Here is a 115343-nt window from a genome sequence, read left to right on the forward strand (position 1 = left end):
CCTGAAAATGTCTGGCAAGCAAGCGCGCAAACGCGCCATCGAACTGCTGGAAAAAGTCGAAATCCCGGGCGCCGCCAGCCGTATGGACGCCTACCCGCATCAACTGTCCGGCGGTATGAGCCAGCGTGTTGCGATCGCCATGGCGATTGCCGGCGAGCCGAAACTGCTGATTGCCGATGAGCCGACCACGGCACTCGACGTAACCATTCAGGCACAGATCATGGATCTGCTGCTGGCGTTGCAGAAAGAACAGAACATGGGCCTGGTGCTGATCACCCACGACCTCGCGGTCGTGGCCGAAACCGCCCAGCGCGTGTGCGTGATGTACGCCGGTCAAGCCGTTGAAGTCGGTCAGGTGCCACAACTGTTCGACATCCCGGCGCACCCGTACAGCGAAGCGCTGCTCAAGGCGATTCCGGAACACAGCCAGGGCGCCGAGCGTCTGGCGACGCTGCCGGGCATCGTCCCGGGCCGTTACGACCGCCCGCAGGGTTGCCTGCTGTCGCCGCGCTGCCCGTACGTGCAAGACAGCTGCCGCACCCAACGTCCGACCCTTGATCCGAAAAGCCACAGCCTCGCCCGCTGCTTCTACCCGCTGAACCAGGAGGTGGCGTAATGGCCGTCGTACTTACCGCCCGCGACCTGACCCGTCACTACGAAGTCTCCCGTGGCCTGTTCAAGGGCCACGCGACCGTGCGCGCCCTCAACGGCGTGTCGTTCGAACTGGAAGCCGGCAAGACCCTCGCGGTGGTCGGCGAGTCGGGCTGCGGCAAGTCCACCCTCGCCCGCGCCCTGACCCTGATTGAAGAGCCGTCGTCCGGTTCCTTGAAAATCGCCGGCCAGGAAGTGGCCGGCGCCGACAAGGCCCAGCGCAAGCAACTGCGTAAAGACGTGCAGATGGTGTTCCAGAGCCCTTATGCCTCGTTGAACCCACGGCAGAAAGTCGGTGATCAACTCGGTGAGCCGCTGCTGATCAACACCAACCTTTCCGCCGCCGAGCGCCGCGAAAAAGTCCAGGCGATGATGAAACAGGTCGGCTTGCGTCCCGAGCACTACCAGCGTTATCCGCACATGTTCTCCGGTGGTCAGCGCCAGCGTATTGCGCTGGCTCGGGCGATGATGCTGCAACCGAAAGTGCTGGTGGCGGACGAACCAACTTCGGCGCTGGACGTGTCGATTCAGGCGCAGGTGCTGAACCTGTTCATGGATCTGCAGCAGGAGTTCAACACGGCCTACGTGTTCATCTCGCACAACCTGGCGGTGGTGCAACACGTGGCCGATGACGTGATGGTGATGTACCTCGGTCGCCCGGTGGAAATGGGCCCGAAAGACGCCATCTACGAGCGTCCTCTGCACCCGTACACCCAGGCGTTGCTGTCAGCGACCCCGACCATTCACCCGGACCCGAACAAACCGAAGATCAAAATCGTCGGCGAACTGCCCAACCCGCTGAACCCGCCGCCTGGCTGCGCATTCCACAAACGCTGCCCGTATGCCACCGAGCGTTGCAGCACGGAAGAGCCGGCCCTGCGCCATCTCGACAATCGGCAGGTGGCCTGCCACTACGCGGAGCAGTTTCTCGACGGCGCGGCGTAAGCAAATCCGCAAATGTGGGAGGGGGCTTGCTCCCGAATCCGGTAGGCCAGTCATTGTAAAAGTCGACTGATACATCGCATTCGGGAGCAAGCCCCCTCCCACAACGGAATTGAGCTGAATCCAAAGGGTTAACCCAACCCCTTCCACTCCGATTGCGCATCAGTCGGGGCGCAAGGGGTTTTCTGTTGCCGGCGATTTACGTCTGGCTGTCGCCTTCATCGTCCGGATCATCAGTGTCCGGCTCATCGGTGGTCGAGTCATCATCATCATCGGCACTGCCGCCCTGCCCCTGATCGCCAGCCTCGGAGCTGGACTTGGCGAGCATCAATGCGCTATGCCCGACCTTCCCGTTGAACGCCTGGGAATCATGATCCTCGCACTCGGCCCAGGCCGTCGCGGTACCGAGGGACAGCATCACCATCACTTTCAACAGCAGCAAAACGCGTAGCAACCTGTTTTTCATGATCGATTCCATCCTGTGCAGGTGAAACAAGGCCGATCCGGCGCTGAATGAAATCTAGTTCCGATCAGCCGGGTTCACCAGATAGGACGCTAATGAGCGTGCAGAAATGCCGTTGCCTGACAGACCGGTTTCGAATAACAGGCATAACCGGATCAGCTAAGCGAAACGCCGTTGCTCGCCTACTTGCCGGGGCGCGTGGCCATATAGATCAGTGGAGTGGCTGTCAGCGCCAGAAACGCACTCATCAGCCACACACTGTGCCCGCCGACCTGGCCATACAACTGACCGCTCAGCACCGGCGACAACAGCGCGCTCGCGCTCCAGCTCATGAAGAACAGACCAAAGTATTGCCCGCTTTTCCCACCCTGCGCATGCTGCATGACCCGCACATTCAGCGGCGGCATGAACAGCGCCTCGCCCAACGTCCAGATCACTGTCGAAAGACACACGTAAAACAAGCCACTGCCCAGCGGCAACATGCCGAGGCCGCAAGCCAGCAATACGCTGCCAGCCACCAATTGCGTACGCGCGCTCCAGCGCTCGCCCCAATGGGCCAGCGGAATCTGCAACATCACCACCAGCAAGGCATTGATCCCGAACTGCCAGCCGATGGCCTCGGTACTCAGGCGATAGTAATCACGCAGGTAGTTGCCCAGCGTGCTGTAGACCGTGTCGAAGGCAATGCCGAGCACCACCGTTGCCGCCAGCAACCAGAGGAAGGGTTTGTCGCGATACGGCAAGCCTGAACCGGCATCGGCTTCAGGTGTCTCGACGGCGATCAGCACCGGTCGACGCCAGGTTGTGCGGACAAACCACAGCAAGGCCAGCAGCGTCAGCGCCGCACTGGCAAAGAACACCCAGCGAAAATCCACCTGCGCCAGCACCCCGCCGGCAATGCCGGCGGCAGCCATCCCGAGGTTTCGCGCAACCCGGCTCAAGGCCTGCGCGCGGGCACGTTGCGCAACCTCGCAATACTCCATGATCAAGCGCTGATGCAGAGTCCTGATCGCCCCATCGAGAATGCCGCTCAAAACCAGCAATGCCGCGAGCCACGGCACCTCAGTGACAACCCCCAATGACAACAGGGTCCACGCCGAGAGGAAAAACAGAATCGCCGTGAGCCGCGCCGTGGGAAACCGGTCGCTGAGCAAGCCGCCGACCATCGAACCGACCAGCAGCCCCGCACCGTAACCGGACAGCAACCAGCCGACGGCTTCAATCGCCAGCCCCAACTCCTGACGCAGGTACAGCGCCATGAACAGCTTGACCATGCTGCTCAAGCGATTGATGAACAGCAACGCCGCAAGCACCCAGGCCATCACGCCAAAATAGCCGTCCAGCCGCAGCAGGTGAGTCAGCCGACTCGTCATTCCATTGACCTCTTGAAGCCGCCTAAGTGAACCGGAACAGTAACGGTCAACACGCCAGTTGTCGCGCCTCTGAACGCCTGAAACCACAAAATCGGAACCCCCCTACAACCCCAGCAGGAGCTGCCGAAGGCTGAGCTGGTGTAGTGGTCTAATGAAACCGGACACCCATTTAGGCGAGAATGCTCGCCAGATAGAGGTGTCTGATGACCAAACAACGTCGTTCTTTTTCCGCTGAATTCAAACGCGAGGCCGCAGGCCTCGTGCTCGATCAAGGCTATAGCCATATCGAAGCCAGCCGCTCGCTTGGTGTGGTTGAGTCCGCGTTGCGCCGCTGGGTTAATCAGCTTCAGCAGGAGCGCACTGGCGTTACTCCGCAGAGTAAAGCGCTGACGCCAGAGCAACAGAAAATCCAGGAATTGGAAGCTCGAATCGCTCGACTTGAGCGGGAGAAATCCATTTTAAAAAAGGCTACCGCGCTCTTGATGTCGGAAGAGCACGAGCGCACGCGCTGATTGATCAACTGAGCCCCCAAGAGCCGGTTGATTGGCTTTGCGCAGTCTTTGACGTCACTCGTTCGTGTTACTACGCCCATCGTCTCAGGCGCCGAACTCCAGACGTTGAGCGGCTTCGGTTGCGCAGCCTGGTTAACGAACTGTTTACGCAAAGTCGAAGCGCCGCCGGTAGCCGCAGCATCGTGTCGATGATGCAGGAAGACGGCGAGCAAATTGGGCGGTTCAAGGTGCGAGGCCTGATGCGGGAACTGGAGTTGGTCAGTAAACAACCTGGATCACATGCCTACAAACAAGCGACGGTTGAGCGGCCTGACATTCCGAACATATTGAATCGAGAGTTTGATGTGCCGGCGCCGAATCAGGTCTGGTGTGGCGACATCACCTACATCTGGGCTCAAGGGAAATGGCATTACCTGGCTGTCGTTATGGATCTTTACGCGCGCCGAGTGGTGGGCTGGGCGCTGTCGAACAAGCCGGATGCGGATCTGGTCATCAAGGCGTTGGACATGGCTTACGAACAGCGTGGCAGGCCTCAAGGGCTTCTGTTTCACTCGGATCAGGGCTCGCAATATGGCAGTCGCCAGTTTCGCCAACGGCTCTGGCGTTACCGCATGCGCCAAAGCATGAGCCGTCGTGGAAACTGCTGGGATAACGCGCCGATGGAGCGTGTGTTTCGCAGCTTGAAAACTGAATGGATACCGACCGTGGGCTACATGACAGCTCAAGAAGCGCACCGCGACATCAGTCATTACCTGATGCATCGGTACAACTGGATTAGACCGCACCAATTCAACAACGGACTGGCCCCAGCTCAGGCCGAGAAAAAACTTAACGTCGTGTCCGGGATTAGTTGACCACTACAGGAGGACCCGAACGATGTGGGCCGATGTTCTAGCGCGTTTCGAGAAAAAAGCACCTGCCAGTGTCATGGCCAAATTGGCGCTGGAGCAGGCCATTGCGCCTGAGTGGATTGATCAGGTCTTCGAAGAGCATCGGCAACGGCAGTATTCTCGTGAGCTACTGTTCTCGACCATCATCAAGCTGATGTCCCTTGTTTCATTGGGCTTGAAGCCATCCCTGCACGCCGCCGCGCGGCAACTGGAAGATCTTCCTGTCAGTTTGGCTGCCCTCTACGACAAGATCAGTCGTACTGAACCTGCGCTGTTACGCGCTCTGGTCACAGGTTGTGCGCAACGTCTGACTCCGACCATCAAGGAGCTGGGCTGCACCAAAACGTTGCCGGGCTGGCAGCTTCGAGTGGTGGACGGCAATCATTTGGCTTCCACTGAGAAACGTCTGGGCGCTCTACGCCATGAGCGAGGCGCCGCTCGTCCTGGCTTTTCGGTGGTTGTTTACGACCCCGATCTCGATCAGGTCATCGACCTTCAGGCGTGTGAGGATGCCTACGCAAGCGAGCGTGTTTGCGTGCTGCCTCTACTGGCCAATGCCGAGCCAGGCCAAGTGTGGCTGGCTGATCGACTCTATTGCACGCTCCCGGTCATGGAGGCTTGTGAGCAGGTCCAGACATCCTTTGTCATTCGTCAGCAAGCCAAACATCCACGCCTGATTCAAGAGGGTGAGTGGCAAGAACCCGTGCCTGTGGAAACAGGCACTGTGCGTGAGCAGATCATCCAGGTCAGAGGCGGTTACCAATGTCGGCGTGTCGAACTGACGCTTCATTCGCCAACAGACTCGGGTGACAGCAGCTTGATGTTCTGGAGCAATCTACCCCAAAGCGTCAGCGCACAGCAGATCGCGCAACTCTATCGCCGTCGCTGGAGCATTGAAGGCATGTTCCAGCGACTGGAAGCGATCCTGGAAAGTGAAATCGAAACTCTTGGCAGCCCAAAGGCTGCCTTACTCGGGTTCGCCACTGCGGTGTTGGCCTACAACGTCCTGGCCGTCCTCAAACGAAGCGTCGAGCAAGCTCACCGGGATACCCAGCCTGACGGCTGGGAAGCCTCGATCTATCACTTGGCGGTTCAGGTCAGGAGTGGTTATGAGGGAATGCAGATTGCGCTGCCTTCGGAATATCTTCCCGTCATTCCTCTGGAAAAACTGGCCCAGCGCTTACTAGAGCTGGCCAGCAACATCCAACCCAAACAAGTTGCGAAAAGCCCCCGTGGCCCCAAAGTGCCTAAGCCCAAGACATGGGTCCAAGGCACGGCGGTGCATGCGCATGTTTCAACGGACAGAGTAATCAAGGCTGCCAAAACTAAAAGACCTTGAAAGGGATGGCCGTAAGGGCGAAACCGCCAGCCGCACCCCCCGCAGAAACGGATATACACACAAAACCAAACAAACAAAAAACCCCCAAGGCTTACACCTCAGGGGCTTTGGACAAAACAGCTCAGCGCTTAGTGATGCTCACGCGTCGCCCGGAATTTCACATCCGGCCAACGCTCTTCCATCAACGCTAGGTTAACCCGCGTCGGCGCAAGATAAGTCAGGTGACCACCGCCATCGACTGCCAGGTTTTCCACAGCCTTGTTGGAAAACTCCTCAAGCTTCTTCTTGTCGCTGCATTCGATCCAGCGCGCGGAATACACGGTGATCGGCTCATACGAGCACTCAACCTTGTATTCCTCTTTCAAACGACTGGCGACCACATCGAACTGCAGCACACCAACGGCACCGAGAATGATGTCGTTGCTGCGCTCCGGGAAGAACACCTGAGTCGCGCCCTCTTCAGCCAACTGCTGCAGGCCCTGACGCAGTTGCTTGGATTTCAGCGGATCACGCAGACGCACGCGACGGAACAGTTCCGGGGCGAAGTGCGGGATACCGGTGAAACCGAGGACTTCGCCTTCGGTAAAGGTGTCACCGATCTGGATCGTGCCGTGGTTGTGCAGACCGATAATGTCGCCGGCATACGCCTCTTCCAGTTGCTCACGCTCGGAAGAGAAGAACGTCAGGGCGTCGCCGATGCGCACGTCCTTGCCGGTACGCACGTGGCGCATCTTCATGCCTTTCTCGTACTTGCCCGAGCAGATACGCATGAAAGCGATGCGGTCGCGGTGTTTCGGGTCCATGTTCGCCTGGATCTTGAAGATGAAGCCCGAGAACTTCTCTTCGACCGGCTCAACGGTACGCTCGTTGGCAACACGGGCCAGCGGACGTGGCGCCCAATCAACGACGGCGTCCAATACGTGGTCAACACCGAAGTTGCCCAAAGCAGTACCGAAGAACACCGGGGTCAGTTGACCGTCGAGGAATTCCTGCTGGTTGAACTCGTGGCAGGCACCCTGCACCAGCTCAAGCTGTTCGATGAAGCGCTCGTACTCGTCGCCCAGATGCGCGCGCGCTTCGTCGGAGTCGAGCTTCTCGATGATCTTGGTTTCGGTGCGTTCGTGACCGTGACCGGCGGTGTAGACAATGATGTAGTCGTCGGCCAGGTGATACACGCCTTTGAAGTCGCGGTAGCAACCGATCGGCCAGGTGATCGGCGCCGCCTTGATCTTCAGAACGGCTTCGATCTCGTCGAGCAGTTCGATCGGGTCGCGGATGTCTCGGTCGAGTTTGTTGATGAAGCTGACGATCGGCGTGTCACGCAGACGGCAGACGTCCATCAGCGCAATCGTACGTGGCTCGACACCTTTACCGCCGTCGAGGACCATCAATGCCGAGTCCACCGCCGTCAGGGTGCGGTAGGTATCTTCGGAGAAGTCTTCGTGGCCCGGGGTGTCGAGCAGGTTGACCATGTGGTCGCGATACGGGAACTGCATGACCGACGTGGTAATGGAAATACCCCGCTGTTTCTCCATCTCCATCCAGTCGGATGTCGCATGGCGGTCGGATTTACGGGATTTCACCGTACCGGCCACCGCAATCGCCTTGCCCATCAACAGGAGCTTTTCGGTGATCGTGGTTTTACCGGCATCGGGGTGGGAAATAATGGCGAAAGTGCGGCGTTTCGCGACTTCGGCGGCCTGGTTGGTCATGGGAAATCGCCTGGCGGTGATTCAAAAAAGGGCCGCGATTATAGCCCAAGTCAGTGCAATAACCGAACCGTTGAGCACATTAAGGGTGGCCAAATGCTGCCTCAGATGGGAACCTTTTAAAGCACGGAGACGTCCATCCCCTGTTACGACATTTCGTCAGGGGCTGAAAAATCAGCAAGTTAGCCTGACGAGGCTGCGCTCATGGCTCGCTTTCAGACCGCTTTTTGCCGGTGCTGAGGGAGCTGCTTCTCGCGAACGTTTATTTCCCGGCAGCCAGGCATGGCATGTGGCCGGGGTGGTCAATTTTGTTGGCTCAAATTCGGATGCCAGAAGTTCATAGCCAAGGCGCTGTGACGAGTCATAGCCCGCTATGGCGAGGAACAGCAACGCAGGATATGAGCTTATGGCGCCGAAGTTGGGCTAACAAAATTGACCACCCCGGCCACTGAACACGGGACAGCGTTCGCCGACTATAAAAAAGGAGTCCGCCTGTGGCTATCCGCTATGGCAAAGGGCTGATGGGAGGTGCGGTGGTCATCGCGCTCCTGGCCCTGCTGGTCCACTGGATCGGCATCAACACGATCGAACACTACCGCGACGATTTGTTGTTTTACCTGCAAGCTCATCTGATTCTCGTCCTCGCTTCAATGCTGACCGCCCTTGTCGTGGGCATCCCCGCCGGTATCTTTCTCAGTCGCCCGACCATGGTCGGCCGCGCTGAACGCTTCATGCAGATCTTCAATATCGGCAACACCGTGCCACCGCTGGCTGTACTGGCGATTGCCCTGGGGATTCTGGGCATCGGCAGTGGTCCGGCGATCTTCGCTTTGTTCCTCGCTTCCCTGTTGCCCATCGTGCGCAACACCTACGAAGGCCTGAAAAACGTTCAGGGTTCGCTTAAAGAAGCCGCCGTCGGCATCGGCATGACGCCGCGCCAAGTGCTGTGGCAAGTCGAATTGCCCAACGCGGTGCCGATCATCGTCGGTGGCGTACGTGTCGCGCTGGCAATCAACGTCGGCACCGCGCCGCTGGCCTTCCTGATCGGCGCCAACAGCCTTGGCAGCCTGATCTTCCCTGGCATCGCCCTGAACAATCAGCCGCAACTGCTGCTCGGCGCCGCATGCACCGCGCTGCTGGCCTTGCTGCTCGATGGCGTCGTCACCCTCGCCAGCCGCCTCTGGCTGGAACGTGGTTTGCGCCCGTCTTAAGGCTTTTGCGAAGGAATGAATATGAAACGATTTAGCTTGATCTTAGGCTGCGCCCTGCTGTTCGCAGGATTGGCGCAAGCCGCAGAAAAACCGGTTATCCGCATCGGCGCCCGGGTGTTCACCGAGCAAACCCTGCTCGCAGAAATCACCTCGCAATACTTGCGCAGCAAAGGCTACGACGCGCAGGTGACCGGTGGTCTGGGCAGCAACCTGGCCCGCAGCGCCCACGAAAGCGGGCAACTGGACATGCTCTGGGAATACACCGGCGTCTCCTTGGTGGCTTACAACCATGTAACCGAAAAACTCGACAGCGCCCAGTCCTACGCCCGGGTCAAAGAACTCGACGCGAAGAAAGGCCTGGTGTGGCTCACGCCATCGAAATTCAGCAACACCTACGCCCTCGCGCTGCCGAAAAAAGTCGCCGAGGAGTACCCGCAGATCAACAACATCAGCCAGTTGAACGAAGTGCTGCGCGCCGAAGCCAAGACCAATCACCTGGTGGCGCTGGACACCGAGTTTGCCAACCGCTCCGACGGCCTGATCGGCATGGTCGATCTCTACGACATGAACCTGACCCGCAAGAACATCCGCCAGATGGACGCGGGCCTGGTTTACACCGCGTTGCGCAACGGCCAGGTGTTTGCCGGTCTGGTCTACACCACCGACGGTCGTCTCAACGCCTTCGGCCTGAAACTGCTGGAAGACGACAAGCATTACTTCCCCGACTACACCGCAGCTCCCGTGGTGCGTCAGGCCTACCTCGATGCCCACCCGCAACTCGCCGAGCAGCTCAAGCCGCTGGCCGAACTGTTCGATGACGAAACCATGCGCCAGCTCAACGCGCGGGTCGACGTCGATCACGAAAGCCCTTCGAAAGTGGCCGCCGATTTCCTGCGCCAGCACCCACTTAACTAAGGAGGAAAAGTCATGGAATTTCTGAACGCCTTTTCCCACCTCGACTGGCAGCAGGTGATGCACCTGACCTGGCAGCACATCACCCTCGTCGGCATCGCCGTGACCCTGGCGATTGTCGTTGGCGTGCCATTGGGCATTCTGATGACGCGATTTCCGACTCTCGCCGGTCCATTGCAAGCCAGCGCCACGGTGCTGCTGACCGTGCCGTCGATTGCCCTGTTTGGCTTGCTGTTGCCGTTCTACTCCAAGTTCGGTCAGGGCCTCGGCCCGATGCCGGCGATCACCGCTGTGTTTCTGTATTCACTGCTGCCGATCATGCGCAACACTTACTTGGCCCTGACCGGCGTAGAGCCGGGCATCCGTGAAGCCGCGCGCGGTATCGGCATGACCTTCGGCCAGCGCCTGCGCATGGTCGAGTTGCCGATCGCCGTGCCGGTGATCCTCGCCGGTGTGCGTACCGCCGTGGTGATGAACATCGGTGTGATGACCATCGCCGCGACCATCGGCGCCGGCGGCCTCGGTGTGTTGATCCTCGCCTCCATCAGCCGCAGTGACATGTCGATGCTCATCGTCGGCGCGCTGCTGGTCAGTCTTCTGGCGATCTTCGCCGACCTCTTCCTGCAGTGGCTGCAACGTTCGCTGACTCCAAAAGGACTCCTCAAATGATCGAACTTCAAAACCTCAGCAAGACCTTCCAAAGCAACGGCAAAGATGTCAAAGCCGTGGACTCGGTGAGCCTGACCGTCAATGAAGGCGAAATCTGTGTGTTCCTCGGGCCATCGGGTTGCGGTAAAAGCACCACGCTGAAAATGATCAACCGCCTGATCAAACCGACCTCGGGCAAGATCCTGATCAACGGCGAAGACACCACCGACCTCGACGAAGTAACCCTGCGTCGCAACATCGGCTATGTGATCCAGCAGATCGGTCTGTTCCCGAACATGACCATCGAAGAGAACATCGTCGTCGTGCCGAAACTGCTCGGTTGGGACAAACAGAAATGCCACGACCGCGCCCGCGAACTGATGAGCATGATCAAGCTTGAGCCCAAGCAGTATCTGCATCGTTATCCGCGTGAATTGTCCGGCGGCCAGCAACAGCGCATCGGCGTGATCCGCGCACTGGCGGCCGACGCGCCGCTGTTGTTGATGGACGAACCGTTCGGCGCGGTCGACCCGATCAACCGCGAGATGATCCAGAACGAGTTCTTCGAGATGCAGCGCGCGCTGAACAAGACCGTGATCATGGTCAGCCACGACATCGACGAAGCGATCAAGCTCGGCGACAAGATCGCGATCTTCCGTGCTGGCAAGCTGCTGCAGATCGACCACCCGGACACCCTGCTCGCGCATCCGGCGGACGACTTCGTGAGCAACTTCGTCGGTCAGGACAGCACGCTCAAACGCTTGCTGTTGGTCAAGGCTGAAGACGCGGCGGACAACGCGCCGTCGGTGAGCCCGGAAACCCCGGTGGCCGATGCGCTGGAATTGATGGACGAGCATGACCGTCGTTATGTCGTGGTTACCTGTGCCGAGAACAAGGCGCTGGGTTACGTGCGCCGTCGCGATCTGCACCGCCAGACCGGCACCTGCGCGCAGTACCTTCGCGAGTTCAACGCGACGGCGGCGTACGACGAGCATCTGCGCATCCTGCTGTCGCGCATGTACGAGTTCAACCGCTCGTGGTTGCCGGTGATGGATGCCGAGCGGGTGTTCCTCGGTGAGGTGACGCAGGAGTCGATTGCGGCTTATCTGAGCTCGGGGCGTTCGCGGGGCATGAAGACCAGCATCGTCTCGCCGGCTGAAGCGGTAGTCGCGTAAAACACGAAACCTGTGGGAGCGAGCCTGCTCGCGAAAGCGCAATATCAGTCAACGATGATGTTGGCTGGGAAAATGCCTTCGCGAGCAGGCTCGCTCCCACAGGGTCTGCGTGATTTTTTCCTCATTCGTCAGCTGGAAAAGAATCTCAACACACGCCAATCGGAGAACACACCGGCAAACGCTTCTGAGACAACCAAAACCCCCTCCACACCCTCCTCTCGCCGCCAACGTCGCCGATGTTGCCGCTATCACACTTACCCACGACTTAGCGCATAAAAGCGTCGAACGTGCAGGTATGTTTAACACTTGAAAATTTCCCGGGAACATCTGCCCGTCATCTCGGTCGGCTACAAAGAGTGATATCGGTTACGCACGTCAGAAGCGTGCAAAAACGCGACATTTTTAGTTGATCTCACGCCCCTCACGCCCTAAAGTTCGCGCCGAACGTCCATGCTGGAAACGATCCATCCGGCTCAAGTACTGACGACGAGACAGCAAGGCCAAGGGAAAGCTGCACATCCCATGGCCTTTTTGCTTTCGGCGACATGCCTTGGGAAGTAGGCGAACCAAAGTGGGGATACGGAGGACGTTCAGGAGGGTGTGTCATCAATGAATTCACGAGTGCGCCGGAGTCCGCTTTTGCGCAGGGCAAGGCGCGAGGCCCGCAGTTTGGTTGTTCCAAATAAGGGACGAGCAACGCAGCCCTGCGCAAAAGCGGGCCCGGCCCTTCGGGTTGAGCCTGAGCGCGCGCCATGCTGCGTTGCAGGCCTTGCGAAGGGAGTGACCATTAGCGGCGGCCTGCGCCTTGCCTGGCACGCGCTCAGACTCAACGCACTCGCGAATTCATTGATGACACACCCTCGCACCCATTGATTAACGACGTTTGCCACTAGGAGTCCCAAGTATGTCGATCCAGGTCGAAGACTATTTCGCGCGCGCCACTTTTGACAAAATGAAGGCGTTCGCCGACAAGCAAGAAACCCCGTTCGTGGTGATCGACACCGCGATGATCAGCCAGGCCTACGATGACCTGCGCGCCGGTTTCGAATTCGCCAAGGTCTACTACGCGGTCAAGGCCAACCCGGCCGTCGAGATCATCGACCTGCTCAAAGAGAAAGGTTCGAGCTTCGACATCGCCTCGATCTATGAGCTGGACAAAGTGATGGATCGCGGCGTCAGCGCCGACCGTATCAGCTACGGCAACACCATCAAGAAATCCAAGGACATCCGCTATTTCTATGAGAAGGGCGTGCGTCTGTTCTCCACCGACTCCGAAGCCGACCTGCGCAACATCGCCAAGGCTGCACCGGGCTCGAAAGTGTATGTGCGCATCCTCACCGAAGGCTCGACCACGGCCGACTGGCCACTGTCGCGCAAATTCGGCTGCCAGACCGACATGGCCATGGACCTGCTGATCCTAGCTCGCGACCTCGGCCTGGTGCCTTACGGCATCTCCTTCCACGTCGGTTCGCAACAGCGCGACATCAGCGTTTGGGATGCGGCGATTGCCAAGGTCAAAGTGATCTTCGAGCGCCTGAAAGAAGAAGACGGCATTCACCTGAAGCTGATCAACATGGGCGGCGGCTTCCCGGCCAACTACATCACCCGCACCAACAGCCTGGAAACCTACGCCGAAGAAATCATTCGCTTCCTGAAAGAAGACTTCGGTGATGACCTGCCGGAAATTATTCTGGAGCCGGGCCGTTCGCTGATCGCCAACGCCGGCATCCTGGTCAGCGAAGTGGTATTGGTTGCACGTAAATCGCGCACCGCCGTCGAGCGTTGGGTATATACCGATGTGGGCAAGTTCTCCGGCCTGATCGAAACCATGGACGAGGCGATCAAGTTCCCGATCTGGACCGAGAAGAAAGGCGAGATGGAAGAAGTGGTCATCGCCGGCCCGACTTGCGACAGCGCCGACATCATGTACGAGAACTACAAGTACGGTCTGCCGCTGAACCTGGCGATCGGTGATCGTCTGTACTGGTTGTCGACCGGTGCGTACACCACCAGTTACAGCGCGGTGGAGTTCAATGGCTTTCCGCCGCTGAAGTCGTTTTACGTGTAACGACCGCTGGAAATGAAAAGGCCCATCTATGGGCCTTTTTTATTTGCGCAACCATGTCTCAAAGTGGCTGACCATCGCCATGAACTCGTCAGCGCCCTCTTTCGCAGCAGTCAGCTGGAAATTCAGCTCTCCGAGTTTCGACACACGCTCTGCTCGTAACAACTCATCGATGGCAGCGTCTATGCGCAATGCTGCTTCCTCGAGAAATACGCTGGCTTGCGAGCTCACGGAGGCTATTTCGTTAAACAACTCGGCAACACCGCTCTTGTATTCTGCGGCCCGCACGGCAGGATCTGCTGAAGTGTAGGCAACGTCCCAAACCGGCGTACTAAAAGCTTCGCGAAATAGCGCCTGGACAACTGTCGGCTGGGTATGACACTGGCAGGCGCGATGATCCATTGCCCTGAAAAACACCGATTTAAGCCCGAACGCCTCGTCATGCACCTCGGCGATGGTGTACTTCAGTTGCCGTATCTCTGCGCTAAGTTCATAAAATCGAAGCGTCAATTCGTGAATCAGCTGAGGCAAATTCGTTGGGGGAAACAACTTCCAGGTCGGCGACCGCGACAAACTGTACAACTTGAAATCCACCTGACTGATGGGCTCACTTCTTGAGGTACGACTGGTTATTTCCCGGGTTTCGCGGGCAAACGTCGTGAGATCCTCAATGTAACGGCTGCACAGTCGCCGGGCTTCCTCGGTTCGCCCCCAGAAATTCAGTAAATAGCGCTCATTGAATGGGGCATTGTTCAGGCGCGAATCAGCGGCCAATGCCGCCGGTCTGTGACCACGGGATACCTGGAGCGCAAGTAAACCGGCAATACGGGTAAAGGTGGGTTCAAGCGTACCGAGGAACGCGGTGTAGCGATCCATCACGCGCCGTTGCGCGGCGGAGAATTCATAGGCAAGTATATTCATGAATTTTCAGGAGGCGATGGGCGCGTAGCCCACCGCCCCGACGCCTCACTGTTGAATAGTTTTCAGATACTTGACGACGTCGGCAATTCGTACAATCGCGGCTGCCGCTCGCTCTTCGACCGGTTGCGACTTGTCCTGCCTGAAATGCGGGCAGAACGATTCAACCCCGGCAACCAGATTGGAAAACTCATTCACATAGTTCCAGCGGCCGTCGTTCAGTTGGTCGAGAACGTTGACCAGTTGAATCTTCCCCTCCGTCTGGGCGATGTCGTTTGCGTATTTTTTTACCTGTGCTCGCAAATCACCCGCTTTATCCTTGAGCCTGTTGTAGCCCGCCAACATGTTCATGAAAGAAATCGACTCGCCAATACCGGTGACGATTTTTTTCAGGGTGTCGATGGCCAACAGAGCAACTGCGACCTGCGGCGGCGCCATCCCCAGAGCTTTCAGACTGTCGAGGGATAATTGCGCTTCCTCGCCGATCTTTTCTACGCCGGCCTTGGCGATCAAGTCGATGCCTTCGGCCACCGACTTTATCTCCGCTTCCAACGCGGTCAATTTTTCTTCAATTTTGATTTGCAGCGAATACGTAAGGTCTCGATCCTGTTGCAGTGCCGCAATCCATTCCTGCGAAGCGGCCCGGTCATAAGCGGTGCTCAAGCCATTGCGGGTAATCTTCAGATCTTCCGAACGTTCGGCGATTTTTTTGAAGATATTCTTCAGTTCGATCTCCATATCCTCCCGAACTTCGTCCGCATCTTCTGGATAAGCCAGTTCAGCTTGATACGCCTTCATCCGGGCCTGCGCACGTTCCAGATAGATGACATCGTTCTGCGATTGGTTACGCACATCAAACGTTGTTTTTTGGATAGCAACAGCTAGTTCTTTCATGGTGCGGACAGTGCCCGGCAGATAATTGAACTGCTCAAACAGCATTTGCGCGGTGGTATTGCTTTCCTGGACTGCAATCGCATGGTTACGCAAGGCAGTCATATTGACATCAGGATAAATGGAACTGTTATAGGCCGATAGCATGACTGTCTTGCTCCTGAACACCGCAAAGTTATTTCCATACTCTTTATCAGCTGCTGCGAACACACCCAGCAATTGATCCGAACTCGATTTAATTTGCTCCCATGGATCAATGATGGCGAGAATCTGGTTTTTGAACCGTCTCAACGATGTTGCTTCTTGCAGCAAATCAACTTCTTTGATAGAGGCGCCGACATAAGTACTGAGTGCATTCCATACCAACATCAGGTTTTGGGTGGCCACTTCAGCTTCGATCGTTACATAGCTGAGGTTCTGTAAGTCATCGCGCACTTTGTTCAACGAACTCAGGGTCTGGTTCTTGCTGGCCATCGTCTGGTTGGCCGCCCGCTGCGCCTCTTTAAGCCTGTTTCGTTCCTTGCGGATTTTTTCTGCTTTCACGCCCTGGTAGATACCAAGAATCAACCCACCGATGTTTAAGGTCGCTGCGGACTTGATCGCTTCCTGAACCAGTTGGTCGTACTGCTTATTGAGGTCATCGATCTCCTTCGAACGCTGGTCGATCTCGCCCTGCAGATCCTGAATGTCCGCCTGGTAGGTATTCCTCGAGACGAACTCCAGACGCAGCTTGATCTCCGGCAGGATTTTCTCGCGCATATCAATGCCAAAGCTGTCCAGCTCCGCCCGGACCCGTTCGGCTTTCTGATGGCACTGCCGGACTTTGCCGAGCATGTCGCCAAGGTACGCCTTGATCTCCGGAACATCGCCGGCCGGCAACGCGAGATCGGGAAGGTTCGGAATCTGGCGCTTGAGTTCCAGGTACTGTTCCGGCGTATCGATATCGTGTTCTTCCAGGTACCTCGAGGCTTTCAGGTCTTCATAGATCTCGACGATGCCTTTACCCGTGCGGATGATGCTACCTGCGAAAATCTTCAGGTCGGTTCCCGTGAGCATGATTTGCTCGCGCAACGGCGACCAGCGTTTGGCGTGGTCGTACGTCATGCCGAAGGTACGCAGGAAGTCCGCGGGCTTCAGGCCTACGCCACCAGCATCACCGGCGCCGTAGTTCAAATACTCGATAATATCCTGCAACCTGACAGGCAGTGAAAGCCCAAGAACTTCATACTTTCTTAGACTGATAATCTGCTCTTTGGTTAATTGCAGACCGGTATCGCGATTGTATTCATCACCTTCGCCAATTGAGGCATCGACAAATAGTTTAGGCGCCTTGATCGCCGTTTCTAAAACCTTGTCATCCATCCTGATTTCCATAAAGACTCCTTGTCTTTTAGAGCGTTATTTCATTGAGTTTTAGCGAGGCCAGTTGATTTCAGAAACCACTTTGTTTTTAGCCATCACCGCACAGACACTAGAGCAACCTGATAACAACCAGCAAGTTCAAAACCATGAGAATTCAAGACAAAAAAAGAACACACGCATGCACTTTGAATACAACACTCAACATAAATCAAATAAAAAGTCAGTTAATAAACTTACTTACCCTTACGCGCCAGTCAACTCATCCAGACGAATTCGGTAAGCTTGCGAAAGTGCGCGAATCTGTGAATGTTGCGCGTTCAGCAATGACTCACTGGCGACCCGCAAAAAGTTCACATTCCCCCCGTCCAGTGCCTTGCGCAGCCAGCCGAGTGCTTCTTCTACTCGCCCCTCATCCGCCAATATCGCCGCATAACTGAACTGCCCGCGAAAGTCGCCGCCCTCGGCCGAACGTCGATACCACTCGCGAGCCGCCGTTGTATCGACCGCGCAGACCTGCCCTTCTTCCAGATAACGCCCGAGCAGATTCATCGATTTCGCATGCCCGACTTCGGCGGCGCGTTGATACAACGCCAGTGCGTGTGGATGATCGACCATCACACCGCACCCGGTCGCCAGCAGATTGGCCAGGTTGTACATCGCCCAGTCCAGCCCTGCCTCGGCGGCCATTCGATAATGTTGCGCCGCAACCCCGGCATCAGCGACACAACCCCAGCCGTGCTCGTGACAACGCCCGAGCATATTGCGCGCCATCAGATGACCTCGCCCCGCAGCGATGCCGAACCAGCGCAACGCCAGCGCCTGATCCTGCGCAATGCCCCGGCCATCGAGCAGGATCTGCCCCAGCAACGCCTGCGCTTCTAGCTCACCCTCGCCCGCCGCCAGCAAAATCGCCTGCGCGGCGCGGGCCGGGCTTTGTTCGAGCATCGCCGCCAGCCCGGCGGCGTCCAGGACTTCCTCGCGACGCAGTTGGAAACTCATACCTCGACCCAGCGGCGCAGCAGGTTGTGATACGTGCCGGTGAGGCGGATCAGCGACGGGTGATCCGGCATATCCTGCGTGAGCTGCTGGATCGCCCCGTCCATCTCGAACAGCAAGGCACGCTGACTGTCTTCGCGCACCAGACTTTGCGTCCAGAAAAACGACGCATAACGTGCGCCGCGCGTGACCGCGTTGACCTTGTGCAGGCTGGTGCCGGGGTACAGCACCATGTCGCCGGCGGGCAGTTTCACTTGTTGGGTGCCGAAGGTGTCCTGGATCTCCAGTTCGCCGCCGTCGTAGTCCTCAGGCTCACTGAAGAACAACGTCGCCGACAAATCGGTACGCACCCGCTCGATGCTGCCCTTGGGTTGGCGTACGGCGTTATCGATGTGGAAATCAAAACTGCCGCCCGCCGTGTAGCAGTTCACCAAAGGCGGGAATACTTTGTGTGGCAGTGCGGCAGACATGAACAGCGGATTTTTCCACAACCGTTCGAGCATCGCTGCGCCGATTTCCTTGGCCAGCGGATGACCTTCGGGCAGTTGCAGATTGTGTTTGGCCTTGGCCGATTGATAGCCGGCGGTGATCTTGCCATCCGCCCAATCGGCCTGTTCAAGCGCCTCGCGGATGCGCTGCACTTCGTCTTTTTCGAACAGACCGGGGATGTGCAGCAGCATGGCAATGTCACCTGATGGCAAAGAGGCGGCAATGGTATTGATTCTTATTGACCGTGTAAAACGCCCACGACGAATGAATCAGTAAAAACCGTAAGGGCAAATTGTAAAGAATGTAAATTCAGTGCGAATAACAATGCTTCGCAATTGATACGAATACCTGTTTACCCTATATTCCGCGACCTCAAATCCTTGGGGAGGGGAATAAAAATGGCACGTCAACACACACAAGTACCGGTCAGTTCACCACGTCTGCTCGCCTCTGCAATCGGTGTGGCTATCACCGCCGGCTCCGCTGGCCACATGGTGTTCGCCGCTGAAAAGACCGACAGCAAAGCTGCCGGCAATGCCATTGCCCTGGACGCCACGTCGATCACTGGCGAAGCCCAGGACGCGACCTCCTATCAGGTCGAAAAAGCCTCCTCACCCAAGTACACCGCGCCGCTGGTCGACACGCCGCGCTCGGTGACCGTTATTCCGCAACAAGTCCTCAAGGACACCGGCGCCCTGAACATGCAGGACGCGCTGCGCACCGTGCCGGGCATCACTTTCGGTGCCGGTGAAGGCGGCAACCCGCAGGGCGACCGTCCGTTCATCCGCGGTTTCGACGCCCAGGGCGACACTTACCTTGACGGCGTGCGTGACACCGGTTCGCAGAGCCGCGAAATCTTCGCCGTCGAAAACATCGAAGTCAGCAAGGGCCCGAACTCCGCTATCGGTGGTCGCGGCGCGGCGGGCGGCAGCATCAACCTGGTGAGCAAAAAAGCGCATCTGGGTAACTCGTTCGATGGCGGCTTCACCTGGGGCTCCGACCAGACTCAGCGCTACACCCTCGACGGCAACTACCAGTTCAGCGACACCGCTGCCGGCCGTCTGAATCTGATGAGCCACGAGAGCAACGTCGCCGGTCGTGACAAAGTCGATTACGACCGCTGGGGCATCGCGCCGTCGCTGGCGTTCGGCCTGGGCACCGACACCCGCGTCAACCTCGATTACTACCACCTCGAAAGCAATGACACCCCGGATGCGGGCATCCCGTACACCATCCCGACCGGTGGCTCGGCAGCACGCACCAAGTCCAATCCGGACAAGCCGTACGCCGGCGGTGACCACAGCAATTTCTACGGTCTGGATCGCGACTTCCGCAAGGGCCGCACCGACACCGCCACCTTCGCCATCGAGCATGATCTGAGCGACTCGCTGACGATCAAGAACACCCTGCGTCACGGCACCAGCATGCAGGATTACATCCTGACCCAGCCGGACGACAGCAAAGGCAACGTCAACAACGGCAGCGTCTGGCGTCGTGCCAATACTCGCGTGAGCAACACCGAGACCACCACCAACCAGACCGACCTGTTCGGCAATTTCTACGTCGCCGGCTTCAAGAACAGCTTCTCCACGGGCGTCGAATACACCCGCGAGCAAAGCCAGAAGTCTTCGTATAACGTCAACACCGACACCACGCCGCGCACCAGCGCCGCGACCACCAACTGCACACCGTCGATGATCGGCGCGTCGAGCGGCTACAACTGCACCTCGCTGTCGAACCCGAACCCGAACGATCCGTGGAACGGCGCGATCTCGCGCAACTACGCCGGCACCGACACCGAGGCCAACACTTACGCGCTGTACGTGTTCGACACCCTGGAATTGTCCGAGCAGTGGCTGGTGAACATGGGCCTGCGTTACGACCACTTCGACACCGAGTACAAGACCTACACCGCTGCCGGCGCCACCACGTCCAAGGGCGATGACACCAGCGAGTTCGTCACCGGCCAGTTCGGCGTGGTCTACAAACCGGCAGAAAACGGCAGCATCTACGCCTCTTACGCAACCTCCGCTACCCCGCCGGGCAACACCCTCGGTGAGGGCCAGGAAGGCAACCCGTTGGGCGGTACCCCGGATCGCAGCGGCAACTTGCTGAGCAGCGACATGGAGCCGGAAACCACCAAGAACTACGAGATCGGCACCAAGTGGGATCTGCTCAACGACCGCCTGTCGCTGACCGCTGACATCTTCCGCACCGAGAAAGAAAACGCCCGTGTGCAAGTCGACACCACTTCGTACGAGAACGCCGGCAAGACCCGCGTGCAAGGTATCGAACTGTCGGCCAGCGGCAAGATCACCGACAAATGGCAAGTGTTCGCCGGCTACGCCTACATGGACAGCGAACAGGTCGATGGCGGTCCACTGGGTCGCGCCAACGATGGCAACGAACTGCCGAACACACCGAAAAACAGCGCCAGCCTGTGGACCACTTATCAGGTCACGCCGAAGCTGACCCTCGGTGGCGGTGCGTTCTACGTCGACGACGTGTTCGGCAACGTGGCCAACACCACCATGGTCGATTCGTACGTACGTTACGACGCGATGGCGGCTTACAAGCTGAGCAAAAACGTCGACCTGCAACTCAACGTGCAAAACCTGACTAACGAAACCTATTACGACAAAGCCTTCTCGACCCACTTCGCCAACCAGGCGGCGGGCCGTACGGCGCTGTTGAGCACCAATTTCCACTTCTGACCGATGCGGAAACCTGTGGGAGCGAGCCTGCTCGCGAAAGCGGTGGGTCAGTCAAGTAGAGGCTGACTGACACGACGCCTTCGCGAGCAGGCTCGCTCCCACAAGGTATGCGCCGCAAGGCTTGGCCCCGTTCATTCAATTGAACGGGGCTTTTGTGCGTAATCAAAGAAGCTCTCGATAACCCACGGCATAATGCGCGCCGTGATGACAATTTCCGAACGGACGGCGAGTGACGTGTTGAAGAAAACCCTGTTCCAGTTGCACTGGTTTTTTGGCATCACTGCCGGCCTGGTGCTGGCCTTGATGGGCATCACCGGCGCGGCCTATTCGTTCCAGGACGAGATCCTGCGGGCGCTGAATCCCTCGGTGTTGCAGGTGGAGAAACAAGTCGCCGGCGTCCTGCCTCCGGTCGAACTGGTGGAGCACATCGAAGCCACCTCGGGCAAGAAAGTCTCGATGCTGTCGGTGGAGACCGAAAGCGGCCACGCGGCGAAAGTATTCTTCACCCCACCCAAGGGTGAACGTCGCGGCGAAATGCGCTACTTCGATCCGTATACCGGCGAGTTCATGGGCAACGCCGTCGGCCAGGATTTCTTTGGGCTGATGTTGCAACTGCACCGCTTCCTCGCCATGGGCGACACCGGGCGCAACATCACCGGCGCCTGCACGCTGATCCTGGTGTTTTTCTGCCTCTCCGGGCTGTACCTGCGCTGGCCGCGCCATTGGAACAGCTGGCGCGTGTGGCTGACCCTCGACTGGAAGAAAAAGGGCCGCGCCTTCAATTGGGACCTGCACTCTGTGGCCGGCACCTGGTGCCTGTTGGTGTATCTGCTACTGGCGTTGACCGGGCTGTCCTGGTCGTACGAGTGGTACAACAAGGGCCTGACCAAACTACTTTCCGACGCCCCGCAAAACGAACGCGTACGCGGTGGTCGCGGACATGCGCCGCAAGGTCCGGCGCCGACCGCCGACTATGCCGCGATGTGGAGCAGCATCTACAGCGCCGCCGGCCCAGGCCTGTCCGCTTACAACATCCGCATGCCGGCCGTGGCCGGTCAACCGGCGACGGTGTTCTACCTGCTCGACAGCTCTCCGCATGATCGCGCGTTGAACCAGATCACCCTCGACCCGGCCACCGGCATCGTCAAACGCGTCGACCGCTACGCCGATAAAAGCTTCAAGGCACAACTGCTGACCAGCATTTATGCGTTGCACGTCGGCAGCTATTTCGGTCTGGTCGGACGGATCATCATCACCCTCGCGGCGGTGTGCATGCCGCTGTTCTTCATCACCGGTTGGCTGTTGTATCTGGATCGTCGCCGCAAGAAAAAGCAGATCAAGGACGCACGCAAAGGTCTCGAACAACCGGCCGGCGATGCTCCGGCGTGGCTGATCGGTTTCGCCAGCCAGAGTGGATTCGCCGAACAACTGGCCTGGCAGACTGCCGGCCAGTTGCAGGCCGCCGGGTTGCCGGTGAAGGTGCAGCCGCTGGCCAGTGTCAGCGAGCAGGATCTGCGTGACTCAACCAATGCGCTGTTCGTGGTCAGCACCTTCGGCGACGGCGAAGCACCGGACAGTGCCCGAGGTTTCGAGCGCAAAGTGCTGGGCAAAGCCTCGACGTTCGACAATTTGAACTACGCAGTACTTGGACTCGGTGATCGTCAGTATCAGCACTTCTGCGGCTTCGCCAAACGCCTGCATCAGTGGCTGGGCGAACACGGCGGCAAAACCCTGTTTGCCCCGGTGGAAGTCGACAGCGGCGATCCGTACGCGCTGAGCCATTGGCAAACCCAACTGGGCCTGCTCACCGGGCAAGCACCGGTCGACACCTGGCAGGCGCCGAGCTACGACAACTGGACGCTGGTGCGCCGTGAACTGATGAACCCGGACAGCAGCGGTGCGCCGGTTTATCTGCTGGGCCTCAGCGCACCGAGTACCAGCAGTTGGCTGGCCGGCGATCTGGTGGAAGTGCTGCCGCGCAACTGCCCTTGGGTCATCGAGCACTTCCTCGACGGCCTCGGTATTCGTGGCGAGACAATGGTGAAAATCAACGGCCTCGAAGAGCCGCTTGAAGTGGCACTGGCCTCGCGCCAACTGCCCGAACATCGTGCGCATCTGGTGGGCCTGCACGCGCAGGCACTGGTCGATGCCATGGTGCCACTGGCCATGCGCGAATACTCGATCGCCTCGATAGCCGCCGACGGCTTGCTGGAGTTGATCGTGCGCCAGGAGCAGCACAGCGACGGCAGCCTCGGAATTGGCTCCGGCTGGTTGACCGAACATGCGCCGGTGGGTGGCAGCATCAGTTTGCGCGTGCGCCGAAACAGCGGTTTCCACCTGCCGAACGAGCCGGTGCCGATGATTCTGCTGGGCAACGGCACAGGGCTGGCCGGGTTACGCAGCTTGCTCAAGGCGCGGATTGCCGACGGTCAGCAACGCCAGTGGTTGCTGTTTGGCGAACGCAATCGAGAACACGATTACTTGTGCCGAGCGGAGCTGGAAGAGTGGTTGATCAACGGCGATCTGGAGCGGCTGGATCTGGCGTTTTCGCGGGATCAGGCCGAGAAGATTTATGTGCAGGATCGGTTGCGTGAGTCGGCTGAAGAGTTGAAGAAATGGCTGGCCGACGGTGCTGTCATCTATATCTGCGGCAGTTTGCAGGGGATGGCATCAGGCGTGGATCAGGTGCTCAACGACATCCTCGGCGCCGCCGACGTTGAACGTCTGATCGAACAGGGCCGATACCGCAGGGACGTTTACTGACCCCACACATTCCCCACTGTGGGAGCGAGCCTGCTCGCGAAGGCGATTTAACACTCAACATTGATGTTGGCTGTAACTCCGCTTTCGCGAGCAGGCTCGCTCCCACAGGGGATACGCTGATCAAACGGGCTGCAACTTCCGCTCAAACACCGCCACCCCATTCAAATCCCGCAACACCACACTCATCTCCCCACTCTGCCCTTCAATATTGACCTCGCCAAAAAACTGAAACCCGGCAAACGGTGAAGTGTTCTGTGCCGGCGGCGCCTTCTCGAATACCACCTCAGGCCCAAACGTCTTATCCAGCGGATTAGGCCCAAAACTCCCGGCATTCAACGGCCCCGCGACGAACTCCCAGAACGGTTCAAAATCCTGAAACGCCGCACGATCCGGGTGGTAGTGATGCGCCGCGCAGTAATGCACGTCTGCCGTCAGAAAGACAAAATTGCGCACCTGTTGCGCCCGCAGATAACCAAGCAATTCAGCGATTTCCAGCTCACGGCCCTGCGCCGGCCCCGGATCGCCGTTGGCCACTGCTTCCCATCGCGCCACGCCCGGACTCACCTCGCCATCAGGCACACCAAGACCAATCGGCATGTCGGCGGCGATCACCTTCCACTGGGCTTTCGATTTCTTCAAGCCACGCTTGAGCCAGTCCAGTTGCTCGCGCCCCAAAAATGGTTTAGCCGCCCCGAGATTGTCATCGTTGGCCCCGCGATAACTGCGCATGTCGAGCACAAACACATCGAGCATCGGCCCATAACTGATCTTGCGATAGATCCGCCCGCCACCGTCGGCAGCCTGCAGACGCATCGGCGAATACTCCAGCCAGGCCTTGCGTGCACGCCCGACGAGGGTGTGGATATCTTTCTCCTGATAACGCTCGTCGAGTTGCTTGCCGGGCGACCAGTTGTTGACCACTTCATGGTCGTCCCACTGCCAGATCTGCGGCACTTCGGCATTGAAGCGGCGGATGTTTTCGTCCATCAGGTTGTAGCGGTAGTTGCCGCGATAGTCGTCGAGGGTCTGGGCGACTTTGCTCTTGGCTTCGGTGGTGATGTTGCGCCATATCCGACCGTTTTCGGTGGTCAGCTGAGCCGGCACAGGACCGTCGGCGTAGATGGTGTCGCCGCTGTGGATAAAGAAGTCCGGCAGGCGCAGGCGCATGGCTTCGTAGATGCGCATGCCGCCGATGTCCGGGTTGATGCCGAAGCCCTGGCCGACGGTGTCGCCACTCCAGACGAAGCGAATATTGCGCCGCGCTGTCGGCGCACTGCGCAAGTGGCCAAGCCACGGTTCGCTGGCGACGCCAGTGCGGGCGTCCTTGAAGTACACGCGATAGAAAATCGCCTGATCGGCGGGCAGCCCGCTGAGTTCAACGCGGGCGGTGAAATCGCTGTGGGCATCGGCCAGCGCCGAGACAACCCGGCGTGGATTGCGAAACTGGCTGCGGGTGTCCCACTCGACCACCATCCGCGCCGGACGATCGCTGCGGCTCCAGATCATCGCGCGGTCGCCTTGCAGGTCGCCGGACTGCACGCCATCGGTGAGTTGCGGACGATCCTTGACCGACGCAATCACCGCCGGTGCCAGGCTCGGCATCAGCAGCCCGGCGCCGACCACTTGCATGACACGCCGGCGACCCACATTGAAATCGCTCATGCTGTTCTCCCTGAAAAAAGGAAAACTAAAGCACGCCTATATGAACTCGCCATGACACCACTAACCATTGTGGGAGCGAGCCTGCTCGCGAAAGCGGTGTGCCAGTCAACATACATGTCGCTGGCAGATTGCATTCGCGAGCAGGCTCGCTCCCACAGGGGATTGGTGTCAGGCCTTGGCGGGTTCCATTGCCAGCTCGACGGTTTCAGGCCGTTTGACTGTCGCGTACACCACCGCCGTCAGCAGACTCCCCGCCACAATCGCCAGCAGATACAGCAGCGCATGATTGATCGCATTCGGGATCGCCAGTACAAACAAGCCACCGTGCGGCGCCATCAGTTTGCAGCCGAAGTACATCGACAGCGCACCGGTCAACGCACCGCCAGCGATACTCGCCGGAATCACTCGCAACGGGTCTTTCGCGGCAAACGGAATCGCCCCCTCGGAGATAAAGCACAGCCCCAGCACGAAGGCAGCCTTGCCGGCCTCGCGCTCAGTTTGGGCAAACTTGCGCCGGGCGATGAACGTGGCGATGCCCAGACCAATCGGGGGCACCATCCCCGCCGCCATGGTCGCGGCCATCGGCGCGTAACTCTGCGAGGCCAGTAGCCCCACCGAGAACGCATACGCGGCTTTGTTGATCGGCCCGCCGAGGTCGACGCACATCATGCCGCCGAGCACGATCCCCAGCAGGATCGCGTTGGTGGTGCCCATGCTGTCGAGAAACTGCGTGAGCGCGGCGAGCATGCCCGCCACCGGTTTGCCGACCACGTAAATCATCACCAGACCGGTGAACAGGCTGGCGAACAACGGGATGATCAGAATCGGTTTCAGCGCTTCAAGACTTTGCGGCAACGCAACATATCGACTGATGGCCTTGGCCGCATAACCGGCGATAAAACCGGCAACAATCCCGCCGATAAACCCGGCGCCCAAGGTACTCGCCAGCAAACCGCCGATCATCCCCGGCGCCAGGCCCGGACGGTCGGCAATCGAATAGGCGATGTACCCGGCCAGCAGCGGCACCATCAACTTGAACGCGGTTTCGCCGCCGATCTGCATCAGCGCTGCCGCCAGCGTGCCTTCCTCTTTGAACGCGGTGATGCCGAAGACGAACGACAACGCGATCATCAGACCACCCGCCACCACCATCGGCAACATGTACGAAACGCCGGTCAGCAGGTGTTTGTAGACCCCGGTTTTCTCCGATTTGGCCGGTGCCTTGCCGTCGCTGGCAGCGCTTTCCTGCTGACCTTCGGCGAGGGCTTTTTTCAGCGTGGCTTCGGATTGCTTCAATGCAATGCCAGTGCCGCAGCGGTAGATTTTCTTGCCGGCGAATCGCTCGGTAGCGACGTCGATATCCGCCGCCAGCAGCACCACGTCAGCCTCGGCAATCGCGGTCGCGCTCAGCGGAGTTTTCGCGCCGACCGAGCCTTGCGTTTCGACCTGCAATTCATAGCCCAGACGCTTGGCCGTTTGCTGCAAAGCCTCCGCCGCCATGAAGGTGTGAGCAACACCGGTCGGGCAGGCGGTGATGGCGACGATGCGCGGCGCACGCTGCTCAACGGCAGCCGGGGCGGCTGCGCTAGCGACATAAACTTCGGCTTCTTCAGCACCACGGCGCAACACCGCTTCGACATCTTGCAGGGCCTGCGCCGGGGCAATCTGGAAGAGCCGTTTGCCGACGAAACGCGTCATGTCGACGTTACCGGTGGCGACCAGCAACACCCACTCCGCCGCTTCGATGGTCGCTGCCGACAATTCACGTTCCGGATGCGCCGCATCGACCACTTCGACGCTGGTACTCCAACCCTGACGCTGGGCCGCCGCATCGAGCAAGCGGGCGCACAGCACACTGGTGACCATGCCGTTCGGGCAAGCCGTAACAATGGCTAACTTCATGACAAACCCTCTTATTGTTCTGTCAGGGGGCGCACGCGCACACCCTGTTCGAGCTGCGCCAGTTGCGCGGCGTCGTTGATGCCAAAACCGATCTGGGTCACCGCCATCGCGGCAATCGCCGTGGCAGTGCGCAAAGTTTGCTCAGGCGTATCGGCACTGAGCAACCCATGAAGCATGCCGGCCAATAGCGAGTCACCGGCACCGACGGTACTGGCGACGCTGACCTTCGGCGGTGAAGCATGCAGCGCCGAGCCGACGCTGAACCAGTTCACGCCGTCAGCGCCGTGGGAGATCACCACGTGCTCGATGCCTTGAGCGTGCAACTGCGCCGCTGCCTGCGCCTCGGCGGCGTGGGAGACCACCTCGCAACCGAGCGCATCAGCCAGTTCTTCAGTGTTCGGTTTGATCAGCCACGGGCCAGCCTTCAGCGCTTGGCGCAACGCTTCACCGCTGGAGTCGAGGGCGACTTTCAGGCCGAGGGAGTTGAGCCGTTCGATCAGCTCACGCAACCACTGTGCAGTCACGCCGCGCGGCAGACTGCCGGCGACCACCACCGCGTCGTGCCCCGGCGCGATCTGCACCAGACGATCGAGCAAAGCCTGCTGCGCCGCAGCATCGACCACCGGCCCCGGGCCGTTGATGTCAGTGATACGGCCATCGCGCTCGGCGACTTTGATATTGCTGCGCGTCTCGCCCGGCACACGGACAAACGCATCGACAAAACCGCGCTTGGCGAACAGGGTCTCGAACGCTTGCAGATTGTCTTCGCCGAGAAAGCCGCTGACCGTCAGTTGGTGGCCAAGGTCGGCCAGCACCTGCGCGACGTTCACGCCTTTGCCGGCGGCGTGGGTGTGCATCTCGTCGCTGCGGTTGACCTGACCGGCAGCCAACACTGGCAGCTCGACCGTGAGGTCCAGCGCCGGGTTGAGGGTCAGGGTGAGAATCTTGGCCATTACAGGGCCTCCACTAATGCACGCACTTCGTTGGCGCTGCCCACGGTGAGGGCTTGTTGAGCAAGGGTTTGCGCCTGGGTCAGGCTGAGTTCGCGGATGCGCGCCTTGACCTCGGCAATGCTGCGACCGGACACGCTCAGCTCATCGACGCCGAGGCCAACCAGCACCGGCACCGCCAACGGATCGGCCGCCAGTTCGCCGCACACGCCGACCCATTTGCCATGGGCATGGGCCGCACGCACGGTGATGTCGATCAGTTGCAGCACCGCCGGGTGCAAGCCGTCAGCCTGGGCCGACAGCGTCGGGTGACCACGGTCGATGGCCAGGGTGTATTGGGTCAGGTCGTTGGTGCCGACGCTGAAGAAGTCGACTTCCATGGCCAAGACCGGCGCGAGCAACGCGGCGGACGGCACTTCGATCATGATCCCCAGTTGCAGATCGGCAACCGGGATTTCCAGGCGCAAGCGCTCGGTCATGTCGCGAGCCTGACGCCACTCTTCAACGCTGCCGACCATCGGGAACATGATCCGCAGCGGACGGTTGTCCGCCGAACGCAGCAAGGCGCGCAATTGCGCTTCCATGATCTGCGGACGCTGCAAGGTCAGGCGAATGCCGCGCACGCCGAGGAACGGGTTTTCTTCCTTGGCGATCGGCCAATACGGCAGCGGCTTGTCGCCGCCGACATCCAGCGTACGCACCACCAGCGGTCGACCGGCGAGGCCGTCGAGAACGCGGCGGTATTCGGCTTCCTGAGTGGCTTCATCCGGCGCTTGCGGGTGGGCCATGAAAATCAGTTCGGTGCGCAACAGACCGATGCCTTCGGCGCCCTGCTCTACCGCGCTGATGACGCCAGCGCTTTCGCCAATGTTGGCGAACACTTCCACGGCGTGGCCGTCGGTGGTGTGCGCCGGTTGATGGCGTTGTTCGGCAGCAGCCTTGAGGCGTTGTTCGCGGGTGTCGCGTTCTTCGCTGGCGCGTTGCAGGGTCGCAGCATCGGCGTCGACATGCAGACGACCGCGTTGACCGTCGAGCAGCAACGGCGTGCCTGGTTTGAGCAGCAACACCGCCGCACCTGCACCGACCAGCGCGGGAATACCGAGGGCACGGGCGACGATGGCGCTGTGCGCGGTGGCGCCGCCGCGTGCGGTGAGAATCCCCGCTACTCGCGCCGGATCGAGCCGCGCCACGTCGGACGGGCCGACTTCGTCCATCACCAGAATGTACGGTTGCTCAGGCTCGTTCGGCGTCTGCACGCCGCACAATTGCGCCAAGACACGGCGACCAATGTCGCGCAGATCCGCCGCCCGTTCGGCGAGCAACGCGTCCTGCAGCGATTCCTGTTGCTTGGCCGCAGCTTCGATCACTGCCATCCACGCCGCTTCAGCGCTTTCGCCTTGCTTGAGGCGCGTGTCGACTTCGTCGGTCAGTTCCGGGTCGTCGAGCATCTCCTGATGGGTGATGAAAATCTCGCGGATGGCTTTGGCTTTGCTGCGTTCGATCAAGCCTTGAATGTCGCTGCGCACATCGCTCAGCGCTTGCTTGAGACGCTCGCGTTCGATCGCGGCGGACTCACCACGCAGCGGGTATTCGATGGTTTGCTGCACTTGAATGTGCGCCGGGCCGACGGCGATGCCCGGTGCCGCGGGAATCGCTTGCAACTGAGTACCGGACGTCGGGGCGATGACGACTTCGGCGATATCGGCGATGACTTCGCGTTGCTGACTCACGGCGGGCAGCGGCTCGACCTCTTCACCGAGGCCTTCTTCGATGGCGGCGAGCAAAGCCGGCAATGCGTCGGCAGCAATGCTCGGTTCGGCGATCAACTCCAGCACCTGACCACGACGAGCGCCGAGGCTGAGCAGTTTGCTCAAGCTCTTCACCGATACGGCGCTGTCCTGACCGTCGACGATGCGCACACGGATTTCGCCATCAAAACTCTTCGCCAGTTGCGCCAGGATCTTCGCCGGGCGTGCGTGCAGACCGTGGGCGTTGGCCAAGGCGATGCGTGCGCTCGGCCAGTCGGCAGGCAACTCGCCCCCCAGCACTTCAAGGACTTTACGGCTGCTGGTGGCGCGGCCCAGTTCATGGCCGCGACCTTCGATCAACAACGCGCACAGCCGCTCAAGCAAGGCCTGATGCGCTTCGCCGAGGCTGGCCAGGCAGAACAGACCGCTCAGCGGTTGACCGAGATAGCGTATTGGTTTGTCCGGGGTGACGAAGGCCAGCCCCGGACGCTTCACGGTTTGCTCGCTGTGTAGCCACCACAGACCATCGCCCAACGGCAGCGCTTCGACTTGCTGCAACACGCCAGCAAAACCGTTGCTCACGCAATCGGCCTGACGCAGCAGACGCGCCCCCCGCCAAACCAACTCTTCGAAATCGTCGGCAGCAACACCGAGGCCGATCATCTGTGCGTCCAGCGCCAATTCCTGCGGCGCGCCTTGCAGCAACTTCAACAGTGCTTCGGGCGAACTGGCGCGACGCAGGGCCTGGCCCAGATCGGTCTCGCCGAGGGCCCGGGTCAGCAGTTGCAACAGGCGCAGGTGTTCGTCGGATTTGGCCGCAATGCCGATAGCCAGATAAACGATCTGGCCATCGCCCCAATCGACACCCTCGGGAAACTGCATCAGGCGCACGCCAGTGGCGAACACCTGATCGCGGGTTTCGGGGGTACCGTGGGGGATGGCAATACCTTGACCAAGAAAGGTCGAGCCCTGGGCTTCCCGGGCCTGCAGTCCGGCCAGGTATCCGTCGGCGACCAATCCATCGGCGACCAGATGATTGGCGAGTAATTGCAGGGCAGCGGGTTTATCCACAGCCGATTGGCCCATGGATATCTGCTCTATAGTGAGCTCGAGCATGCGATCTCCTTTTTGGCACATGAAGGTGCCAGGTATTGTTTTGGATGGTTGCAGCTTAGGCGCTTGTCAGCTTCCTTTTCAGGGGCAGTTTTGGCGGTTTCACGGCAGGACCGGCCAAAAGCGTCTAAAACGTAGAAAATACGCCTGCTGAAACGTTTAATCTAGATTGATCGGCACGTTACTCGATAATGTCGCATCCTTGAAGTCCAACTTGTCGGATGCGTTGCGACAATGGTCGTCTGCCCGAATCGGGTAGGATTGGCGAAAATCTCGGCGCATGCTCGAAATAACAAGGAAATCCCGGGTTGAAACTCAGTGATATCGCGCGGTTGGCCGGAGTGTCCGTGACCACCGCCAGCTACGTCATCAACGGCAAGGCCGAACAGCAACGCATCAGCAACGCGACCGTCGAGCGGGTGCGCGCGGTGGTCGAGCAGCACGGCTTCACGCCCAATCCACAAGCGGCCGGGTTGCGCAGTCGGCATACCCGCACGCTGGGCTTTATCCTGCCGGATCTGGAAAACCCCAGTTACGCGCGGATCGCCAAACTACTGGAACAAGGCGCGCGAGCACGCGGCTATCAACTGCTGATCGCCAGCTCCGACGATGCGCCGGACAGCGAGCGCCAGTTGTTGCAACTGTTCAAGGCGCGCCGCTGCGATGCGCTGATCGTCGCCAGTTGCCTGCCGGCCGGGGATGACAGCTACCGCCAGTTGCAGGCCAAGGGGCTGCCGATCATCGCCATCGACCGGGTCATGGAACCCGAGCATTTCTGTTCGGTGATCAGCGACGACCGCGAGGCCAGTCTGCACCTGACCCAGAGCCTGCTCGATCCGCAGCTCAAACAGATCGTATTGCTTGGCGCCCGTCCAGAACTGAGCATCAGCCAGGAACGTGCCGCCGGGTTCAAACAGGCCCTGGTCGATTTCAAAGGCGAAGTGCTGGTCGAACACGCCGAATCCTTCAGCCGCGAATGCGGCAGGCAATTGATGGAAGAACTCCTGCAACGCCTCGGCCATTTGCCGGATGCGCTGGTAACAACTTCCTACGTGCTGCTGCAGGGCGTGTTCGACGCCCTGCATGACTTCCCGCTCAAATCCCGCCCGTTGCGCCTCGGCACATTCGGCGACACGCAATTGCTCGACTTCCTACCATTGCCGGTCAACGCCATGGCCCAGCAGCACCAGTTGATCGCCGACAAGGCGCTGGAACTGGCACTGGCCGCCGTCGAGCAATCGGAATACAAGCCCGGCGTGCAAGCGATTGCCCGTACCTTCAAGCAGCGTATTCACCGGGACTGAACCGTGGAGCTGATCGACAGCCACACCCACCTCGACTTCCCCGACTTCGACGCCGACCGCTCGGCGTTGTTGGCCGAAAGCCGCGCCCTCGGAGTGCGGCGGATGGTGGTACTGGGAGTCTATGAGGGTAATTGGCAGCGGGTATGGGATCTGGTGCAAAGCGATGCTGACTTGTACGCAGCGTTCGGTTTGCATCCGGTGTATCTCGATCAGCATCGCCCCGAAGATGTGCTGGCGCTCGGTGACTGGCTGACGCGATTGCGCGGTCATCGGCAGTTGTGCGCGGTGGGTGAGATTGGTCTGGACTACTTCATCGAAACCCTCGACCGCGCGCGCCAACAGGCGCTGTTCGACGCACAACTGCAGCTGGCGGCGGACTTTGAATTACCGGCGCTGATTCATGTGCGCCGCAGTCACGCGGCGGTCATTGCCACGCTCAAGCGTTTTCGTCTGAAGCGAGCCGGGATCATCCATGCCTTTGCCGGTAGCCGTGAAGAAGCGCGCGAGTACATCAAGCTGGGTTTCAAACTCGGTCTGGGTGGCGCGCCGACCTGGCCGCAGGCGTTGCGCATGCATCGGGTGCTGGCGGATTTGCCACTGGATTCGATTGTGCTGGAAACCGATTCCCCGGACATGGCGCCCGCGATGTTTCCCGGTCAGCGCAACAGCCCGGCGCACTTGCCGGCGATCTGCGAGGCGCTGGCCGAGTTAATGAAGATCAGCCCTGAACAACTGGCTACCGCCAGCACTGCCAACAGCTGTGAAGTGTTTGGCTGGTAAAAAAACCTTGTGGGAGCGAGCCTGCTCGCGAAAGCGGTGTGTCAGGTGACGAAGATGTCACTGGCAGATTGCATTCGCGAGCAGGCTCGCTCCCACAGTTTTTCGCCCGTGCCTCAGACGCGAAACGCGCTGATCAATTGTTTGAGTTCCACCACCTGCGCAGACAGCGCCCGGCTGGCATCTTCAGTCTGATGCGCACCTTGCGCCGTGCGCTCACCGGCGCGGTTGATCTCGACGATATTCTGATCGATGTCATGGGCCACCGCGGTTTGCTGCTCCACCGCAGCGGCAATCTGCTGGTTCTGATCGACGATCATGCCTACAGCGCCGAGGATGTTTTCCAACGCCTGCTGGACCTTTTCCGACTGGCCGACCGTGCCGTTGGCCATCTGATGGCTGACGCCCATGGCCTTCACCGCCGCGCCGACGCCGCCGTGCAGCTTGGCGATCATCTGCTCTATCTCTTCGGTCGATTGCTGCGTGCGTTTGGCCAGGGTGCGTACTTCGTCCGCCACCACCGCAAAACCGCGCCCCTGCTCGCCGGCTCGGGCGGCTTCTATCGCGGCGTTGAGCGCCAGCAGGTTGGTCTGCTCGGCGATGCTCTTGATCACTTCCAGCACGCGGGTGATCGACTGGCTGTCACTGGCCAGTTGATTGATCACCAGCACCGACTGATCGATCTCGCTGGCCAGGGCGGCAATACTGCCTTGCTGCGATTCCACCAGGCCACGACCATTGATGGTCTCGTCGTTCACGCTGTGCGCGCTGCTCACCGCCGCCGCTGCACTGCGCGCTACCTCCAGTGAAGTCGCCGACATCTGATTCATCGCCGTCGCCACCTGCTCGATCTGCGTGCGCTGTCCGGCGACCGCCTGATTGCTTTGCGCAGAAACGTTTTCAACTTGCCCGGCCTGACGCTCGACCTCGCCGACGGTGTGCCCTACCCGCTCGATCAAGTCGTGAATCTTGCGCACCGTGCCGTTGAACACTTCGCCCAATTCGCCCAGTTCATCGCGGCTGTTCGCTTTGAAGGTAACGGTCATGTCACCGGCCGCGACCTTGTCCATCATCGCGCCCAGGCGTTTGAGTGTGGTGCGGGTCGAGGCGTAGAAACCGCCGTAGAGATAAAAAATCAGCACAAACACCACCGACAACGCCACAGCCTGCAAGACCATGTGCGTGCGGTTCTGCGCCAGACGCTGCTGCAATTGGGTGTCGAGGAATTTCAGGGTGGCTTCGTTGAGCTGCCAGGTTTTGTCGATAAGTCCGGTCACCTGGTCGTAAAACGCCTGCCACGGTGCATCAAGGGTATCGGCTATCACCACTTGTTCTTCGAACAATTCACTGGCCTGTTTCAGCGACACCTTGCTGGCCTCGGCCGGAGCGCTGAGGGTTTCACGCGCGGCCGTGCTGGAGCCCAGCGCGTCCTGCAGTTTCAAGCCGTACTCGGCCTGGAGCTTTTCGATCTGCACCAGCAACTCATCAAAACGGGTGCTTGACGAACTGTTGAGAAAGCCCTGACCCAACGAATACGAGCCCATGGCCCGGCCTTCGCCAAGGGTTTGCGTGACGGTCGGCGTAATCAGCGTGACCAGTTCGCTGAGTTGGCGGATATCGCTCTGGTTGTCGCGGCTCAGCCCCGCCTGACTGGTGATGATCTGGCTGAATATCTGCGCACTGGCCAGCAATTTGCCGATCAAGGCACTTTTGCTTTGCAGGGAGTTTTCCGCTTGCTGGGCTTTGAACGCGGCAATCATTTCATCGCGTTTGCCGTCAAACACCTTGATCTGCTCGGGATCGTCGGTCATTGCCGTGAGCCCTTGCAGGCGCGCCAAAACGGCTTGTTCAAGGGTGGTGATCTGCGCTTCGACGTTACCGGCCTTGCCGGACTGGCCGAGGGTGACGTCGATCTGCACCAGATTGTTCAGGGTCTCCAGATCCCGGCGCAGGCTCAGGCTACTGCCCAGCAGATCGAGGCTTTGCAGTTCGATCCGGGTGCCCTGGAATTCGCGATAAGAGTCGCGCACCAGATAGAAATTGGTCACCAGCATCGGCACCAGAAACAGCACGCTGATCAGGCTGAACTTCATGCCGAAGCTCAGACGGTTCATCAGCGAGACGGCGGGATAGAGCAAGCTCTTCACTGGAAGTCTCCCTTGGTTTTTCTTGTTTTTATTGGCAGGCGCGCAGAGACAGCAGATAGCCACTATCGGGCGCCATCTCTGTATAGCGCAAATCGGAGGGAGGCTTTGTAACTTAAGGTTAACGGCAAAAAAGATCGCAGCCTGCGGCGGCGCCTACAGGAAAAACTCGATCCCAGTGTAGGTGCTGCCGCAGGCTGCGATCTTTTGATCTTGCTTTACATCAGTGAATCAATACGGTCCACAAGGCAAACCCGGCATACCACAGCACCGCTGCGCGCAGCAGCAGTTCCCACAGGCAATCGAGGGTGTTGATGCCTTCCGGGCCAACCGCAGGAGGCGGGATCTCCCCTGCGGCCAATCCAACCTTGTTGATCAATTGCGCGGCGCTGATGTTCCAGTTCAGCAACTCATGCAACATCACCCGGCTGACCGCCACAAAATTGCCGACCAACGCGAAACTTGCCGCCAACAGACGCACCGGCACCCAGTCGAAGGCATGGCGCAACTGCGCGGCACGCTCGACCAGCGCCGGGTTGTGCCCATGCTCTTCGGCCAGCGCCAGCAAGCGATAAGCCAACGCCGCCACCGGACCGAGCAGGAAATACCAGAAGATCACCGCGAAGAAACTCTGATAGGCCTGCCACAACAGATGCCCCTGTACCCGGTCGAGCAATTGCTCGCCGCTGTCGGCACAGATATCCAGATCACGCTTGGCCACGTGGGCCGCCGCTTGCAGATCCTCACGCCGCCAGGCATCACGGAACGGCCCGAGACCGCCGAGCAAATCACCGCGCCCCAGGCTGTAAATCACCACCAGCAGATGCACTGGCAACGCGAGCAAGCCGTACGCCACCGGCTCCAGCACCACCAGCAACAGCGCGAGCAGCGCCACCGGAAACAGCACCAGAATCGTCAGCACCAGCCATGGCTGTTTGGCCAGACGCTCGCTGCTTTCGAGTTTGTTCAGTTCGCGGATCCATCCGCCATCGCGTTGAACACGGTGACGCAGGGCCGAGAACTTCTCGATCCACAGCGCCAGCAGTAACACCAGAAAACTCATTGTCCTTCCTCTTGTGCCAGGGCTGCGCGGTAACGCGCCCAGTCGAATGCCGGGCCAGGATCGGTCTTGCGCCCGGGTGCAATGTCGCTGTGTCCGCAAATACGTGCGCCGGTGATGGCCGCAAATGCGCTTTGCAACTGGCGGGTCAGCACGGTCAGCGCCTGATACTGCGCGTCGGTGAACGGCAGATCATCGGTGCCTTCAAGCTCGATGCCCACGGAAAAATCGTTACAGGTTTCGCGCCCCTCGAACATCGACACGCCCGCATGCCACGCCCGCTCAAGACAGGAGACAAACTGGGTGACCTTGCCGTCACGTTCGATCAGAAAATGCGCCGAGACCCGTAGGTCGGCAATCCCTGCAAAGTAGGGATGTTCGGTGACATCCAGGCGATTCTGGAAAAAATCCTGCACCTTGCCGGTGGCGAACTGCGCCGGTGGCAGGCTGATGTTGTGGATCACCAACAGGGAAATTTCGCCCGCAGGGCGTTCATTGAAGTTGGGCGATGGGCAGACCTGCACCCCCTGACACCACCCGCTAGCGGGATCCAACTGCATACCGATTCCTTCAACGCGAACTGTGTTGGCGCCCAGTATGCCGTGATCGGCCCCCGGCGCGCGATCACTTGGCGCGATTGAGTCGCCGCAGATTGCCCAGCACCGACTCCAGCGCACGGTCGAACAACAAGGTGTCGTCCAGCGCGCGCACCGCACCACGCTGGAATTCGAGCGCCAGTTCGATGCGGCTGCGTTCCAGCACTTTCATCCCGGTACGGTCGACAAACACGTACTTACCGGTGGCTTCGATGATCGCTGCGAGCTTGCAGCGCAGGGTGTTGTCCTCGTCTTCCTGAAACGCCACCCAACCGCCCACGCGCAATTGATCAACCTGTTGCAGACCGGCGGCGTCCTGAGACAGGCGCCCCGAGGTCAGCGCCATCGTGGCCTCGTCAGCGGTTTGCAAAAGGATCTGCCGCGAGACCTCGATCAGTGCCGGCGCCGCTTGATCAGCCGCCGTGCGCGGCTCAAGCACACGCACATGCAGCGCTTCCAGCTCGCTGAAAAATTCGCTGGTGGCAAACGGATCGAATGCCGAACGGCTCAAGCCGTCACGCAACGACTTCAGCAACCCCGGCACCAGTGCCAGCAGACGCATGCCGGCGTCAGCATCATCATGGCGCTGCACACTCCAGATCAGTTGCTCCAGGGTGTGCGCATCGGCCTGCCACTCGGCGGACTTATCGCCATGCTTGAGGCAGGTGAGCAGCAGCACCTTGCTCCAGGCGTCCTGCACAAACGCTACCACCGACGGCGGCAGGACTTTGCCCAGCAGGACTTGATTCAACGCCAGTTCGACTCGCCGACGAGCTAACTCGGTTTTCGCCCGCCCTTCTTCGGCATCGCGCAGACGCTGCTCGAGCAATTCACTGCGCCGACGCTCATCACTGGTGAAAGCAAGAAAGTCTGCGAGCAATTCGGAAAAAATCGCCGGATCATCGTCAAAATCGGTGAGCAGGCGCTGCACCACCTGCTCGATGCGCAGATACAGGCTGTCGCGCGCCTCGCCATCACAATCGCCCCAACCCATCGCCGCTTCGGCAATTTCGTTGAGCAGCCGCCGCGCCGGATGGCTGCTGCGACTGAAGAAGCTCTTGTCGAGCACCGCCACTTTGAGCATCGGGATTTGCAAGCGGGCGATCAGCGCCTTGAGCGAGTCCGGCACATTGCGGTCTTCAAGGATGCAGTCGAAGACCATGGCGATCAGGTTGATCACGTCTTCGTCAGCCCCACCAACGATCCGCGACTTGCCACTTTTGACGCTGACCCGCGTCAGCAGTTGCTCAAGCTGATTGCGCAGATCGAAGTCGTCATGCGACGCCAGCGCCGGCACATATTGTTGCAAGTGCGAGAGCAGGCGCAGCAGGTCGCGGGTGGTGATCGGCTGTGTAGCGGCGCTCGGTTCCAGAGTCGGCGCGACGCTGCCGCGCACGTGCAACAGCAACTCCTGCAACGCGGCGAAGACTTCCTGCACGCCTTCGTCTGCTGGCGGCGGATCGTCGCTTTCCTCGCTATTTACGTTGGCCACCGCGCGATCGATCGCGCGGCGTGCAAGAGCCGGTTTCAGTTCAGGTAGCACGCCGGTGGCACTGAGCAACTGATTGGCTTCGGCATACAACTGCTCGGTGTCGGCCAGCACATAGCGCTCGAACAGTTTGAGCAGGATCAACTTGACCTTGATCTCTACACCGAGGTTGCGACCGGCCTGCAAGAAGAACTCACAGAGCAGCGCCGGGCCGAGCGGATTGCATTGATCGTCCAGGGTATTGCCAAGCAATGCGTTGAGGCGCGCGGTCAGTTGATCGAGGGCAAAGCCGTCACGTTTGAGTACGCGGCCGACCATGGTCTCCACCGCGACATTACGCTCCATGTCATCCGTGCGCGGTGCCGAGTCTTCGTGCATCAACGGAAGTGGCAGCGTGTTGTGCACGGGATCGTATTGGGTGAGGCCGACAAAGGCATCGAAGAACAGTTCGAGAAAGCCCCGTTCGATGTTTTTGCGCTTGAGGCGCAAGTCGCGCATGGCTTCGAAAAAGATGTTCTGTTCGACGTCGTTGCGCGCCCGGTCGGCCATTTCAAACAGGGTGTCATCGGCGTTATCGAACAGCTCCTGCAAACCGTGACGCAGTTGCTGGGCAGCCTTGTCGCGAACCTGAAGCAGAATCACAGGCAGGCGGGCGAGCGGCGAGTGATTCGCCTGATCGGTAGCGGCCTTGTGCAAAGGCACTACTTTCCCGTCGTTGTGCATCCAAGCCTCCTGAAGCGGTGATTCGTTCGGTCAAGCCAACCCGGATCCCTGTGGGAGCGAGCCTGCTCGCGATAGCGGTGTGTCAGCCGCAGCAATGTCACTGAAAGAATGTATTCGCGAGCAGGCTCGCTCCCACAAGTTCAATCAGGACGTCAAAGCTATGACGTCAAATGCAAGGCGAATTATCTTTCATAACTTGTACCCGGCGCCATAGTCGTCAGGGTTTCCCCTATGCCTGTCCCCTCTCAGTGACCACGTCTGTACGGGGTTTGCTCAAAGAAAATCGACCAGATGCAGTCAAGCACGCGTGTTCTCACCTTGGGTTGGCTCGCGCCATGCCCCTATAATCGAATCACTTTGTTTGTGGAGCCCGTTATGCCGAATCTACGTCTCGCCGATTTGACCGCCGAAATCGAAGCCAACGTGCGCCGTGCGTTGCTCGAAGACATCGGCAGCGGCGACATCACCGCGCAACTGATCCCGGCCGAACGTCTGGCCAAAGCCACTATCATTACCCGCGACGACGCCATCATCTGCGGCACTGCGTGGGTCGATGCGGTGTTTCGTCAGCTCGATCCGCGGGTCGCGGTGCATTGGCAGGTGATCGATGGCGAGCGGGTCAAACCCAATCAACCGCTGTTTCATCTGGAAGGCCCGGCCCGCTCGTTGCTGACCGGTGAACGTAGCGCGCTGAACTTCCTGCAATTGCTTTCGGGCGTGGCGACCCGCGCGCAGTACCTGGCGGATTTCGTCGGCGAAACGCAGGTCAAGCTGTTGGATACGCGCAAGACCCTGCCGGGCCTGCGTCTGGCGCAGAAATACGCGGTGACTTGCGGCGGCTGCCACAACCATCGCATCGGCCTGTACGACGCCTTCCTGATCAAGGAAAACCACATCGCGGCCAGTGGTGGCATTGCACAAGCCATCGCCGCCGCCCACAAGATCGCCCCGGGCAAGCCGGTGGAAATCGAAGTGGAAAGCCTGGATGAGTTGAAAGAAGCGTTGGCGGCCAGCGCCGACATCATCATGCTCGACGAACTGAGCCTGGACGACATGCGCGAAGCCGTACGCCTCAACGGCGGCAAGGCGAAACTGGAGGCAAGCGGCGGCATCAACGAAAGCACACTGCTGCCAATCGCCGAGACGGGTGTGGATTACATCTCGATTGGTGCGATGACCAAGGATGTGAAGGCGGTGGATCTGTCGATGCGCCTCAGTCTCTGAAGACTGCACGCAATAAAAAACGCCAGCCTGGTTGAGGCTGGCGTTTTTGTTTCAGACCACCAGATTGTTCATCTCGCAGTACTCGTCCCACTCGACGCCCAGTACTTCGGCGGCCTCTTTATGCAATACGAGACGCTGCGCCTCGAATTCTTCAGGAGTGCTCGTGTACTTGAGCGTCAGCTCCCACGGCTGCAAGCCCTGGGCCTCGGCTTCATCTTCGAACGCCCACTGGATCTGGTCTTTCTGATCATCGGGACTCAGGTCCTTGATCTCTTCTTTCAGATCCGGTACGTCCAGGATGTATTTCTTAAGCGCTTCTTCGTGGCGTTGCTCTTGAGTTAATTCGGTCATGGCGTTCTCGCTGATCGTAAGAATGGAAGATGGATCTGGATCATCAAGGATCTCTCTGACGCGGTTAGCCCGGCCTTCGGAACCATTCGGGATCATCTGAAAACTGCTAAGCGATGCTCATGCAGGCACCGAATATAGGACGTTTGCATGACGAATTACACGGGTCTTTACATCTCTCCCACAAAAAGCTGACCTGCGGAACATAAATCCGCATGGCAATGAGCGGGAGTGAGGAAAACGGTGGTGCCCGAGACAGGAATCGAACCTGCGACCTTCGCGTTACGAATGTATTTTTTATTCATTGAGTACGGGGCAGGCCCAGCATATTTTGCAATCAAGTCAGGTTGAGTCCGCCAAAACAGAACCGTATAGTCGTTTTTGCTGCCACCTGTCACGGACGTTCCGGTATGACAACCAGGATCCCAGCTAGGTTTTCTCGGCCATCTCTATGTAATCATTCAATAATTAAAATGGACTCTGGCCAAATGGATGACAAGGAGCGATTCGGTTTCGCTGAAAAGGTTTACTACTACGAGCTGGAAAGGAAAGAAAAACTCATTGCGCGGCTGAGCCTTCCTCTTGCGATATTGGTCGCACTGCTTAGCTTTTTTTCCTACATGCTCGACAAGGCCCCCATAACGTCTACCGGCGGCGTTGCTGTGTTTTTTTGGATTTTCTATTGGTACGCCTGCATATGCCTAGCCGTAGGAGTATGGAATTTTTGGAAAGCCTGGAATCTCCGAGTATTCGACAAAACCCTATCCACGCTGGAAGAGATTGAAGCGTATAGAGGCGAGATGCTCAAGCTCTACGCAGAGTTCGAAGACGGAGTGGAAGAGACAGAAAAACAGATGTCTATATTCATTTACAATCAATATGTCACCGGAGCAACTACGAATACGCTGAACAATGATCGACGCTTGGCGTACTTGAATGAGGTGTCGACGTTCATGGCAGCGACAATCTTATTCGCACTGCTATCTTTCATACCGTTTTATGTTTACCTGTAGTGGTCTAATGAAACCGGACACCCATTTAGGCGAGAATGCTCGCCAGATAGAGGTGTCTGATGACCAAACAACGTCGTTCTTTTTCCGCTGAATTCAAACGCGAGGCCGCAGGCCTCGTGCTCGATCAAGGCTATAGCCATATCGAAGCCAGCCGCTCGCTTGGTGTGGTTGAGTCCGCGTTGCGCCGCTGGGTTAATCAGCTTCAGCAGGAGCGCACTGGCGTTACTCCGCAGAGTAAAGCGCTGACGCCAGAGCAACAGAAAATCCAGGAATTGGAAGCTCGAATCGCTCGACTTGAGCGGGAGAAATCCATTTTAAAAAAGGCTACCGCGCTCTTGATGTCGGAAGAGCACGAGCGCACGCGCTGATTGATCAACTGAGCCCCCAAGAGCCGGTTGATTGGCTTTGCGCAGTCTTTGACGTCACTCGTTCGTGTTACTACGCCCATCGTCTCAGGCGCCGAACTCCAGACGTTGAGCGGCTTCGGTTGCGCAGCCTGGTTAACGAACTGTTTACGCAAAGTCGAAGCGCCGCCGGTAGCCGCAGCATCGTGTCGATGATGCAGGAAGACGGCGAGCAAATTGGGCGGTTCAAGGTGCGAGGCCTGATGCGGGAACTGGAGTTGGTCAGTAAACAACCTGGATCACATGCCTACAAACAAGCGACGGTTGAGCGGCCTGACATTCCGAACATATTGAATCGAGAGTTTGATGTGCCGGCGCCGAATCAGGTCTGGTGTGGCGACATCACCTACATCTGGGCTCAAGGGAAATGGCATTACCTGGCTGTCGTTATGGATCTTTACGCGCGCCGAGTGGTGGGCTGGGCGCTGTCGAACAAGCCGGATGCGGATCTGGTCATCAAGGCGTTGGACATGGCTTACGAACAGCGTGGCAGGCCTCAAGGGCTTCTGTTTCACTCGGATCAGGGCTCGCAATATGGCAGTCGCCAGTTTCGCCAACGGCTCTGGCGTTACCGCATGCGCCAAAGCATGAGCCGTCGTGGAAACTGCTGGGATAACGCGCCGATGGAGCGTGTGTTTCGCAGCTTGAAAACTGAATGGATACCGACCGTGGGCTACATGACAGCTCAAGAAGCGCACCGCGACATCAGTCATTACCTGATGCATCGGTACAACTGGATTAGACCGCACCAATTCAACAACGGACTGGCCCCAGCTCAGGCCGAGAAAAAACTTAACGTCGTGTCCGGGATTAGTTGACCACTACAACGTCGTTCTCCTTCAGCCTCCACAGAACCACGAAGGCGAATTTCGGAGAAAGGTACCCATGGCCTTGATAGTAGCGAAGTGCGTTAGCGAGTATTGAGCCGCCCTCTGCGTCGGCGAGCTTCTGCAGCGATCGCAAGCAAGCATCGTCGCGCATCTTCTGCGTCAATCGATCCAGCTTTTTCTGTGTGTCCTTTGCGGAGAGTTTTCGGCCCGCTTCAAATACCGAAACACCGAATCTGAGGATGCACTGAGAACCCACCCAAAGCGCGTGGCCTGTGAGCGCGTTTCGAATCTCAAACTGATAGCGTAGCGACTCCTGATCACAAAGCTCACACGTCTCAGTCGGGTGTTCGTGATCCCTCACCACGTCCTTAAAAGACCACTCCTCGAAGGCCTCTGGCAGCGTCTTGCCTACAGACAGCGGAATGATGTTTTCCCAGACTCGCTGCGGGTAACTCGCCATGACCTGGCTCCTACTTCGTCCTTGCTTGATCGGAGTCGGCTTATTGCGAATCCGCCCTTTCCGCACCACGTTATCGAGCGGAATGCTGTCACCCTGCTGTCACAAGCATTCTTAACAACTGATCAGTAGCCGTGAAGCCCTTATTTTACTGGTGCCCGAGACAGGAATCGAACCTGCGACCTTCGCGTTACGAGTGCGCTGCTCTACCGGCTGAGCTACACGGGCAGTGGGCTAAACCTAGCACCGGTTTTCACAAAAGCAAAGATCGCAGCCTGCTGCAGCGCCTGCACGATCTGGTTATCACACCGTTTGTGTAGGAGCTGCCGCAGGCTGAGATCTTTTGATCTTATGCCAGACAAAAAAATGCCCCGCCGTTTTCACGGAGGGGCATTTTTATTGCGCTAACGCTTTGGGCTGATTAAACGCCCGAAGCCTTGGCCGCTGCCACGTCTTTGATGGACAGCTTGATACGGCCGCGGTTGTCCACGTCCAGTACCAGCACTTCCACTTCCTGGCCTTCTTTCAGGATGTCGGTCACTTTCTCAACGCGAGCGTCGCTCAGCATCGAGATGTGCACCAGACCGTCCTTGCCCGGCAGGATGTTGACGAATGCGCCGAAGTCGACGATGCGCTCAACCTTGCCCACGTAGATCTTGCCGATCTCGGCTTCAGCGGTGATACCCAGAACGCGCTGACGAGCAGCTTCTGCAGCTTCCTTGGTTTCGCCGAAGATCTTGATCGAACCGTCGTCTTCGATGTCGATCGAAGCCTTGGTTTCTTCGCAGATCGCACGGATGGTCGCGCCACCTTTACCGATAACGTCACGGATTTTGTCGGTGTCGATCTTCATCGCGATCATGGTCGGAGCGTTGGCCGACAGTTCGGTACGCGACTGGCCGATGATCTGGTTCATCTGACCGAGGATGTTCAGGCGCGCTTCCAGGGCTTGGCCCAGAGCGATTTCCATGATCTCTTCGGTGATGCCCTTGATCTTGATGTCCATCTGCAGTGCGGTAACGCCTTTGGCAGTACCGGCTACTTTGAAGTCCATGTCGCCCAGGTGGTCTTCGTCACCGAGGATGTCGGTCAGGACTGCGAATTTCTCGCCTTCCTTAACCAGACCCATGGCGATACCGGCAACCGGCGCCTTCATCGGCACACCAGCGTCCATCAGGGCCAGGGAAGCGCCGCAAACGGAAGCCATCGAGCTCGAACCGTTGGATTCGGTGATTTCCGAAACCACACGGATGGTGTACGGGAACACGTCAGCGGCAGGCAGCATGGCCGAAACCGAGCGACGGGCCAGACGGCCGTGACCGATTTCACGACGACCAGCACCACCCATGCGACCACACTCGCCCACCGAGAACGGAGGGAAGTTGTAGTGCAGCATGAACGGGTCTTTTTTCTCGCCTTCCAGGGTGTCCAGCAGCTGTGCGTCACGGGCGGTGCCCAGCGTCGCGACGACCAGAGCCTGGGTTTCGCCACGGGTGAACAGCGCCGAACCGTGGGTCTTCGGCAGAACGCCGACTTCGATGTTCAGCGGACGTACGGTTTTGGTGTCGCGGCCGTCGATACGTGGCTTGCCGTTTACGATGTTTTCGCGAACGGTGCGGTATTCGATTTCGCCGAAAGCAGCTTTGACTTCAGCGGAAGTCGGCTGGCCTTCTTCGCCGGACAGCTTGGCAACCACTTGATCCTTCAACTCACCCAGGCGAGCGTAACGGTCGGCCTTGATGGTGATGGTGTAAGCCTGGGAGATCGCGTCGCCGAACTCGGCACGGATAGCACCCAGCAGCTCGGTGGCTTCAGGCTGTGGAGCCCAGTTCCAGGTTGGCTTGGCAGCTTCAGCGGCCAGTTCTTTGACGGCGTTGATCACCACCTGGAATTCGTCGTGAGCAAACAGTACTGCGCCCAGCATCTGGTCTTCGGTCAGCTCTTTGGCTTCCGATTCAACCATCAGCACGGCGTCGGAAGTACCGGCAACGACCATGTCCAGGCTCGAAGCAGCTTGCTGCTCGTAAGTCGGGTTCAGCAGGTAGCCGGTGCTTTCGTGGAAAGCTACACGAGCGGCGCCGATCGGGCCGTCGAACGGAATGCCCGAGATAGCCAGGGCAGCCGAGGTACCGATCATCGCAGCGATGTCCGGATCGGTCTTCTTGCTGGTGGAAACGACGGTGCAGACAACCTGCACTTCGTTCATGAAGCCTTCTGGGAACAGCGGACGGATCGGACGGTCGATCAGTCGGGAAGTCAGGGTTTCTTTCTCGGAAGGACGGCCTTCACGCTTGAAGAAACCGCCAGGGATCTTACCGGCAGCGTAAGTCTTTTCCTGGTAGTGAACGGACAGAGGGAAGAAGCCCTTGCCCGGATCGGCTTGCTTGGCACCAACAACGGTCACCAATACGCTGACGTCGTCGTCAACGGTGACCAATACTGCGCCGGAGGCCTGACGGGCGATACGGCCAGTCTCGAGGGTAACGGTCGACTGACCGAACTGGAATTTTTTGATTACCGGGTTCACGGTGTCCTACCTTCTTTGTGGCTCTTGGGGGAACTGGTTTCTTGCGAAATTCTTGGGCAATGTCGGGAATCGGCCCAACGCCTGTCCAGGGTAAAACGTGTATCCAGATAAAACTTGAGGCTGGGAGCCTGCCGGACGCCGACGGAAACCGCCGGCGCCTGACAGACAACCAACCTCATAGCGCAATCGCTTATTAGCGACGCAGACCCAGGCGACCGATCAGAGTCTGATAACGACCCAGATCCTTGCCTTTCAGGTAGTCCAGCAGCTTGCGACGCTGGTTTACCATGCGGATCAGACCACGACGGGAGTGGTGATCTTTACCGTTGGCCTTGAAGTGACCTTGCAGCTTGTTGATGTTGTGGGTCAGCAGTGCAACTTGCACTTCTGGCGAACCGGTGTCACCAACAGCTTGCTGGTAGTCAGCAACGATTTGAGCTTTTTCTTGAACGTCGAGAGCCATGAGGCAATCCTTTTATCAGGAAACTGTTTCAAAGAAACAGCTTCAACAGGCCAGGGACAAATCCCTGTATCTATAAATGAGTCGTGACCGTGCCTGTTAACAGCCACACTCGCCAGCCTGCTGTTACACAGACTGGTTTCGGTCATTCCGACCGAATCAAACGACGTGGCGCGATACGCCCGTCTTCGCTCACTTCACCGATACCGATGAAGCGACCATTGTGATCCTGTACCCGCACCATGCCGAACTTCGGAGCATCCGGGGCACGTACCGGCTGGCCGTTGAGCCAGTAGAACGCGCTCGCTTCCGAAAAGTGCAGCAGCGGCCAATCCTGCAGGCCGCTGTCCGATGGCATCAGGAAGCGGTCGACCGCTTCGTTGCCGCCTTCGGCATGTACCGCTTCGAGCTCTTCGAGGGTGACAGTCTGCGCCAGGGTGAAAGGCCCGGCCTGGGTACGGCGCAATTCTGCGACGTACGCACCACAACCGAGTTGCTCACCGATATCCTCCACCAGGGTGCGGATATAGGTGCCTTTGCTGCAGTCCACCGCGAGACGCGCAGTATCGCCTTCGAAGGCCAGTAATTCCAAGCGCGCAATAGTAACAGAACGCGGTTCGCGCTCCACTACTTCGCCTGCACGGGCCAGCTTGTACAGCGGCTGGCCATCACGCTTGAGCGCCGAGTACATCGGCGGTATCTGACTGATTTGACCGCGAAATTTCGGCAAGGCAGCCTCAACATCGGCGCGACCAACGGTCACCGGGCGCTCCTGCAAAACCTCACCCTCGGCATCCGCCGTGGTGGTGGTCTTGCCCAGTTGCGCCAGGGTTTCATAAGCCTTGTCGGAATCGAGCAGATACTGCGAGAACTTGGTTGCCTCACCAAAGCACAGCGGCAATACGCCGGTGGCCAGCGGATCAAGACTGCCAGTGTGCCCGGCCTTCTCGGCGTTGAGCAGCCAGCGAACCTTCTGCAACGCGGCGTTGGAGGTAAACCCCAACGGTTTGTCGAGCAGAATGATGCCGCTGACGTTACGACGGATACGTTTGACCTGAGCCACCGAGTTACTCCTTGGTGTCTTCAGGTTCAGCAACTGCCGGGTGCTGATTGTCTTCAGCCACGGCGCGCTCGATCAGGGCCGACAGGTGCGCACCACGGACGACGGATTCGTCGTAGTGGAAGTGCAATTGCGGCACGCTGCGCAGCTTCATTTCGCGGGCCAGTTGCATACGCAGGAAACCTGCGGCGGCATTCAGCACCTTGATGCTTTGCGCGATGTCTTCGGCGTTGTCCTGCCCCATCACGGTGATGAAAATCTTCGCGTGACCCACGTCACGGGAAACTTCCACTGCGGTAATGGTGACCAGACCGACGCGCGGATCTTTGACTTCACGACGGATCAGCTGGGCCAGCTCACGCTGCATCTGATCGCCGATACGTTGGGTACGGCTGTATTCTTTTGCCATGATTTGTTACCTGTTACTGCCTCACGGTGAAACCCGCAAGGTCTGAAAGCGGCAAACGCCCGGCCTGACAAAAGCCAGACCGGGCGTTGCGTTTAGAGTCCGGGTGATGCGCCGCACATTACAGTGCGGCCAACCATCACGGCTCCTGAAGTGCGCGAGTTAGAGACTGCGAGCAACCTGAACCTTCTCGAAGACTTCGATCTTGTCACCGACTTTGACGTCGTTGTAGCTCTTCACGCCGATACCGCATTCCATGCCGGCACGTACTTCGGAAGCGTCATCCTTGAAGCGGCGCAGGGATTCCAGCTCGCCTTCGAAGATAACGATGTCTTCACGCAGTACACGGATCGGACGGTTACGGTGCACAACACCTTCGATCACCATGCAGCCTGCGATCGCGCCAAACTTCGGCGAACGGAACACGTCACGGACTTCGGCGATACCCAGGATGTTCTCGCGAACATCGCTGCCGAGCATACCGGTCAGGGCTTTCTTGACGTCTTCGATGATGTCGTAGATCACGTTGTAGTAACGCATATCCAGACCTTCCTGCTCGACGATCTTCCGTGCGCCAGCATCGGCACGCACGTTGAAGCCGAACAGTACAGCGTTGGAAGCCAGTGCCAGGTTGGCGTCGGATTCAGTGATACCACCGACACCGCCACCGACTACGCGCACTTGCACTTCGTCGTTGCCCAGGCCATTCAGAGCGCCCTGCAAAGCTTCCAGCGAACCACGGACGTCGGATTTGAGGACGATGTTGAGCGTCTTCTTCTCTGCCTGCCCCATGTTTTCGAAGATGTTTTCCAGCTTGCCGGCGTGAGCGCGAGCCAGTTTGACTTCGCGGAACTTGCCTTGACGGAACAGAGCCACTTCACGGGCTTTCTTCTCGTCTGCAACTACGCTCATCTCGTCGCCAGCGTCCGGGGTACCGTCCAGGCCGAGGATCTCGACAGGGATGGAAGGACCGGCTTCCTTGATTGGCTTGCCGTTCTCGTCGAGCATGGCGCGAACGCGGCCATAGTTCGAACCGACCAGCACCATGTCGCCTTGGCGCAGGGTACCGTCTTGAACCAGAACGGTTGCAACCGGGCCACGACCTTTGTCGAGACGCGATTCAACCACAACACCACGGCCAGGAGCCGAAGGGGTCGCTTTCAGTTCGAGAACTTCAGCTTGCAGCAGAACCGCTTCGAGCAGTTCGTCCACGCCAGTACCGACTTTCGCCGAAACCGGTACGAACGGCGTATCACCGCCCCACTCTTCCGACGTCACGCCGTGAACCGACAGTTCGCTACGGATGCGATCGAGATCAGCGCCCGGCTTGTCGATCTTGTTGACTGCAACCACCAGTGGAACGCCAGCCGCTACCGCGTGCTGAACAGCTTCAATGGTCTGCGGCATTACGCCGTCATCGGCTGCAACGACCAGAATCACGATGTCGGTCGCCTTGGCACCACGGGCACGCATTGCGGTAAACGCGGCGTGACCCGGGGTGTCGAGGAAGGTGACCATGCCGCGTTCGGTTTCAACGTGGTATGCACCGATGTGCTGGGTGATACCACCGGCTTCGCCAGCAGCTACCTTGGCACGACGGATGTAGTCGAGCAGCGAGGTCTTACCGTGGTCAACGTGGCCCATTACGGTCACGACTGGAGCACGGGAGAACGACTCACCTTCAAACTTCAGGGACTCGGCCAGGGAATCTTCCAGAGCGGTGTCGCTGACCAGGGTCACTTTGTGGCCCAGTTCTTCGGCTACCAGTTGAGCAGTTTCCTGATCAAGCACCTGGTTGATGGTCGCTGGAGTACCCAGTTTGAACATGAACTTGATGATTTCCGCAGCCTTGACCGACATCTGATTGGCGAGATCGCCAACGGTGATGGTCTCGCCGATCTGCACATCACGCACGACAGGGCCGGTTGGGCTCTGGAAACCGTGAGCGTTGCGCTTCTTCAGCTTGGCCTTGCCGCGACCACCACGACGGAAGCCATCGCTTTCTTCGTCGGTAGTGCGTGGCGCGACACGTGGTGCTGGTGCTTTCTCTTTGACCGATGCGCGATGCGGAGCGTTTTTACGCTCGCCATCACCACCGCCACTGCGACGATTGTTGTCGTCGGCACGTGGTTTGTCCGGACGGCGCTGTTCGTTCTGCTTGTTACGAACGTCAGCAGACGGTGCCGGAGCGGCGGCCACCGGTGCGCTTTCGCGTACTGGTTCGGCAGCTGTAGCCGGCGCCGAAACGGCGGCGCTGGTAGCGGTTTGCGCAGCAGCAGGCTGGCGACGCGCTTCTTCTTCGGCGCGTTGCTTGGCTTCTTCTTCAGCCTTCTGACGGGCAGCATTTTCTACTGCGCGACGCTCATCCAGTTCACGTTTGCGCTCGGCTTCGATTTCTTCCGGGCTACGCTGTACGAAAACTTTCTTCTTGCGAACTTCAACGCTGATGCTCTTGCTGCCAGCAACACGCAGGGTGCTGGTGGTTTTACGCTGCAGCGTGATCTTGCGTGGTTCTTCCACTTTCGCCTTGTGGCTGCTCTTCAAGTGAGTCAGCAGGGATTGCTTCTCACTGTCAGTCACATTTTCTTCGGCGGCGGTGTGCGGCAGACCTGCCTCACGCATCTGCTGCAACAGGCGCTCTACCGGTGTTTTGACCTCATCGGCCAGTTGTTTCACCGTGACTTGCGTCATGCACTTCTCTCCTCAGGCCGCGCCTAATTACTCGAACCAATGGGCTCGGGCGGCCATGATCAACTTGCCGGCACGATCATCGTCAATGCCGTCGATGTCGAGCAGGTCGTCAATAGACTGCTCGGCCAGGTCTTCGCGGGTAATTACGCCGCGCACCGCCAGTTCCATCGCCAAATCCTTGTCCATACCCTCAAGCGAGAGCAGGTCTTCGGCCGGATGGGCGTCTGCCAGCTTTTCCTCAGTAGCGATGGCTTTGGTCAACAAACGATCCTTGGCACGAGCGCGAAGCTCGTTGACGGTGTCTTCGTCAAAGCCGTCGATGTTGAGCATTTCTTCCAACGGTACGTAGGCAATCTCTTCCAGGCTGGTGAAGCCTTCATCTACCAGCACCTGTGCCAGGTCTTCGTCGACTTCCAGCTCGTCGATGAAGTTGCGCAGGATGTCGCCGGTTTCTGCTTGCTGCTTAGCCTGGATGTCCGATTCGGTCATCACGTTCAGGGTCCAGCCAGTCAACTGGCTCGCCAGACGCACGTTCTGACCACCACGACCGATGGCCTGAGCCAGATTGTCTGCGCCAACGGCGATATCCATGGCGTGGGCATCTTCGTCAACGATAATTGCCGCAACCTCAGCCGGGGACATGGCGTTGATCACGAACTGAGCCGGGTTGTCGTCCCACAGGACGATATCAACACGCTCGCCGCCCAACTCACCGGACACTGCCTGGACGCGCGAACCGCGCATACCGATGCAAGCGCCCTGCGGGTCGATGCGTTTGTCTTTCGAGCGAACGGCGATCTTGGCGCGCGAACCCGGATCACGGGACGCTGCCATTACTTCGATCAGCCCTTCAGCAATTTCCGGCACTTCGATGCGGAACAACTCGATAAGCATTTCCGGCGCGGTACGCGACAGGATCAGCTGCGGGCCGCGGTTCTCGGTGCGGATTTCCTTGAGCAGCGCACGCAGACGTACGCCGACACGGAAGGTTTCGCGAGAGATGATGTCTTCACGGGCCAGCAACGCTTCAGCGTTGTTGCCCAGATCGACGATCACGTTATCGCGGGTGACTTTTTTCACGGTGCCGGAGATGATTTCCCCCAGGCGCTCGCGATAGGCGTCGACCACTTGAGCGCGCTCGGCTTCACGCACTTTCTGCACAATGACTTGCTTGGCAGTCTGTGCAGCAATGCGGCCGAACTCGATGGATTCGATCTTTTCTTCGACGACGTCGCCAACCTGGGCGCCTGGATGCGTTTCGGCAACCTTGCTCGGCCAGGTTTCGATAGCCGGATCGTCGAGATCATTCTCTTCGACAACCGTCCAGCGACGGAAAGTTTCGTAAGAACCGGTGTGGCGGTTAATTTCCACACGCAGGTCAACTTCGTCTTCAAAACGCTTTTTGGTAGCAGTGGCCAGAGCCAGCTCCAGCGCTTCAAAAATTACGCTTGCCGGTACGCCCTTTTCATTGGATACCGACTCAACAACCAGCAGTACTTCTTTGCTCATCGTACGCCTCGCCTTTCGCAAGCCATTGGATCCGCGGGATCCGCGTCTCAGTCAAAACTGGGAATAATGTTGGCCTTGTCGATCATATCGATCGGCAACAGGAACTCATGGTCTTCTACCTGCACCACGACGTCCTGTTCTTCTACACCGCGCAGAAGGCCCTGAAAGTTGCGTCGACCTTCAAAAGGCGAGCGCAGCTTGATCTTCACTTGTTCACCGGCAAATTTTGCAAACTGCTCAAGAGTGAACAGTGGGCGCTCCATGCCAGGCGAGGAAACTTCGAGGGTGTATTCAACGGAGATCGGATCTTCAACATCCAGTACACCGCTGATCTGACGGCTGACAATGGCGCAATCGTCCACCAGCACACCGCCCTCTTTATCAATATAAACGCGCAACATCGAGTGACGACCTTGAGCCGAGAACTCGATACCCCAGCATTCATAGCCTAGGGCCACGACCACCGGGGCCAGCAAGGCCTGCAACTCTTCTAGCTTGCTCGACACCTGAACCCCCTAGTGCATGATATGTGCATGCTATGCAAAATAAAAAAATGGGCTTAACGCCCATCCTTGAAACGCCGTCGAACAGCGGCGTTGAAAGTGTCCAGCTAACAAAAAGCCCCTTAAAAGGGGCTCCTTAAACTGGTTGCGGGGGCCGGATTTGAACCGACGACCTTCGGGTTATGAGCCCGACGAGCTACCAGACTGCTCCACCCCGCGACAAAGCTGGGGCAGAAGTATACGACCGATCCCTTATAGGGTCAATGTAACCTTCCACCTGCAAGAAAGCCCGCAACAGCGGGCTCTCCTGACTAATTGGTACCGAGAAGGGGACTCGAACCCCTACACCCTATGGGCACAACCACCTCAAGGTTGCGTGTCTACCAATTCCACCACCTCGGCAAAACTACATTTGAAACCCTTCTTACTTCTGCTCTTGAGCTGGAGGTACGTCAGTCGCTGGAGTAGCCGACTTTTGCTCTTGAAGCACCGGGACATCATCAGAAGCCGGTTGTTGTTGCTTAGGTACTTCCAACACTGCTGGATCTGGTAATCCTGCTTGAGTCAGCTCATGAGCCTTCTCTTTAGCAAAGTAACCTAACCCCAAGCTGGTTATGAAGAAACCGGCGGCAAGTATAGCAGTAAACTTACTAAGAAAGGTAGAGGAACCTTGGCTTCCGAACACAGTATTTGAAGCACCTGCTCCGAAAGACGCGCCAGCGTCCGCACCCTTACCCTGCTGCAGCAAAACCAGAGCAACTACGCCCAATGCACCCAGCAGATGAAAAACGACTACGACTGTTTCCAGCATTTTTTCAGTTTCCCGCGGCGCGACAAATCGCACCGAACTCATCTGCATTCAGGGAAGCTCCACCAATGAGCCCCCCATCGATATCCGGCATGCCGAACAGTTCGACCGCATTGGCCGCCTTCACGCTGCCGCCGTATAGAAGCCGCACACCTCGTGCGATTTCAGAATTTTCTGCCGCCAACTGCTCGCGAATGGCTTTATGCACATCCTGCGCCTGCTGCGGCGTTGCAGTCAGCCCGGTGCCAATGGCCCAGACTGGCTCGTAAGCAATGACTGCCTTGGCAAAAGCACCAACACCCAGCTCCTCGATGATGCTGCCCAGCTGACGCCCGACAACCTCAAGAGTTTTACCGGCTTCGCGCTGCTCGAGGGTCTCCCCCACGCACAACACCGGAATCAAGCCACATGCCTGTGCCGCTGCGAACTTGCGATTCAGCACTCCGTCTCGCTCACCCATTATCTGGCGGCGTTCAGAGTGCCCGACAAGCACCAGGGAACAACCTGCATCCACCAACTGACTCGGCGCAATTTCACCGGTCAATGCACCTTGCATGGATTCCACCGCAGAATTCTGCGCACCGACCGAAATCGATTTGCCTTTCAAACCATCAATCACTTGATTGATATGCAAGCAAGGCGGGAATACCGCGACATCAACACCGCTTGGCAAGGCCAGATGACGAAGGCCGTTGATCAGCTCAGCGACGCTGGCGCGGGTACCGTGCATCTTCCAGTTACCAGCTACCATAGGGCGACGCATGCTGTACCTCGTCGGTCAAAGTGGGCGCAGATGTTACCCAACACAATCATGGCTTGCAAGCCGAATCAGGCAGAAACTTCAGTTACCAGTTTTGCCAGTTCTTCAGCATAACCGCGAACCTGCGCTTCGTCCTCGCCTTCGACCATTACACGCACCAGAGGCTCTGTACCGGACTTACGCAAAAGTACGCGTCCACGCCCTGCCATTGCTTGGGTCACGCGCGCGCCGGCTTCCTTGACTGCCGGATGCTCCAGCGGGTTTTCGCCACCACCGAAACGCACATTGATCAGCACCTGAGGGCACTTGCGCAAGGCTTGTCGGGCTTGTGCGAGGCCTTCGTTACGCGCCTTGAGCGCCATCAGCACTTGCAACGCAGCAATGATCGCATCGCCAGTGGTCGTGTGATTGAAGCAAACGATATGCCCTGAGTTCTCACCACCGACCAGCCAATTCCGCTCCAGCAATTCGGCGATCACGTAGCGATCGCCGACATTGGCACGAATAAATGGAATCGAAAGCTCTGCGAGCGCCAACTCCAGACCGAGGTTACTCATCAGGGTGCCAACTACGCCTCCCTGCAATTTTCCACGCTCATGCAGGTCACGGGCAATGATGAATAGCAAATCGTCACCATCAACGATGGCGCCAGTGTGATCGACCATCAGCACCCGATCACCGTCACCATCAAAAGCGATACCCAGATCAGCGTGTTCCGCCAGAACCGCTGCCTGGAGCTGACCCATATGGGTAGAGCCGCAGTTGTCGTTGATATTCAAACCATTAGGCTGGGCCGATAACACGACGACTTGTGCACCCAACTCGCGAAAAACGCTTGGGGCAACCTTATAGGTCGCACCATGGGCACAGTCAATGACGATCTTGAGCCCGGCAAAACTGGCGCCTGTAGGCACACTGCTCTTGCAGAACTCGATGTAACGACCAGAGGCATCGTTGATTCGCGACACCTTGCCGATCTTGCTCGACTCGACCACGGTCATAGGCGTGTCGAGCAGCTCTTCGATCATCAACTCCAGCTCATCCGGCAGCTTGGTACCCTTACCGGAGAAAAACTTGATGCCGTTATCATCATGCGGATTGTGCGAAGCACTGATCACGATGCCTGCCTCAGCCTGAAAAGTGCGCGACAGGTACGCAATGGCCGGCGTCGGCATCGGGCCAAGCAGCATCACATCCGCACCTGCAGACGTCAGCCCAGCCTCAAGCGCCGACTCGAACATGTAGCCGGAAATTCGTGTGTCCTTACCGACCAGCACCTTGCAGGCGCCCATCTTGCGGAACGCCATGCCGGCAGCCCAGCCGAGCTTGAGCATGAAGTCAGGAGTAATAGGATATACACCGACTCGACCACGAATGCCGTCAGTACCAAAGTATTTCTTGCTCATAAGCGCTCCATCTTTCTTATTCGGCTGAATCGACGGCCGCGATCATCCGCACCACATCTACCGTTTCTGCCACATCATGGACGCGCAATATACGCGCCCCCTTGACCGACGCCAATGCAGCCAGTGCCAGCCCACCATGCAGGCGCTCGCCCACTGGACGACTCAACGCATGCCCGATCATGCTCTTGCGTGAAACACCAACCAATAACGGTCGACCCAACGCATGCAGGGCTTCCATATGCTTGAACAAGCTTAGATTGTGCTGCAAGGTTTTGGCGAAGCCGAATCCAGGATCAAGAATGATTCGCTCGGACGGAATACCCGCCAGCGCACATTGAGCCATGCGCTCGGCGAGAAACTCGCCTACCTCCCGAGTGACATCCTGATACTGCGGATCGTCCTGCATATCACCGGGCTCACCGAGCATATGCATGAGGCAGACGGGCAATCCTGTGGCCGCCGCCGCATCCAGGGCGCCGTCTCGTCGCAGCGATCGCACATCGTTGATCAACCCGGCACCCAGTCGCGCTGTTTCGCGCATCACGGCGGGAGTTGAGGTATCGACCGAGATGATCACGTCGAGCTCGCGATTGATCAGCTCCACAATAGGCGCCACGCGCTCCAGCTCTTCCAGCGGTGATACCGCGCGAGCGCCAGGGCGAGTGGATTCGCCACCAACATCAATCAGCGTCGCGCCAGCCGCAACCATGCCTTCAGCATGGCGCAAGGCCGCGTCGATCTGAGCGTATCGGCCGCCATCGGAGAAGGAATCGGGAGTGACATTAAGAATACCCATGACATGCGTCCGGGCCAAATCAAGAACCCGGTTGCCGCAAGGCAACCGGGTCAGGGACTGTACAGAAGTCATTTCAAACCTTAAACGTCAGCAGCCGGACCGCCAATTGGTGTTTCCGGACGCTCATCCTGAACAACCGGAGGCGGCGGCGTACCGGTGCCACCCGACCAGTCGCGAGGCTCACGCGGGGTACGGCCAGCCATGATGTCGTCGATCTGTTCAGCATCGATTGTTTCGTACTTCATCAGAGCATCAGCCATGGCATCGAGCTTGTCACGGTTGTCCGTGAGGATCTGCTTGGCAGTGCCGTAGCACTGATCAATGATGCTGCGTACTTCGGAGTCGATCAGTTTGGCAGTCTCACCGGAGAAGCTAGCAGCCTGACCACCACCGCCGCGACCGAGGAATACTTCACCCTCTTCTTCGGCATACATCAGTGGACCGAGTTTTTCCGACAGACCCCATTTGGTCACCATGTTCCGCGCGATCTGGCTGGCACGCATGATGTCGTTGGAAGCACCAGTGGTCACACCGTCAAAACCAAGGGTCATTTCTTCAGCAATACGGCCGCCGTACAGCGAGCAGATCTGGCTGATCAGCGCACGCTTGGACAGGCTGTAACGATCTTCTTCCGGCAGGAACATGGTCACACCCAGCGCACGACCGCGCGGAATGATCGAGACCTTGTAAACCGGATCATGCTCAGGCACGACGCGGCCAACAATAGCGTGGCCAGCTTCGTGGTAAGCGGTGTTCTGCTTCTCTTTCTCGGACATGACCATCGATTTGCGCTCGGCGCCCATCATGATCTTGTCCTTGGCCAGTTCGAACTCTTTCATCTCGACAATACGCTTGCCCGCACGAGCCGCAAACAGCGACGCCTCGTTGACCAGGTTGGCCAGATCAGCACCAGAGAAACCCGGAGTACCGCGAGCGATGACGGCCGGAGCAACGTCGTCACCCATTGGCACTTTACGCATGTGAACCTTGAGAATCTGTTCACGACCACGGATGTCCGGCAGGCCGACCACGACCTGACGGTCGAAACGGCCCGGACGCAGCAGCGCAGGGTCAAGTACGTCAGGACGGTTGGTCGCGGCAATCACGATGATGCCGTCATTCATTTCGAAGCCATCCATCTCAACCAGCAACTGGTTAAGAGTCTGCTCACGCTCGTCGTGACCACCCCCCATGCCGGCGCCACGGTGACGACCGACGGCATCGATTTCGTCGATGAAGATGATGCACGGCGCGTGCTTCTTGGCCTGCTCGAACATGTCACGAACACGGCTAGCGCCGACGCCCACGAACATCTCGACAAAATCGGAACCGGAAATAGTGAAGAACGGCACCTTGGCTTCGCCGGCAATCGCCTTGGCCAGCAAGGTTTTACCGGTACCCGGAGGACCGACCATCAGCACACCGCGAGGAATCCGGCCGCCCAGACGCTGGAACTTGCCCGGATCACGGAGGAACTCGACCAGTTCGCCAACTTCTTCCTTGGCTTCATCGCAACCGGCAACGTCAGCCAGAGTGGTTTTCACCTGATCTTCAGAAAGCAGACGCGCCTTGCTCTTGCCGAAGCTCATCGGCCCGCCCTTGCCACCGGCACCGCCCTGCATCTGGCGCATGAAGAACATGAACACCGCGATGATCACCAGGATCGGGAAGCTGGCCACCAGGAGCTGGGTCCAGATGCTTTGCTGCTCAGGCTGCTTGCCTTCGACCACAACGTGGTTGTCGACCAGGTCGCCGATCAGGCCATTGTCCTGAATCGCCGGACGAATGGTCTTGAAGCTATCGCCGTCATTGCGCTTGCCGGTAATCACATAGCCATCAACCGCTACGCGCTCGACCTTGCCATCCTTGACCTGCTGGATGAAGTCGGAATAGTTGAGGGTCTGCGGCTCGTTAGGGCTGGAGAAGTTGTTCATCACCGTCACCAGGACAGCCGCGATGATCAACCACAGGATCAGATTCTTTGCCATATCGTTCAATTAACTACCCTCTGAAGCAAGCTCCGCTACTGGCGCGCGCTTCGCATGATATTCACCGGCCTAACTTACTACATTACCTACAACTCTGGCAGGCGCCGTCTGTAACCCTTTGTGAAACACTTTCTACACAATATTCGCTTATGCACGCGAGGCGAAATACGAAAAACCTATCACCCCGCACAAAAACCTCGTTTTATTCACTGCGACCGCGGTAGCCCCAAGCCAGCATGTATTGCTCGCGGGAACTGCCACGGGAAGAATCCGGCTTGATCATCTGGATCTTGTCGAATTTCTTGCGAGCGTCCTTCAGGTAAACATCAAACCCTTCGCCCTGAAAAATCTTGATCACGAAATTACCACCCGGCTTGAGGATCCGCTCCGCCAAATCAAGCGCCAGCTCGCAAAGAAACATGGCTTTGGGCATGTCCACTTCGGGTGTACCACTCATATTGGGGGCCATATCGGAAATCACAAGGTCCACCTGCGAATTACCTACGGCCTCTAGGATCCGAGTAAGCACTTCGTCTTCGGTGAAGTCACCCTGGATGAAAGTCACGTCGGGAATGCTGTCCATTTCCAGGATGTCCGAGGCGATCAGACGGCCCTGACCACCGATCAGGCGGCTAGTGACCTGCGACCAGCCGCCGGGGGCTGCACCCAGGTCGACAACGCTCATACCCGGACGGATCAGCTTATATTTTTCCTGGATTTCCAGAAGCTTGTAACTCGCACGCGAGCGGTAGCCATCCTTCTGCGCCTGCTTCACATAGGGATCGTTGACATGTCTTTTCAGCCAACCAAGGCTTGTCTTGGAACGCGCCATTGGGCACCTCGTTGATTAGGGTCGTGATTAATTGGGCGGATCCACGAACCCTCGGGTAAAATGGCCGCCATTTTACAGAATCCAGACGAAAGGGTCAGATTATGCCGCTCACTCCAGAGCAGAAGAAACAGTACAAATCCATTGGCCACCACCTGAAACCAGTTCTGACTGTGGCTGATAACGGTTTGACTGAAGGTGTGTTAGCCGAACTTGAACGCGCGTTGGCGGATCACGAGCTGATCAAAATCAAGCTCAACATCCTCGATCGCGAGTCGCGCCTGGCGCACATTGCAGAGCTGTGCAAGGTTGGCAAGGCGGATCTGGTACAGGTCATCGGCAAGATGGCACTGGTTTACCGCAGGAACTTCAGCGCCAACAAGCAGCTGTCGAACGTTCATCGCTTCAAGTGATGACAAGGGTCAAGGGTGTGCTTCGCGCACCCTGCCACTCCATCCCGGCACCGGCTGCATCACCAGCATCAGCCCGGAAAACCCCAGCACCAGATAGCTGAACACCTGCCAGCGCTGCGCATCCGGCCAGCCGACACGCACTGCGACATACATCGCACACGCGTACAACGCCATCAACAGCACCTGCCCGCGAAAATCCCGCCATAGACTGACAAGGCCTTCGGCCTGTACCAGCACCAAAGCCTGAAATATCACGCAGGCGGCGGAAAACCCAACCACCAGCACTTCAAATGCACTGGCGACCTCATCAATCAGCAGCGGCGCCAAGCCAATCTTGCTCAACGCCGACTGCAAACCGAGATGAATCAACCATAGACCGCCGACCCACAACATCTGGGTCAACTGCCAAAGCATGGCGCCCGCATGCAGCGGGCGCCGGGTTTCAGATGTGACGGACTTCGACAATCTCGTACTCGATAACGCCACCCGGCGTTTTCACGGCAACCACGTCGCCTTCTTCCTTGCCGATCAAGGCACGGGCCAAGGGCGAGCCGACCGAAATCTTGCCGAGTTTGAAGTCAGCCTCATCCTCACCCACGATGTGATAAGTGACGCTTTCGTCTGTCTCGACGTTGGCGATTTCGACGGTGGTACCGAAAATCACTTTGCCGGTGTGAGGAATGGTCGTAACGTCGATGATGACCTGGTTCTGAATCCGGCCCTCGATGTCACGAATCCGCGCCTCGACCATGCCCTGCTGTTCGCGGGCGGCATGGTATTCAGCGTTTTCCTTCAAATCACCCAACTCGCGGGCCGTTCCGATGTCCTGGCTAAGCTTCGGACGAACGACCTTGGTCAGGTGAGTGTGTTCCTCTTCCAGGGCGCGAGCGCCCTGAACAGTCATTGGGTACTTGGTTATGCTCATGCCTTCAATCCTGCGTGTAGATCCTGCAAGCGACGCACGGTCTTTTCCGGACCGAACTTCAGCGCTTCACAGATAGCTTCGCCCGCTGCAATGGTGGTGGTGCAGTAAATCTTGTGCTGCAGGGCATTACGACGAATGGAGTAGGAATCGGCGATCGACTGACGACCTTCGGTAGTGTTGATGATCAGGGTGACTTCGTCATTTTTGATCATGTCGACCACGTGCGGACGACCCTCGGTCACCTTGTTCACACGGCGCACTTTCAGACCTGCGGCTTCGATCAGCTTGGCAGTACCGGCAGTGGCAACCACTTCGAAGCCCAAGTTGATCAGATCACGGGCTACACCTGCAACCAGCGGCTTGTCGTCGTCGCGCACGCTGATGAAAGCAGTACCACCGGTCGGCAGCACTTCGCTGGCACCCATCTGGGCTTTGGCGAAGGCTTCACCGAAGGTGTCACCGACACCCATCACTTCACCGGTCGACTTCATCTCTGGACCGAGGATCGGGTCAACGCCAGGGAATTTGGCGAACGGAAACACCGCTTCTTTCACGCTGTAGAAGTTCGGGATGATTTCTTTGGTGAAGCCGATTTCCTTCAGAGTTTTACCGGCCATCACGCGAGCCGCGATCATCGCCAGGGAAACACCGATGCACTTGGACACGAACGGCACGGTACGGGAAGCGCGCGGGTTGACTTCGATGACGTAGATGTCTTCGCCTTGCAGCGCCAACTGCACGTTCATCAGGCCGACAACGCCCAGCTCCAGAGCCATTTTCTTGACCTGTTCGCGCATCTCGTCCTGGATGTGCGCTGGCAGCGAATACGGCGGCAACGAGCAAGCAGAGTCACCGGAGTGAACGCCAGCCTGTTCGATGTGCTGCATGATCGCACCGATTACCACGTCTTTGCCGTCGCAGACCGCATCAACGTCCATCTCGATGGCACAGTTGAGGAAGTGGTCGAGCAGCACCGGGCTGTCGTTGGACACTTGCACCGCGTCACGCAGGTAACGCTTGAGTTCGTCTTCCTTGTAGACGATCTCCATCGCACGGCCGCCCAGTACGTAGGACGGACGCACCACCAGCGGATAACCGATTTTCGCGGCAGCACGAACAGCTTCGTCTTCGCTGCGCACGGTGGCGTTTGGCGGCTGACGCAGGTTCAGGCGCTCAACCATTTGCTGGAAGCGCTCACGGTCTTCGGCACGGTCGATGGCATCAGGGCTGGTGCCGATGATCGGCACGCCAGCGGCTTCCAGGGCACGAGCCAGTTTCAGCGGAGTCTGGCCGCCGTACTGGACGATCACGCCTTTCGGCTTCTCGACGCGGCAAATTTCCAGTACGTCTTCCAGGGTGACCGGTTCGAAGTACAGACGGTCGGAGGTGTCGTAGTCGGTGGAAACGGTTTCCGGGTTGCAGTTGACCATGATGGTCTCGTAGCCGTCTTCGCGCAGTGCGAGGGCAGCATGTACGCAGCAATAGTCGAACTCGATACCTTGACCGATACGGTTCGGGCCACCACCCAGAATCATGATCTTGTCGCGACCCGACGGCGCGGCTTCGCACTCTTCCTCGTACGTCGAGTAGAGGTAAGCGGTGTCGGTGGCGAACTCGGCGGCGCAGGTGTCAACGCGCTTGTAGACCGGGAACACTTCCAGCTTTTGACGATGCGTGCGCAGGTTTTTCTCGGTGACGCCCAGCAGCTTGGCCAGACGCTGATCAGAGAAGCCTTTGCGCTTGAGCTTGAACATCAGGTCGCGGTCGATAGCGGACAGACCGAGGGTCTTGACCTTCTCTTCTTCCTTGATCAGATCTTCGATCTGTACCAGGAACCACGGGTCGATCATGTTCATGCCGAAGATGTCTTCGACCGACAGACCGGCGCGGAACGCGTCAGCCACGTACCAGATACGCTCGGCGCCCGGCACGGTCAGTTCGCGCTTGAGGATGCTCATGCTTTCCGGGTTGCTCAGGTCGAGCTTCTCGTCCAGGCCGCAAACGCCCACTTCCAGACCGCGCAGGGCTTTCTGCAGGGACTCCTGGAAAGTCCGGCCGATGGCCATGACTTCACCCACCGACTTCATCTGAGTGGTCAGGCGCGCGTCAGCCTTGGCGAACTTCTCGAAGGCGAAGCGTGGCAGCTTGGTGACGACGTAGTCGATCGACGGCTCGAAAGACGCCGGGGTCTTGCCGCCGGTGATGTCGTTCGACAGTTCGTCGAGGGTGTAGCCCACAGCCAGTTTGGCGGCGACTTTGGCGATCGGGAAACCGGTGGCTTTCGAGGCCAGCGCCGAGGAACGCGATACACGCGGGTTCATCTCGATCACGACCATACGGCCAGTGTTCGGGCAGATACCGAACTGCACGTTGGAACCGCCAGTCTCGACGCCGATCTCGCGCAGTACCGCCAGGGAGGCGTTACGCAGGATCTGATATTCCTTGTCGGTCAGGGTCTGAGCCGGAGCCACGGTGATCGAGTCGCCGGTGTGCACGCCCATCGGGTCGAAGTTTTCGATCGAGCAGACAATGATGCAGTTGTCCTTTTTATCGCGGACAACTTCCATTTCATATTCTTTCCAGCCGATCAGCGATTCGTCGATCAGCAGCTCTTTGGTCGGCGAGAGATCCAGACCACGCGCGCAGATTTCTTCGAACTCTTCACGGTTGTAGGCGATACCGCCACCGGTGCCGCCCATGGTGAAGGACGGACGGATGATGCATGGGAAGCCGAGGGTTTCAAGAACCGCGTTGGCTTCTTCCATGCTGTGGGCGATACCGGAACGCGGGCACGCCAGGCCGATGGCTTTCATCGCCCTGTCGAAACGCGAACGGTCTTCAGCCTTGTCGATAGTGTCGGCGTTGGCACCGATCATTTCTACGCCGAACTTCTCCAGAATGCCTTCGCGTTCCAGGTCCAGGGCGCAGTTCAGCGCGGTCTGGCCGCCCATGGTTGGCAGCACCGCATCCGGACGCTCTTTCTCGATGATCTTGGCAACCGTCTGCCACTTGATCGGCTCGATGTACGTGGCGTCGGCCATGTCCGGGTCGGTCATGATGGTGGCCGGGTTGGAGTTCACCAGGATGACGCGGTAACCCTCTTCGCGCAGGGCTTTACAAGCCTGGGCGCCGGAGTAGTCGAATTCGCAGGCCTGGCCGATAACGATCGGGCCAGCGCCGAGAATCAGGATGCTTTTAATGTCTGTACGTTTTGGCATGGGTTTGTCACTCAAATCCGCAGGTCAGTCGGCAAGCCGTCTTGATCGATTTCTGAAGTCTCGAAGGGGCCGCCGGGGTCGGGGCCGCCCTCGAGGGGCTTCTCTCTACAGTCTCAAGGCGAACGCTTAGCGTCGCTTGGCCATCTCGTTGATGAAGCGGTCGAACAGTGGCGCCACATCGTTCGGGCCCGGGCTCGCTTCAGGGTGGCCCTGGAAGCTGAACGCGCTCTTGTCGGTGCGCTCGATACCTTGCAGGGTGCCGTCGAACAGCGACTTGTGAATCGCGCGAACGTTGCCCGGCAGGGTCGCTTCGTCTACCGCGAAACCGTGGTTCTGGCTGGTGATCATCACGACACCAGTGTCCAGATCCTGAACAGGGTGGTTGGCACCGTGGTGGCCGTGGCCCATTTTCAGGGTTTTGGCGCCAGAGGCCAGGGCCAGCAGTTGGTGACCGAGGCAGATGCCGAACACCGGAACTTCGGTTTCCAGGACTTCCTTGATCGCCTTGATCGCGTAGTCGCATGGCTCCGGATCACCAGGGCCGTTGGACAGGAACACACCGTCCGGCTTCAGTGCCAGCACATCAGCAGCAGGGGTTTGCGCAGGCACCACGGTGACGCGGCAGCCGCGCTCGACCAGCATGCGCAGGATGTTGACCTTGACGCCGTAGTCGTAGGCAACCACGTGGTATGGCAGCTCGGAAGCATCGATGGTCGCGTGGCTGTCGGTTTTCAGATCCCAGACAGTCGAGCGCCATTCGTATTGCTTCTTGGTGCTGACGACTTTCGCCAGATCCATGCCCTTCAGGCCCGGGAAGCCTTGCGCAGCGGCAATGGCGGCTTCTTCGGAGATGTTGTCGCCAGCCATGATGCAGCCGTTCTGTGCGCCTTTCTCACGCAGGATGCGGGTCAGGCGACGGGTGTCGATACCGGCGATAGCCACAACGTTGTTGGCTTTCAGGTAGTCGGACAGGGACATCGTGTTACGCCAGTTGCTCGCTACCAGTGGCAAGTCACGGATGACCAGGCCAGCAGACCAGACGCGGTCGGACTCGGCGTCTTCCGGCGTGGTGCCGGTGTTGCCGATGTGCGGGTAAGTCAGGGTAACGATCTGTTGGGCGTAGGAAGGATCGGTAAGGATTTCCTGATAGCCGGTCATTGCGGTGTTGAACACCACCTCACCAACGGTTTGACCGTCGGCACCAATGGCTTCGCCGCGAAAAATGCTGCCATCAGCAAGGGCAAATATGGCTGGCTTAGTCAAGAAGACCTCCCGTAAATAACGCATGAAAGGGCGATCGCAGGTTGTAAAAAAGCGGAGTGACGTATGGACACGTCACCCCGCTTCTTCACTGAATTATTCTGCGCGCTTTTAGTGGACACACTAAAGCTGTAGCTTACAGAAAAAGGCTTTTTGGGTCCACCGCTAAAGAGCCTTAAAGGCCGGAGAATGCGACAGGACGTCGCCAAGCAGAGAAAAACCAGCGCAAACAGGGCGTTTGCGCCGGGTTCAGCAATAAATCAACGTAGGTCGAGTACGTCTTGCATGTCGTACAGACCCGGCTCGCGACCCTCCAGCCACAGCGCGGCACGGACCGCCCCCTTGGCGAACGTCATGCGGCTCGATGCCTTATGGGTGATTTCCAGACGCTCACCTTCGCAGGCGAACAGCACAGTGTGATCACCCACCACATCACCACCACGCACGGTAGCGAAACCGATGGTTTCACGCTCACGGGCACCGGTGTGGCCTTCACGACCATAGACCGCAACTTTCTGCAGATCACGATCCAGTGCATCGGCAATCACTTCACCCATGCGCAACGCCGTGCCCGACGGAGCATCGATCTTGTGCCGGTGATGCGCCTCGATGATTTCGATGTCGGCATCGTCACCCAACACACGAGCCGTCATCTCGAGCAGCTTCAGCGATAGATTCACACCAACGCTGAAATTGGCCGCGAACACGATCGGAATATCTTTCCCAGCCTCGACCAGCAGATGCTTTTGCGCCGCATCCAGACCGGTAGTGCCGATGACCATGGCCTTGCCCGCCTTACGGCAGAACGCCAGGTTTTTCAGCATCACTTCCGGCAGCGTGAAGTCGATCAATACGTCGAACTCTTCTGCCACGGCTTCCACATGGCCGGACAGCGGCACGCCGATGCGCCCCAGCGAAGCCAACTCACCGGCATCCACACCGATCAGCGTACTGCCAGGACGAACAATAGCAGCCGTCAAACCGGTCAGCGGCGCGCGCTGTTGCACGGCCTCAACCAGAATCTTGCCCATGCGCCCGGCGGCACCCATCACTGCAATACGTCGCATGCCGACTCCTTACAAATCGCCGAAGAAGCGCTTCACGCCGTCGAACCAACCGGTGGTTTTCGGGGAATGGCTGTTGTCATCCGCCAAGGAACTGCGGAACTCTTCCAGCAATTCGCGCTGACGACGATTCAGGTTGACCGGGGTCTCGACCGCTACACGACACATCAAATCGCCCGCACCACCGCCACGCACCGGCGCCACGCCTTTGCCGCGTACACGGAACTGCTTGCCGGTCTGGGTGCCTTCAGGGATTTTCAGCTTGACGCGACCGTCGAGGGTCGGAATTTCCAGTTCGCCGCCCAACGCTGCATCGACAAAGCTGATCGGCACTTCGCAGAACAGATGCTTGCCGTCACGCTGGAAGATGTCGTGCTCGCGGACATTGATGACCACGTACAGGTCACCAGTCGGACCACCTTGAGTACCCGCCTCGCCTTCGCCGGACAGGCGAATACGGTCGCCGGTGTCGACGCCGGCCGGCACTTTGACCGACAGGGTTTTGTACTCTTCGATGCGACCGTCACCGTGGCAGGAATCGCACGGATCGGAAATGATCTTGCCCTGGCCATGGCAGCGCGGGCAGGTCTGCTGCACCGAGAAGAAACCTTGCTGCATGCGCACCTGACCGATGCCGCCGCACGTTGGGCACGTCGAAGGCGACGAGCCTTTCTTGGCGCCCGAGCCATCGCATGGCTTGCAATTGACCAGCGTCGGAACGCGGATATTCACGGTCGTGCCGCGCACCGCTTCTTCCAGATTCAGCTCCAGGGTGTAGCGCAAGTCGCTGCCGCGCTGAGCGCCGCCACGGGAACCGCCGCGACCGCCACCGAAGAAGTCACTGAAGACATCACCAAAGATGTCAGAGAAGTTCTGACCGCCGAAACCGGCGCCGCCGCCACCCATGCTCGGGTCGACACCGGCATGACCGTACTGGTCGTACGCTGCACGCTTGCTGGAATCGGACAGCACTTCATAGGCCTCGTTGGCCTCTTTGAACAGTTCTTCCGATGCTTTGTCATCGGGATTACGGTCCGGGTGATGCTTCATCGCCAGACGACGATAGGCCTTCTTCAGGTCCGCATCGCTTGAGCCACGCTCAACACCCAACACTTCGTAATAGTCACGCTTTGCCATAAGTCTTTGCACTCTTGAGGACGTTCGGCAAACCCCTCCTGAGGATGGCCAAACTCGCTGAGCCCCAATACAGGCCCGGACCCAACTCACGTCAATTCAACGATCCTGGTCTTTGTTTCATGCGGTACTTACGGCGCGAAAAGCAGGAGCATTTTCGGCCATACCACCAGCACTCGAACCTTGTCGCATGCTGTAAAAATTCGCGTATTCCAGATACGCCAACGCGGGAGCAAGCTCCCGCGCGGCGACATCCTACCAGTCACCGCCTAAAGGCAGTCAACCGGCCGACCAACAACTTACTTGTGATCTTTGACTTCTTCGAACTCTGCATCGACAACGTCGTCAGCCTTCTCAGCCGATTCGCCTTGCGGGGCTGCGCCATCAGCTGGCTGAGCCTGTTCGGCGTACATCTTCTGAGCAACCGGAGCGGAGACCTTCGACAGCTCTTCAACCTTCGCTTCGATGGCAGCCTTGTCGTCGCCTTTAACAGCGACTTCCAGAGCAACCACAGCCGCTTCGATCGCGGTCTTCTCTTCGGCGGTAACTTTGTCACCCGCGTCAGCAATCATTTTGCGAGTCGAGTGAACCAGTGCATCACCCTGGTTACGGGCAGCGGCCAGCTCTTCGAACTTGCGGTCTTCCTCGGCATTCGCCTCGGCGTCACGCACCATGCGCTCGATTTCTTCGTCGGACAGACCGGAGTTGGCCTTGATCACGATCGACTGGGTCTTGCCGGTAGCCTTGTCTTTCGCGCCGACGTGCAGGATGCCGTTGGCGTCGATGTCGAAGGTCACTTCGATCTGCGGCACGCCACGTGGAGCGGGTGGAATGTCAGCCAGGTCGAACTTGCCCAGGGACTTGTTCTGTGTGGCTTGCTTACGCTCGCCCTGCAGGACGTGAATGGTCACGGCGCCCTGGTTGTCGTCGGCAGTCGAGAACACTTGCGATTTCTTGGTAGGAATCGTGGTGTTTTTCTCGATCAGCGCGGTCATCACGCCACCCATGGTTTCGATACCCAGGGTCAGCGGGCTGACGTCGAGCAGCAGAACGTCTTTCACGTCACCAGCCAGAACAGCGCCCTGAATCGCAGCACCCATGGCAACAGCTTCGTCCGGGTTAACGTCTTTGCGAGCTTCTTTACCGAAGAAATCAGTAACCAGCTTCTGCACCAGCGGCATACGGGTCTGACCACCGACCAGGATCACGTCGTTGATCGCGCCAACGTCCAGACCAGCGTCTTTCATGGCGATGCGGCAAGGTTCGATGGTGCGCTGAACCAGGTCTTCAACCAGTGCTTCAAGCTTGGCACGCGAGATCTTCACGTTCAGGTGCTTAGGACCGGTCGCGTCTGCAGTGATGTACGGCAGGTTGACGTCGGTCGACTGAGCGGACGACAGCTCGATCTTGGCTTTTTCAGCAGCTTCTTTCAGACGCTGCATGGCCAGCGGGTCACCTTTGAGGTTCATGCCGCTTTCTTTCTTGAATTCGTCAACGAGGTAGTCGATCAGACGAATATCAAAGTCTTCACCGCCCAGGAACGTGTCACCGTTGGTGGCCAACACTTCGAACTGGTGCTCGCCATCAACTTCAGCGATCTCGATCACGGAAACGTCGAAAGTACCGCCACCCAGGTCATAAACGATCACGGTGTGATCGCCCTTGGCCTTGTCCATACCGTAAGCCAGAGCGGCTGCGGTTGGTTCGTTGATGATACGTTTTACGTCCAGACCGGCGATGCGGCCGGCGTCTTTGGTCGCCTGACGCTGGCTGTCGTTGAAGTAGGCCGGAACGGTGATCACCGCTTCGGTCACTGGCTCGCCGAGGTAGTCTTCGGCGGTCTTCTTCATTTTCTTCAGAATTTCAGCCGAGATTTGTGGCGGCGCCATTTTCTGGCCGTTCACTTCAACCCAAGCGTCGTTGTTGTCAGCCTTGACGATCCTGTAAGGGACCATCTGGATGTCTTTCTGCACAACTTCTTCGTCAAAACGACGACCGATCAGTCGCTTTACTGCGTACAGAGTGTTGTGCGGGTTGGTCACGGCCTGACGCTTGGCGGACTGGCCAACCAGAATTTCGCCATCGTTGGCGTAAGCGATGATCGACGGCGTGGTACGCGCGCCTTCAGCGTTTTCAATAACTTTTGCTTTGCCGTTTTCCAGCACGGAGACGCAGGAGTTGGTAGTCCCCAGGTCGATACCGATAATTTTGCCCATGTTAACTCTCCCGAAACTTTGGATTTGGATGCCGCAGCAGTGGTGGCTGACTGCGGTAGCACTTAAACGCTTGACTTCTAAATGGGGGCCTTGCGGCTAATTTCAAGCCTTCTCGTCAATCGAAGGCGAAACTGGCGCAGGCGCCTTGCTGACCACGACCATCGCCGGACGCAGCAGACGGCCATTGAGCTGGTAGCCTTTCTGGAACACCTTGAGAACACTGTTCGGTTCTACGTCTGCGCTTTCCTGCATGGCCATTGCCTGATGCTGAACGGCGTTGAACGGTTCGCCATGCGGATCGATCGCTTCAAGCTGGTAACGCTTGAGGGTGTCGTGGAACATTTTCAGGGTCAGCTCGATGCCTTCGCGCATCGGACGGATGCTTTCGTCGTCCGGGTTCGACAGCTCGAGGCCGCGCTCCAGGCTGTCGACGATCGGCAGCAGGTCGCTGGCGAATTTTTCCAGCGCAAACTTGTGCGCCTTCTCCACGTCCTGCTCGGCACGACGACGGACGTTCTGCAGATCGGCAGCGACTCGCAGAGACTGATCCTGCGCGGCGGCCAATTGCTCTTCGAGCACTTGTACACGGGTCGCCAGGTCGTCACCCGAACCCTCGGGCGCCTGATTGGCTTCTGGGTTTTGCTTATCTACTGTCTGTTCGTCAGCCATAGAATTCTCCTTTCAATATCGTCCGCGAGTTCAACTCGCGCTTCTGCCCCGATATATGGGGCCGCAAAATCAGGCTTCAAGGGGCTTAAAGCATTAACCCTACAAAAAAGTGCTGCTTTTTTCATTCCTCGATGCGCTAAGCATTCCCGCCTATCAAGCAAATCGAGCTAAGGGAGGGCATTGTCAGCCTCAAACAAAACACTGTATAAATAACCAGACCTCAAGCTTGGGAGCGGCCTTTATGCTGGTGCACCTGTCCGTACACAACTACGCCATCGTTGAACATCTCGATCTCGAACTTGATCGCGGGATGAGCGTGATCACAGGGGAAACCGGCGCAGGCAAGTCGATCATGCTCGACGCCCTGGGCCTGACCCTTGGCGATCGCGCCGACAGCGGTGTGGTTCGCCCGGGCGCCGACAAGGCCGATATCCTGGCGACTTTCGATCTGGTCGATATCCCCGAGGCCAGCGCCTGGCTGGCCGAGCGCGATCTGGACATCGACGGTCCGTGCATCCTGCGTCGGATCATCACGTCTGAAGGACGCTCTCGCGGCTATATCAACGGTACTCCCTGCCCGCTTGGCGACCTCAAGTCCCTCGGCGAACTGCTGATTGATATTCATAGCCAGCATGAACACCAGTCTCTGCTGAAGACCGACACCCATCGTCGCCTGCTGGACGAATACGCGGGCGCGACCGATCTCGCCCGTCAAGTGCAATTGGCCGCACAGCGCTGGCGCCAGACCCGCCAGGAGCTGGAGCGCCTCTCCAACTCCGGCGACGAACAACGCGCGCGCCATCAATTGCTCAGCTACCAGCTCGAAGAACTGGAAAACCTCGGCCTCGGTGATAACGAGCTCGAACAGCTGGAACAGGAACACAAAAACCTGACCAATGCCGAAACCCTGCTTGGCATATGCCGACAAGTCGTCGAACAGTGCAGCGAAAGTGATTCCGGCAATGTGCTGAACGCACTGACTGCCAGCCTTAACCGCCTGTCGAGCGTGAACAATTCGGTTGGCGCCCTGGGCGAAGCCAGCAGTTTGCTGACCAGCGCGCAGATCCAGGTCGAAGAAGCGGTCGGCGAACTCAATCGCTTTCTTGATAACTTCGATGCCGATCCGGCGCGCCTGCAATATCTGGAAGAGCGCCTCGACGCTATTTATACGTTGGCACGCAAGCACCGTATCCAGCCGACCGAAGTCAGTGAAATGCAGCAAAAGCTGCTGGATGAGATCGAAACCCTCAACGCCAATGACGAATCCATCGAGCGCCTGGGCGAAGAACTGGCCGCGTATGCCCGCCACTATCAGGAAAAGGCACGGGAGCTCAGCGATCTGCGGCATCAGGCTGCCGGCATCCTGGCCAGTGCAGTGGAGCAGGAAATTCAGCGCCTGGGCATGCCTGGCGGTCGATTCATCATTGAACTGAAAGCCAACAGCAGCGACGAACTCTTGCCTAACGGGCTCGAACAGGTCGAACTGCTGGTTAGCGCCAACCCCGGCCAGCCGATGAAGGCGCTGGCGAAAGTGGCGTCCGGCGGTGAGCTGTCGCGGATTAGCCTGGCGATTCAGGTCATCACCGCACAGACCTCTCGCGTTCCAACACTGGTGTTCGACGAAGTCGACGTGGGCATTGGCGGCCCGACCGCTGAAATTGTCGGGCAGCTGTTGCGCCGGCTCGGTGAGCGCGGGCAGGTATTGACGGTGACACACTTGCCGCAAGTGGCGGCGCAGGGTCATCAGCATCTCTTCGTGCACAAAGTGCGCGGTACAGAAGCGACGCACACCGCTGTCTCCAAGCTAAGCAAAAACGACCGTATAGAAGAAGTAGCGCGGATGCTCGGCGGTATCGATCTGACCAAAGAGTCCTTGGCTCACGCCAAGAAGATGGTTGTCACCGCGAAAGTTTAGGCACAGTAGAAAGCACGAAGGCGACCCTTGGGTCGCCTTCGTTCGTTTCGCGAATGTGAAATTCGCGCGACATGCTTACTTTTTCTTGCGGACGTACAGCACCAGATTGTGATCAACCATCTCGAAGCCATGCTTCTCGACGATCGTTTTTTGAAGCTTTTCGATTTCTTCGTCGAAGAACTCAATGACTTCGCCCGACTCCACGTTGACCATGTGGTCGTGGTGACCACCATCGGCCAATTCGAATACCGCGTGGCCACCGTCGAAATTGTGACGGACCACGAGGCCAGCCGCTTCGAACTGGGTCAGAACACGGTAAACCGTGGCCAGACCGACGTCCTCGCCAGCTTCCATCAACGCCTTATAGACGTCCTCGGCACTCATGTGACGCTGCTCGGTGGAGTCGAGCATTTGCAGGATCTTGACCCGTGGCAGGGTCACTTTGAGGCCGGCTTTGCGTAGTTCGCTATTTTCAACCATGGTCAGCTTTCTCGCGATGCTGCTTCGCAGCTTCTCTTAATGCGGGTATGATCGGCGTTTACGTTGTCCCAGCCAAGATAGTGGAAGTCGCCCACCGATGCAAAACACCAAGCTCTTGCTAACCAGTTTCACCTTTGTGGGACTGCTCGCACTCGCCGGTTGTTCATTCCCCGGGGTTTACAAAATCGACATCCAGCAGGGCAATGTCGTCACGCAGGACATGATAGACCAGTTACGCCCGGGAATGACCCGGCCGCAAGTACGGTTTATCATGGGCAATCCCCTGCTTGCCGACACGTTCCATGCCGATCGCTGGGATTATCTGTACAGCCTGCAACCGGGTGGCGGTGAACGCCAACAGGAACGCATCAGCGTTATTTTCAACTCAAACGACCAGCTTGTCAGCCTGTCCGGTGACTTTATGCCGGGCGTCAGCCGTGACGAAGCCATTCTCGGCAAGGACAGTGGCACGACCGTGACCGCTCCTGCTGAAAACGCCGAGAAGCCACAGCCGGAAAAACCGGCCAAGCCAGGTTCCTTGCTGGATCAGATCCAGAAGGACGTCGATGGTGTAGAAACCGTTCCGGTTCCGACGCCAGAGCCGCTGGACACCTCGCCGCAATAATTTGCGACGCAATAAAAAACCCGGAAATTCCGGGTTTTTTATTGTCTGCGGTTTGGCTTCTCACTGATTTCGAGCTTTCGCCTCGGCAGCCTTGGCGGCACGCAAGCGCCGCACTTCCTTTGGATCGGCGAGCAACGGGCGATAAATTTCGATGCGATCCCCCGCCTGAATCAGGCGAACCTGAGGATCGGCAATCACTTTGCCGAAGATCCCCAGCGGGCACCCAGCCAGATCCAGCCGAGGAAACTCGTCGCCAATCCCTGACTTGAGCAACGCCTCACGCACGGTAGATCCTTCGGGGACACAAACCGTGCGCAAGACCTGACGATCAACGGCCGCATACACGACCTCTATCTCGATCACAGCCTTAACCATGCATCTGCTTGGCGCGCTGGCAGAATGCATCCACCAGCGTATTCGCCGCCTGATTGAACAGCGGCCCCAAGGTGGCTCGCACCAACGGACCGGCATAGTCGAACGACAGATCCAGACTGATCTTGCAGGCCTTCTCGTTCAACACCTTGAACACCCAGACGCCATGCAACTGATTGAACGGGCCTTCTTCGAGGTTCATCTCGATCGACTGCCCCGGCACCAACGTATTGCGCGTGACGAAATGCTGACTGAGGCCGCCCTTCGCCACGCCAACACTGGCGCGCATATGCTCTGGCGAGCTTTCCAGCACCTCGGCAGACGAACACCACGGCAAGAATTCCGGGTAACGCGCCACGTCGTTGACCAGGTCATAAAGGAACTGGGCCGGGTAAGGCAGCAAAGCAGATCGTTGAATATGTGTCGTCATGTAAGCGTTACTTCCAGAGCTGAGCGGCAAACACTACAACAATGCCGATAGGCGCCACGTAGCGCATCAAGAACAAAGACAGGGCAAACAGCGCCGGATGTCGGATCGACAGCTCATCACGCACCGCTTCACGCCCCATCACCCATCCGGCAAACAGTACGAAACACAGTCCACCCAGCGGCAACATGATCCGCGAGGTGAAGAAATCGATCACGCCGAAGAAGTCCAGACCGCTCGCCGCACCCCATTGATAGAGATGGAACATCCCGCCTTCGTTCACGAAAAATTTGGCTTCCTTCCAGATATTGAAGGAGAACACCGTACCCAAACCGACGAACCAGCAAATGAATGCCAGCCAGAACGTCACCCAGGCGCGGCTGACTTTGGTGCGCTCAACCAGATAAGCCACCATCGGCTCCAAGAGGGAAATCGCCGAACTCCAGGCAGCAATCGCCACCAGAACGAAGAAGACCACTCCCATCAGTTGACCGAAAGCCACGTTACCGAAAGCGAATGGCAGACTGACGAACATCAGGCCAGGCCCTTCGCTAGGATTCAGACCGCCGGCAAACACAATCGGAAACAAAGCCAGACCAGCGACCAGCGATACGAAGGTATCCAGCAGCGCTACGCCCACCACCGTGCCGGACAACGACGCGTTCTTCGGCATGTAAGCACCGTAGATCATGATCGAGCCCACGCCGACGCTCAGCGAAAAGAAAGCATGCCCCATCGCTGGCAGCAGACCGTCGAGGACTTTTTCCGGGTGGAAATCGAACATGAAATGCACGCCCTCCATGAAGTGCCCGGTGGTCATGCTGTAACCCAGCAGCACCAGCACCATCACGAACAGCAGCGGCATCATGATGCGCAGGCTGCGTTCCAGGCCGGCAACCACGCCTTTGGCGATCACCAGCGCCGACAGCAGCATGAAAACTGTGTGCCAAAGTGTCAGACGCCACGGATCGGCAATGACATTGCCGAAGTAGGCGCCAACCTGATCGGCCGTGGCCCCCTGGAAGTCGCCGCGGCCCATATCGACGATGTAATCCAGCGACCAGCCGCCCACCACACTATAGAAAGACAGGATCAGCAGCGCCGTAATCATCCCGGCAAAGGCGCCCCACGACCACTTGGCCGAGTGCCCGGCTTCCAGCGCCAGCACCTTCAAGGCGTTGGCCGGACTCTGCCGGGCGCGTCGGCCGATCAGGGTTTCAGCGAGCATGACGGGAATGCCGATCAAAGCGATACACGCCAGAAACATCAGCACAAAGGCGCCGCCGCCGTACACCCCGACCATGTAGGGGAACTTCCAGATACTACCCAGTCCCACGGCCGAACCGGTCGCGGCGAGTATGAATACCCAGCGGCTAGCCCAACTGCCGTGGACAGAAACCTTGTCTGTCGACATCGTTTATCACGCCCAAGCGTTAGAAAAAGAGGCCGCATTGTCCGGGATTCACTCAACCTGCTCAAGCACGCAGCATCACCGTAGCCGACGGCCGTTTATCTCCATATAATGCCGCCCCTATGGCTAAACAGAAGAAACACCCAACAGGGACCATCGCGCAGAACAAAAAGGCGCGACACGATTACTTCATCGAGCACAAGTTCGAGGCTGGTCTGGTCCTGGCCGGCTGGGAAGTAAAAAGTCTGCGGGCAAGCAAGCTGCAACTGGTCGACAGTTACGTGCTGCTCAAGGATGGCGAAGCGTGGCTGCTCGGCAGTCACATCACGCCTCTGATGACCGCCAGCACCCACGTCATCGCCGACCCGGTGCGCACGCGCAAATTGCTGCTCAACCGCCGCGAGCTGGAAAAGCTCGCCGCCGCTGTGCAGCAAAAGGGTTACGCCTGCGTATGCCTGTCCTGGTACTGGAGCAAGCACATGGTCAAGTGCGAGATCGCTCTGGGCAAGGGCAAGAAGGAATACGACAAGCGTGACACCGAGCGCGAACGCGATGCCGGTCGTGAGTTGCAACGTGCGGTGCGCAACAAGGGTAAGGAAGATTAATTTCTTCTGCCTTTAGGTCGTATTCGCGAGCAGGCTCGCTCCCACATTTGGAATGCATTTCAAATGTGGGAGCGAGCCTGCTCGCGAAATCAGTTTCAGATCAACCCTGAAACACCTGATCACATCCCCTTGCGCCGCTCCGCCCGAGCCATGCGCTGAACCTCCTGCCGCACTTCTTCCAGCACTTCCTGCACATACAGAATGTGTCGGCTGGAGACTTCCCGCGCCTGCTCTGCTCGCCCCTCGATAATCGCCAGGTATAACTCCCGATGCTGGGTGATCAACATGTCGCGGGTTTCCGTGCGCTGCTTGTACATCCCGCCGATGTTGGTCACGACGTTACGCTTGAGCAGATCGAATAACCCGCGAATGGTGTGCAGCAGCACGGCGTTATGGCTGGCCTCTGCGATTGCCAGATGAAACTTCGCATCCGCCGCCCCCTCTTCCGCCCGACTCACGTCGTCATGGCGCGAATAGCAGTCCTGTAACTCTTCGAATGCAGCAGTCAGCCGCTCGCGATCGACATCGGTGGCGCGCAATGCCGCGTAATAGGCACACGATGCCTCCAGAGTGTGGCGAAATTCCAGCAGATCGCGCTGCGCCTCGGGATTGCTTTCCAGCAATTGCAGCAGTGGATCGCTGAACGTCGAACCGAGACTTTCCACCACGTAGTTGCCGCCGCCCTGGCGACTGACCAGCAATCCCTTGGCCGCCAGTTTTTGAATCGCCTCACGCAACGACGGACGTGATACGCCAAATTGCTCGGCCAGCGCGCGCTCGGCCGGCAGACGCTCACCGGACTTCAGCGTGCCCTCGAGGATCATCCCCTCAAGTCGCTCGACAATATCGTCAGACAAACGGCGCTGCCGAATTTGATCAAACCCCATCACTCATTTCTCCACGACCCCGACCGCTCGCCGGGCTCTCTATTCTGGCCTATCGGCGCCTTCTCGACACCTGCCAGCGACACCGGTCAAAACCGGATCAGATGTGTTCTGCACCGCTCATTCGACAAAAGTTTCAGGGCGACAAATTGACACACTGCCATCAAGGCTTTTACCCTAGCCAACAGCGATTGTAAATTGGTCTTACCAATTATCCAAGAACGCTGACAGTGCCTGACCAACAACAATTAGGGGCCACCCCATATGCAAACCTGGCAACAGCTCTACAGCCCGCTCGGCAGTCTCGGCGTCTCCGCACTCGCGGCCGTCATCCCCATCGTTTTCTTCTTCCTCGCTCTGGCGGTGTTTCGCCTCAAAGGCCATGTGGCCGGCAGCATCACGCTGGCCCTGTCCATCGCCGTGGCGATCTTCGCGTTCCAGATGCCGGTCGATATGGCTTTCGCCGCTGCTGGTTATGGCTTCGCCTACGGTCTGTGGCCGATTGCCTGGATCATTGTCGCGGCGGTATTCCTCTACAAACTGACGGTCAAAAGCGGTCAGTTCGAGGTCATTCGCAGCTCGGTGCTATCGATCACCGACGACCAGCGCTTGCAGGTATTGCTGATCGGCTTTTGCTTCGGTGCGTTTCTGGAAGGTGCCGCCGGCTTCGGCGCCCCGGTGGCGATTACCGCCGCCCTTCTTGTCGGACTGGGCTTCAATCCGCTGTACGCCGCAGGCCTGTGTCTGATCGCCAACACCGCGCCGGTAGCCTTCGGCGCACTGGGGATTCCGATCATCGTTGCGGGCCAGGTCACTGGCATCGACGCCTTCAAGATCGGCGCCATGACCGGCCGTCAGCTGCCACTGCTGTCGCTGTTCGTGCCGTTCTGGCTGGTGTTCATGATGGACGGCATGCGCGGTGTACGTGAAACCTGGCCGGCCGCACTGGTCGCGGGCCTGAGCTTTGCCATCACTCAATACTTCACCTCGAACTTCATCGGCCCGGAACTGCCGGACATCACCTCGGCCCTGGCCAGCCTGATTTCCCTGACGCTGTTCCTCAAAGTCTGGCAGCCGAAACGTACCGCAGGCGCGCAAATCGCCGGCGCCACTTCCAGCGCCGCCATCACCGGCAGCGTTGGCGGTTTCGGCCAGAAGCGCGCCACCGCGGTTTCCCCTTACAGCCTCTGGGAGATTTTCATCGCCTGGTCGCCGTTCCTGATCCTCACCGTGCTGGTGACGATCTGGACGCTGAAGCCTTTCAAAGCCATGTTCGCCGCTGGTGGCTCGATGTACGCGTGGGTGTTCAACTTCGCGATTCCGCACCTTGATCAACTGGTGATCAAAACCGCACCGATCGTGGCCGCGCCAACCGCGATCCCGGCCGTGTTCAAACTCGACCCGATTTCCGCGACCGGCACAGCGATCTTCTTCTCCGCGCTGATCTCGATGCTGGTACTGAAGATCAACTTCAAAATTGGTCTTACCACTTTGAAAGAGACCTTCTACGAACTGCGCTGGCCGATCCTGTCGATCGGCATGGTGCTGGCCTTCGCCTTTGTCACCAACTACTCCGGCATGTCTTCGACGATGGCCCTGGTATTGGCCGGTACTGGCGCAGCCTTCCCGTTCTTCTCGCCGTTCCTTGGTTGGCTGGGCGTGTTCCTGACCGGCTCGGACACCTCGTCCAACGCCCTGTTCAGCTCGCTGCAAGCCACTACCGCACATCAGATCGGCGTTAACAACACTCTGCTGGTAGCGGCGAATACCAGCGGCGGCGTGACCGGCAAAATGATCTCGCCACAATCGATCGCCGTGGCCTGCGCCGCGACCGGGCTGGTGGGCAAGGAATCGGATCTGTTCCGCTTCACCCTCAAGCACAGCCTATTCTTTGCAACGATCGTCGGCCTGATCACGCTGGCGCAGGCCTACTGGCTCACCGGCATGCTGGTGCACTAAACCTACACGCGACATGGAAAAAACCGACGCCGGTGGGTGATGCCGGCGTCAGCAATTCACAACCCGGTCTGTAAGGCTGCTGAAAGCAACGCTCTTTATATTCAGCAGCCGCAACAGACGGATAACCGGGACCACCCGGAGACACGCCTGATGAGCGAGCTTTATTACAACGCCGTGCCGAACGCGACCCGCGTTGCACCGCCACTGCCCGAACCTCGGCAATACCCCAACGAGAAACCGTCGCGGGTCTACCTGTTCGGGACGTGCGTGGTCGACCTGTTCTACCCCGAAGCCGGGATGGACGCGATCCACTTGCTGGAACGCGAAGGGATCAAGGTCGAGTACCCGCAAGGGCAGAGTTGCTGCGGACAACCGGCCTACACCTCGGGTTACACCGAGCAGGCGCGGACCGTGGCGCGCTCGCAACTGGCGCTGTTTGCCGGGGATTATCCGGTGGTGGTGCCTTCGGGTTCCTGCGCGGGGATGTTGCGCGAACACTACGCCGACTTGTTCAAGGACGAGCCGCAAACATTGAAACAGGTCCAGGCCCTCGCGGCCCGCACCTATGAACTGGCCGAATTCCTCTTGTTCGTCTGCAAGGTGCAGCTCAAGGACAGCGGCGAACCGGTGAAAGTGGCGCTGCACACATCGTGTTCGGCACGTCGCGAGATGAACACCCACCTGCACGGCCGCGAGTTGTTGGCGCAGTTGAGCAACGTGGAACGGGTCAATCACGACCACGAAAGCGAATGCTGTGGCTTCGGTGGGACATTCAGCGTCCGTATGCCAGACATTTCCGGCGCGATGGTGGCTGACAAGACCCGGGCGCTGAAGGAATCCGGCGCGCACAAGGTGTTGAGTGCCGACTGCGGCTGTTTGATGAACATCAACGGCTCGCTGGAAAAACAGCAGGAAGCTTTGCGCGGGCAACACTTGGCGAGCTTCCTCTGGCAGCGAACCGGGAGTGCGCAATGAGCACCTCGACGATTATTCCTACGGTTGCCGTAGAAGAAGATTTCCGCACCCGGGCGCACAACGCCTTGGGTGACCCGCAGTTACGGAACAACTTCCGCACTGCAATGGGTTCACTGATGACCAAGCGGGCAGCGGCTTTCAGCGATGCCCACGAAAGAGAACACTTGCGTGCTCTGGGCAATTCGATCAGAGCGCGCGCGCTCTCCAAGTTGCCCGACCTGCTCGAGCAACTGGAACAGAACCTGACCCGCAACGGTGTGACAGTGCACTGGGCGGAAACGGTGGACGAAGCCAATGGCATCGTCTTATCGATCATCCGGGCTCACGAGGCGCGGCAAGTGATCAAGGGCAAATCGATGGTCAGCGAAGAGATGGAGATGAACCATTTCCTCGAGGCTCAAGGTGTTGAATGCCTGGAGTCCGACATGGGGGAATACATCGTCCAGCTCGACCACGAGAAGCCTTCACACATCATTATGCCGGCGATCCACAAGAATGCCGGTCAGGTCGCGTCCTTGTTCCACGACAAACTTGGCGTGGAGTACACCAAGGACGTTGACCAACTCATTCAGATCGGTCGCAGAGTCCTGCGGCAGAAATTCTTCGAAGCGGACATCGGCGTCTCCGGTGTCAACTTCGCCGTGGCCGAAACCGGCACCCTGTTGCTGGTGGAAAACGAAGGCAACGGCCGCATGACCACCACTGTGCCGCCGGTACACATCGCCGTCACCGGCATCGAAAAAGTCGTGGAAAACCTGCGTGACGTGGTGCCACTGCTGTCGCTGCTGACCCGCTCGGCACTGGGCATTCCAATCACCACCTACGTCAACATGATCTCCGGCCCGCGCAAGGAACATGAACTCGACGGCCCGCAGGAAGTGCACCTGGTACTCCTCGACAACGGTCGCAGCCAGGCCTTCGCCGACAGCGAATTGCGCCAGACCCTGAACTGCATTCGCTGTGGCGCCTGTATGAACCATTGCCCGGTCTACACCCGTGTCGGTGGCCATGCCTATGGCGAGGTTTACCCGGGGCCGATCGGCAAAATCATCACCCCGCACATGGTCGGCCTGGCGAAAGTCCCCGACCACCCAAGCGCTTCTTCGCTGTGCGGTGCCTGCGGTGAAGTGTGTCCGGTAAAAATTCCTATCCCTGCTTTACTGCGTCGCCTACGCGAAGAGAACGTCAAAGCGCCGGACAGCCCCCATCAAGTGATGCGCGGCCAGGGCAGCAAGTATTCGCGCAAGGAACGCTTCATCTGGAACGCCTGGGCGAAGCTCAACAGCTCGCCGACCTTGTATCGACTGTTCGGCTTCTTCGCCACGCGCCTGCGTGCGCTCACTCCAAGCAACGTCGGCCCATGGACGCAGAACCACAGCGCGCCGAAACCCGCCGCCCGCTCACTGCATGACATGGCCCGCGAGCATCTGGCCAAACAGGGAGACCGCTGATGAGCGCCAAGCAAAATATCCTCGGCAAACTACGCAAAAGTCTGACCGGCGCTACGCCGATTGCCGACGACTTCGATGTCGATCTGGTGACCCAGCCTTACACCTACAGCGCCGAACAACGCATCCCGCAACTGCGCAAACTGATGGAAGCGGTACACACAGAAATCCATCTGAGCACTGCCGCAGAGTGGCCGGTGTTGCTTGCGCAATTGCTGCACGATCGCCAGTTACCGAGTCTGCTGATTGCACCGACAACGCCCCACGGGGAACGCATCACACAACACTGGGCGAACAATCCTGATCTGCCGGCACTGAATTCCTACGACCGGCCGATGGAAGAATGGAAAGCCGAGTTGTTCAACGATACCCCGGCCAGCCTCACCGGCACCCTCGGCGCGATCGCGGCCACGGGCAGCCTGATCCTCTGGCCGACCCGCGAAGAACCACGCCTGATGAGTCTGGTGCCACCGGTACATTTCGCCCTGCTCAAGGCCAGCGAAATCCGCGACAACTTCTATCAGGTGCAACAGGAATTCGGGTGGGCGCAAGGCATGCCGACTAACGCGCTGCTGGTGTCCGGCCCATCGAAAACCGCTGACATCGAGCAAGTGCTGGCCTACGGCGCCCACGGCCCGAAAGACCTGGTGGTGCTGATTCTGGAGGACCAATGACGTTACCAGCGGCTTTTCTGCGTGATGCGCAACAACTGATTCCGGTCGAGCGCCGTTTTGACGATCCGCTGTCGACCTTGGCCTTTGGCACCGATGCCAGTTTCTACCGACTGATCCCAAAACTGGTCATCCGCGTCGAGTCCGAAGACGAAGTGGTGGCACTGCTGCAACTGGCCCAGCGCGACCATGTGCCGGTGACCTTCCGCGCCGCCGGCACCAGCCTTTCGGGGCAGGCCATCAGCGACTCCGTTTTGATCGTGCTTGGGGATAACTGGAACGCTCGGGAAATTCGCGGCCAAGGTATGCAAATCCGCCTGCAACCGGGGGTGATCGGCGCGCAGGCCAATGCCTGGCTGGCCCCGTTCGGACGCAAGATCGGCCCGGATCCGGCGTCGATCAACGCCTGCAAGATCGGCGGCATCGTCGCCAACAATGCCAGCGGCATGTGCTGCGGCACCGCGCAAAACACCTATCACACGCTGGCCGGGCTTCGTCTGGTGCTGGCCGATGGCACGCGCCTTGATACCGAAGACGCCGCCAGTGTCGCAGCCTTTCGCGCAAGCCATGGCGATCTGCTCGAACGCCTGGCGACTTTGGGTCGCGAGACCCGCGCCAACGCCGAACTGGCCGCGCGAATCCGCCACAAATACCGTCTGAAAAATACCACCGGCCTGTCGCTCAACGCTCTGGTCGATTTCGATGAGCCTGTGGATATCTTGAGCCACTTGCTGGTCGGCTCCGAAGGTACGCTCGGCTTTATCAGCGCAGTGACTTACGACACCGTGATCGATCATCCGAACAAGGCTTCGGCGCTGATCGTGTTCCCGGATGTGGAAACCTGCTGCAACGCCGTTACCGTGCTGAAGAGCCAACCGGTGTCCGCGGTGGAACTGCTGGATCGGCGCAGCCTGCGCTCGGTGCAGGACAAACCGGGCATGCCTTCTTTCGTACAACAGCTGTCGAGCAATGCCTGCGCGCTGCTGATCGAATCCCGCGCCGCGTCTTCCACGTTGCTGCAGGAACAACTGGCGCAGATCATGGCGTCGCTCAGCAGCTTCCCGGTGGAAAAGCAGGTCGACTTCACTGAAGACCCTGTAGAAAACGCCCGGCTCTGGGCGATCCGCAAGGACACTTTCCCCGCTGTCGGCGCAGTGCGTAAGACCGGCACCACGGTGATCATCGAAGACGTGACCTTCCCGGTCGAGCAACTGGCCATCGGTGTGAACCGCTTGATCGAGCTGTTCGACAAACATTCTTACGACGAAGCAATCCTTTTCGGACACGCCCTGGAAGGCAATCTGCATTTCGTCTTCACCCAAGGCTTCAACAGCGCGGAAGAAGTCGCACGCTATCAAGCGTTCATGGACGACGTCGCGCAACTGGTGGCGGTGGAATTCGGCGGCTCGCTGAAGGCTGAACACGGCACCGGGCGTAACATGGCGCCGTTCGTGGAGCTGGAATGGGGCAGTGATGCCTATCAACTGATGTGGCAGCTCAAACGCCTGCTCGACCCGAACGGCATTCTTAACCCGGACGTGGTGCTCAGCGAAGATCCGCAGATCCACCTCAAGCACCTGAAGCCGCTGCCAGCCGCCGACGAGATTGTGGATAAGTGCATCGAATGCGGCTTCTGCGAACCGGTTTGCCCGTCGAAAGGCCTGACCCTGAGCCCGCGCCAGCGCATCGTGATCTGGCGCGACATTCAGGCGAAAAAGCGTGCAGGCGTCGACACCACAGAACTGGAAGAAGCCTACGAATACCAAGGCATCGATACCTGCGCGGCGACCGGCTTGTGCGCGCAACGTTGTCCTGTAGGCATCAACACCGGCGACTTGGTGAAAAAGCTTCGTAGCCGACACGCGACGCATCAGAAAACCGCTAACTGGATCGAAGGAAATTTCGCCAAGACCTTGCAAGGGGCACGCTTCACCCTGCATGTGGCCAACGGTGCACGGATGTTGCTGGGTGCTCCGCGTCTGGCGAAGCTTTCGGCGACTCTGACACGGTTGTCCAAAGGCCAGGTGCCGCTGTGGACGAACGCGATGCCGCAACCGGAGAAGGCCATTCGTTTCAGCCCGAGCGTGTCGGACGAACGCCCGCGAGTGGTGTATCTGGCCGCGTGCGTATCGCGGGTGATGGGCCCGGCGGCGGGTGATAAAGAACAGATGTCGCTGTACGACAAAACCCGTGGACTGCTGGAGAAGGCCGGATATCAAGTGGTGTTCCCGGACAACCAAGACAACCTCTGCTGTGGCCAACCGTTCGCTTCCAAAGGCTATGCCGAACAGGCTGAACACAAGCGCCAGGAGTTGATCGGCGCACTGCTGCATGCCAGTCGCGGCGGGATCGATCCGATCTACTGCGACACCAGTCCGTGCACGCTGCGGCTGGTGCAGGATGTCGGCGATGTTCGTCTGGATCTGTACGACCCTGTGCGCTTCATCCGTACGCACCTGCTTGATCGACTGGACTTCACGCCTCAGGAAGCACCGATTGCCGTCCACGTAACGTGCAGCACTCAGCATTTGGGCGAAAGCCAGGCGTTGATTGATCTGGCGCGCAAGTGCAGCAACAACGTGGTGATTCCGGAGGGCATTCATTGCTGCGGGTTCGCTGGCGACAAGGGTTTTACCACGCCGGAACTGAACAGCCATTCGCTGCGCACACTCAAGGACGCGGTGCAGCATTGCAGTGAAGGGATTTCCACCAGCCGCACGTGCGAAATCGGCCTGACGCAGCATGGCGGGATCGACTATCACGGCCTGGTTTATCTGGTCGACAGGGTCACTCAGGCAAAGGCCTGCTGAAGAAAAACAGAACCCTTGAGCGAGACAACAGTCCACAGAACAAGCCCCGAACGCTCGGGGCTTGTCCTCTTTTCGGTGGCCCGCTTTGACGGTCAGCGAAATCTGGATTCCTCAGTGCAAGGAGATACTCATGAAGCGTTCTGTACTGTTAGGTCTGTTTGTTACTGCCTCTATGCTGGCGTCCACTTCGTTCGCCGCCGACAAGCCAGAAAGCCTGTGCGATGCCAATTTGAATCAAATCGAAAGTGCCAAGACGCAATACCAGACATCGTCCGATCTGAATGCACGCGTCTCGGCCAGTGTGAGTAAAGCCCGCGCCCTTAAGGCCCAAGGCAAAACCGACGAATGTCTGGCCGAAACCCAGCAAACCCTTCTGGAAATCCAGAAAACGACGGGGAACACCAACAAATAACCCGAGAGCCGACTAACCTTCGAGTCGGCCTTATCGGTTTGAGTGGGTGAGCGGACTTTTCATACCCGCTACAAAAAAACCGAATTCCTGCGTGCCGTCGCGGTCGATTGAACAGGCCCGCGACGAAACGTGGCCTGTTACGACCTCGGCATCGCCGCCAGATCGTCCGGCAGCACCGAGCCCAACCGTTCAAGGAGATACCCATGAAGCTTTCTGCAATTGCTGGATTGTTCATCGCTGGTGCCCTGCTGACGTCGCCGGTGTTTGCGGCAGACAAAGACCTTTGTGCCGGGAATCTTCAAACCATCAAGGACTTCGAGACCAGCCAGCCGGCTCTTTCGGAAAATACCGACGACAACATCAAAGCTGCCCGGGAAAAAGCCGAAATGGCTCAAAAAGCCGGGAATGACAAGGAATGCGTTGCGATCACTTCCAACGTAGTCACCAAAATACAAACTCGTAATCCTGAAAATAAATGACGTACCAGAAGGCCAACCTTCGGGTTGGCCTTGTCCGCCGATTGGCGTACACTGCGCAGGCCTGTTGCTCACCAAGATGTACAGAGCAATGAGTTCGGGGCCGTTTAGGATTCGACGCCGGTTGCGAAACTTTAGGTGCATGCCGACTTGGTAACAGAAGTCGTAAATCCACTGTTGCAACTACTTATAGTTGCCAATGACGACCAATACGGTGTTGCTCTCGCTGCTTAATTGCAGCTGACAATGCTCCTGGTACCTTCGGGTCCAGCAATCATCAGGGGATGTCTGTAAACCCAAAATGATTGTCATATAGAACAGAATCGCCGTGCAGTACGTTGTGGACGAAGCGGCTAAAACTTACACAACTCGCCCAAAGCACCCTGCCCTTCGGGTCGCTGAGGGTTAACTTAATAGAAACGGCTACGCATGTAGTACCGACAGCGGAGTACTGGCGGACGGGGGTTCAAATCCCCCCGGCTCCACCAAATAAGCGTTACAAATCAGGCACTTAGCGTTTATCGCAAGTGCCTTTTTTGTGCCTGAATGGGTGGTTTTGGCTCGGTTATGCCAGCTTAATGACAGCCTTTGTAGTGATCCTGTAGCGTTTCCAATATCTGCATTCCCGCCCACCGTGGTCGAGATCAGCAAGGAGAGATGCGATGCTGTTGACGAGGGATGAGGTAGCCGACCTGACCGGCTACGAACGGCCTGCAACACAATCGCGCTGGCTGCGGGAAAATTCCTTTCCATTTATTCTCGGCGGGGACGGACATCCGAAGGTGTTGCGCCAAGTCGTTATCAGTCGTCTCGGTGGGCAGTGCGAGGCCAAGAGGACCCCAGAGCTTCGATTGAAATAATATTTGATCTCACTTTTATCGTTGGGTGCGCCATGAGCAAACTGACTCTCACTGAATGGGCTAACGATCACTTCAGAACGCCACCCAGTCCCAATACGCTGAGAAAATGGGCGCGCGAAGGGCGAATCACTCCTACCCCGATCAAGCATGGACGCAATTATTACGTAGAGTCGAATGCTCACTATCGTGAACCGGCGCGGCTTGATAGGACGACTGGAAGAAGTCTGGTTGAGAGAATAAAGGCGGCTCGAAGAGGGCAAGGATCATGAAAATTCTTTCTCAGGTTACGGTGAGACTTCCCAGGCTCATGGAGGCCAGCGAGTACCGCAAGCTGCGCTATGCAGGTAATAAACCTAGGGGGCTTTCTCAATTAGTTTCCCCGCCGCGTTGTTGCCTTAAAGCGGGCCAGGCCAGGCGCAGGCCGCTGGGAATGGTGTTCCCTTTCCAAGGCCTGCAACGCAGCCTGGCCCGCTTTAAGGCACAACCCGAAGGGCCAGGCCTGTTGACGCTTCAAATGGGTAACCGGAGTAAGTCGCAAACCATGACCACCGCGCGCTCGTAAGTTATTGACGTCACCTCAGGTGATCCTGAACGTCACAGGGGCGGCCAGCGATGGGATCTCTAGGCGCTGATGACCTCGCTCGCAGCCGGTCTTCGACAACTCATCGCGTTGCAAATCGGAATGCTGGTCGTCCGTCGAAACATCCGCACAACTGATCGGCATACTGGTTCCCGATTATCCGATAGCAATCTGGTATGCTCAGACATTGAAAGAGGGCAACAGATATTCGCTGCTTTTCATAAGGTTTTTGGCGCTATCCTGATCGCAGGCACTGTGCATCCATCAATCCATCGTTGTCGGTACGAATGGAGAGCCGTAGAGTTTGATCGAATGGCTTGTCAAAAAGTGACTGACATCGCTCGCCACTAAACTACCCCCAGCAGCCTTATTGTTCAACGAAGGAACTTTTTTATGTTCTGCCATCCACCTGTCCGAACGCGCTTTACAACTGTCCTGATGGCTGAGCTGCTCTTGCTTGCTGGCGCCATGCATGTCCCGACGGCCGTAGCGACCGAGCCTCAAGTTGAGGTGACGCAGCTGCTGAAAACAACGCACTCGTGGGACGGGGTTCAATATCGCACGTATCCAGATGGCCAGCCGGAAGTATCGGTACTGCGCTATAAGATCCCGGCACATAGTGCGCTACCGTGGCACACCCACCCGGTAATCAATGTCGCTTATGTTCTTTCCGGTCACCTGACGGTCATCCGGAAGAGCGACGGGAAGACGATGGTGATTGGCCCGGGAGACGTATTGCCTGAAATAGTCGACGCACCTCATCGCGGCCAGAGTGGTGATGAGCCGGTTGAGCTGATTGTGTTCTATGCTGGTACCCCGACCGTTGCGTTAACGGTCAAGTCCGAGCCTAACTAATCGCAACTTGTAGAGGCTGGCCATAAAGAACCATCGACCGATCTACTACAGCAATATTCTGGCGATCGCCGCATATCGGTGACGTTCACGAGTACAGTTCTATGCCAAGTTCTCTAGCCACAGATTCCATTTTTTTCGATCTCTTGGCGGATAGCCACCTCCGACTGACCGGTCTGCCTCTATTGGGCCAGACAACGCAAAACACGGAGGCTGCTCGCTGGCTATACGAAGACGCACCTTTTTGTGTAGTCGCTCACAACGCGGATGAGGATCCGCAGTTCATTTACGCGAACAAAGCCGCACAGCACTGCTTTGAATACAGCTGGGCTGAAATGACAGCTTTACGTTCACGGCTTTCCGCTGAGCACCCTAACCGGCAAGAGCGTCAACAATTGCTCGAAGCGGTACGAACCCAAGGTTTTGCAAGCGGTTATCGTGGCTTACGCATTGCCAAATCGGGAAGACGGTTCTGGATCAAGAACGTGACCGTCTGGAATTTAGTCGACCGTGATGGAATATATCGAGGGCAGGCAGCTACTTACCGCCAATGGAAAAACGTCTGATCCATGTATCAGGGCTCTCGCTTCGAGGATCGAGTCGAACAGAAATCAAGGCGCTGCCCCCCAAATTAACAAGACGCCAGTCAGCCCTTCACCGGCAATGATCAACGCATATGCGGCATGCCACAACCATGGTGTCGTAATTGCCCGATACAGCGCTGCATTACCCGGAAAGGTTGTATTGGTCGTTGATGCTGACCATCACTTTGCCTTTGCAGTGGCGCATGAAGTCGGCCATCCGCTCGTAGTTCTCGAACGGAAAGTCCACTCCGTAGCCGGCGGTCTGCCAGTAAGGCGGATCCATGTAGTGGAAGGTATGGGCGCGGTCGTAGCGTTCAGCGCATTCAAGCCAGGGAAGGTTTTCGACGTAGGTGCCGGACAGGCGCTGCCAAGCGGCCGAGAGGTTTTCCTCGATCCGCAGCAGGTTGATGGCCGGGGTAGTCGTCGCCGTGCCGAACGTCTGACCGGAGACCTTGCCGGCGAAGGCATGGTGGTGCAGGTAGAAGAATCGGGCGGCGCGCTGGATGTCGGTGAGGGTTTCGGGGCGGGTCATTTTCTGCCATTCGAACACTTGCCGCGAACTGAGCCTCTTTTTTTGCCTAGCGCGATCATGCTGGGTTTAACCATGACAATCACCGCAGCAACCTTCAAAAAGCACCTCTGAAAGATCAGATTTATCCTCCATGGTCTATGGAAAGCAGCACCGGCTGCGCATAATTGCCAGTTACACTCTTTCGTTGCAGACTCATATTGGACAGCTGCGAGCATGTGAAAGTACCAGCCTTCCCAACCTCCATGTTCAAGTGGCTTTGGCAATCATGGCCTATTTCACTGTGGCATCCGTCAGATTTTCTGCGCACCTGCCTGCGTCAAACGTATCTGGATCTCTTAGGCTCAACTTCGTTTACAACGCACTAACACCAAATGATTTGCCTCTCCCACCGTTCTTGAGAGCCGAGGGGTTGATTCCGAACTGCTTACGAAACGCCGTGGCGAAATGGCTAGCGTTGGCATAGCCCAGGTCCGAGGCGATGCGCATCACGGATTCATCGCCGCTCATCAAGCGGCTGCGCGCCTGGATCATCCGTGCTTGCTGGAATACGCCGTAGACGCTGTTGAAGAACAGTTGGCGGAACCCGCGTGTCAGCTTGGGCTGGCTCAACCCGGACTCACGCGCCAGCTCCGACAGGCTCGGCGCCTTGCCCAGGTCCTCGAGCAGACGATCACGAGCACGCACAAGCCGTTGGCGGTCGGTGTTACTGACGCGACAGGTACATTCGGCGTCCTGGCGTGCTTCCAAGAACAGACTCACCAGGGTGACGCTTTGCCCGTAAAGCCACAGACTGCTGCGCGGCTGGGACGGGGGCAATCCGGCACCCTGGTCCATGGCGGTGCCGAGCAGGTGCGCAGTCGCGCTCATTTCGCCACTGCGATGGCCATCGAGAAAGCAATGGTCACAGGCCAACGCTTTGTTCAGCAGCGGGTCGAGTTTCAGCTCCCACTGCTCAAGCACTTCAGGACGAATCATCACAGTGATGTTATCGATCTCGCCGTGCTGGTGATAAAGACCATGGCGGCAACGACCAAAGCTGATGCTGCCGGCGCCCTCGTCAATCGCATAGCGCCGTTGCCGACGCCCCTCTTGAAAGCTGCACGAGGCCTTGCCCTTGAGCAGGTTGGTGAAACTGAAATGGATGCAATCGCTGTCGTCCTGCAAGGGTAATTCGATCGGCTGTTCGAACGTGCTTTGCCACCGCACGATGTCCAGCCCGTCCTGCAGCGACACGCGGGTGACGCGACAGTGCGCACCTGGCCCGAGGTCGCTTCCATATCCTCCCGTAATGATTCGCGAGACCCGCATCGGCTCCCCTGCGCCTCCTTGAACGGCTGACATCGTAAATCTCCTGGCTGACCGGATAAGGCTCGAATCAGATCACATCGGGGTAGAGGCGTGCAATTGATAACTATTAGCATCTGGCGCACTGCACAGGCTCCGCCAAATCGCCGCTGCCACCCCGCAACGCGCGCCGATCAGAATCTTCAGTCAAGGTCCCATCATGTCTGCACGATGCAACACGACGGCTACCCGCCAATCTTGCTATAAACGTAACACTATAACAATAGCCATGAGTTTGACACTGGCCAATTCGGCGCTCGCCGCCGCCACCAGCGAGCCCGTGCAACTGCCGGCCTCGACGGTGACTGCGCGCATGGAGCAGGAAGACCCGAAGGAAGTGCCCATCAGCCTCAGCGTGATCAGCGGCGAGCAACTGCGCACCCAGCGCCTCGACACGCTGGAAAGCGCGCTGCGCAACACGTCCGGCGTGAGCGTCAACTCCTCCGGAGGCCCGAATGACTTCAACGTGCTGATCCGTGGCGTTGGCTCGCTGTACCAGATGTCGATGGATGACAGCTCCGTGGCGTTCAATATCGATGGCGTGCCAGTGTCGTCGCGCAGCCTCGGCTTCGGCACCCTCGACGTCGAGCGCATTGAAGTGCTCAAGGGGCCTCAGGGCACGTTGTCCGGTGCGATTGGCCAGGCGGGCGCGGTGAATATCACCACGCGCCAACCGACCCGCGACCTTGAGGGTTATGTGCGTGGCGAAGTCGGCCAAGAAGGCCAGTTCCTCACCGAAGGCGCCATCGGCGGGCCGATCAGCGAGAGCCTCAGCGGTCGCCTGGCTGTGCGTCGTGCCGGCTATGACAGCTGGATCGACAACGACCAGACTAACCACCCCATCACCAAGCCACGTAACGAAGCTTACCGAGGCAGCCTGCTCTGGGACCTTAACGATGACACCCATGTGTTGGTCAGCGCCGAACGCCAGAAAACCGAGCGCGCCACCAACTCGCTGGTGTTGCGCCCTTACGGCAGCGACCCCAGCCTGGACCTGACGCCAGGCCTGTTCGACGACAACTACAAGACCACCGAGCGCTATACGCTCAAGGTCGATCACGACTTCGCCAACAGTCGCCTGACCTCCACCACCGCCACGTCCACCGCCGACTTCGAAGGCCTGATCGCCTACGACAGCAAACTCATGGGCGCCCTGTACGGAACCCCTAGCGAATTCTGGGTGGTGGACAAATCCTTCGAGCGCAGCTTGAGCCAGGACCTGCACCTGAGCTCGCTGCCCGACTCCGAGGTGTTCTGGGTAGCGGGCCTCGCCGCCAGCCGCAACGAGCGCAGCTACGACACGCCACGCAACACCTACGGCACCTCCGGCGCCAAATACCGTGACTTTACCACCACCACCTACGCCGGCTACGGCGAAGTCACCTTCCCCCTCACCGAGCGCCTGAAACTCACCACCGGCTATCGCCACTCCTGGGACCGCAAGACCTACGACGGTCAGTACTTCTCTGGCAGCAGTGCGGTGCAAGACGCCCGCAAGCTGACCGACGACTATGGCACCGGCCGCGTTGCCCTGAGCTACGCGCTCACGCCGCAAACCAACGTCTACGTGCAACTCGCGCGGGGCTATAAATCCGGTGGTTTCAATGACTATGCCTCGCAGGTCACCGACAGCGAACCCTACAAGGCCGCTGTCAGTAAAGCCGCAGAACTGGGCTTCAAGAGTGAAACCGAAGACCGTCGCGGCAGCGTCAACGGTGCACTGTTCTTCACCCGGGTACACGACGATCACCTCCTCGGCTACGACGCAGCAACCTTCGCCACCAATGCCTTCAACGCCGACACCCGCACCCGTGGTGCCGAACTGGAAGGCAGTTGGCGCTTCGATTACGGCCTGACCCTGGCCGCCAGCGCCACCTACCTCGATGCCAAGATCACCAGCGGCGTGCAAGGCATCCAGGCCGGTGACGTCGCCGCCGGCAACCGCACCCCGGATGTCCCGCGCTGGAGCGGCAACTTCAACGCCAGCTGGAAACACCCACTGGGCACCATCGCCAGCCTCGGTGAAACCACCCTCAACACCAGCCTGAACTACCACTTGGTGGGCGAGCGCGCGGCCGACCCGCAAAACCACTTCAACCTGGACAACTACGAGAAACTCGACCTGCGCGCGGGCCTGGAAAGCAAGTTCGGCGAAGTCTATGCCTTCGCCGACAACCTGCTGAACCAGACCTACGACACCTACGGTTTCTACAGTGACCCGGTGGCCTACGGTGCACCGGCACGCCGCCGTACCTTGGGCGTGGGCTACACCTATCAGTTCTGACCGCCCCCGTCGCCGGCAAGCCGGCTTGTAGGAGCCAGCTTGCAGGAGATGGCCACAACTGGAGTTCAGAACTGGTAGCTATACCCCACGCCCGCCGAACGCCCCCGCCCCGGCATGCCAGTCAGTACCTGGTCGGTGGAGTACGAGCCGTACAGGTCGTAGCGCGCATCCAGCAGGTTGTCGCCCCACAGGTAGACCTCCGAGCCGCCACTCTCCAGCCCCAGGTGCAGGTCCAGCTTGGCGTAGCCCTTGAGGTCGTAGTGGTTCTGCGGGTCGGCCGGGCGGTTTTTCTGTACGCGGTAATTGAGCAAGGTGTTCAGGCGTGGCGCCGGCAACCCGAGCAAGGCCCCCAGGTTCTTTTGCCAGGCGACGCTGAAGTTGCCGCTCCACAGCGGCACATCCGGCACGCGACTGCCCGCTGCCACGTCACCGCCGGACACACCCGGCGCATCCGACGTCACTACCGCATTGGTGTAGCTCACGGCACTGCCCAAGGTCAGTTCATCGGTGACGTGCCAAGTGGTCGACAGCTCGGCGCCCTTGCTGCGGGTGTCGGCATTCACCGCGCTGACCGCCAGGGTGTTGAAGTCGTAGCCCAGCAGGTGGTCGTCCTGCACGCGGGTGATAAACAGCGCCCCCTCCAGGCTCAGGTCGCCCCCGGCGCTTTCATGTTTGAAGCCCAACTCGGCGGAATTCACCTTGGCGGCCTTGTAGGGCTCGCTGTCCTTGATCGACGTGGCGTAGTCGTTGAACCCCGCTGACTTATAGCCCCGTGACAGCACCGCATACACATTGGTCTGCGGCGTCAGCGCATAGCTCAGCGCGACGCGCCCGGTGCTGTAGTTGTCCTGCAAACGCCGGCTGTCACTGACCTGCGCACCGCCACTGGAATAATCGGCACCATAGGTCTTGCGGTCCCAAGTGTGGCGCAGGCCGGTGGTGAGTTTCCAGTCTTCGGCAATCGGGTACGTCACTTCACCATAGACCGCGTAGCTGTTGGTGCTGAAGTCGCGCATCTGCTGTGCGCCATTGGTGAAGTTGTTGGAATCGAAACTGCGCTCGGAACGCGACAGGTTGAGTCCTGTCACCCAAAACATATCGGCATCCGCCAGTGATCCCAGGCGCAGATCCTGGCTCCACACGCGCTCATAGGCCGAGTCTTCGATCAGGTATTCGAACGGGGAACCGTACAACGCCCGCGTGATGTTGCGATCGTAGCCCTTGACCGCATTGAAGTCGGTGCTGGTGTAGGCGCTGATCGAGGTGATGCGTGATTGCGCCAGGTCGTGATTGAGTTCGAAGGAGTAACGCTCGTTGGTCTTCTGGTTGCCATCAAAGGTACCTGGCGTGTAGTCCAGGCTCGGGCGATTGCCAAACGGACGTAACAGTTCCAGGCCCGCATAGTGCTCGGCGCGCTGGCGCTCGGCAGTCAATAGGCCGGTGGTACCCTGGTCGTTGTCCCATAGCAGGCTGCCGCGCAGGGCCAGGTCCCGGGGTTTGGTCAGCGGGTCGCCGTCCTGTTGGTCATCGACCCAGTTATCAAAGCCGCTGCGACGCACCGCGATACGCCCGGCCAGCGAGTCGGTCAACGGCCCACCCACGGCGCCCTCGGTCATGAACTGGCCCTGGTTGCCGACTTCGCCACGCACATACCCCTCCAGCTCGCGCGTCGGTTTGCGGGTGGTGACGTTGATTGCGCCCGCCTCGCTGTTGCGCCCCAGCAATGTACCCTGAGGGCCCTTGAGCACCTCCACTTGCTGCACGTCGAGCGTGGCCAACGCCGCATTGCGCACGGACATCGGCACGCCGTCCACATTCAACACCACCGAGCCGTCATCCATGCTCATCTGGTTCAGCGACCCGACCCCACGAATACGCACATTGGCGTCATTGGCGCCGCCCCACGAGTTCACATCCACCCCCGGCGTGGTGCGCAGCGCGTCTTCCAGGGTGCGCAGGCGCCGGGTCTCCAGGGTTTTCCCATCAATCACCGAGAGACCAAAGGGAATGTCCTTGGCACTCTCCTGGCTCAACCGCGCGCTGACCGTCAGCGGTGCCAGTTCGATGGCCTCCGCAGGGGCCTGCGGCTGATAGTCAGCGGCATAGGCCGTGCACATCTGGCTGGACAAGCCCAGCGCCATGGTCTGGGTCAAGACGTTGGCCCGCCAGCCGAGGGGACGGCGCAGCGGTTGGATTAACAGTGCAGATGACATGACAACGCTCCAAAAGGCAGGGATGGTTCAAATTCATTGCGCAGGGCCCCAGCGCTCAAGCGCAGCGGCAATCGCGTCAGGATCAGGCGCGCCCAACAAGGGCTGGATCGCAGCCGGCCATCCCTGGCCGTTTCGGATGGCGGCGGTCATTGCCGTCAGTTGTTCGGGGCTTTGTTCGGCGGTCCATGCCAGGCTCGCCAGCGCTGCATAGGTGGCGGCCCAGCCATGCTCGCGGGCATCAGCCAGGGTGCCGACGGGTTCGCCGTCATTGCCCAGCGCGCGGGTCAGGTCATCGGCCATGAGTTTCACCAGTACCGCGCGCGCCTCAGGACCGTCTACATCCGCCACACACAGCAAGCCGATCGCGCCCGCCACGCCCTGGCTCAACCACAGGTAACCCGGCACCTGCCGCAGGTCGCTGGCGTCAATCAACACCCGGCGGGCAAGCAACTCGGCAATATGCGCACGGCGTGCCGAACGCCCGACGCCGGTCGCGGCCACGTCCCAATCCGGCGATTGGGCGAGCAACAGCTGACCGTGGCTCAAGCGGCTCTCGCCCATGCCGGTCGGCCAATGGCTCACGCCCTCCACCACCGGGCCACTGCCCAGGCGTCGCGCCACACAGGCGCTCATCAGGACCAGGTCTTCGCGCACTTCAACAGCCGTTTGCTGGCGGCTGGCATCCGCCTTTGCCTGCAAGCTGTAGGCAAAATCCAAAGGCGCCGTGCTGTGACCGTTGAAGTCCTGTCCATCAATCTCAACGTGCCATTGCCAGTCGCCCGCCGGCGCGATGGCCTCCACGGCGACGGCGGAACCTGCCGCCAAGGTGGGCACGTCGGCTGCCAAACCGACCTCGCTGCGTTGCACCGGCGCACGCAGCAGCCGCTCGCTGTCCAGCCCCAGGCGCGGCATAACACGGCGCGCTTCCAGCCACACGCCGTGCGGCCCCAACCAGAACGCTTCGCCTTCCGACGACCAGCCGTTGGCGCTGACAGTCCAGTTCAATTCCACATTACAGGCGTTCGTCGCACAAGGTGCCAGGGGCACGCGCAGGTGCTCGGTCGCCTGTTCGAACGTGACCGGTTGCCCCATCACGCTCACCGCCGTCACCTGCATGCCTGGCGGCAACTCGGCATCCAGTTGACTGGCGACCACGGCGTCCAGCGTCCACTGGCCCTCAACCTGACGCGCAGCGGAATCCACGCGCATCTGCACGCGCCCACCCGCCACCTGCCAGGCAGCCGCGTTGGCCACCCAGCGCTGTTCCCAGGCGGCGCGCTCGGCACGCCCTTCGGCCACCGATTGGTAGTCGCCCTGCTCCACCCAATAATGCTGCAAAGCCACGCCACAGCCCAGCAAACCCAAGGCGCCAAGGGCTAACACGGCAAGCGGCAACGGCTGGCCCACGTCAGCGAAACGGCGGCGCTCGGGACCGCGTGGCAGCGCCAGTGCCGCCACGCCGACCATCACCGCGCAACCTGCGAGTTTCCAGCCTGCCAGAGTGCCCAGATACGGTAACCAAGGCGCCCAGCCGGCGAGTTGCGACAACGCCACATGCGCCGGTATCCCCATCGCATAGGCGGGGTAGCTGACCAGCCCCAATTCGTGGTTGAGCACCAGGAAAAACGTCAGCAGCATCGACGTGGCGTAGGCGAGTCCCGAGCGGCGAATCAACGCGTGCACCAGCACCGTCAGCGCGGCCAGTTCCAGCAGCGGCGGCGCGAACACCAGCGCTTGGTAGACCAGTACAAAGCCCGGCGCCAGGCTGTCGGACGCAGCGATGGCGCTGATCAGCAGGCTGGCAATGCCTGGCACCAGCGCCAAGGTCAGGGTCGCCAACAACACACAGGCCGTACGGCCGAACAATCGCAGCCAGGTCGGTGCGGGGGTCGCCTGCAACATCGCGCCGAGGCCTTCGACGTCATCACGCCGACACACCAAGCCCACCAGCGCCGCGATAATAAAGGCGATCACCAGAAACAACGCGCTCGACAAGAGCGGCAGGGTCAGATCCGCCCGTGGCACCATCGGTCCGCGCGCATGCCACACGCCGTGGACAAAACCACTGAGCACGCCCATCACCAGCAGCAAGCCGAGCGCCACCCACCAGATCCGCCGTGCAAACAACTGGCGTACCTGCCAGCGCGCTTCATGCCACAAGGCGTGCGTCCAACGACTGGCCGTCAACGGACCCGGCAATTGCACGTCACGGCTGCGCAGCATAGGCGGTTCCGCCAGCACCGCACCGCTGCGCCGGCCCATCAGGCCCTGGCGCGTGGTGCGCGCCAACACCACGGCCAGTACCAGCAGCGGCAACACACACCACAACGCGCGGTTGAGCCAGAACCCTGGCGTCAGCGCCAGCAGCGACTGCGACTTCTGCGCAGTGCTCCAGGTTTCGACCTGGGCCTGGGCAAAGGTAAATAGCGACGGGTCCAGGCTGGCCGCCAACAGCGGGTTGATATGCCCGCCCTTGAGTACGACCACCGCAAACATCCACAGCAGCATCAATACCGTCGCCAGGGCAAAGGGCGCAGCCAGGCCACGGCTGCGCAACGCCAGCAGGTAATACAACGCACCGATTCCAGTACTCACCGGCAACAGCAAGGCGACCCAGGCAAAGGCCAACGCCGACCAGACCGGCGCACCGATACTGGCCGCTGGTACCCAGCCGAGCCAGCCCAATACCGGGCTGACCAGGAAGCCGATAATCAACGCACTGGCGAGTAACCCGCCCACCAGCGCCGCGCCGATAAAACGCCCCCACAGCAGCGCCGGCAGCGACAGCGGCAAGGCCAGCAGCACCTCTTCCAACTGCGCCTTGCGGTCGCGCAGGGCCGGCTGCGCAAACACCCAGGCCCAGGCAAAAAACAGGAAGAACATGCAACCGCACGACATCAGGTAAATCAGGCTGGGTGCATTGCGGGCGATGTCGCTGGCACCCATTTTCTGCACGTAGTCGGCATTCGTCAGGGACATCAGCAGGTAGCCGGTGAGGCCAAGAAACACCAACAAGGGAATGCCACTGCGCAGCCCCGCGCGGACTTCCACCCAGGCTTCACGCAACAGCAAGGCGACGGTATTCATGCCTCCACCGCCTCGCCGGCCTGGGCCAGCGCCAGGTAATAGATATCCTCCAGGCGCGGCGCGTGGGGGCTGAAACGCGGGTCTGCTGGACGCTCGCCGTGCACGATCACGCGACTGCCTTGCGGGCTGGCGGCCACATGCAACGCTTCGGGCAACGATTCACCACGGCTGAACGGCGCTTCCCACAAGCGGCCCTGTTCGGCAGCGAGCAAGTCGGCCGGGCGACCTTCGACAATAATCTGCCCGCCGGCCAACACCGCCAGGCGGCTGCACAGGTTCTCGACGTCTTCGACGATATGGGTCGAGAGCAGCACGATGGATTCGGCGGCGACATCCGCCAGCACCCGATGAAAACGGTTGCGTTCGGCCGGGTCGAGGCCCGCCGTGGGCTCATCGACGATCACTAAGCGCGGCGACCCCACCAGTGCCATGGCGATACCGAACCGGCGCAACATGCCGCCCGAATAGGTCGCCAACGCACGGTGGGCCGCCTGCTGCAAGTTGACCTTATCCAGCAGGGCCTCGATTTCCTCGCGGCGCTGGCGGTTGTCGGTACGGCCCTTGAGCCAGGCGAACCGGTCGAGCAAATCCCGCGCACTCACGCCGGGGTACGCGCCCAGTTGCTGCGGCAGGTAACCCAGGCGGCGACGCAGATGATCGGGGCCGCGCAGAACGTCCACGCCGTCCAGGTGGATGCTGCCGGCGTCCGGCAGTTGCAGGGTCGCCAGGGTGCGCATCAGGCTGCTCTTGCCGGCGCCGTTGGGACCGAGCAAGCCATACATACCGGGGCCAACACTCAGGTCCACGCCGCGCAGCGCTTCGACGCCATTGTTGTAGCGCTTGCGCAGGCCGCGCACTTGTAAACCCGAATCGACAGACATCCGCAACTCCATGAAGAGGCCCTGCAAGAGGGCGGCGAGCGACGGTAGTCAAGGCCGTGGGCCGGGCTCTACCCGATTCAAGTCATTTTCCAACCGCATCGCGCGGCGTATCGGCGTCATGTCCCGCAACTGCGCCCGTGCAATCGGCACTGGGCAAACGGATACGGGGCAAAAACGATTCGATCCGGGTAGTCGCCAAAATGAGAATGACTAGCATCTCCCCCATGCATTTGCCTGCCCCCAGCGCCTGGGCCAACCCCGGCCCGGGCCCTAGCGATGAGAAGACGTTGAGCCATGGCCACTCCCAGCACCTCAACCGCAACACTGCTGCGCCAATCCCTGTCCGACGCACTTGGACTGCCCGCCGACCAGGTGCCCCTGGAGGCCAACCTGATCGAATGGGGCCTGGACTCCGTCACCCTGATCCGTCTTGCCGGCCAATGGCGGCGCAAGGGCCTGGCCGCGCGTTTCGCCGACTTGGTGGCGGACCCGCGCCTATGTAGCTGGCTGGCCCTGCTTGACACCGCCCCCACGGCCCCCGCGCCGGTCAGCACCGCCACCGATGACGGGCTGCCGTTCGAACTGGCGCCGATGCAGCACGCTTACTGGATCGGTCGCGCCCCTGGCCAAGCGCTGGGTGGCGTGGCAGCACACTTCTATAACGAGTTCGATGGCCACGACGTTGACCCGATACGGTTGGAAGCCGCCGTGCGTGCCCTGCTCGCGCGGCACCCGATGTTACGGGCGCAGTTTCTCGATGACGGCCGCCAGCAGGTCCTCGCGCACAGCCCGTGGCCGGGGCTCACGGTGCATGACCTGCGCCAGGCCGGCGCCGAACAGGTGCAACAACGGCTGGCAGCCTTGCGAGCCGAGCTGTCCCATCGCAAGTTGGCCGTGGAACAAGGCCAGGTGCTGGATATCCAGCTGTCGTTGTTGCCCGACGGCACCCGCCTGCACCTGAACCTCGACATGCTCGCCGCCGATGCCTTGAGCCTGCGCACCCTGCTCGGCGACCTGGTGCTGTTGTACCGCCAACATCCCCTGCCCGCGCTGGACTACACCTTTGCCCGCTACCTGGCTGACCTGCGCCAGGAACAGGCCAGCGCCGAGCAGCGGGATCGTCACCAACAGGCGCGCGACTACTGGTTGCAGCGCCTCGATCAATTGCCCGGTGCGCCGAGCCTGCCGATCAAGGCCCAGGGCGATGACCGCCAGGTCTGCCGCCGTCACCATTGGCTGCCGCCGTCAGAACGCCAGGCATTCGAACGCCAGGCGCGGGAGCACGGGCTCACGCCGGCCATGGCGTTGGCGGCGGTGTTCAGTGAAGCCCTTGGCGCTTGGTGCGATACACCCGAGTTGCTGCTCAACCTACCGCTATTCAACCGCACGCCGCTGCATGCCGACGTTGATCGCCTGGTCGGGGATTTCACTTCGTCGATCCTGCTGGCCTGGGACGGCCGGGTCGCCGGCACGTTTGCCGCACGCGCCACCACCCTGCAACGCCGCTTCCACAGCGATGTCGCACACAGTGCGTTTTCCGGCCTGGAGGTGTTGCGTGAACTGTCCCGCCAACGCGGTGAACAAGTGCTGGCTCCCGTTGTATACACCAGCGCACTGGGCCTGGGTGAGCTGTTCGCCGAGGGCGTGCAGGCGAGTTTCGGCCAACCGGCGTGGATCATTTCCCAGGGCCCGCAGGTGTGGCTCGATGCGCAAGTCACCGAGCTGGACGGCGGCATCCTGGTCAACCTCGATGCACGTGAAGGGCTGTTCGCCGACGGTGTGCTGGATGGTATGTTCAAGGCCTATACCGACCTGTTGCAACGCCTGTGTTTTGACCCGGACGCCTGGCATCAGGCGCCGTCTGCGCTGATCCCCGCCGAGCAACTGGCCCTGCGCCAAACCGTGCAAGGCCAGCCTGCTGCCCTGCCCGTCAAGCGCCTGCATGAGGCATTTTTTGCCCAGGCACGCCTGACGCCCAGCTTGCCCGCGCTGCTGCAGGGCAACCATTCCGTCATCGGTTATGGCGAGCTGGCCGAGCGGGCCCTGCAAGTTGCAGCGTACCTGGAAGACCAAGGTATCCAGCGCGGCGATGTCGTGGCGCTGCAACTGCCCAAGGGCCCCGAGCAAGTTATCGCGGTACTGGGGATCCTCGCCTGCAGCGCCACGTACCTGCCCATCGGCATCGACCAGCCCGACGCACGCGGCCAGAAAATCTGCGAAAGCTCAGGTGCGCGGTTGCTGCTCAAGGCCCTGCCACCTGCGGGCCCCGCGCTGGACGCGCCCCGGCCCGGTGCGGTCAGCGACCTGGCCTACATCCTCTACACCTCCGGTTCCACTGGCGAACCCAAGGGCGTGGAAATCAGCCACCTGGCCGCCGCCAACACCGTGGACGACCTGCAACGACGCCTCCAACTGACCGCCGATGACCGCATCCTCGCGCTCTCTGCGCTGGAGTTCGACCTGTCGGTGTTCGACCTGTTTGCTGCGCTGTCCACCGGCGCGGCGGTGATTGGCATCGAGCCCGAAGCGCAGCGCGATGCCCCGCGCTGGCGTGAACTGGCCTTGCAGCACCGCGCCAGCGTGCTCAACTGCGTGCCGGCGTTGCTGGACATGTTGCTCGGTTGCGCCCCGGCCGACGCTCGCCTGCCGCTGCGTGCGGTGTTGCTCGGCGGTGACAAAGTCGCCCCGGACCTGGCGCCACGGTTGTGGGCCCAGGCGCCGGGCTGTCGCTTCATGGCCTTGGGCGGCGCTACCGAAGCGGCGATCCACTCGACGCTGTTCGAAGCCCTCCCCGGCCAGCCATTGGCTTGGCACTGCCTGCCCTACGGCAAACCGCTGGACAACGTCAGCCTGCGCATCGTCGACCACCAGGGCCATGACTGCCCGGACTGGGTGGCCGGGGAGCTGTGGATCGGCGGCGCCGGGGTGGCCCAGGGTTATCGCGGCGACCGCGTGCGCAGCGCCGAACGTTTTGTCGACTATCAAGGCCTGCGCTGGTACCGCACCGGCGACCGGGCGCGCTACCACCCCGACGGCACTGTGGAGTTCCTCGGGCGTAGTGACTTCCAACTCAAGCTGCATGGCTACCGCATCGAGGCCGGCGAAGTCGAGCAGGCACTGCTGGCCTGCCCAGGCGTGGAGCACGCTGTCGTATTGCTGGCCGGCCAGCAATTGGCGGCGGTGGTCCGTCTGGCGCACGGCGCCGTGCAGCCTGTGCAGATCGACCTGCCGGGCCTGGCCGAGCGCCTGCCGGCGTATATGATTCCCTCGCTCATCCTCGGCTGCGCGCAGCTGCCCTTGACCGGCAACGGCAAGGTCGACCGCAAGGCCTTGCACGCGTGGCTCGTCCAGCATAGTCCGGTGCAGCAGGCAAACCTGACGGCGCCCTGCGGCGTCATCGAACAGCAGGTGGCCCGCGCCTGGCAGCAGTTGCTTGGCTGTGGTGAGGTGTGCCGCGAACACAGCTTCTTTGCCCTGGGCGGCGACTCCCTGAGCGCCACCCGCCTGGTGCGCCTGCTCGCCGAACAAGGGCTGGGCGGTGCACGCATCGCCCAGGTGTTTGCCAAGCCGGTGCTGGCGCAGTTTTGTGTCAACCTGCATCAACAGGCACAGGCCGAACCCGCACACACCGTTGTTGCAGACCTGGCGCAACGCCACGCGCCCTTCCCGATGACTGAGGTGCAGCAGGCCTATTGGCTAGGCCGCGACCCCAGCCTCGTGCTGGGGGGTGTGAGTTGCCACTTCTACCGTGAATACGACGTCGAGGACCTTGACCTGCCGCGCCTGCAACACGCGTTGCAGCGCTTGATCGAACGCCACGAAATGCTGCGCGCTGTGTTCGACCACAATGGCCAGGCGCGCATCCTGCAACAAGTGCCAGCCTTCGTGATCGGCCAGGGCCACGCCAGCCTGGACGACCTGCGCGAACACTGTGCCCATCGCGTGTTCGCCCCTCACCAATGGCCGCTGTTCGATATGCAAACGGTGACCCACGGCCGGCACACACGCCTGGCGATCAGCCTGGACAATTTGATCCTCGATGCCCTGAGCATCCTGCGTTTCTACGCCGAACTCGATGCGTTGTACCGCGAGCCCGGCATTGCGCTGGCCCCGTTGGACCTGTCGTTTCGCGATTACCAATTGCAGTGCGCCCCGGCACCTGAAGAGCTGCACGCCGCGCAGCGCTTCTGGCAGGAACGCCTGCCCGAATTACCGCCCCATCCGCAGTTGCCGCTGGCCGCCGACCCCGCCAGCCTGGGCCGACCACGCTTTGAACGCCTGCAAGGGCAGATCGATGCCAGCGCCTGGCAAGCGATCCTGTCCAAGGCCCAGCAACAGGGGCTCACCGCCTCGGCGGTACTGCTCTGCGCTTTTGCCGAAACCCTCGGCCGCTGGAGTGCACGCCCAGACCTGAGCCTCAACCTCACACTGTTCGATCGCCGCCCCATGCACCCTCAGATCGACCAGGTAATGGGCGACTTCACATCGCTGACCCTGCTCGGGTATGTGCCCGTGGCGGGTGAGCGTTGGGTTGACCGTGCACGGCGTACGCAACACTCCCTGGGCGAGGCGTTGGAGCATCGCTGCGTGGGTTCGGTCAGCCTGCTGCGTCAGCTGGCCCGGGGCAATGGCGAACAACAGGTGAGCATGCCGGTGGTGTTCACCAGCGCCCTGGGTGTGCCGGATGGCACGGCGGCGCCAGTGGACGGCCCGTTTGCCCACCAGGTTTTCGGCCTGACACAAACCCCGCAAGTGTGGCTCGACCACCAGGTCGTCGAAGCCAACGGTGGCATTGCCCTTAACTGGGACCGTGTGGTCGGCCTGTTTCCCGAAGGTCTGGTTGAAGCGATGTTCGACGCTTACCTGCATAGCCTCAACTGGTTGGCGGAGCACGCCTGGGACAGCGCGCCACCCGACCTGCTGCCCCAGGCCCAAGCACAACGGCGCGCTCAACTCAACGCCCCGGTCGACTGCGTGCCGGGCGACCCGACGCTGCACCAGGGTTTCTTTGAGCAGGCGCGTCATGCTCCGCAGCGCCCCGCCTTGTTATGGGGTGAACACGGCACGCTGAAGTACGGCGAACTGGCCAACCACGCGCTGCGTATCGCCCACAGCCTGATGGACGCAGGTGTCGCACCCGGCGACCTGGAGGCCGTGTCCCTGGCCAAGGGGCCGCAGCAGGTCGCCTGTGTGCTGGGCATTCTGGCGGCCGGCGCCGCCTACTTGCCGGTGGGTGTCGATCAGCCGTTGCAGCGCTGCCAGCGCATCCTGCAACAGGCCGGTGTGACCGTGATGCTCGCGGAGCACGACCCGCGACTCCCCGGCGTCAAACACCTCAAGCCCTCCACTGCGTTGAAGGCCGAACCGCTGGCGGCGCCACCGCCGCTCTCAGCGGGTGAACTGGCCTATGTGATCTACACCTCCGGCTCCACCGGCCAGCCCAAGGGCGTGGAAATCACCCACCGCGCGGCGATGAATACCGTGGCCGAGATCAACCGCTGTTATGGCGTCCAAGCCAGCGACCGGGGCCTGGCCCTGTCGGCGCTGGACTTCGACTTGTCGGTGTACGACCTGTTCGGCCTGCTTTCGGTGGGCGGCGCCCTGGTGCTGATCGACGAAGACCAGCGCCGCGATGCCCGCGCCTGGCTCAAGGCATTGCGACAGCACCGCGTGACCCTGTGGAACAGCGTGCCGGCGCTGCTCGACATGCTGCTGGAAGCCAACGCTCAAGACCGCCAGCCCCTGGACCTGAGGGTCGCACTGCTGTCCGGCGACTGGATCGGCCTTGATCTGCCGCAACGCCTGCAAGAGCAGGCCTCCGGTTGCCGTTTTATCTCCCTCGGCGGCGCGACCGAAGCGGCGATCTGGTCGAATCACTTTGAAGTACGCCAGGCAATGCCGGGCTGGCGTTCGATCCCCTACGGCGTGCCGCTGGCCAACCAGGCCTACCGGGTGGTCGATGCTCTAGGCCGTGACTGCCCCGACTGGGTCACGGGGGAACTGTGGATCGGCGGTGCCGGCGTCGCGCGCGGTTATCGCCACGCGCCGCAGTTGAATGCCGAGCGCTTTGTCGACGGTTGGTACCGCACCGGAGACCTTGGTCGCTACCACCCCGATGGCCTGTTGGAGTTTCTCGGGCGCGCCGACAGCCAGGTGAAGGTCCGTGGCCATCGCATCGAACTGGGCGAAATCGAAGCCGCCCTGGCGCGTCACCCCTGTGTGAACAGCGCCGTGGCGCTGGTCGCCGACCACCGACTGATGGCCGCCGTTACGGCCAGCACCTGCGTCGAGGTGCTCGCACAGCATCTGGAGCAGTGCCTGCCGGCCTACATGCGCCCGGAACAGATCCTGGTGCTGGAACGCCTGCCCTTGAGCAGCAATGGCAAGGTCGACCGCCGTGCGCTGCTCGCTCCCTTGAGCGCCGCTGCCCAGCCACGGGACGCGATGGATGAGCAACCACTGAGCGCCGGCGAACAGGTGATCGCCGAGCTCTGGCAGCACTTGCTCAAGGTGCCGAGCGTCTCGCGCCACGACAACTTTTTCCGCCTGGGCGGCGACAGCCTGCTGGCCACGCGTTTTCTCGAAATGCTGCGCAGCCGTCTGGGTGTGGAACTGCCCATGGGCCAGTTGTTCGGCGCCGCCAGCCTGTTGGAAGTGGCGCAGACCCTCGAACGCCTACCCACCCCACACACCGTTGAAGAAGGCGTTATCTGATGCCCGCGCAACCCCCCTTTTTTCCAGGAGCTGTCCCCATGCCCGCCGCCAAACTGCTAAGCGAACTCAAGTCCCTGGGCGTCGAACTCTGGCCCCAGGATGGCCAACTGAAATTCCGCGCGCCCCAGGGCCTGCTCGACACCGAACGCATGGCGCAACTGCGCGAACACAAGCAACAGATCCTGCACCTGCTGGAGACACAGGAACGCCCGCTCGTGCAGGCCGATCCGGCGCAGCACCACACGCCCTTCCCCCTCACCGATGTGCAGAATGCCTACCTGCTGGGCCGCCAATCGTCCTTCGGCTATGGCAATGTCGCCTGCCATGGCTACCTGGAACTGGGCTGGCCAACCCTGGACCCGCAGCGGGTGGAACAGGCCTGGAACCGCCTGATCGCCCGCCACGACATGCTGCGCGCGGTGATCGCCAGCGAAGGTTCGCAGCGTGTGCTGCCCGACGTCGCCCACTATCCTCTGGCCATCGCCGATTTGCGTGGTGCCACCCGCGAGCAGCACCAGCACGCGGTGCAACAGATTCGCCAAGCCATGGAGCAGAAGCTCTACCCCACCGAGGTCTGGCCGCTGTTCGAACTGCGTATGAGCCGCAGCGACAACGGCGACACGCTGCACTTTTCCATGGACTCCCTGATTGCCGACTGGGCCAGCGCGCAGCTGCTGTTCAATGAGCTGGAGCTGTTGCTGCAGGGTCCCCAGGCAGCCTTGCCTGCCCTGGACATCACCTTCCGCGACTATCTAATGGCCGAGCGCAGTTTGCTCGAAGGCAGCCGCCACCAACGTGACCGTGACTACTGGCTGGCCCGCATCGACGCATTGCCCGCCGCCCCACAACTGCCGACGCCCCTGAGCGGCGAAGACACCCGCGTGCCCCGTTTTCAACGGCACTCGGCGCAGCTTGAGTCGCAGCCATGGGCAGCCCTGAAAAGCGCTGCCAGCGAACGCGGCCTTACTCCATCCATCGTGGTGCTGGCGGCCTACGTAGCCACGTTACAACGCTGGAGCCAGCAGCCCGCCTTCAGCCTCAACCTGACATTGCTCAACCGCCTGCCACTGCACCCGCAGGTGGATCGCCTGGTGGGCGACTTCACCTCGGTCAGCCTGTTGCAGGTCAACGATCCCGCAGGGCTGGACTTCACCGCCCAGGCACGCCAGTTGGGCAGCCAATTGTTTGCCGACCTGGAGCACCGGTTGTACTCCGGCATCCAGGTCATGCGCGAAATCGGTCGGCGCCGCGGGCGTGAAGCGGCGGCCATGCCGGTAGTCTTCACCAGCGCCATCGGCCTGGGGATCGAGGCACCGCCGGCCAGTCAACGCCGGGTTGGCCACGGCATCACCCAGACGCCGCAGGTCACCCTTGATTGCCAAGTGATGGATGACGCCAACGGCCTGCACATCCATTGGGACGTGCGCCAAGGCGTATTCCCCGACGGCCTGGTGGACGACATGCAACAGGCCTTTGTCGCCGAGTTGCAGTTGCTCGCCCTCGATCCAGCCGCCTGGGAACATCCGGTGCACGTGCCGCTGCCGGCCTGGCAACAGCGTGAACGCCTGGCGGCGAATGCCACCGCCGCCCCGTTGCCCACCGGTCGCCTGCACGACGGCCTGCTGGCCATGGCCTGGGAACATCCTCACACCCTGGCGGTGATCGATGCCAGTGGCAGCCTGACCTACGCGGCCCTTGCCGAACGTGCACTGGCCGTGGCCGCCACCCTGCGTGAGGCCGGGTGCGACGCGCAGGAACCGGTGGCGATCCTGATGCCCAAGGGTCTCGACCAAGTGGTGGCGGCCTACGGCGTGTTGCTCGCCGGCGCGGCCTATCTGCCCCTGGACAGCAACGCTCCGGCCGCACGCCGCGACCGCGTCCTGCTAAGCGCCAAGGTGCGGCATGTGCTGGGGCATTCCCTGGCGCAGCCGAACACGCCGTTGCCCGAGACATTGCAATGGCACGCCGTAGACCGGTTGCCCTCGGCGGGCGCGGATTTCGAGCTGATCGAAGGCAGTCCCGATGACCTCGCCTACGTGATCTACACCTCCGGCTCCACCGGAGAACCCAAGGGCGTGATGATCAGCCATCGCGCCGCGCTCAATACCGTGCAAGACATCAATCGACGCTTCGACGTCAACGCCGATGACCGCGTGCTGGGCCTGGCGCAGTTGAGTTTCGACCTGTCGGTGTACGACCTGTTCGGGCCCCTCGCCGTGGGCGCAACCCTGGTGCTGCCCGACCCGGCCCGTGGCGCCGACCCGTCGCACTGGGCCGAACTGGTACAGCGTCATCAGGTCACGCTGTGGAACTCAGTGCCGGCACAACTGCACATGCTCGCCGACTACCTGCACGCCGAACCCCGCCCACTGGACAGCCTGCGCCTGGCCTTGCTGTCCGGTGACTGGATCCCGCTTAACCTGCCACCGCAACTCCAGGCGTTGTTGCCCGACCTGAAACTGGTAGGCCTGGGCGGCGCCACCGAAGCCTCTATCTGGTCGAACCTGCACCCCGTCGGCGCCATCGACCCGGCGTGGCGCAGCATTCCCTACGGCCTGCCGCTGGCCAACCAGGGCTTTCGGGTACTCGACAGCCACTGGCGTGATGCGCCGACCTGGGTGCCGGGCGACCTGTACATCACCGGTGTCGGCCTGGCCCAGGGCTACCTGGGCGATCCGGCATTGAGCGACGCACGCTTCTTTGCTCACCCGCTCGACGGCCAGCGCCTGTACCGCACCGGTGACCGTGGCCGCTATTTGCCGGGGGGAGAGCTGGAATTCCTGGGTCGTGAAGACGGCCAGGTGAAAATTCGCGGCCATCGGGTGGAACTCGGTGAGATCGAGGCCGCACTGCTCGCCACCCCTGGCGTGGGCACTGCGGTGAGCCTGGTCAGTGGCGACCTGTTGGCGTTCGTCACCGCCGCACGCGCCGAACCCGAGCCGCTGCCAGGCGCGCCGTTGCTCACGGCGGTCAAACGTTATGCCGACAGCCAGGTGGGCAGTTTCGATGCGCAACAGGTGCGCGAGTACCAGGCTGACCTGAGTGCCGCCGCATTGAGTTCGATGCTGGAGGTGTTGCTCAAGGCCGGACTGTTCAGCGGCGAACGGGCCGAACCGGACGCCGCCACAATCCTGCACGCCTTGCAGGCCGAGCCGCGTCACCATTGGCTGGTACGCCGCTGGTTGGGCGCGCTGTGCGAGGCTGGTCTGCTGCACTACACCCACTCGCACTACCGCCTCGCGCAACCCGCGCCCAACCCGGCGCTGGCGTGGGGCCGGGTGGAACAAGCGGTCGCCTCGGGGCTGTGCAGCCAGGCGCTGCTCGACTACCAGCTCAACCATGTGTGGCAACTGCCGCAACTGCTCAAGGGCGAGGTCAACCCGTTCGATTTGCTGTTCCCCCAAGGCCAACTGGACTTGGCCTTGCAGCTGTACGGCGGGGATGCCGTGTCGCGCTACAACAACCACAGCATCGCGGCGCTGATCAACCGCCTGGCCACCCACTATCAAGGCCACGGCCCGCTGCGCATCCTCGAAATCGGCGCCGGTACTGGCGCCACCAGCGCGCCGGTCATCGGCTTGCTCGATGGGCTGGAAGTCGACTACCTGTTTACCGACATGACCGCGCTTTTCCTGCCGGCGGCCAAGCAACGCTTTGCTGAACAGGCCTGGGTACGCTATGGCGTATTGGACATCGACCAGGACATCCGCCCTCAGGGTTTGGCCAGCAACAGCGTGGATATCGTGCTGTGTGCGGGCATGCTCAACAGCGTCAAGGACATCGACAATGCCCTTGGCCAGATCACCGGGTTGCTCAGCCCTGGCGGCTGGCTGGTGTTCAGCGAACCGACCGGCGAATGGCCGCCGATCCTGCTGACACAGGGCTTCATGATGACACCGGCCAATGGCGACCACGACCAGGGCCGAAGCAGCCTGCGCGACGCCGATATCTGGCAGGCGCGGGTCAAGGCCTTCGGTGGCGAATGCCTGCCTGCCCTGCCCCAGGCCGATCATCCGCTGGTCGCCCTCGGCATGCAGGTATTCGCCGCGCGCTTCAAGGCCGGCGTGCAGCGCCTGAGTGTCGACAGCCTGCGCCGCGCCCTGGCCGAACGCCTGCCGGACTACATGTTGCCAGCGCACCTGCAGGTACTCGACCGCTTGCCGTTGACCGCCAACGGCAAGGTCGACCGCAAGACCTTGGCCGGCTGGCGCCCTGCCGCCGATGCCCAGGCCTCCAGCAGCCAGGAAGCGCCGAGCGATCCGCTCAGCGCCGAGTTGTGCCGCGTATGGTCCGACGCCCTGGGGCTGGCGCAGATCGGCGTCGAGGACAGCTTCTATGAAAAAGGCGCCGACTCGCTGATCCTCGCCCGCGTCGCTGGCCAACTGCGTGAGCAACTGCCCCAGGCCCAAAGCCTGAGCTACGACACCTTGCTGCGCCAGATGCTCAACGAGCCGAATGTCGCCGCCCTCGCGCGCCTGCTCAATCAGGGCGAAGCCACGCCGCGCGCGATTGCCGCCAGCGATGAAGCGCAACGCTCGTCCAGCAGCAACGCGCTGGTGGTGCCATTTGGCGGGGGTGACGTCGGCCCGGTCCGGGTGATGTTCCACGCCGCCCTCGGCACCCTGGATTATTTCCAGCACCTGGGCCGCGCCCTTGCCGACCAACAGGCCGGTCCGGTGATTGGCTTTGCCGTGGCTGACACCGAACAGTACCTGGCGCTGGAGCCCAAACGCCTGATCGAGAGCGTGGCCGAGGACTACGCCGAACGCTTGATCGCCGACGGCCATCAACGTTTCCAGCTGATCGGCTACTGCCTCGGCGGGCTGCTGGCCACTGAGGTTGCCCGACGCTTGCTCGAACGCGGCATGGAAGTGGTCAACCTGAGCCTGATCGACAGCATCCCGATGTTCATCGACACCGACGAAGAGCTGGCCTACGAGGCGATCTTCGTGCCCAACCTGAACCTGGACCCGGTGAAAACCGTGTTCGGTGCGCACATCGAAGACTACGACGTGTACCGCGCCATCGACTTGTTGATGGCCCGCGACAACCGCTGCGTGCCTGCCGGGGCCATGGCGGCGTTGAGCGGCGATCCGGGGCTGGACGCGCTGGCGCTGGCGGTCCAACAGCAATCGGCGCGCAGCCAGCAGGAGCGCCTGGCCGAATACGCACGCCTGGCCTCGGGCCAGGCCGGGGTGCCGATCGGCCCCGAACTGGTACCGACGCTGTTTCGAGTGTGCCGCCATAGCATGCGGGCGGCGCGGTTCGACCCGCCGCCGTTCCTCGGCAACATGACCTACCTGCGCTGCCTGGAGCAGCAGTCGTTCGGCATCACCGGCGGCGTCGGGCACTTGGCCGCACCGTTCTGGGAAGACGCCTGCCTGGGCCGCTTCGAGCTGATCGACGTGCCCGGCAATCACTTCAGCGTGATCGAACCGCCCCACGTCCACACCGTTACTGCGCACCTGCTTGAGGCCCTTCGGAAAAACTCATGACCACTGCCTTGGATACTCTGAAACGCCCGGTCAATCGCCTCATCCGTATTGGTGTGGTGTTCGCCGCCCTCGGCGCATTGGTCAACCTGGTGCCCTTTATCGGCCTCACCGAACTGGGCCGCTTGCTGTTGGCCGGCAGCGCCGACAGCAAGATCCTATGGCTGTGGGCCGCGCTGGTGGTGATCGCCCTGAGTGTGGGGTGGATGGCCAGTGGCGTGGCGCTGTGGTTGACCCATGTGGCTGACCACCGGCTGCAATCAAGTTTGCGCGAAGCCATGGTGCGCAAGCTCGGGCGCGTGCCGTTGGGCTGGTACACCGACACCACCTCCGGCGCCGTGCGCAAGGTGGTGCAGGACGACCTCGAAGACCTGCACCACCTGGTCGCCCACCACGCGGTGGAACTCACGGCGGCCATCGTCACGCCGTTGGCGGGCCTGCTGTGGCTGGCGACGCTGAACTGGCGGCTGGCGCTGCTGGCGGTGCTGACACTGCCCATCTACGCGGTGGCCTACACGCTGATGATGCGCGGTTTTGGCGCCAAGATGCAGTTGCTGGACAAGAGCATGACCCGGGTCAGCGCGGCAATTGTCGAGTTCGTGCACGGCATTGCCGTGGTCAAGGCGTTCGGCCAGGTCGGCCAGGCGCACCGTAGCTATCAGCAGGCGGTCAACCAGTTCAGCGAGCAGTACGCCGGCTGGGTCAAGCCGCTGCTGCGCCTGGAAGCCTTTTCCTCGATGGCCTTGAGTGTGCCAGTGATCCTGCTGGTGAGCCTGGGGGTAGGAAGCCTGTTGCTGGCGCACGGTTGGATAACACCGCTGGAGCTGTTCGCCGAAACCCTGGTGGCGGTGGTCATTCCGCAGTCGCTGCTGGTGATCAACCAGAGCCTCACGGCCCAGCGTACGGCCCTGGCGGCAGCGGATCGCATCGAAGCGCTGCTGGACGTTGAGCAATTGCCTTCGCCCAAGGCCTGCGTCCAACCCCAGGGTAGCGACATCCGCTTTGAACAGGTGCAGTTCGGCTACGACGCCGAGCACCTGATCCTCAAGGGCGTCGACCTGCACTGCCCGGCCGGCAGCGTGACCGCATTGGTCGGCGCATCCGGTGCCGGCAAGTCGACCCTGGCCAAGCTGGTGCCGCGCTTTCATGACGTCAACGCCGGCCGTATCTGCGTGGGCGGCGCCGATGTGCGCGAGATCGACCCGCGCCAGTTGTATCAACACGTGGGCTTCGTGTTGCAGGACGCCCAACTGGTGCACGGCACGGTCGCCGACAACCTGCGCCTGGGCCGCCCGGATGCCAGCGATGCAAAGGTCGAGGCGGCAGCGCGCTCCGCGCAGATCCATACGCGTATCCAGGCCCTGCCCCGGGGTTATCAATCGGTGATCGGCGAAGATGCGATCTTCTCCGGTGGCGAGGCGCAGCGCGTGTCCATCGCCCGCACGCTGCTGGCCGACACGCCAGTGCTGATCCTCGATGAAGCCACCTCCCACGCCGATCCCGAGTCCGAAGCATTGATCCAGGATGCGCTGTCGGCCTTGGCACGGGGCCGCACGGTGCTGGTGATTGCCCATCGTCTGTCGAGCATCAGTGGCGTCGACCAGATCGTCGTCCTCGACCAGGGCCGCGTGCTGGAAAGCGGTCGCCATGAACACCTGCTGAACGCCAATGGCGCCTATGCCCGACTGTGGCGAGCCGGCACCGAAACCCCTGCCGTGGAGATGTCCCTGTGATTCGCAGCCTTGTGACCTTACTGGGCCCGGCCCATGCCCCGCGCCTCTACCGTTACCTGGCGTGGCTGGTGACCAGCGCCGTGCTGCAAGGCCTGGCCGTGGCGCTGTTGGTGCCGATCCTGCACGCGTTGTTCGCCGGCGACCTGCCCACGGCCACCGCCTGGCTGGCGGGCCTGGCGGCCATGGTGGTGCTGACCTGCATCGCCCACTACCAGCAGGCCATGAAGGGCTTTGCCCTGGCCTTGCTGGTGCTGACGACCTTGCATGATCGCCTCGGCCAGCATCTGGTCAGCCTGCCGTTGGGCTGGTTCAACTCGGAAAAGGTCGGGCGTCTCTCGCGCAGCGCTACCAGCGGTACGTTGATGGTCACCGGTTTGTTTGCCCATTACCTGGGGCCGGTGGTGTCGGGGGTGGTGGTGCCGGCCACCGTGGCGCTGACGCTGTTCGTGTTCGACTGGCGCCTGGGCCTGACGGCTGTGTTGTGTGCGCCGCTGATCTACTTCACCCATCACTGGTCGGCCGCCGCCATCGGCAGCAACGATGCGCGAGTGGAAGCCGCCGCGACACTGGCCGGCAACCGGGTGGTGGAGTTCGCCCGCAATCAGCAAGTGCTGCGCGCGTTTGGCCGCACCCAGGACGGCTACGCGCCGTTACAGGCGGCCAATCAGGCGCAAAAGCTGGCGGGTGGCTCGATGCTGTCGCAGACCTTTCCCAAGCTGCTCGCTGGTGGTTTGACCGTGCAGCTGGCCTTTGCGCTACTGGTCGGCGTGGGCATTGCACTGGCGGCTCATGGTGAAATCGATGCGATCCAGTTGGTGGCCCTGCTCGCCCTGGCAGCACGATTCGTGGGGCCATTGGCCGAAGCCGCAGCACGCAGCGGCCTGTTGCGCATGGCCGGCAACGACCTGGATCAATTGGTGAGTATCCTGCGTGAGCCACCGTTGCCCGAACCCGCCGTCAGCCTGCCCCTGTCAGCACCCGGCAGCCTGGCCTTCGAACACGTGAGCTTCGCCTACCCGAGTGGCCCGACGGTGTTGCGCGACCTGACCTTCAGCGCCCCGGCGCATTCGATGACCGCGATTGTCGGCGCGTCGGGCTCGGGCAAGACCACCGTCACCCGCCTGTTGATGCGTTTTTTCGACACCACGGCGGGTAGCGTCAAGGTCGGCGGCGTGGACGTGCGCGAGCTGTCCAACGCGGCGCTGATGGCGCAGTTGTCGCTGGTGATGCAGGACGTGTACCTGTTCGACGACAGCCTGGAAGCGAATATCCGCGTCGGTAGCCCGGACGCCAGTGCCCGCGAAGTCGCCGAAGCGGCACGGCTGGCCGGTGTCGATGACATCGTCGCCCGCCTGCCGCAGGGCTGGAACACACCGGTGGGCGAAGGTGGCGCATCGTTGTCCGGCGGTGAGCGCCAGCGCGTGTCCCTGGCGCGCGCCTTGCTCAAGCGTGCGCCTATCGTGCTGCTGGACGAAGCCACCGCCGCGCTCGACCCGCACAACGAAGCCTTCGTACAGGCCGCGATTCAACGCCTGATGCAACACTCGACCGTGCTGGTGATCGCCCATCGTTTGCCGACCATCATGGCCGCTGACCAGATTCTGGTCCTGGACGAAGGTCGCCTGGTGGAATCAGGCACCCACGCACACCTGCTCAGCCTCAACGGGCGTTACGCCGGGTTCTGGCATGACCGTCAGCGCGCGGGTGGCTGGCGCCTGAATGTGCAGGCCCAGCCATGCTGATCGGGGTGCTGGGCGGCAGTGGCGACGTCGGCCTGACCGGCGCACAGGCCTTGTTAAGCCTGGGCCTGCAGGACCTGCGCCTGGGCGGGCGTGACGCGCACAACGGCGCGCGCTGCCTGGCGCTGCTCCAGCAACAATGGCCCGAAGCACGCCTGCAATGGACGGCCGTGGACTTCAACGACACGCCGGCCCTGACCAGGTTCGCCCGTGGCTGCGACGTGCTACTCAACTGCGCCGGCCCCTCCTGGCGCGTGGCGGACCGTGTCGCGCAGGCCGCCTTGAACGCTGATGCGCATTACGTCGATGCCGCGGGCGATATCCAACTCGACCCGGTTTTATGGCGCGGGCGCAGCGCGGTGCTTGGTGCGGGCCTGCAGCCGGGCCTTACCGGCCTGCTGCCACGCTGGCTCGCGATGCAGGGGTTCACACACGTGCAGGGGCTGAGCAGCTATTTTGGCCTGCGTGACCGCTTCACGGCGGTCGCCGCCGATGACTTCCTGCAAGGGGCGGTAGACGGCTCCAGCGAGCCCTTGGCGGCCTGGCACAACGGCCGTTGCAGCCGCGCA

The 115343-nt window shown here is 60.0% G+C and carries 84 protein-coding genes, 3 tRNA genes, 1 other RNA gene and 3 pseudogenes (2 of these 91 only partly in view); 38 read left to right on the forward strand and 53 right to left on the reverse strand.

What is annotated here, in order from left to right:
• Window positions 1–616, forward strand: partial view of an ABC transporter ATP-binding protein gene (locus ATI02_RS10815; protein WP_095190926.1) — the 3' portion only. It extends 353 nt beyond the left edge of the window; the window shows 616 of its 969 coding nt (coding positions 354–969); the start codon falls outside the window, past its left edge; the stop codon is at window positions 614–616.
• Entirely contained in the window at window positions 616–1596 is a 981-nt protein-coding gene (locus ATI02_RS10820) for a peptide ABC transporter ATP-binding protein (RefSeq protein ID WP_100846256.1), read from the forward strand. Before ATI02_RS10815 ends, ATI02_RS10820 begins: the two co-directional genes overlap by 1 nt.
• 196 nt (window positions 1597–1792) lie before the next feature.
• Here ATI02_RS10820 and ATI02_RS10825 read toward each other — a convergent pair whose 3' ends face one another.
• Window positions 1793–2059, reverse strand: a complete 267-nt coding sequence (locus tag ATI02_RS10825; protein WP_100846257.1) for a hypothetical protein — start codon at window positions 2057–2059, stop codon at window positions 1793–1795.
• Between the two features lie 179 nt (window positions 2060–2238).
• Window positions 2239–3429, reverse strand: a complete 1191-nt coding sequence (locus tag ATI02_RS10830) for an MFS transporter (RefSeq protein WP_100846258.1) — start codon at window positions 3427–3429, stop codon at window positions 2239–2241.
• A gap of 203 nt (window positions 3430–3632) precedes the next feature.
• Here ATI02_RS10830 and ATI02_RS10835 point away from each other — a divergent pair.
• Together ATI02_RS10835 and ATI02_RS10840 are read left to right on the forward strand one after the other, a co-directional pair.
• Window positions 3633–4795 (forward strand): IS3 family transposase gene (locus tag ATI02_RS10835; protein WP_100846148.1). Its coding sequence is split into 2 segments (ribosomal slippage): window positions 3633–3888 and window positions 3888–4795, totalling 1164 coding nucleotides; the frame shifts between segments, so codons are not numbered across the junction.
• Window positions 4796–4868: 73 nt separating this feature from the next.
• Window positions 4869–6170, forward strand: a complete 1302-nt coding sequence (locus ATI02_RS10840) for an IS4 family transposase (RefSeq protein WP_100848404.1) — start codon at window positions 4869–4871, stop codon at window positions 6168–6170.
• 128 nt (window positions 6171–6298) lie between these two features.
• Here ATI02_RS10840 and ATI02_RS10845 read toward each other — a convergent pair whose 3' ends face one another.
• Window positions 6299–7882 (reverse strand): peptide chain release factor 3, encoded by a 1584-nt coding sequence (locus ATI02_RS10845; protein ID WP_095190922.1) that lies wholly within the window; start codon window positions 7880–7882, stop codon window positions 6299–6301.
• A gap of 518 nt (window positions 7883–8400) precedes the next feature.
• Between ATI02_RS10845 and ATI02_RS10850 the strand changes: the two genes are divergently transcribed.
• The 5 genes from ATI02_RS10850 to ATI02_RS10875 all read left to right on the forward strand — a co-directional run bounded on the left by ATI02_RS10850 (window position 8401) and on the right by ATI02_RS10875 (window position 13893).
• Window positions 8401–9090, forward strand: a complete 690-nt coding sequence (locus ATI02_RS10850; RefSeq protein WP_192886522.1) for an ABC transporter permease — start codon at window positions 8401–8403, stop codon at window positions 9088–9090.
• Window positions 9091–9111: 21 nt separating this feature from the next.
• On the forward strand, window positions 9112–10005 hold the full coding sequence (locus ATI02_RS10855) for a glycine betaine ABC transporter substrate-binding protein (protein WP_095190920.1): 894 nt from the start codon (window positions 9112–9114) through the stop codon (window positions 10003–10005).
• Between the two features lie 12 nt (window positions 10006–10017).
• Window positions 10018–10671: an ABC transporter permease gene (locus ATI02_RS10860; RefSeq protein WP_007915307.1), complete on the forward strand. Its 654-nt coding sequence runs from the start codon at window positions 10018–10020 to the stop codon at window positions 10669–10671.
• A complete protein-coding gene (locus ATI02_RS10865) occupies window positions 10668–11825 on the forward strand; it encodes an osmoprotectant ABC transporter ATP-binding protein OsmV (protein WP_064585939.1) in 1158 nt (385 codons plus the stop codon). Before ATI02_RS10860 ends, ATI02_RS10865 begins: the two co-directional genes overlap by 4 nt.
• Window positions 11826–12729: 904 nt before the next feature.
• The gene (locus ATI02_RS10875; protein ID WP_016986476.1) at window positions 12730–13893 is read left to right on the forward strand and encodes a type III PLP-dependent enzyme; all 1164 of its coding nucleotides are present in this window, start codon (window positions 12730–12732) and stop codon (window positions 13891–13893) included.
• Window positions 13894–13932: 39 nt separating this feature from the next.
• On the opposite strand, the gene ATI02_RS10880 is transcribed toward ATI02_RS10875, so the two are convergent.
• From ATI02_RS10880 to ATI02_RS10895, 4 genes are all read right to left on the reverse strand, one after another.
• Complete coding sequence (locus tag ATI02_RS10880; protein ID WP_100846260.1) at window positions 13933–14811, reverse strand: hypothetical protein; 879 nt, start codon at window positions 14809–14811, stop codon at window positions 13933–13935.
• Between the two features lie 45 nt (window positions 14812–14856).
• On the reverse strand, window positions 14857–17073 hold the full coding sequence (locus ATI02_RS10885; protein WP_100846261.1) for an alpha-xenorhabdolysin family binary toxin subunit A: 2217 nt from the start codon (window positions 17071–17073) through the stop codon (window positions 14857–14859).
• A 231-nt stretch (window positions 17074–17304) separates the two neighbouring features.
• A complete protein-coding gene (locus ATI02_RS10890) occupies window positions 17305–18060 on the reverse strand; it encodes a tetratricopeptide repeat protein (protein WP_100846262.1) in 756 nt (251 codons plus the stop codon).
• Window positions 18057–18737 (reverse strand): Fe2+-dependent dioxygenase, encoded by a 681-nt coding sequence (locus tag ATI02_RS10895; protein WP_100846263.1) that lies wholly within the window; start codon window positions 18735–18737, stop codon window positions 18057–18059. The genes ATI02_RS10890 and ATI02_RS10895 overlap by 4 nt, the downstream gene beginning before the upstream one ends.
• 207 nt (window positions 18738–18944) lie before the next feature.
• Between ATI02_RS10895 and ATI02_RS10900 the strand changes: the two genes are divergently transcribed.
• Together ATI02_RS10900 and ATI02_RS10905 are read left to right on the forward strand one after the other, a co-directional pair.
• Window positions 18945–21260: a TonB-dependent receptor gene (locus ATI02_RS10900; protein ID WP_095190914.1), complete on the forward strand. Its 2316-nt coding sequence runs from the start codon at window positions 18945–18947 to the stop codon at window positions 21258–21260.
• 234 nt (window positions 21261–21494) lie between these two features.
• Entirely contained in the window at window positions 21495–24023 is a 2529-nt protein-coding gene (locus tag ATI02_RS10905; protein ID WP_100848454.1) for a PepSY domain-containing protein, read from the forward strand.
• A 120-nt stretch (window positions 24024–24143) separates the two neighbouring features.
• Here ATI02_RS10905 and ATI02_RS10915 read toward each other — a convergent pair whose 3' ends face one another.
• From ATI02_RS10915 to ptsP, 4 genes are all read right to left on the reverse strand, one after another.
• Complete coding sequence (locus ATI02_RS10915) at window positions 24144–25685, reverse strand: alkaline phosphatase D family protein (RefSeq protein ID WP_095190913.1); 1542 nt, start codon at window positions 25683–25685, stop codon at window positions 24144–24146.
• Window positions 25686–25853: 168 nt separating this feature from the next.
• Window positions 25854–27587, reverse strand: coding sequence for a PTS fructose-like transporter subunit IIB (locus ATI02_RS10920; protein WP_095190912.1), 1734 nt, complete (start codon window positions 27585–27587; stop codon window positions 25854–25856).
• A gap of 11 nt (window positions 27588–27598) precedes the next feature.
• The gene (gene pfkB, locus ATI02_RS10925; protein ID WP_095190911.1) at window positions 27599–28540 is read right to left on the reverse strand and encodes a 1-phosphofructokinase; all 942 of its coding nucleotides are present in this window, start codon (window positions 28538–28540) and stop codon (window positions 27599–27601) included.
• The gene (ptsP, locus tag ATI02_RS10930) at window positions 28540–31401 is read right to left on the reverse strand and encodes a phosphoenolpyruvate--protein phosphotransferase (protein WP_100846265.1); all 2862 of its coding nucleotides are present in this window, start codon (window positions 31399–31401) and stop codon (window positions 28540–28542) included. The genes pfkB and ptsP overlap by 1 nt, the downstream gene beginning before the upstream one ends.
• Window positions 31402–31706: 305 nt before the next feature.
• Between ptsP and cra the strand changes: the two genes are divergently transcribed.
• Window positions 31707–32702: a catabolite repressor/activator gene (gene cra, locus ATI02_RS10935; protein ID WP_100846266.1), complete on the forward strand. Its 996-nt coding sequence runs from the start codon at window positions 31707–31709 to the stop codon at window positions 32700–32702.
• 3 nt (window positions 32703–32705) lie between these two features.
• Complete coding sequence (locus ATI02_RS10940) at window positions 32706–33482, forward strand: TatD family hydrolase (RefSeq protein ID WP_095190908.1); 777 nt, start codon at window positions 32706–32708, stop codon at window positions 33480–33482.
• A gap of 113 nt (window positions 33483–33595) precedes the next feature.
• Here ATI02_RS10940 and ATI02_RS33255 read toward each other — a convergent pair whose 3' ends face one another.
• The 5 genes and pseudogenes from ATI02_RS33255 to ATI02_RS10960 all read right to left on the reverse strand — a co-directional run bounded on the left by ATI02_RS33255 (window position 33596) and on the right by ATI02_RS10960 (window position 39491).
• Complete coding sequence (locus ATI02_RS33255; RefSeq protein ID WP_425273626.1) at window positions 33596–34525, reverse strand: methyl-accepting chemotaxis protein; 930 nt, start codon at window positions 34523–34525, stop codon at window positions 33596–33598.
• A pseudogene (locus ATI02_RS33260) lies at window positions 34502–35593 on the reverse strand (methyl-accepting chemotaxis protein); the annotation flags it as partial. The gene ATI02_RS33255 and the pseudogene ATI02_RS33260, both read right to left, overlap by 24 nt.
• A 253-nt stretch (window positions 35594–35846) precedes the next feature.
• A complete protein-coding gene (ampE, locus tag ATI02_RS10950) occupies window positions 35847–36686 on the reverse strand; it encodes a regulatory signaling modulator protein AmpE (protein ID WP_100846268.1) in 840 nt (279 codons plus the stop codon).
• Entirely contained in the window at window positions 36683–37243 is a 561-nt protein-coding gene (ampD, locus tag ATI02_RS10955) for a 1,6-anhydro-N-acetylmuramyl-L-alanine amidase AmpD (protein WP_100846269.1), read from the reverse strand. The genes ampE and ampD overlap by 4 nt, the downstream gene beginning before the upstream one ends.
• A 64-nt stretch (window positions 37244–37307) precedes the next feature.
• Entirely contained in the window at window positions 37308–39491 is a 2184-nt protein-coding gene (locus tag ATI02_RS10960; protein WP_100846270.1) for a DUF1631 domain-containing protein, read from the reverse strand.
• A gap of 375 nt (window positions 39492–39866) precedes the next feature.
• On the opposite strand from ATI02_RS10960, the gene nadC reads away from it, so the two are divergent.
• Window positions 39867–40715 carry a carboxylating nicotinate-nucleotide diphosphorylase gene (gene nadC / locus ATI02_RS10965; protein WP_095190903.1) on the forward strand — a complete coding sequence of 283 codons (849 nt, stop codon included), beginning with the start codon at window positions 39867–39869 and terminating at the stop codon, window positions 40713–40715.
• Between the two features lie 51 nt (window positions 40716–40766).
• Here nadC and ATI02_RS10970 read toward each other — a convergent pair whose 3' ends face one another.
• Window positions 40767–41066 (reverse strand): DUF6388 family protein, encoded by a 300-nt coding sequence (locus ATI02_RS10970; protein ID WP_095190902.1) that lies wholly within the window; start codon window positions 41064–41066, stop codon window positions 40767–40769.
• 485 nt (window positions 41067–41551) lie between these two features.
• Here ATI02_RS10970 and ATI02_RS10975 point away from each other — a divergent pair, with 485 nt between their 5' ends.
• The gene (locus tag ATI02_RS10975) at window positions 41552–42076 is read left to right on the forward strand and encodes a hypothetical protein (RefSeq protein ID WP_100846271.1); all 525 of its coding nucleotides are present in this window, start codon (window positions 41552–41554) and stop codon (window positions 42074–42076) included.
• A 59-nt stretch (window positions 42077–42135) separates the two neighbouring features.
• A protein-coding gene (locus ATI02_RS10980) for an IS3 family transposase (RefSeq protein WP_100846148.1) occupies window positions 42136–43298 on the forward strand; the annotation gives its coding sequence in 2 pieces (ribosomal slippage) (window positions 42136–42391 and window positions 42391–43298; 1164 coding nt in all).
• On the opposite strand, the gene ATI02_RS10985 is transcribed toward ATI02_RS10980, so the two are convergent.
• The 17 genes from ATI02_RS10985 to rlmE all read right to left on the reverse strand — a co-directional run bounded on the left by ATI02_RS10985 (window position 43291) and on the right by rlmE (window position 59513).
• Window positions 43291–43770, reverse strand: a complete 480-nt coding sequence (locus tag ATI02_RS10985) for a hypothetical protein (protein WP_238156177.1) — start codon at window positions 43768–43770, stop codon at window positions 43291–43293. The genes ATI02_RS10980 and ATI02_RS10985 overlap by 8 nt on opposite strands.
• 149 nt (window positions 43771–43919) lie before the next feature.
• Window positions 43920–43995: transfer RNA gene (locus tag ATI02_RS10990), tRNA-Thr, on the reverse strand.
• A gap of 193 nt (window positions 43996–44188) precedes the next feature.
• A complete protein-coding gene (gene pnp, locus ATI02_RS10995; protein WP_100846272.1) occupies window positions 44189–46294 on the reverse strand; it encodes a polyribonucleotide nucleotidyltransferase in 2106 nt (701 codons plus the stop codon).
• A 193-nt stretch (window positions 46295–46487) separates the two neighbouring features.
• Window positions 46488–46757: a 30S ribosomal protein S15 gene (gene rpsO, locus ATI02_RS11000; RefSeq protein ID WP_003177875.1), complete on the reverse strand. Its 270-nt coding sequence runs from the start codon at window positions 46755–46757 to the stop codon at window positions 46488–46490.
• Between the two features lie 142 nt (window positions 46758–46899).
• Window positions 46900–47817, reverse strand: a complete 918-nt coding sequence (gene truB, locus ATI02_RS11005) for a tRNA pseudouridine(55) synthase TruB (protein ID WP_008088346.1) — start codon at window positions 47815–47817, stop codon at window positions 46900–46902.
• Between the two features lie 4 nt (window positions 47818–47821).
• Complete coding sequence (gene rbfA / locus ATI02_RS11010) at window positions 47822–48223, reverse strand: 30S ribosome-binding factor RbfA (RefSeq protein WP_095191053.1); 402 nt, start codon at window positions 48221–48223, stop codon at window positions 47822–47824.
• A 159-nt stretch (window positions 48224–48382) separates the two neighbouring features.
• On the reverse strand, window positions 48383–50911 hold the full coding sequence (gene infB, locus ATI02_RS11015; RefSeq protein WP_100846273.1) for a translation initiation factor IF-2: 2529 nt from the start codon (window positions 50909–50911) through the stop codon (window positions 48383–48385).
• A gap of 27 nt (window positions 50912–50938) precedes the next feature.
• Window positions 50939–52420, reverse strand: coding sequence for a transcription termination factor NusA (nusA, locus tag ATI02_RS11020; protein WP_095191055.1), 1482 nt, complete (start codon window positions 52418–52420; stop codon window positions 50939–50941).
• 47 nt (window positions 52421–52467) lie between these two features.
• Window positions 52468–52926, reverse strand: coding sequence for a ribosome maturation factor RimP (rimP, locus tag ATI02_RS11025; RefSeq protein ID WP_007973115.1), 459 nt, complete (start codon window positions 52924–52926; stop codon window positions 52468–52470).
• A gap of 139 nt (window positions 52927–53065) precedes the next feature.
• A tRNA-Met gene (locus tag ATI02_RS11030) sits at window positions 53066–53142 on the reverse strand.
• 97 nt (window positions 53143–53239) lie between these two features.
• Window positions 53240–53325: transfer RNA gene (locus tag ATI02_RS11035), tRNA-Leu, on the reverse strand.
• A gap of 22 nt (window positions 53326–53347) precedes the next feature.
• Complete coding sequence (gene secG / locus ATI02_RS11040; protein ID WP_095191056.1) at window positions 53348–53734, reverse strand: preprotein translocase subunit SecG; 387 nt, start codon at window positions 53732–53734, stop codon at window positions 53348–53350.
• A gap of 4 nt (window positions 53735–53738) precedes the next feature.
• Window positions 53739–54494, reverse strand: a complete 756-nt coding sequence (gene tpiA, locus ATI02_RS11045) for a triose-phosphate isomerase (RefSeq protein WP_095191057.1) — start codon at window positions 54492–54494, stop codon at window positions 53739–53741.
• A gap of 65 nt (window positions 54495–54559) precedes the next feature.
• A complete protein-coding gene (gene glmM, locus ATI02_RS11050; protein ID WP_095191058.1) occupies window positions 54560–55897 on the reverse strand; it encodes a phosphoglucosamine mutase in 1338 nt (445 codons plus the stop codon).
• A gap of 16 nt (window positions 55898–55913) precedes the next feature.
• Window positions 55914–56765, reverse strand: a complete 852-nt coding sequence (gene folP / locus ATI02_RS11055) for a dihydropteroate synthase (RefSeq protein ID WP_100846274.1) — start codon at window positions 56763–56765, stop codon at window positions 55914–55916.
• A gap of 8 nt (window positions 56766–56773) precedes the next feature.
• Window positions 56774–58681 (reverse strand): ATP-dependent zinc metalloprotease FtsH, encoded by a 1908-nt coding sequence (gene ftsH / locus ATI02_RS11060; protein ID WP_095191060.1) that lies wholly within the window; start codon window positions 58679–58681, stop codon window positions 56774–56776.
• Window positions 58682–58883: 202 nt separating this feature from the next.
• Window positions 58884–59513, reverse strand: a complete 630-nt coding sequence (rlmE, locus tag ATI02_RS11065; RefSeq protein ID WP_095191061.1) for a 23S rRNA (uridine(2552)-2'-O)-methyltransferase RlmE — start codon at window positions 59511–59513, stop codon at window positions 58884–58886.
• Between the two features lie 101 nt (window positions 59514–59614).
• Between rlmE and ATI02_RS11070 the strand changes: the two genes are divergently transcribed.
• Entirely contained in the window at window positions 59615–59923 is a 309-nt protein-coding gene (locus ATI02_RS11070) for a YhbY family RNA-binding protein (RefSeq protein WP_095191062.1), read from the forward strand.
• A 9-nt stretch (window positions 59924–59932) separates the two neighbouring features.
• On the opposite strand, the gene ATI02_RS11075 is transcribed toward ATI02_RS11070, so the two are convergent.
• The 8 genes from ATI02_RS11075 to grpE all read right to left on the reverse strand — a co-directional run bounded on the left by ATI02_RS11075 (window position 59933) and on the right by grpE (window position 70409).
• Entirely contained in the window at window positions 59933–60337 is a 405-nt protein-coding gene (locus ATI02_RS11075) for an MFS transporter (RefSeq protein WP_100846275.1), read from the reverse strand.
• A gap of 28 nt (window positions 60338–60365) precedes the next feature.
• Window positions 60366–60842: a transcription elongation factor GreA gene (gene greA, locus ATI02_RS11080; RefSeq protein WP_064387939.1), complete on the reverse strand. Its 477-nt coding sequence runs from the start codon at window positions 60840–60842 to the stop codon at window positions 60366–60368.
• 2 nt (window positions 60843–60844) lie between these two features.
• Window positions 60845–64066, reverse strand: a complete 3222-nt coding sequence (gene carB / locus ATI02_RS11085; protein WP_100846276.1) for a carbamoyl-phosphate synthase large subunit — start codon at window positions 64064–64066, stop codon at window positions 60845–60847.
• Window positions 64067–64192: 126 nt separating this feature from the next.
• Window positions 64193–65329: a glutamine-hydrolyzing carbamoyl-phosphate synthase small subunit gene (carA, locus tag ATI02_RS11090; protein WP_100846277.1), complete on the reverse strand. Its 1137-nt coding sequence runs from the start codon at window positions 65327–65329 to the stop codon at window positions 64193–64195.
• A 257-nt stretch (window positions 65330–65586) separates the two neighbouring features.
• Window positions 65587–66393 carry a 4-hydroxy-tetrahydrodipicolinate reductase gene (gene dapB, locus ATI02_RS11095; protein WP_095191066.1) on the reverse strand — a complete coding sequence of 269 codons (807 nt, stop codon included), beginning with the start codon at window positions 66391–66393 and terminating at the stop codon, window positions 65587–65589.
• A gap of 9 nt (window positions 66394–66402) precedes the next feature.
• Entirely contained in the window at window positions 66403–67527 is a 1125-nt protein-coding gene (gene dnaJ, locus ATI02_RS11100; RefSeq protein WP_095191067.1) for a molecular chaperone DnaJ, read from the reverse strand.
• A 296-nt stretch (window positions 67528–67823) separates the two neighbouring features.
• Entirely contained in the window at window positions 67824–69740 is a 1917-nt protein-coding gene (dnaK, locus tag ATI02_RS11105; RefSeq protein WP_100846278.1) for a molecular chaperone DnaK, read from the reverse strand.
• A 102-nt stretch (window positions 69741–69842) separates the two neighbouring features.
• Window positions 69843–70409, reverse strand: coding sequence for a nucleotide exchange factor GrpE (gene grpE, locus ATI02_RS11110; RefSeq protein WP_100846279.1), 567 nt, complete (start codon window positions 70407–70409; stop codon window positions 69843–69845).
• Window positions 70410–70650: 241 nt separating this feature from the next.
• Between grpE and recN the strand changes: the two genes are divergently transcribed.
• Window positions 70651–72324: a DNA repair protein RecN gene (recN, locus tag ATI02_RS11115; protein WP_095191070.1), complete on the forward strand. Its 1674-nt coding sequence runs from the start codon at window positions 70651–70653 to the stop codon at window positions 72322–72324.
• 75 nt (window positions 72325–72399) lie between these two features.
• On the opposite strand, the gene fur is transcribed toward recN, so the two are convergent.
• Window positions 72400–72804, reverse strand: a complete 405-nt coding sequence (gene fur / locus ATI02_RS11120) for a ferric iron uptake transcriptional regulator (protein WP_095191071.1) — start codon at window positions 72802–72804, stop codon at window positions 72400–72402.
• A 97-nt stretch (window positions 72805–72901) separates the two neighbouring features.
• Here fur and ATI02_RS11125 point away from each other — a divergent pair, with 97 nt between their 5' ends.
• Complete coding sequence (locus ATI02_RS11125; protein WP_095191072.1) at window positions 72902–73429, forward strand: outer membrane protein assembly factor BamE; 528 nt, start codon at window positions 72902–72904, stop codon at window positions 73427–73429.
• A 60-nt stretch (window positions 73430–73489) separates the two neighbouring features.
• Here ATI02_RS11125 and ATI02_RS11130 read toward each other — a convergent pair whose 3' ends face one another.
• The 3 genes from ATI02_RS11130 to ATI02_RS11140 are packed head-to-tail and all read right to left on the reverse strand — an operon-like array spanning window position 73490 to window position 75642.
• A complete protein-coding gene (locus tag ATI02_RS11130) occupies window positions 73490–73804 on the reverse strand; it encodes an RnfH family protein (protein WP_100846280.1) in 315 nt (104 codons plus the stop codon).
• A complete protein-coding gene (locus ATI02_RS11135) occupies window positions 73797–74231 on the reverse strand; it encodes a type II toxin-antitoxin system RatA family toxin (protein ID WP_016986510.1) in 435 nt (144 codons plus the stop codon). The genes ATI02_RS11130 and ATI02_RS11135 overlap by 8 nt, the downstream gene beginning before the upstream one ends.
• Before the next feature lie 7 nt (window positions 74232–74238).
• Entirely contained in the window at window positions 74239–75642 is a 1404-nt protein-coding gene (locus tag ATI02_RS11140) for a sodium-dependent transporter (protein WP_100846281.1), read from the reverse strand.
• Between the two features lie 119 nt (window positions 75643–75761).
• Here ATI02_RS11140 and smpB point away from each other — a divergent pair, with 119 nt between their 5' ends.
• Window positions 75762–76244, forward strand: a complete 483-nt coding sequence (smpB, locus tag ATI02_RS11145) for an SsrA-binding protein SmpB (protein WP_007915208.1) — start codon at window positions 75762–75764, stop codon at window positions 76242–76244.
• Window positions 76245–76363: 119 nt separating this feature from the next.
• Here smpB and ATI02_RS11150 read toward each other — a convergent pair whose 3' ends face one another.
• Window positions 76364–77131 carry an FCD domain-containing protein gene (locus ATI02_RS11150; RefSeq protein ID WP_100846282.1) on the reverse strand — a complete coding sequence of 256 codons (768 nt, stop codon included), beginning with the start codon at window positions 77129–77131 and terminating at the stop codon, window positions 76364–76366.
• Window positions 77132–77392: 261 nt separating this feature from the next.
• On the opposite strand from ATI02_RS11150, the gene ATI02_RS11155 reads away from it, so the two are divergent.
• From ATI02_RS11155 to ATI02_RS11220, 12 genes are all read left to right on the forward strand, one after another.
• Window positions 77393–79087 carry a lactate permease LctP family transporter gene (locus ATI02_RS11155; RefSeq protein ID WP_100846283.1) on the forward strand — a complete coding sequence of 565 codons (1695 nt, stop codon included), beginning with the start codon at window positions 77393–77395 and terminating at the stop codon, window positions 79085–79087.
• 150 nt (window positions 79088–79237) lie between these two features.
• Complete coding sequence (locus tag ATI02_RS11160) at window positions 79238–80062, forward strand: (Fe-S)-binding protein (protein ID WP_095191077.1); 825 nt, start codon at window positions 79238–79240, stop codon at window positions 80060–80062.
• Window positions 80059–81513, forward strand: a complete 1455-nt coding sequence (locus tag ATI02_RS11165) for a LutB/LldF family L-lactate oxidation iron-sulfur protein (RefSeq protein WP_100846284.1) — start codon at window positions 80059–80061, stop codon at window positions 81511–81513. The genes ATI02_RS11160 and ATI02_RS11165 overlap by 4 nt, the downstream gene beginning before the upstream one ends.
• The gene (locus tag ATI02_RS11170; RefSeq protein WP_095191079.1) at window positions 81513–82184 is read left to right on the forward strand and encodes a LutC/YkgG family protein; all 672 of its coding nucleotides are present in this window, start codon (window positions 81513–81515) and stop codon (window positions 82182–82184) included. Before ATI02_RS11165 ends, ATI02_RS11170 begins: the two co-directional genes overlap by 1 nt.
• A complete protein-coding gene (locus tag ATI02_RS11175) occupies window positions 82181–84991 on the forward strand; it encodes an FAD-binding and (Fe-S)-binding domain-containing protein (protein WP_100846285.1) in 2811 nt (936 codons plus the stop codon). The genes ATI02_RS11170 and ATI02_RS11175 overlap by 4 nt, the downstream gene beginning before the upstream one ends.
• Before the next feature lie 130 nt (window positions 84992–85121).
• On the forward strand, window positions 85122–85403 hold the full coding sequence (locus tag ATI02_RS11180) for a PA2433 domain-containing protein (RefSeq protein ID WP_095191081.1): 282 nt from the start codon (window positions 85122–85124) through the stop codon (window positions 85401–85403).
• 203 nt (window positions 85404–85606) lie between these two features.
• Window positions 85607–85882 (forward strand): PA2433 domain-containing protein, encoded by a 276-nt coding sequence (locus ATI02_RS11185; protein WP_095191082.1) that lies wholly within the window; start codon window positions 85607–85609, stop codon window positions 85880–85882.
• A 96-nt stretch (window positions 85883–85978) separates the two neighbouring features.
• Window positions 85979–86367: a transfer-messenger RNA gene (gene ssrA / locus ATI02_RS11190) on the forward strand.
• Window positions 86368–86541: 174 nt separating this feature from the next.
• On the forward strand, window positions 86542–86739 hold the full coding sequence (locus tag ATI02_RS11195; protein ID WP_100846286.1) for a DUF4224 domain-containing protein: 198 nt from the start codon (window positions 86542–86544) through the stop codon (window positions 86737–86739).
• Between the two features lie 32 nt (window positions 86740–86771).
• Window positions 86772–87008, forward strand: a complete 237-nt coding sequence (locus ATI02_RS11200; protein ID WP_095191084.1) for an excisionase — start codon at window positions 86772–86774, stop codon at window positions 87006–87008.
• Window positions 87009–87712: 704 nt separating this feature from the next.
• On the forward strand, window positions 87713–88174 hold the full coding sequence (locus ATI02_RS11215) for a cupin domain-containing protein (protein WP_100846288.1): 462 nt from the start codon (window positions 87713–87715) through the stop codon (window positions 88172–88174).
• A 101-nt stretch (window positions 88175–88275) separates the two neighbouring features.
• Window positions 88276–88737: an MEKHLA domain-containing protein gene (locus ATI02_RS11220; protein WP_100846289.1), complete on the forward strand. Its 462-nt coding sequence runs from the start codon at window positions 88276–88278 to the stop codon at window positions 88735–88737.
• 54 nt (window positions 88738–88791) lie between these two features.
• Here ATI02_RS11220 and ATI02_RS11225 read toward each other — a convergent pair.
• The 3 genes and pseudogenes from ATI02_RS11225 to ATI02_RS11235 all read right to left on the reverse strand — a co-directional run.
• Window positions 88792–88917, reverse strand: a pseudogene (locus tag ATI02_RS11225) (DUF2165 family protein); the annotation flags it as partial.
• 1 nt (window position 88918) lies between these two features.
• Window positions 88919–89329 (reverse strand): annotated as a pseudogene (locus tag ATI02_RS11230) (DNA adenine methylase); the annotation flags it as partial.
• 309 nt (window positions 89330–89638) lie between these two features.
• Window positions 89639–90628 carry a helix-turn-helix domain-containing protein gene (locus tag ATI02_RS11235; RefSeq protein ID WP_238156176.1) on the reverse strand — a complete coding sequence of 330 codons (990 nt, stop codon included), beginning with the start codon at window positions 90626–90628 and terminating at the stop codon, window positions 89639–89641.
• 232 nt (window positions 90629–90860) lie between these two features.
• Between ATI02_RS11235 and ATI02_RS11240 the strand changes: the two genes are divergently transcribed.
• Window positions 90861–92915, forward strand: coding sequence for a TonB-dependent receptor (locus ATI02_RS11240; protein ID WP_100846290.1), 2055 nt, complete (start codon window positions 90861–90863; stop codon window positions 92913–92915).
• A 65-nt stretch (window positions 92916–92980) separates the two neighbouring features.
• Here the strand turns inward: ATI02_RS11240 and ATI02_RS11245 are convergent, their stop codons facing one another.
• From ATI02_RS11245 to ATI02_RS11255, 3 genes are read right to left on the reverse strand one after another with little or no spacing between them, the layout of a single operon-like run.
• On the reverse strand, window positions 92981–95128 hold the full coding sequence (locus ATI02_RS11245; protein WP_100846291.1) for a TonB-dependent receptor: 2148 nt from the start codon (window positions 95126–95128) through the stop codon (window positions 92981–92983).
• Between the two features lie 33 nt (window positions 95129–95161).
• Window positions 95162–98215 carry a hypothetical protein gene (locus tag ATI02_RS11250; protein ID WP_100846292.1) on the reverse strand — a complete coding sequence of 1018 codons (3054 nt, stop codon included), beginning with the start codon at window positions 98213–98215 and terminating at the stop codon, window positions 95162–95164.
• Window positions 98212–99096, reverse strand: coding sequence for an ABC transporter ATP-binding protein (locus ATI02_RS11255; protein ID WP_100846293.1), 885 nt, complete (start codon window positions 99094–99096; stop codon window positions 98212–98214). Before ATI02_RS11255 ends, ATI02_RS11250 begins: the two co-directional genes overlap by 4 nt.
• Before the next feature lie 294 nt (window positions 99097–99390).
• Here ATI02_RS11255 and ATI02_RS11260 point away from each other — a divergent pair, with 294 nt between their 5' ends.
• The 5 genes in view from ATI02_RS11260 to ATI02_RS11280 are tightly spaced (at most 38 nt apart) and all read left to right on the forward strand, a layout consistent with a single transcriptional unit that may run on beyond the window.
• The gene (locus tag ATI02_RS11260) at window positions 99391–105810 is read left to right on the forward strand and encodes a non-ribosomal peptide synthetase (protein ID WP_100846294.1); all 6420 of its coding nucleotides are present in this window, start codon (window positions 99391–99393) and stop codon (window positions 105808–105810) included.
• A gap of 38 nt (window positions 105811–105848) precedes the next feature.
• Window positions 105849–111305 carry a non-ribosomal peptide synthetase gene (locus tag ATI02_RS11265; RefSeq protein ID WP_100846295.1) on the forward strand — a complete coding sequence of 1819 codons (5457 nt, stop codon included), beginning with the start codon at window positions 105849–105851 and terminating at the stop codon, window positions 111303–111305.
• Complete coding sequence (locus ATI02_RS11270) at window positions 111302–113035, forward strand: ABC transporter ATP-binding protein (RefSeq protein ID WP_100846296.1); 1734 nt, start codon at window positions 111302–111304, stop codon at window positions 113033–113035. Before ATI02_RS11265 ends, ATI02_RS11270 begins: the two co-directional genes overlap by 4 nt.
• Window positions 113032–114777 carry an ABC transporter ATP-binding protein gene (locus tag ATI02_RS11275; protein ID WP_100846297.1) on the forward strand — a complete coding sequence of 582 codons (1746 nt, stop codon included), beginning with the start codon at window positions 113032–113034 and terminating at the stop codon, window positions 114775–114777. Before ATI02_RS11270 ends, ATI02_RS11275 begins: the two co-directional genes overlap by 4 nt.
• Window positions 114771–115343, forward strand: partial view of a saccharopine dehydrogenase NADP-binding domain-containing protein gene (locus ATI02_RS11280; RefSeq protein ID WP_100846298.1) — the 5' portion only. 531 nt of this gene lie beyond the right edge of the window; the window shows 573 of its 1104 coding nt (coding positions 1–573); it begins with the start codon at window positions 114771–114773; its stop codon lies beyond the right edge, outside the window. The genes ATI02_RS11275 and ATI02_RS11280 overlap by 7 nt, the downstream gene beginning before the upstream one ends.

The sequence above is a fragment of the Pseudomonas baetica genome, assembly GCF_002813455.1.
GTDB lineage: Bacteria > Pseudomonadota > Gammaproteobacteria > Pseudomonadales > Pseudomonadaceae > Aquipseudomonas > Aquipseudomonas baetica.

What these genes read in the sequence shown, in the direction of transcription:
- ATI02_RS10820 (WP_100846256.1), top strand. Translation starts at nt 616, where the DNA reads ATGGCCGTCGTACTTACCGCCCGCGACCTGACCCGTCACTACGAAGTC.
- ATI02_RS10825 (WP_100846257.1), bottom strand. Translation starts at nt 2,059, where the DNA reads ATGAAAAACAGGTTGCTACGCGTTTTGCTGCTGTTGAAAGTGATGGTG.
- ATI02_RS10830 (WP_100846258.1), bottom strand. Translation starts at nt 3,429, where the DNA reads ATGACGAGTCGGCTGACTCACCTGCTGCGGCTGGACGGCTATTTTGGC.
- ATI02_RS10840 (WP_100848404.1), top strand. Translation starts at nt 4,869, where the DNA reads ATGGCCAAATTGGCGCTGGAGCAGGCCATTGCGCCTGAGTGGATTGAT.
- ATI02_RS10845 (WP_095190922.1), bottom strand. Translation starts at nt 7,882, where the DNA reads ATGACCAACCAGGCCGCCGAAGTCGCGAAACGCCGCACTTTCGCCATT.
- ATI02_RS10850 (WP_192886522.1), top strand. Translation starts at nt 8,401, where the DNA reads ATGGGAGGTGCGGTGGTCATCGCGCTCCTGGCCCTGCTGGTCCACTGG.
- ATI02_RS10855 (WP_095190920.1), top strand. Translation starts at nt 9,112, where the DNA reads ATGAAACGATTTAGCTTGATCTTAGGCTGCGCCCTGCTGTTCGCAGGA.
- ATI02_RS10860 (WP_007915307.1), top strand. Translation starts at nt 10,018, where the DNA reads ATGGAATTTCTGAACGCCTTTTCCCACCTCGACTGGCAGCAGGTGATG.
- ATI02_RS10865 (WP_064585939.1), top strand. Translation starts at nt 10,668, where the DNA reads ATGATCGAACTTCAAAACCTCAGCAAGACCTTCCAAAGCAACGGCAAA.
- ATI02_RS10875 (WP_016986476.1), top strand. Translation starts at nt 12,730, where the DNA reads ATGTCGATCCAGGTCGAAGACTATTTCGCGCGCGCCACTTTTGACAAA.
- ATI02_RS10880 (WP_100846260.1), bottom strand. Translation starts at nt 14,811, where the DNA reads ATGAATATACTTGCCTATGAATTCTCCGCCGCGCAACGGCGCGTGATG.
- ATI02_RS10885 (WP_100846261.1), bottom strand. Translation starts at nt 17,073, where the DNA reads ATGGAAATCAGGATGGATGACAAGGTTTTAGAAACGGCGATCAAGGCG.
- ATI02_RS10890 (WP_100846262.1), bottom strand. Translation starts at nt 18,060, where the DNA reads ATGAGTTTCCAACTGCGTCGCGAGGAAGTCCTGGACGCCGCCGGGCTG.
- ATI02_RS10895 (WP_100846263.1), bottom strand. Translation starts at nt 18,737, where the DNA reads ATGCTGCTGCACATCCCCGGTCTGTTCGAAAAAGACGAAGTGCAGCGC.
- ATI02_RS10900 (WP_095190914.1), top strand. Translation starts at nt 18,945, where the DNA reads ATGGCACGTCAACACACACAAGTACCGGTCAGTTCACCACGTCTGCTC.
- ATI02_RS10915 (WP_095190913.1), bottom strand. Translation starts at nt 25,685, where the DNA reads ATGAGCGATTTCAATGTGGGTCGCCGGCGTGTCATGCAAGTGGTCGGC.
- ATI02_RS10920 (WP_095190912.1), bottom strand. Translation starts at nt 27,587, where the DNA reads ATGAAGTTAGCCATTGTTACGGCTTGCCCGAACGGCATGGTCACCAGT.
- pfkB (WP_095190911.1), bottom strand. Translation starts at nt 28,540, where the DNA reads ATGGCCAAGATTCTCACCCTGACCCTCAACCCGGCGCTGGACCTCACG.
- ptsP (WP_100846265.1), bottom strand. Translation starts at nt 31,401, where the DNA reads ATGCTCGAGCTCACTATAGAGCAGATATCCATGGGCCAATCGGCTGTG.
- ATI02_RS33255 (WP_425273626.1), bottom strand. Translation starts at nt 34,525, where the DNA reads ATGACCGTTACCTTCAAAGCGAACAGCCGCGATGAACTGGGCGAATTG.
- ampE (WP_100846268.1), bottom strand. Translation starts at nt 36,686, where the DNA reads ATGAGTTTTCTGGTGTTACTGCTGGCGCTGTGGATCGAGAAGTTCTCG.
- ampD (WP_100846269.1), bottom strand. Translation starts at nt 37,243, where the DNA reads ATGCAGTTGGATCCCGCTAGCGGGTGGTGTCAGGGGGTGCAGGTCTGC.
- ATI02_RS10960 (WP_100846270.1), bottom strand. Translation starts at nt 39,491, where the DNA reads ATGCACAACGACGGGAAAGTAGTGCCTTTGCACAAGGCCGCTACCGAT.
- nadC (WP_095190903.1), top strand. Translation starts at nt 39,867, where the DNA reads ATGCCGAATCTACGTCTCGCCGATTTGACCGCCGAAATCGAAGCCAAC.
- ATI02_RS10970 (WP_095190902.1), bottom strand. Translation starts at nt 41,066, where the DNA reads ATGACCGAATTAACTCAAGAGCAACGCCACGAAGAAGCGCTTAAGAAA.
- ATI02_RS10975 (WP_100846271.1), top strand. Translation starts at nt 41,552, where the DNA reads ATGGATGACAAGGAGCGATTCGGTTTCGCTGAAAAGGTTTACTACTAC.
- ATI02_RS10985 (WP_238156177.1), bottom strand. Translation starts at nt 43,770, where the DNA reads ATGGCGAGTTACCCGCAGCGAGTCTGGGAAAACATCATTCCGCTGTCT.
- rpsO (WP_003177875.1), bottom strand. Translation starts at nt 46,757, where the DNA reads ATGGCTCTCGACGTTCAAGAAAAAGCTCAAATCGTTGCTGACTACCAG.
- rbfA (WP_095191053.1), bottom strand. Translation starts at nt 48,223, where the DNA reads ATGGCAAAAGAATACAGCCGTACCCAACGTATCGGCGATCAGATGCAG.
- infB (WP_100846273.1), bottom strand. Translation starts at nt 50,911, where the DNA reads ATGACGCAAGTCACGGTGAAACAACTGGCCGATGAGGTCAAAACACCG.
- nusA (WP_095191055.1), bottom strand. Translation starts at nt 52,420, where the DNA reads ATGAGCAAAGAAGTACTGCTGGTTGTTGAGTCGGTATCCAATGAAAAG.
- secG (WP_095191056.1), bottom strand. Translation starts at nt 53,734, where the DNA reads ATGCTGGAAACAGTCGTAGTCGTTTTTCATCTGCTGGGTGCATTGGGC.
- tpiA (WP_095191057.1), bottom strand. Translation starts at nt 54,494, where the DNA reads ATGCGTCGCCCTATGGTAGCTGGTAACTGGAAGATGCACGGTACCCGC.
- glmM (WP_095191058.1), bottom strand. Translation starts at nt 55,897, where the DNA reads ATGAGCAAGAAATACTTTGGTACTGACGGCATTCGTGGTCGAGTCGGT.
- folP (WP_100846274.1), bottom strand. Translation starts at nt 56,765, where the DNA reads ATGACTTCTGTACAGTCCCTGACCCGGTTGCCTTGCGGCAACCGGGTT.
- ftsH (WP_095191060.1), bottom strand. Translation starts at nt 58,681, where the DNA reads ATGGCAAAGAATCTGATCCTGTGGTTGATCATCGCGGCTGTCCTGGTG.
- rlmE (WP_095191061.1), bottom strand. Translation starts at nt 59,513, where the DNA reads ATGGCGCGTTCCAAGACAAGCCTTGGTTGGCTGAAAAGACATGTCAAC.
- ATI02_RS11070 (WP_095191062.1), top strand. Translation starts at nt 59,615, where the DNA reads ATGCCGCTCACTCCAGAGCAGAAGAAACAGTACAAATCCATTGGCCAC.
- ATI02_RS11075 (WP_100846275.1), bottom strand. Translation starts at nt 60,337, where the DNA reads ATGCTTTGGCAGTTGACCCAGATGTTGTGGGTCGGCGGTCTATGGTTG.
- carB (WP_100846276.1), bottom strand. Translation starts at nt 64,066, where the DNA reads ATGCCAAAACGTACAGACATTAAAAGCATCCTGATTCTCGGCGCTGGC.
- dapB (WP_095191066.1), bottom strand. Translation starts at nt 66,393, where the DNA reads ATGCGACGTATTGCAGTGATGGGTGCCGCCGGGCGCATGGGCAAGATT.
- dnaJ (WP_095191067.1), bottom strand. Translation starts at nt 67,527, where the DNA reads ATGGCAAAGCGTGACTATTACGAAGTGTTGGGTGTTGAGCGTGGCTCA.
- dnaK (WP_100846278.1), bottom strand. Translation starts at nt 69,740, where the DNA reads ATGGGCAAAATTATCGGTATCGACCTGGGGACTACCAACTCCTGCGTC.
- grpE (WP_100846279.1), bottom strand. Translation starts at nt 70,409, where the DNA reads ATGGCTGACGAACAGACAGTAGATAAGCAAAACCCAGAAGCCAATCAG.
- recN (WP_095191070.1), top strand. Translation starts at nt 70,651, where the DNA reads ATGCTGGTGCACCTGTCCGTACACAACTACGCCATCGTTGAACATCTC.
- fur (WP_095191071.1), bottom strand. Translation starts at nt 72,804, where the DNA reads ATGGTTGAAAATAGCGAACTACGCAAAGCCGGCCTCAAAGTGACCCTG.
- ATI02_RS11125 (WP_095191072.1), top strand. Translation starts at nt 72,902, where the DNA reads ATGCAAAACACCAAGCTCTTGCTAACCAGTTTCACCTTTGTGGGACTG.
- ATI02_RS11130 (WP_100846280.1), bottom strand. Translation starts at nt 73,804, where the DNA reads ATGGTTAAGGCTGTGATCGAGATAGAGGTCGTGTATGCGGCCGTTGAT.
- ATI02_RS11135 (WP_016986510.1), bottom strand. Translation starts at nt 74,231, where the DNA reads ATGACGACACATATTCAACGATCTGCTTTGCTGCCTTACCCGGCCCAG.
- ATI02_RS11140 (WP_100846281.1), bottom strand. Translation starts at nt 75,642, where the DNA reads ATGTCGACAGACAAGGTTTCTGTCCACGGCAGTTGGGCTAGCCGCTGG.
- smpB (WP_007915208.1), top strand. Translation starts at nt 75,762, where the DNA reads ATGGCTAAACAGAAGAAACACCCAACAGGGACCATCGCGCAGAACAAA.
- ATI02_RS11150 (WP_100846282.1), bottom strand. Translation starts at nt 77,131, where the DNA reads ATGGGGTTTGATCAAATTCGGCAGCGCCGTTTGTCTGACGATATTGTC.
- ATI02_RS11155 (WP_100846283.1), top strand. Translation starts at nt 77,393, where the DNA reads ATGCAAACCTGGCAACAGCTCTACAGCCCGCTCGGCAGTCTCGGCGTC.
- ATI02_RS11160 (WP_095191077.1), top strand. Translation starts at nt 79,238, where the DNA reads ATGAGCGAGCTTTATTACAACGCCGTGCCGAACGCGACCCGCGTTGCA.
- ATI02_RS11165 (WP_100846284.1), top strand. Translation starts at nt 80,059, where the DNA reads ATGAGCACCTCGACGATTATTCCTACGGTTGCCGTAGAAGAAGATTTC.
- ATI02_RS11170 (WP_095191079.1), top strand. Translation starts at nt 81,513, where the DNA reads ATGAGCGCCAAGCAAAATATCCTCGGCAAACTACGCAAAAGTCTGACC.
- ATI02_RS11175 (WP_100846285.1), top strand. Translation starts at nt 82,181, where the DNA reads ATGACGTTACCAGCGGCTTTTCTGCGTGATGCGCAACAACTGATTCCG.
- ATI02_RS11180 (WP_095191081.1), top strand. Translation starts at nt 85,122, where the DNA reads ATGAAGCGTTCTGTACTGTTAGGTCTGTTTGTTACTGCCTCTATGCTG.
- ATI02_RS11185 (WP_095191082.1), top strand. Translation starts at nt 85,607, where the DNA reads ATGAAGCTTTCTGCAATTGCTGGATTGTTCATCGCTGGTGCCCTGCTG.
- ATI02_RS11195 (WP_100846286.1), top strand. Translation starts at nt 86,542, where the DNA reads ATGCTGTTGACGAGGGATGAGGTAGCCGACCTGACCGGCTACGAACGG.
- ATI02_RS11200 (WP_095191084.1), top strand. Translation starts at nt 86,772, where the DNA reads ATGAGCAAACTGACTCTCACTGAATGGGCTAACGATCACTTCAGAACG.
- ATI02_RS11215 (WP_100846288.1), top strand. Translation starts at nt 87,713, where the DNA reads ATGTTCTGCCATCCACCTGTCCGAACGCGCTTTACAACTGTCCTGATG.
- ATI02_RS11220 (WP_100846289.1), top strand. Translation starts at nt 88,276, where the DNA reads ATGCCAAGTTCTCTAGCCACAGATTCCATTTTTTTCGATCTCTTGGCG.
- ATI02_RS11235 (WP_238156176.1), bottom strand. Translation starts at nt 90,628, where the DNA reads ATGTCAGCCGTTCAAGGAGGCGCAGGGGAGCCGATGCGGGTCTCGCGA.
- ATI02_RS11240 (WP_100846290.1), top strand. Translation starts at nt 90,861, where the DNA reads ATGAGTTTGACACTGGCCAATTCGGCGCTCGCCGCCGCCACCAGCGAG.
- ATI02_RS11245 (WP_100846291.1), bottom strand. Translation starts at nt 95,128, where the DNA reads ATGTCATCTGCACTGTTAATCCAACCGCTGCGCCGTCCCCTCGGCTGG.
- ATI02_RS11250 (WP_100846292.1), bottom strand. Translation starts at nt 98,215, where the DNA reads ATGAATACCGTCGCCTTGCTGTTGCGTGAAGCCTGGGTGGAAGTCCGC.
- ATI02_RS11255 (WP_100846293.1), bottom strand. Translation starts at nt 99,096, where the DNA reads ATGTCTGTCGATTCGGGTTTACAAGTGCGCGGCCTGCGCAAGCGCTAC.
- ATI02_RS11260 (WP_100846294.1), top strand. Translation starts at nt 99,391, where the DNA reads ATGGCCACTCCCAGCACCTCAACCGCAACACTGCTGCGCCAATCCCTG.
- ATI02_RS11265 (WP_100846295.1), top strand. Translation starts at nt 105,849, where the DNA reads ATGCCCGCCGCCAAACTGCTAAGCGAACTCAAGTCCCTGGGCGTCGAA.
- ATI02_RS11270 (WP_100846296.1), top strand. Translation starts at nt 111,302, where the DNA reads ATGACCACTGCCTTGGATACTCTGAAACGCCCGGTCAATCGCCTCATC.